The sequence below is a fragment of the Pseudomonas sp. Irchel s3f7 genome (assembly GCF_900187615.1).
Lineage (GTDB): Bacteria > Pseudomonadota > Gammaproteobacteria > Pseudomonadales > Pseudomonadaceae > Aquipseudomonas.
Genome location: NZ_FYDO01000019.1, coordinates 1 through 114,852 on the forward strand (window position 1 = coordinate 1; position 114,852 = coordinate 114,852).

Consider the following 114,852-nt stretch of genomic DNA (forward strand, 5'->3'; position numbering starts at 1 on the left):
CTGCGACCTGAAAGACCTGCTTGGCAAGATCGACCGCCACTGTCGTACAGGCCGACACATCGGTTGAAGACAGGGACTGTTTAAGCGTCGTATTCTTTTTCATGGACTCGCCCTCGCTGCCGTTGGCTTCTTAGACTGCCACCGTGGCGCATTGACGCCTCGGCGTGGGCGAGTCCATCCAATTACAGGGAAAGCGTGGTGCTCGCTGGATCAGTCGATCCCGACAAACCCACCCGTCTGGTGTTGCCACAACCGTGCATACAAACCGCCGTGGGCCAGCAGTTCGGCGTGGCTGCCGGTCTCTGCGATCTTGCCGTTTTCCAGTACCACCAACCGATCCATCCGGGCGATGGTCGAGAGACGGTGGGCGATGGCGATCACGGTTTTGCCCTGCATCAGGGTTTCGAGGCTTTCCTGGATCGCCGCTTCAACTTCCGAATCCAGCGCCGAGGTCGCCTCGTCCATGATCAGGATGGGCGCATCCTTGAGCAGCACCCGGGCGATGGCGATGCGCTGGCGCTGACCGCCGGAAAGTTTCACCCCGCGCTCACCGACGTGGGCATCGAAACCGGTACGGCCTTCGGCGTCCGACAGCGACGGGATGAACCCGTCGGCCCGGGCTTTATGCACGGCTTCCCAGAGTTCGGCGTCGGTGGCATCGGGTTTGCCGTACAGCAAGTTGTCGCGGATCGAGCGGTGCAGCAGCGACGTGTCCTGGGTGATCATGCCGATGCGTTCGCGCAGGCTTTCCTGGCTGACGTCGGCAATATTCTGGCCATCGATGAGGATGCGTCCGCCTTCAACGTCATACAGGCGCAGCAGCAGGTTCACCAAGGTCGATTTGCCCGCGCCGGACGGACCGATCAGGCCGATTTTTTCACCGGGTTTGATGTTCAGGTTGAGACCGCCAATGATCCCGCTCTGCTTGCCGTAGTGGAAATCCACGTGTTCGAAGCGCACTTCACCACGGGCCACGGCCAAGGGTTTGGCTTGATCGCGGTCGGTGACGGAAACCGGTTGCGAAATGCTCTGCAAGCCGTCCTGGACCATGCCGATGTTTTCGAAAATGCCGGTCACCACCCACATGATCCAGCCGGACATGTTGACGATCCGGATCACCAAGCCCGTGGCCAGGGCAATCGCGCCCACGGTGATCAGCGACTGCGTCCACAGCCATAGAGCCAGACCGGTGGTGCAGACGATCAGCAGGCCGTTGATGCTGGTGATGACCACGTCCATGCTGGTGACGACACGGCCGGCCATTTGGGCTTTCTCGGTTTGTTCCTTGATGGCTTCGCGGGCGTACTGCTGTTCGAAATTGGTATGGGCGAACAGCTTCAGGGTAGTGATGTTGGTGTAGCCGTCGACAATCCGACCCATGAGTTTGGAGCGTGCGTCGGACGCCAGCACCGAGCGGTCCTTGACCCGTGGCACGAAGTAATAGAGGGCACCGATGAAGGCGATGATCCACGTCAGCAACGGGATCATCAGGCGCCAGTCGGCTTCGGCGAACAGCACCAGCGAGCTGATGGCGTAGATGAGCACATGCCACAGTGCGTCCACGGCCTGCACGGCGGAATCGCGCAGTGAGTTGCCGGTCTGCATGATGCGTTGGGCGATGCGCCCGGCGAAGTCGTTCTGGAAAAAGTTCAGGCTCTGTTTGAGCACGTAGCTGTGGTTCTGCCAGCGGATCATGCTGGTCATGCTGGGGCTCAGGGTCTGATGCACCAGCAGGTCATGCAGGCCGACAAAAATCGGGCGCAGGACCAGTGCCACGACCACCATCCACGCCAGTTCCAGGCCATGCTCCTTGAACAGATTGACGTTCGGCTCGCCCTGGGCCAGGTCGATGATGCGGCTCAGGTAGCTGAACAGCGCCACTTCGATCAAGGCACCGAACAGTCCGACGATCAACAGGGCGGCAAAGCTTGGCCACACCTGCTTGAGGTAATAGGTATAAAAAGGGAAGACCCGGTCCGGCGGGGACGCCGTCGGTGCATCACGGAAAATATCGATCAGTTTTTCAAAGCGGCGATAAAGCATTGTTTTTTCGCCCACAAAGGGGCTCTCCTTTAAACGGTTTGAGCGTTGCCGGCAGCACCGGCAACGGCTCGGACGTCCTTGTCCAGCTTAGTCTCAGTCGATGCGCTTGGCCGACTTGATGAATACCGGGTCGGCCGGTACGTCTTTCATGCCGCCACGCGTGGTGGTTGGCGAGTTGACGATGATGTCCACCACGTCCATGCCTTTGACCACTTTGCCGAATACCGCGTAGCCATCACCCTGGTCGAGGAAGTCGTTGTCCTTGACGTTGATGAAGAACTGGCTGGTGGCCGAATCAGGCACCGAGGTACGGGCCATGGACAAGGTGCCGCGCACGTTGTGCAGGCCGTTTTTCGATTCGTTCTTGATCGGTGCGTTGGTGTCTTTTTGCTGCATCTGTTGCGTGAAACCGCCGCCCTGGACCATGAAGCCCGGGATCACACGGTGGAAAATCGTGTTGTTGTAGAAGCCTTTGTCGACGTACTCAAGGAAGTTCTTGGTACTGATCGGGGCCTTGACCGCGTCCAGTTCGATTTCGATCTGGCCGTTGGTGGTCTCCAGCAGAACGTGCGGCGCTGTTGCAGGCGTCGCGGCCATCAGGTTGGCGGCAAACAGAACGGAGCCAGCGGCGAGGGCGATTTTTTTCAGCATGGGTCAATGATCCTGAGTGGTGGTGTCGACTGCGGTGAGGAACTCGAGCAGCGTCTGGTTGAATGCTTCCGGCTGGTCCAATGGTGTGGCGTGGCGTGAATCGGCGATCACCGCCAGCCGCGCATCAGGCAGCAGTTTTACGTAGTTTTCCTTCAGCGAAACCGGTGTGTAATCACGGTCGGCGCTGACGATGAGCGTTGGACAGGATACCTTCGAAAGTCGTTCCTGAACCCCCCAGCCCACGATGGCATTGAAGCTGGCGAGATAAGCATGTTTGTCGTTTTTTGCCCAGCGTTCGGCCATCTTTTGTCGCAAATCGGCCTGCTCGGGTTTCGGGAACAGCTTGCTGCCCAGTGCTTTGCCGATGGTGCCCAGGCTCAGCACATGCATCAGGCTCCAGCGCTTGAACCACTGCCAGTAGTCGTCGCGGGTGCGCAGTTTGACCTCGGGCGCGCTGTTGACGATGCACAGGCTTTTGAGCAGTTGCGGCTGATCCGCGCCCAGTTGAAAGCCGATCATGCCACCCATCGACAAGCCTACATAATGTGTCGGACCAAGGTTCAGATGCTCCATCAGCGCGATCATATCTGCGCTGAACCCGGCAATGCTGTAGCGCTCCCGGGGTTTGTCCGAGCGACCGTGGCCGCGTACATCCGGGACGATGACCCGATAGCGGCTTGAAAGCGCCGGGATCTGTTTTTCCCAGTCCAGCGTGCTGGAACCCAGCCCATGGACCAGCAGCAGCGGCGCGCCGTGGCCGTATTCCTCATAGTGCAGGTTGCAACCTTCGTGTTCGAAATAGGCCATGCATACACTCCGTGTCAGGCTTGTTCAGGGGCGGCAAACGGTGCATCCAGCGGCGCGGTGTCGAAGGTGCGCAGCAGTTCGATGAGAATTTGCGTGGCCGGCCCCAGCGGTTTGTCCTTGTTCGAATACAGGTAGAAGCTCGGGTTGCGGCTTCCGCCCTGATCCAACGGTAGCAGCTTGAGCGTCCCTTCCTTGAGTTCCCGCTCGATCATGTGCCGAGGCAGCCAGGCAAACCCCAGACCGCTGCTGACGAACGTCGCGGCGGTGGCCAGGCTGCCGACGGTCCAGCGCTGTTCGGCACCGAGCCAGCCGACGTCCCGAGGTTGCTGGCGGCCCGAGTCGCGGATCACCACTTGCATCTGGCTTTCCAGGTCCTGGAAATTCAGCTCGCGGTTGAGGCGGTGCAGGGGATGCTCCGGGTGGGCCACCGCGACGAATTCGACGTCGCTCAATTCCGCACCCAGATAACCGGGAATGCTGAAACCCGTGATGGCCAGGTCGGCCACGCCTTCGAGCAGCACTTCCTCCACGCCCGACAGCACTTCTTCACGCAGACGCACGCGGCAGCCACGGCTTTGCGGCATGAAGGCCGTCAGCGCGCGCACGAGGCGGGCGCTCGGGTAGGCGGCATCGACCACCAGACGCACTTCGGCCTCCCAGCCTTGCTCCATGTGGTGGGCGAGGTCCTCCAGCTGACTGGCCTGTTTCACCAGTTGTCGGGAGCGGCGCAACAACACGCCGCCGGCTTCGGTCAGCACCGCTTTACGCCCATCGATGCGCAACAGTGGCACGCCGAGCTGATCCTGCATGCGTGCCACGGTGTAGCTGACCGACGATTGCGAACGGTGCAGCGCCTCGGCGGCCTGGGCGAAGCCGCCGTGATCGACCACGGCCTGAAGCGTTCGCCATTGATCAAGGGTCACGCGGGGCGCTTTCATGTTGAGCTCCTCTTGTCCTAAGCTGGCAGCCCTTACTGGAGGCTGCCGAATGAAGAAAATCTGTTGTGTGCTGCTGGCGATGTTGCCGCTGACCGCGTTTGCCTATCCGATCGATGTGAAGAAAAACCTCAACGACATGAAAATCGACTTCGAAACCTTCGATACCGATAGCGATATTGGCTCCATTCGAGTGGCCAACTACGGCGATGTCGATGCGAGCTGCAAGGCAGTTTTCAGTAATGGTCCGGAAGCTCCGCGCACACGTAAATTCGAGGTCCCGGCCGGCAAACATAAATCCGCCACCGCCAAATTCAGCCGCAACATCATCAAACTGCGTATCGAGCTGACCTGCACCCCGAAATAGAGCCCTGTGCGGGAGCTCGCTCGCGATGCGGTGGTTAATCGATATCACCGTGTCTGCTACACCCTCGCGAGCAAGCTCGCTCCTGCAAAGGGCAGAGGACAGGGTTTTCTTATAAACGAATTTATTGATGGTTTATAGCAGTTATTTGCGCTTTTTCATCGATACGACTCTGTTTAACCTTCACTCCATCGACCTACAGCATTCTCAGATGGAGGCTACATCCAATGTCCCGCGTTCTGATCATCGAAAGCAGTGCCCGTCAGCAAGACTCGGTTTCCCGTCAGCTGACCCAGACCTTCATCAAGCAGTGGCAAGCCTCCCACCCGAACGACCAGATCACAGTGCGTGACCTGGCCGTCAATCCGGTACCGCACCTGGACATCAACCTGCTGGGTGGCTGGATGAAGCCCGCCGAGCAGCGCAATGACATCGAACAGGTCTCTCTGGAACGCTCCAACCACTTGACCGATGAATTGCTCGCCGCCGATGTGCTGGTGATGGCTGCGCCGATGTACAACTTTGCGATTCCCAGCACCCTGAAAGCCTGGCTCGACCACGTGCTGCGTGCCGGTGTGACCTTCAAGTACACCGAAACCGGTCCCCAAGGCCTGCTCAGCGGCAAGCGCGCCTATGTGTTGACGGCTCGTGGCGGGATCTATGCCGGCAGCACGGCCGATCACCAGGAACCGTATCTGCGCCAGGTCATGGGCTTCATCGGGATTCACGACGTGACGTTCATTCACGCCGAAGGCATGAACCTGGGTGGCGACTTCCAGGAGAAAGGCCTGAACCAGGCGAACGCCAAGCTTGCCCAGGTGGCCTGACCCGTTAATCGCCAGATAATCGCTGGATGGTCTAGTGACCTGGCGCAACCCTTCAAGGCTGCACGCGCATCGAACCTCCCTTCGCACTTGTTGCTCCTGAGTGCTCCCGCCCGATTGAACGCTTTAGCGAGATCGGGCTTTTTTTTGCCTGGGATTCGGCAAAACACCACCGAACCTGTAGGAGCCGGCTTGCTGGCGATTGCGGGGTGTCATTGTCGACTGACACGCCCTCATCGCCAGCAAACCGGCTCCTACAGGGTTTGTATTGTTTGGGGGTTCGCGATCAGTAGCAAAACCCGCTATCGTCGCCGCCATTCGAAATGAGGCGAGCATGGGCTATCTACTTTTTGTCACGCTGATCCAGGCGTTTTCCTTCAGTTTGATCGGCGAATACCTGGCCGGTCATGTCGACAGCTACTTCGCCGTGCTGGTACGCGTGCTGCTGGCGGGGCTGGTGTTCATTCCATTGACGCGCTGGCGCTCGGTGGAGCCGGCGTTCATGCGCGGGATGTTGCTGATCGGCGCGTTGCAGTTCGGCGTGACCTACGTTTGCCTGTACCTGAGCTTCCGGGTACTGACGGTGCCGGAAGTCTTGCTGTTCACCATCCTCACGCCCCTGCATGTGACCCTGATCGAAGATGCGCTCAATCGTCGCTTCAATCCCTGGGCCCTGGTCGCGGCGCTGGTGGCTGTGGGTGGGGCGGCGGTGATTCGCTTCGACCGGATCAACCCGGATTTCTTCATGGGTTTCCTGTTGCTGCAGCTGGCCAACTTCACCTACGCGGCCGGGCAGGTGCTGTACAAACACCTGGTCGCGCGGCATCCGAGTGATCTGCCGCATTACCGGCGCTTCGGCTACTTCTACCTCGGTGCCCTGGCGGTGGCGTTGCCAGCGTTTCTGCTGTTCGGCAAACAGAACTTCCTGCCCGAAGCCCCACTGCAATGGGGCGTGTTGCTGTTCCTCGGCCTGGTCTCAACCGCGTTGGGGCTGTACTGGTGGAACAAAGGCGCGTGCCTGGTCAACGGTGGCACGTTGGCGGTGATGAATAATCTGCATGTGCCGGTGGGGTTGTTGATCAATCTGCTGATCTGGAATCAGCATGAAGAGCTGGGGCGGTTGTTGCTCGGTGGTTCGGTGATTCTGATGGCGGTGTGGATCAGTCGCTTGGGCATCAAGCGAGAGGCGAGCCTGGTGTAGGCGCTGGCGCAGGCTGCGATCTTTTGATCTTGAACAACACAAGATCGCAGCCTTCGGCAGCTCCTACAGGGTTTTGTGGTGTTACATCAGGTGTTTTTCCTGCTCGGGGATGTGGCTTGCGCCGAGCATCGCCGGCAGCAGCCCGGCCCGCAGATCCGTGCCGCTTGGTTGCTGATACAGGCTCAAGCCAAACTCCGGCAGCACCGCCAGCAAGTAATCAAAAATATCCCCCTGAATCCGCTCGTAGTCCGCCCACGCCGTGGTGCGGGTAAAGCAGTAGATTTCCAGTGGCACACCTTGGGCCGTGGTCTGCATCTGCCGGACCATGCAGGTCATGTTCGGCTGGATCTCCGCATGGCTCTTCAGGTACGACAGCGCATAGGCGCGGAAGGTGCCGATGTTGGTCATCCGACGGCGGTTGGCTGACAGGGCCGCGACGTTACCCTGGGCTTCGTTCCAGGCCTTGAGCTCGGCCTGTTTGCGGCTAATGTAGTCGGTGAGCAGATGAACCTGCGACAGCTTGAACTCTTCTTCATCGCGCAAAAAGCGCACACCGCTGGCGTCGATGAACAGGCTGCGCTTGATCCGGCGCCCCCCGGAGGCCTGCATGCCGCGCCAGTTCTTGAATGACTCGGACATCAGGCGCCAGGTCGGGATGGAGACGATGGTCTTGTCGAAATTCTGCACCTTGACCGTGTGCAGAGTGATGTCCACCACATCGCCATCGGCGCCGACCTGAGGCATTTCGATCCAGTCGCCGACCCGCAACATGTCGTTACTGGTCAACTGCACGCTGGCGACGAATGACAGCAGGGTGTCCTTGTAGACCAACAGGATCACCGCCGACATCGCACCCAGACCCGACAGCAGCAACAGTGGCGAGCGGTCGATCAGCGTGGCGACGATGATGATCGAACCGAAGATGTACAAGACCATCTTCGTCAGCTGCACATAGCCTTTGATCGAACGTGTACGGGCGTGTTCGGTGCGGGCGTAGATGTCCAGCAAGGCATTGAGCAGGGAACTGACGGCCAACAGCAGAAACAGGAAGGTGAAGGCCAGGGCGACATTGCCAAGGAAGTTCAGGGTGGTCTTGTGCAGTTCGGGGATCAGGTTCAAACCGAACTGGATCACCAGCGAGGGCACGACCTGCGCCAGACGATGGAACACCTTGTTGTCGAGAAAATCATTGAGCCAGTACATCGACGGTTGTCGACCGAGCAATTTGACGGTGTGCAGGATGAGGTAGCGCGCCACTCGTCCGAGCATCAGCGCGATGCTCAGCAGCAACAGCAGAGCCAGGGCTGAGTAAACGCGTGGATGGTTCTCCAGCGCACTCCAGAGTTCTTGGGCGTTGAGCCAGAGCTGTTTGATATCCATGGGCTAGAACGATTCTTTTGTAAGGCAAGAAAGGTGATTAGAGCATTTAAGACGCTTTGATTTGCCTCTTGTGACAAAACTGGCAGCAAAAAAACCACTGTTTACTGCCTTTTGTACAAAGAAACTCGGCCTACGCGCTCGAAACCGTTACCCTATGCAGCTGTTTTTTTGTATTTCTTCGAGGTAGCACCCGTGTTTTCCCAATTCGCCCTGCACGAACGCCTGCTCAAAGCCGTGGCCGAGCTGAAATTTGTCGAGCCAACGCCTGTGCAAGCCGCGGCTATCCCGCTGGCGCTCCAAGGGCGTGACCTGCGGGTGACAGCGCAAACCGGTAGCGGCAAAACCGCTGCATTCGTTTTGCCGATCCTCAACCGTCTGATCGGCCCGGCCAAGGTTCGCGTCAGCATCAAGACCCTGATCCTGCTGCCAACCCGCGAGCTGGCCCAGCAGACCTTGAAAGAAGTTGAACGCTTCTCGCAGTTCACCTTCATCAAGTCCGGCCTGATCACTGGCGGCGAAGACTTCAAGGTCCAGGCGGCCATGCTGCGCAAGGTGCCGGACATCCTGATCGGTACGCCGGGCCGGATGATCGAGCAACTCAACGCCGGCAACCTCGACCTGAAAGAAGTTGAAGTGCTGGTACTCGACGAAGCCGACCGCATGCTCGACATGGGCTTCGCCGACGACGTTCAGCGTCTGGTTGACGAATGCACCAACCGTCAGCAGACCATGCTGTTCTCCGCCACCACCGGCGGTTCGGGCCTGCGCGAGATGATCGCCAAGGTCCTGAACAACCCTGAGCACTTGCAGCTCAACGCGGTCAGCCAGCTGAACGAAACCACCCGTCAGCAAATCATCACCGCTGATCACAACCAGCATAAAGAACAGATCGTGAACTGGCTTCTGGCCAACGAGACCTACCAGAAGGCCATCGTGTTCACCAACACCCGTGCCATGGCAGACCGGATCTACGGTCGTCTGGTGGCGCAGGAATACAAAGCGTTCGTGCTGCACGGTGAGAAAGACCAGAAGGATCGCAAACTGGCGATCGATCGTCTAAAGCAGGGCGGCGTGAAAATCCTCGTCGCCACCGACGTTGCCGCTCGCGGCCTGGACGTCGATGGTCTGGACCTGGTGATCAACTTCGACATGCCACGCAGCGGCGACGAATACGTTCACCGCATCGGCCGTACCGGTCGCGCCGGTAACGATGGCCTGGCGATCTCGCTGATCTGCCATGGCGACTGGAACCTGATGTCGAGCATCGAGCGCTACCTCAAGCAGAGCTTCGAGCGTCGCACCATCAAGGAAGTCAAAGGCACCTACGGCGGACCGAAAAAGGTCAAGGCCTCGGGTAAAGCCGTCGGCGTGAAGAAGAAAAAGACCGACGCCAAGGGCGACAAGAAAAAAACCGCGGCCAAGACCCCGACCAAGCGCAAGAGCGCCAACCGGCCGAAAAGCGACTCCCTGGTGAGCAGCGATGGCATGGCCCCGCTCAAGCGCCGCAAGCCGGAAGCCCCGGCTGCTGAATGACGCGCGGTACCTGCTGATAAAAAACCGGACATAGTCCGGTTTTTTTTTATTTAAAAGATCGCAGCCTGCGCCAGCTCCTACATGGCGGCGATCTTTTGCTCTTGCCTTTAATCGTCAGCTTTCAGCTTTTTTCTCCGCCGCGCCCAACTCCTTCAAGCGCTGATCAATCAATTGGCACTTGTCCGGCAAGTCCTTGGCGGCGGTTCCCAGGTCCATCTTCTGCAATTCGTCGTTGATCTCCTTGGCCTTGGCCGGATTCTGTTCAGTGAGCCTGGTCACTTCCTGGGCCAGTTGCTCGCGCTTCTGCGTGGCTTCTTCCGGGGTGCAGGCCCAGACGGGAAGGGCGCAGGTCAGCGTTGCGACAAGGGTGAGCTTGAGTAGTGATTTCATGGGGGCAGGCCTCAGTTCCGGTTAAGGCGGGTTATCCGGTTGAGGGCTGCCACCCGTGGAAAGTTCACTCAAACACTTGCTCGCGATTTGCCATGACTCGGTATCAAACCTAACCACCATGGCAGCAACTCGCCGGGGCTTCGTCTTCATACCGGTCGTGATACTGCACCCACTCCATGATTTCCTCTTCATTGCGGCCCTTCGGTGTCAGGTCGAGGTAGTTGTAAGCCCCCACCAACATGTCCAAGCCACGGGCATAGGTGGAGTAGGTGTGGAAGATTTCGCCAGCCTCGTTGCGATAAAACACGCTCAGGCCTGGGAGTTCTTCTTCAGCACCGTCAGTTTTTTCGTAGTTGTAGGTAGCCTTTCCGGCGGCGACGTCTTCGGCTCGAGCTGTCACGCCGAAGTCGTAGTTGAAATCGCAACCTTCTGACGAGAACCAGTCGAATTTCCAGCCCATGCGCCGCTTGAATGGCTGGAACTCGGCGAACGGCGCGTGGGACACCGCCACCACGGCCACGTCGTGGTGGGCCAGGTGCTGGTTGGCGCCGTCGATGTGGTCTGAAAGGAACGAACAACCCGGGCAACCTTCGTCCCAACCTTCGGCGAACATGAAGTGGTAGATGACCAACTGGCTGCGACCGCCGAAAAGATCCGCCAGTTTCAGTTCACCATTCGGCCCCTGAAAGTGGTAGTCCTTGTCGATCCTCACCCAGGGCAGAGCACGGCGTTCGGCGCTGAGTTTGTCCCGTTCTTTGGTGAAGGCTTTTTCGTGGGCCAAGTGCTGTTTGCGGGCGACCAGCCATTCTTCCCGCGACACGACGGGATGATTCTGAATGTTCATGGTGTTTTTCTCCTGCGTGGGGCTGGGAGTGGGCTTACACAGCCTAGTCGTTTGACCTGCACTGCATTCGACAGACCGCTGGTCGGTCGGTGTCTGACGGCCGGCTGAACGGCAGCCGCCGGTACCGGTCACAACCGTAAGGCCCTGACTTTCACGCGGGCATCCATCACATTGGCTCCGGAGGTTGAATCAGGATGACGACTTACAACTGGGATTTGATTGAATACTTGCTGCATGAAGTACAGAACGGTGCTGGCCACAGCTTCACGCCGCGACCTTATGCCGAGCAGTACGCTGCGCAGAAAGCCTCCGAAGGCGAGCCGATTGAAAACCTCGATCACCTGAAAACGGTGGCTGGCGAGTACGAAAAGTTACTGCTGATGCGAGGCTACATCGAATCGCGACCGGAGGATGAAGGGGGGAACGGCGAGAACTACATTTTGACGGCGCGGGGTTCGCGCTTGTTGAGCCTGATCGACAGCAGTATTCCAGGCAATGATCATCCTCGACAGGTGCTGGATGAGCAGGAAGATGCGCTGGATGAGGTGACGTTTGATCGGGTGGCGTCGAAGCCGCAGATTGCCTGAAGACGGTGTGTTTCCCTTGTAAGAGCGAGCTTGCTCGCTCTTACAAGTGGTTAGCCGTTGGACCATTATCCTTTTGCGGCTTTCAGGCACTTCAAATCACTGAAATCCTTCCTCACGCCCTCAATCTTCGTCAGTAACCGCTGCCGTTGCGTCGGCGTGCTCTCAGCCATCAAATCGACGAACAGCGCTCTTGCCTGGGCTTCGGTGGTGGCAAAAGCCTCGCGGTAGGCCGGTGTCCACAAACGCTCGCGATCGACCAGAAGCGTCTCGATTCGTTGTGGGAATTCCGGACTTTGACGCTGCGCCACGGCGGCACTGAACTGTTTCTGCCAGTGGGCGCGGTTGGCGAGCCACTGAGTGTTCTGTTCGCCCAAGGCTTTAGACCATGCCGAGACACGCTGTTTCTGGCTTGGGGTGAGTGGTCCGAGCCAGTCGTTGAGGCGCTTTTCCATGCGCTCGGCACGGTCCTTGATTTGCTGGTCGAGGGATGGTTTGAGGTACTGCTCCTGGCGTTTGCGCTGATCTTTGGCGAAGGCGTCGTTCATCTCCGCGACTTGCTTGTCATCCAGCCCTTGCAGCAGTTCGATGGCCGAAGGGGTGATTTGCCGGGCGCTCTCGGCGATCGCTTGCCGAGCTTCAACGGCTCGGGCTTGCAGTCCGGCATCGGTGACCTGGTTGGTCGCGATCATGGTTTGCAAACGGTCCAGCCAGTCCAGGTAGCCCGGCAGTTGAGTGGTGCAGTGCCAGCTCAAGTGCTCCTTCAACCGTTCGTCCAGCCAGCCTTTTTGCTCGCCGTTCATGTCCAGGTAATCGCTGAGCGTCCAGGGGATGATCACGTCGAGGTTGCGGTAAGCCAGGCCCATGCGACTGCAAGCGCCGAGCGAGAGAGCGACGGTGAGCGCAATGGCTATGTGTGTGAGCCAGCGAGACATGGGCGAGTCCTTGCGAAAGCCTGCCTTCGGGGTCTGATTCTCATGTGAACGCAGCATGAGCCAGGCAGTTCAGCCGATCAATAGAACGTGTGCACGGCCTTGAGGGTGACCAGCCCGTCGCATTGACTGTTGTGACCGGAATAGGCCGAGCAATCGTTGCCCCGCAGGCTTGAGTCACTGTAGATCAGGTCCAGGTCGATGCCCATGAACGGACGGGACAATTTCAACGACCAATCGGTAAAACTGCCTACATAACCGCCGTCCACTGCGATCGGTGCGTTGAGCTGGTGAGTGGTGTATTTCATACTCACGCCGATGCCGAAGGGTTGATTGCCGCTCAAGTCCGCGAAAAGGGTGTTGTTCTGTTTGTCCGGGTCATTGCTGAAAGCGACGCCGAAACGGCTGCCCAGCAAGGTCAGGCCTCCGAAAAACTCTTGGCTGTTCAGGGTTTCCACTTCGGGGTAGCTGTAGCGGATCATGCCGACTTCGTAACCCAGGGTTTGGTCGAAGGGCTGTTTAAAGCCAGCGTAGGAATCGATCTCGAGGTTTTTGCCTGGGCTTATGCCCATACTCGGCGACCATTGGCCCACGTAGAAGCCGCTGTCGTGGCTCAGGTCGAGGCCGCCATGGAACGATCCGGCCGCGTTGGGTTTGACCAGTCCCTGGGCCATGCTGCGGGTGGGGCTGGTGCCAAGCTTGAGGTCGAAATTACCCAGTTCGCGCTGCAAGATTTGGCCGTGCGCCAGTGGGCATGCCAGCAGGCTGACGAACAATAGCGATAAACAGGATGATTTGAGCATGCGTCACTCCTTGAGCAGCGAGCGCCGACAATGAATCGGCTGAAACGCTTGATCCAGACGTGTGCAAGGATACCGGCGAATGATCGGTATCGAGGGCCGTTCGTCGATTTTTAAACGATTGATTGTAGGAAGGGACGATATTCGAGGGGTTCCAGTCCAAGCGCTTCGAGCTTCAAAGCGCTTGAGGACCAGGTGACGCGGGGGGTATTACTTTTTGCCCAAGGTGATCTGCTTGGACGGGCCGAATGTCTGGCCGCTGACGCCTTTGGCAATTTGCTGGATTTCACCGCCGGACTTGAGGAACGCAGCAATCTGGCTGTTGATCGATTCGCTGGTTTCGACGGCTGGAGCTGGCTTTGCTTTGCTGGTGGATGCTTTTACGCGCATGGCGGCCATTAACCTGTAGAAAATTAACTTGGCCATGCATCGTACAGGAAACAGCGGATAATTGCTTGGCGAATATCCCCTCGGAATACTCAGGGTGTGAGTGAAATCAATTGTCGGTGAATCTTCGAATTATTCTCCTAAGCCGCTGTTTTAACTAAAAAGATTGCAGGAAAAAATACGACGTCGCGCGAGCCAGGCGCTGGCATAAATGCCCCGAACGGTCTGACGAGCGGGCAGTCGCGCAGCGCGAGCCCCGAAAATTCAGGGCTTGCACAGGATTTTCTCGCGCCACCGGGCCGGGCACCGAACGCGACCGTTAAAACCGGGTAGAATGCCGCCCACGCAATGAGGGTATTGGACATGGCTTTAGTCGGGCGTTACAACAGTTTGCAAGTGGTTAAACACACTAACTTCGGGTTATATCTGGACGGCGGTGCGGATGGCGAAATCCTTCTGCCTAATCGTTATATTCCAAAAGATATTCCCAGCGAAGATGAAGACTGGCTCAACGTTTTTATTTATCTGGACAGCGATGACAAACTCATCGCAACGACGGAAAAACCGAAAGTTCAAGTCGGTGAATTCGCCAGTTTGAAAGTAGTTGAAGTCAACAGTATCGGTGTATTCCTGGATTGGGGACTGCCGAAGGATCTGTTGCTGCCGTATTCCGAAGAAAAGCGTCAAATGACGGCCGGCGAATATGTGGTGGTGCACGTCTACCTCGACAAGCACACTCGCCGCATCACCGCGACGGCACGTCTGGATCGCTATCTGGACAAGACCCCGGCCAATTACACCGCGGGCCAGGAAGTTGATTTGCTGGTTGCCGAAGCCACTGACATGGGCTTCAAGGCGATCATCAACAACAAGCACTGGGGCCTGATCCACAAGAACGAAATCTTCAAGTTCATGCGCGCAGGTAAAGAAGAGAAGGGTTTCATCAAGGAAGTGCGCACCGATGGCAAGATCAGCCTGAGCCTGCAACCGGTCGGCCAGGAGGCGGCGACCAGCCTGAACTCGAAGATCCTCGCCAAGTTGCGCGAAAACAATGGCAGCCTGGCGGTCAGCGACAAGAGTGATCCGGTATTGATCACCAGCCTGTTCGGTGTCAGCAAGGGCAACTTCAAAAAGGCCATTGGTGCGCTGTACAAGAATGGTCAGATCGTCATTCATGCCGATCGCATCGAACTAAGCTGATCCCCGTAGGAGCTGCCGCAACCTGCGTCAGCTCCTACGGTTGGTATCCTTGATTGTTTACCCCGGAATCAGAAGGCCGGGGTTTTTGTTTCTACTGCCGAGTCTCTGCCATGGTTCGTGAAATCGAGGTGTTTAGGTGACTGCCACCCGGCGTAGCGCCGATGGCTTTGCCCTGCAAGTGATGGTCGGGTTGTGCCTGGTCTGGGGCGTTCAGCAGGTGATGATCAAGTGGGCCGCGCCGGACATTGCACCGGTGATGCAGGCGGCAGCGCGGTCAGGCATGTCCGCTTTGCTCGTAGGATTATTGATCTGCTGGAAAGGCGGCTGGGATCAGGTTCCTTCTACCTGGCGCGGTGGGCTGTTGGCCGGCGCGTTGTTTGGTGTCGAATTCTTCTTCATTTCCGAAGGCCTGCAATTCACCACCGCGGCACACATGTCGGTGTTTCTCTACACCGCGCCGATCTTTACCGCATTGGGCGTGCATTGGTTGCTGCCCAGTGAGCGTTTGAGACCCCTGCAATGGTTGGGGATCATCCTCGCGTTCATCGGGATCGCCATCGCGTTTGCTGGTGGTGTCTCCTGGGACAATCTTGATCGCCGCATGTTGATGGGGGATGCGCTGGGCGTGCTCGCCGGTGCCGCCTGGGGTGCCACAACGGTGGTGGTGCGTGCTTCACGGCTGTCGGAAGCGCCCGTCACGTTGACGCTGTTCTATCAATTGATCGTCGGCTTCGTCGGGTTGTTGTTGATTGCTCTGCTCAGCGGGCAAATCACCCACGTCAACCTGACCACCGTGGCGGTGGCCAGTGTGCTGTTTCAGGGCGTCGTGGTGTCGTTCTTCAGTTACCTGGTCTGGTTCTGGCTGTTGCGCCGTTACCTGGCGGCGAACCTTGCAGTGTTTTCGTTCATGACGCCGCTGTTTGGCGTCACGTTCGGCGTGGTGCTGCTGGGCGAAGAACTGAGCGTCAACTTCGTCGTCGGCGCGGTATTGGTGCTGTCGGGCATTACCTTTGTCAGTGCCGAGCAGTGGGTGCGCCGTCGTTTGCGCAAAGTCCTTGGGCAGCACTGACCTGAATGCATGGATTGAACAACAGCAGGCAGTTTTTCCGCCGGCTTCGGCGCGGACGCAGGCCATTGCCTGAACGCGGGATGATTGTGATGGATTCAGTAACAGATCATTGCGACATTGGCCGAGCATTGCTGGGGACTTCGGACTATTATCAGTGCAAAGGGGCTACAGAATTTTGGCCGCTCGGCACTACCCTGAAGGGGGCACCATGAAAGAGAAAATCCAAAACTGGCTGCACGACCTGGGTGTTGCACTCGGTCTGATCGAACCGCCTCTGCAACCTGTGCCTATTCGTACTGACGATGAGCAACGTCGGCGCCAGCAGCGACGCCGGTAACGGTTGACGTTATCTGGCTGTTTGGGGGGCTTACTGTGGCGAGGGCGCTTGCTCCCGTTGGACCGCGAAGCGGTCCCAAGTACCACTGAGTTGCATCAGGCTTCATCACTCGATCGCTGATTTCGACGGCAGCGCCGTCGAGCGGGAATGTCACAAAGGGCAGTGCGTGCGACTCAGTCTCAATACTGCCCAATTTCCATCAAGAACCAGCTTAAATCACTCGCCGTCCTGGCAGTCTTGAGCATTCGGTCTTCTTCGGCGGTAAACGCCGTCAAATCCAGCTCATCCTCCAGACGGAAGATCAGCTCTTCCATATCTTCTTTATCCAGTCCCAACTTCGCCAGGCTGGCGTTGTCGTCAAAGTCTTGCTGATTTTCCAGCAGGCGGTTGATGTGGCGACGCACGACGACAAGGACGCTGGCTCTGTTCATGAGGACTCTTCGGTATTCTCCCTGCCGTGAGTACAGCAGGCTTTGGCTGCGAGTGGGTTTCTCCAGACGAAAAAAACGGGTGTGGCAACCGACGCCACACCCGTCGAAGAAAGCTTCAAGTTTTTAGGTTCGGCTTAGGCGACGCTTGCCACTGCGGCCGGGCGACGGGACATCAGGCTGACGACCACGAAGCTCACCAGGCCTACACCGAGGCTGTAGTAGATCGGGGTGTTGGCATCCAGGCCGTCCTTGAACATGAACAGCAGCGCAGTCGCGAAACCCATGCCCATGCTGGCGATGGCGCCGGCAGTGGTAGCGCGTTTCCAGAAGATGGCGCCCATCAGCGGGATCAGCATGCCGCCGACCAGCAGGTTGTAGGCCAGGGTCAGGGCGCTGATCACGTCGTTCACGATCAGGGCGATGCCCAGCACCACGATGCCGGTCAACAGGGTGAACAAGCGGTTCATCGCCAGGCTCGACTGTTTACCGCCACGCAGTTTCGGCAGCAGGTCTTCGGTCAGGGTGGTGGCAGCGGCGAGCAGGCCGGCGCTGGCGGTGGACATCATGGCGGCCAGTGCGGCAGCGATCACCAGGCCACGGATACCGTCCGGCAGGGACAGTTTGACGATGGCGGCGAAGGCGTTGTTGACGTTGTCCAGATCCGGGATCAATACATGTGCAGCCATGCCGATCAAGGCGCAGGCCAGGCCGTAGAGGATGCAGTAGATACCGGCAGCGGTACCGGCAACCTGAGCCACTTTGGCGGTCTTGACGGTGAACACCCGTTGCCAGATGTCCTGACCGATCAGGATGCCGAAGAAGTAGATCATGAAGTAGGTGATGATGGTGTCCCAGCCGATGGTGGTGAAGCTGAAGCTCGCCGCCGGCAGTTTCAACACCAACTCATCCCAACCGCCGACGCGGTACAGGCAGATTGGCAACAGGATGAACATCAGGCCGACAGTCTTGATCACGAACTGGACGATGTCGGTCAGGGTCAGGGACCACATGCCGCCGATGGCCGAGTAAATCACCACGACGCCGCCACCCAGCACGACCGAGATCCAGAACGGCAGGCCGAACAACACTTGCAGCACAGTGCCGATTGCCAGAATCGACGTCACGCCGATCATCAGCGCGTAGGCCAGCATGATCACCGCGCTCGCCGAGCGGGCCATCGGGTTGTAGCGTTTCTCCAGCACCTGGGTAACGGTGTAGATCTTCAGCTTCAGCAGCGGTTTGGCGAGGAACAGGTTCAGCGCCACGATCCCGCAACCGAGGGCCGCGCACAGCCAGAAACCGGAGATGCCATGGACGTAACCCAGACGCACGGTGCCGACAGTGGACGCGCCGCCCAGAACGGTGGCGGCCATGGTGCCCATGTACAGGCTCGGACCGAGGTTACGACCGGCGACCAAAAAGTCTTCGTTGGTCTTGGCCTTGCGCATGCCGTAGTAGCCGAGTATCAGCATCGCGGCGGCGTAGATGAGTACGACGAATAAATCCAAAGCCATGATGGCGTGTCTCCGATTGTCTTTTTTATGGTGAAACAAAGTTGCGATATGGCTATGGGGTAGTTTTTGTGGCGAGGGAGCTTGCTCCCTCGCCACAGAGGTCACCTCATGGCCCTGTCTTCAAAAAATCAGGCGGCTTGGTGCATCGCCGGTTTAGCGAGCGAATCCGTGCTCTTGCTGCGTGGGTCATTCGGGCCAAACACCGCGCTCGATTCCGGGAACAGACTCAGCAGCGCCAGGTACACCAGCGAGGCCAGGCCCAGGGTCACCGGCAGGCTGATGTCGATACCACCGGCCATTTCGCCCAGCGGACCGACGAACTGCCCCGGCAGATTCACGAAGCACAGGCCGACGGCCGCGCTCGGGATCCAGGCACCCAGGCCGCGCCAGTTCCAGCCGTGGGTGAACCAGTAGCGGCCACCTTTTTCGCCACGGGTGAACACTTGCAAGTCATCCGGGCAGTAGAAGCCGCGACGCACGAGCAGGCCGATGATCATGATCACCATCCATGGGGTGGTGCAGGTGATGATCAGCACGGCGAAGGTCGACACGCTCTGCACCAGGTTGGCCGCGAAGCGTCCGATGAAGATGAAGGCAATCGACATCACGCCGATCAGCAGCGTGGCTTTGACTCGCGACAGCACCCGTGGGAACACGCTGGACATGTCCAATCCGGTGCCGTACAGCGAAGTGGTGCCGGTGGACATGCCGCCGATCACTGCAATCAGGCACACCGGCAGGAAGAACCAGCTCGGCGAAACTGCCAGCAGACCGCCGACGTAGTTGTTCGCTGCGATGTAGTCCGGTGCCTTGACCGCTACGATGGTGGCGGTGACCAGGCCGAACAGGAACGGGATCAGCGTGGCCAATTGCGCAGCGATCACCGACACCATGATCCGGCCTTTCGGCGTTTCCCGCGGGATGTAACGCGACCAGTCGCCGAGGAATGCACCGAAGGAAATCGGGTTGCTCATGGCCACCAGCGCGGCGCCGATAAACGCAGCCCAGAAACCCGCCTGGCCCATGGCGACGGTGCCGGCGTACTGGCTGTCGAATGCAGGGGCGAAAGCGAAAACACCCAGCAGGAACAGCAGGCTCGCCGCCCACACCGCGATGCGGTTGACCCACAACATGAAGCGGAAGCCATAGATGCAGACGGTCAGCACCAGCAGCGCGAACAAACCGTAGGCCAGGCCCAGGGTCAGATCGGTTTCCGGCAGATCGATCAGGCGTTTGGCGCCGCCTACCAACGCATCTCCCGAACTCCAGACGGAGAGCGAGAAGAACGCGATGGCGGTCAACAGCGACAGGAAGGAACCGACGATACGCCCGTGCACACCGAAGTGTGCGCCGGAAGACACGGCGTTGTTGGTGCCGTTGATCGGCCCGAACAGGCCCATCGGCGCCAGGATCAGCGCACCGAGCACCACGCCCAGCACAATCGCCCAGACCCCAGCCTGGAATGAAAGGCCGAACAGCACCGGGAAACTGCCGAGCACGGCGGTGGCAAAGGTGTTGGCGCCGCCGAAGATCAGGCGAAACAAATCGCTGGGACGGGCGGTACGCTCATGGTCCGGGATCTGTTCGACCCCGTTTGTTTCAATGCGGCTAAGGCTTTTTTCTTTGTTGTTGTTATTCATGATCTGCTCCGATCATAAAGGCGCGCTCATCGTGTGTGAGCGTCACCTGTTTGGCTAAGGGGGTGGCAGCCCTTCCGGCATGGCGGACAAATGTTCGTGGCAGGCCAGCCATAGGCCTTGTTGTTCTTGGCCAGACGCTTGTTTCTTGAAAACAATCGTCTCGCGCTCCTGGCTAAAGTGCTGCTCCCCTTGCATGCGCAGCTCGGTGGCCACGTCATGGATGAAAATCGCCACGTCACCCTGGAGGCTGACGAAAGCGTTGCTTGAGGTGCACGAAAGCACCTCGAAGCCATCCTCGGAACGCCAGCCGTCCCACATCGCCTGATAGGCGTCGCGCGACAGCAGGGGCTGTTCGAGGGTGTAGAAGACGAAGCTGGCATCGGCGCTGAACGCGCCGAAGTAGGCTTCGCGATCGTTACGGGAAAACGCCGACACCAGATCGGCGGCGGCTTTCAAAACCTGATCACGTTCGGTCATGACCCTTCCTCAGCGGTGGACTACGCCTGGCAGTACGCAGAGCATTTCGTACAGCAGGTTGGCGGCCAGCAGCGAGGTGTTGCCGGTGGTGTCATAAGCGGGCGAGACTTCTACCAGATCGCAACCGACCAGGTCGAGGCCCTGGCAGCCACGAACGATCTCAATGGCCTGAATGGTCGTCAGCCCACCGATTTCCGGGGTGCCGGTGCCAGGCGCCCAGGCCGGGTCGATGCCGTCGATGTCGAAGCTCAGGTACACCGGGCCGCCGCCGACTTTCTCGCGGACTTCAGCCATCAGTGGCGCCAGGGATTTGTGCCAGCACTCTTCGGCCTGAACCACACGGAAACCCTGGTTGCGGCTCCAGTTGAAGTCGTCGGCGGTGTAACCCTGGGCGCGCAGGCCGATCTGCACGACACGGTCCGGATCCAGCAGGCCTTCTTCGACGGCGCGGCGGAAGGTGGTGCCGTGGGCGATTTTCTCGCCGAACATGTGATCGTTCACATCGGCGTGAGCGTCGATGTGCACCAGGCCGACCTTGCCGTGCTTTTTATGGATGGCACGCAGGATGGGCAGGGTGATGGTGTGGTCGCCGCCGAGGGTCAGCGGGATCACGTCGTGTTCGAGGATGTTGTCGTAGGATTCTTCGATGATCCGTACGGCATCCAGTAAGTTGAAGGTGTTGATAGCGATGTCGCCGATGTCGGCAACCGACAGCGAGTCAAACGGGGCAGCGCCGGTGGCCATGTTGTACGGGCGGATCATCACCGACTCGGCGCGGATTTCGCGAGGTCCGAAACGGGTGCCGGGGCGCAGCGAAGTACCGATGTCCAGTGGCACGCCTACGAAGGCTGCGTCCAGACCGGCAGCGGTGTTCAAGTGGGGGAGTCGCATCATGGTGGCGATGCCGCCGAAGCGCGGCATTTCGTTGCCGCCCAGTGGTTGGTGAAGAATCTTGTCCACGGGTAGGGCCTCATCGTCGTTGTTTTATTTATTGGTTTGCGCCGTTCACGGAAGGTACGGGCACCGATTTGTGCGGATTTTGCGAAATGTAGTGGCTGGGAAGAATCGCTACGGGCAAATACTTAGTTCAGATTTTTCTAAACTAATAGCTGGGACAGCGATAGACTTAAGGTGCTCCGCAGAATCCTGTGGCGAGGGAGCTTGCTCCCGCTGGGGTGCGAAGCAGCCCCAAACCATTCACCCCAGTGCGGCAGACAAACCTCATGAGCAGGTTTACGACTGCTGCGCAGCCGAGCGGGAGCAAGCTCCCTCGCCACAAGAGCAGGAGCCCCCCCCATGGCCAACGCTTTACCCGACCTCAAACTATTGCGCATCTTCGTCAGCGTGGTACGCCATCAGGGGTTCGCCAATGCCCAGCATGAGCTCAACCTCTCGACATCGGCGATCAGCACCTACATGAGCCAGCTCGAATCGGCCCTCGGCCTGGTGCTCTGCCATCGTGGGCGTGGCGGTTTCAGCCTGACCAGCAAGGGTGAGCTGTTCCATCAGGAGACCCTGCGTCTGCTGGGTGAACTCGAAGGCTTCGAGCAGTACGCCGCCGCCCTCAAGGGCGAGTTGCGCGGGACGTTGAACCTCGGCGTGATCGACTCGACCGTCAGCGATAAAGCCTTGCCGTTCGCCGAAGCCATCGGCGCCTACAGCCAGGAACACCCGGCCGTGCACCTGCACCTGTCGGTGATGAGCCCATACGAATTGCAGCTGGGCGTGCAGGACAACCGACTCGACCTGGCCATCGGTGCGTTCTCCACCCGCATGAGCGGACTGGTGTACATGCCGCTCTATCGCGAGCAGCATTGGCTGTATTGCAGCACGCGGCATCCGCTGTTTAACGAGCGGCGCATTCCCGAGCAGGTCATCACTCAGCAGCGCATGGTCGGTCGCGGCTACTGGAGTCAGGCCGAACTGGCGCGCCACGGCTTCAAGCACAGTGCTGCGACGGTGGAAAGCATGGAGGCCCAGTTGATTCTGGTGCTGTCCGGCGCCTATATCGGTTACTTGCCGGAGCACTACGCCCAGGCCTGGGCCGACAAGGGTGATTTGCGCGTGCTGTTGCCGGCGACGTTCGGCTATCAGGCGCCATTTTCGATGATCGTGCGCCGGGGGCGTAGCCGGGAGCCGCTGATCCAGACCTTCCGCGATTTGCTTAAAGCTCAACTGAATCAGGCCTGAAAACGATGTCCAGAATCCAATGCCCGCGCTGCCTGCGTCCGCAAACCCACTGCCTGTGCCCGTTGATTCCGAGCCTCGACAGCCGCACCCGGGTGCTGCTGTTGCAGCATCCGAGTGAAGTCAATCATGCCTTGAACACGGCACGTCTGGCCGCGCTGGGTTTGAATCGTGCCGAGTTGATCGTGGGGGAGGTGTTCGAGGATTTGTCGGCGCTGTTGAATCAGCCGGGGTATCGGGCACGGTTGCTGTTTCCGGGCGAGGACGCTCAACCGATGCAGGCTTACGCTGACAGTGAAGAGCCGTTGCTGCTGGTGGTCCCCGACGGCACTTGGCGCAAGGCGCGCAAGATGCTGCACCTCAATCCGCTGTTGGCGGCGTTGCCGAGGGTGACGCTGGCGGAAGGGGGGGTGTCCCGTTATCGGCTGCGCAAGGCACCGGGACCAGGGGCGTTGTCGACGGTGGAGGCGATTGTGCAGGCGTTGGAAGCCCTCGAAGCACCGACCACGTTTGCACCGTTGTTGAAACCGTTCGAGGCGTTGATCGAGGGGCAGATTGCGGCGATGGGGGAGGAGGTTTACCGCAAGAATCACAAGCAATGAAGTTCTTTGTGGAGCGGGAGCAAGCTCCCTCGCCACAACAGCCCTGCAACTCAGGCCTACCTTTCCCGCATCGCCTCAGTCCGCGCCTTCAGCACCGGTTTGAGCAAGTAGTCGAGCACCGTTTTCTCCCCGGTAATAATGTCTACCGTCGCCACCATCCCCGGAATGATCAGCAGCGGTTTCACGTCCCCGCCCAAGTGGTTTTTATCGGTGCGCACCTGGATCAGGTAGAAGCTGTTGCCCTTGTCATCGGTGATGGTATCGGCGCCGATCAGCTCCAGTTTGGCGCTCAAGCCGCCGTAGATCGTGTAATCGTAGGCACTGAACTTGACCATGGCTTTCTGGCCCGGGTGCAGGAATGCCACGTCCTGTGGCCGCACTTTGGCCTCGATCAGCAAGTTGTCTTCCAGTGGCACGATTTCCACCATGTCGCTGCCCGGCTGGACCACACCGCCGATGGTATTGACCTTCAGCAGTTTGATAATGCCCTTGACCGGTGAGGTCACCGTGGTGCGGGTCACGCGGTCGTCGATGGCGATGCTCGTGGCCGTGATTTTCGACAGATCGGTGCGTTTCTCGTTCAGCTCCTTGGCCGCTTCCGAGCGGAAGGTTTGTTCCGACTCGTCGATCTTGCTGCGGATCTCGGCAATCGCCGACTCCGCACGGGGGATGGCCAGGGTGGTCGCGTTCAGCGAACCGCGAATCTCCACGGCGCTGCGCTTGAGTCGCAGGATTTCCACGGGTGAAACGGCACCGGTCTTGACCAGTGGTTCGGACATGTTCATCTCTTGATTGACCAGCGCCAGGCTTGAACTGTATTGCCCTGCCTTGGAACGGAACTCCGCGAGTTCCTGGGTTTTCTGCCGCAGTTGTTCGCTCAAGGTGCGCTGCTCACTGGCCAGTCGGCGTTGCCGTTGTTCGTACAGCGAGCGCTCGTCTTCGGCCACTTGCGGGGCCTTGGCGATCACTTCTGCCGACAGCAGGAACGGCCGGCCTTCGGCTTCCGCTGACAAGCGTTCGACCTGTGCGGTCAGGGCATAACGATCGACTTCGCTTTCACCCTTGTTCGACAGGTAGCGCGTGTCATCCAGGCGCAGCAGGGTGTCGCCCTTGTTCACCATTTGCCCTTCGCGCACGAATATTTCGCTGACGATCCCGCCTTCAAGGTTCTGGATGACCTGGACTTTGCTCGACGGGATCGCCTTGCCTTCGCCCATGGTCACTTCCTGGAGCACGGCGAATTTAGCCCAGAGCACGGCGCTGACAACCAACCCGGCCGCGAGCCATACGGTGATCCGCGACCAGCGCGGCGAGTCTTGCAGTGCGGCGCCGGCGGTTTCCGGCATGAACTCTGTTTCGGCGCTTTTGTTGAAACTGTCGAAGTAGCCGCGATCGTTCGACGGTACAGGCTGATCAGCAGACATGGGCGACTCCTAGGCAGCCGCAGAGCCGACGCGGCCCTTGCGCAGTGCATCGATGACCGCTTCTTTCGGACCGTCAGCGACGATCCGCCCGTTGTCCAGGACGACCAGCCGATCCACCAGGCTGAGCATTGATGTGCGGTGAGTCACCAACAAAACGGTTTTACCCTGGACCAGGCTATGGAGTTTTTGCCGAAGAATGTCTTCACTGGTGTTGTCCATGGCGCTGGTGGGTTCGTCGAGCAGCATGATCGGCGGGTCGAGCAGCAATGCCCGAGCAAGCAACACGGCCTGGCGTTGACCGCCGGACAACAGTTGCCCACGTTCGCCCACAGGCCGGTCGAAACCTTGGGGATGCTGGCGGGCCAGTTCGGTGACACCGGTGAGTTCCGCCACTTCCAGCATGCGGGCGTCGCTGATATAGCGCGCGCCGAGGGTCAGGTTGTCACGCAGGCTGCCGGCCAGCAGTGGCAGGTCGTGGGCGACGTAACCGATTTGATGGCGCAGGTCGGCGACGTCCAGTTGCCGCAGGTCCAGGCCATCGAGCAGCAGTTGGCCTTCTGCCGGTTCGTAGAAACCCATCACCAGACGCGCCAGGGTGCTTTTGCCCGAACCGCTGCGGCCGATGATGCCGATGCGTTCACCGGGTTTGACGCTGAAACTGACATTGTTCAGCGCCGGGGCGCTTTGGCCGTTGTAGTGGAAGGTTACGCCCACGACATCCAGCCCCCCTTTCAGTTGGGTGCGCTCAAGTGGCCGTTGCCGGGCATCGCGCTCCTGAGGCAGGCCCATCAGCGCGTCAGTGCTTTTCATGGTCAGTTGCGCTTGTTGGTAGCGAGTGATCAGGCCGGCGATCTGCCCCAGTGGCGCGAGCACCCGACTGCCCAGCATGTAGGTCGCCACCAGTGCGCCCACGCTGAGGTTGCCGGCGATGATGCTGTAGACCCCGGCAATGATGGTTGCCATGCCGGAGACCTGCTGGATGAACAGCGTGCCGTTGGTGGCCATGGCAGAGAGATTGCGCGCATGGCTGTCGAGGCGGGTGAGGGCGCCGTGGGTGCTTTCCCATCGGTGCTGGCGCTCGCTTTCGGCGCTGCAGGCCTTGAGGGTTTCCAGGCCGCTGAGGGTTTCTATCAGCAAGGCCTGGCGCTCGGCGCCCAGGCTCAGGCTTTTTTGCACGGTGTCGCGCAGCCGTACCTGAATCACCATGGCGAAGATAATGGTGATGGGAAACGCCAGCACCGGAATCACCACCAGCCAACCGCCGAGCAGACCGATCACCACCAGCATCAGCAAGGCGAAGGGCAGGTCGATCAGGCTGGTCAGTGTCACGGCGGTGAGAAACTCACGCAGGCCCTGGAAGTCATGAATGCTTTGGGCAAATCCGCCGATGGTCGCCGGCCGTGCTTTCATCGACATGCCGGTGATGCGTTCGAACAGCGTCGCGGACAGGATGACGTCGGTTTTCTTGCCGGCGGTATCGAGCAAGTGCGCCCGCACTACCCGCAACACCAGTTCGAAACCGGTGCCGATCAGCAGGCCGATCGACAGCACCCACAGGGTCGAGGTGGCCTGGTTCGGCACCACGCGGTCGTAGGTCTGCATCACGAACAGCGGCACCATCAAGCCCAGCAGGTTGATCAGGAAACTCGCCAGAATTGCGTCGCTGTATAGCCATTTCGACAGTTTCAGGGTGTCGCGAAACCAGGCTTGCACCCGCGGTACCAGTGGCGAACGCAGGTCTTCAAGTTCATGCCGAGGACGGGCAAACAAGGCCTGTCCGGCGTAATGTTCCTCCAGCTCTTCAGGGCTGATCCATTGTTCTCCGCCGTCAGCTTCGCTGGGCAGAATAAGCACCCGACCGTCCTCAGCATAACGACGCAGGACGGCCGTGCGGCCATTGTTGAGCAACAGCATCACGGGCAGGTTGAGCGGGGAGATGTCTTTGAGGTCGCGGCGCAGCAAGCGTGCCTGTAAACCGGCGCGGGCCGCAGCGCGCGGCAGCAGGTCCAGGCTCAGGCGTTGGTGTGCCATTGGCAACCCGGCACTGAGGCTGGCACGACTGACCGTCGCACCGTGGAGTTTGCAGAGGATCAACAGACCGTCCAAAAGCGGGTCATCGAAACTCAGGCGCGGATCGACACCAGTATTGCCGGGTTCCATGCTGGTCAAATTGATCGCTCCGGTTGCACTACAACAATTGGCATCGACACGCAGAACTGCAGGAGCTATCGAAGGCTCGGGCCGCGGTCGATCGATCTTGTGAATAGACAAGATCAAAAGATCGCAGCCTTCGGCAGCGCCTACAAGTTACTTCAGTTCAGGCAAACGGGCTTCGCTCTTCACTTCGGTCTGGGCAACGGCGTCGGCAGGCAACACTACGTGCTGTTTGCTGAGCAACTGACCCATGTTCGCCAGCACGCGGTACATCGAGAACTCCTCGGTGTAGCGCACTTCTGTGTAGCGACGGTTGGCGTTGTAGAGCTCGTTTTCACTGTCGAGCAAGTCGAGCAAGGTGCGTTGGCCGAGGCCGAACTGATCCTGGTAAGCCATGCGTACGCGCTTACTGGTGTCGGCGTATTCGCGGGCGGTCGGGGTTTGTTTCTTGGCATTGACCATGGCGTTCCAGGCCAGGTGAATGTTTTCGTTGAGCTGGCGCAGGGCGTTGTTACGGATGTCCATCGCCTGATTGATCTTGTGCGCGTCGGAGGCCAGGCGAGCCTTGTCGCTGCCACCACGGAACAGGTTGTAGTTCATCACCACGCCGACACGCCATTCGTTGTCATGGCCTTCATCGCCCTGAATGTTGTTGTTCGCACCCACCGCAGCCTCGGCATCGAAGCGTGGGTAGAACGGCGACTTGGCGACTTCGTACTGACTCTCGGCCGATTGCACGTCGGCCTGGGCGGATTTCAGGTAAGGGTTGTTTTCCACCATGCTTTGCTGGGCATCCGACAGGCCAGCGGGTAATTCGCCACGGATCGATGGCGGGGTTTCCAGCTCATCGGGCAAGCGCCCTACAACGGCGTAGAAGTTCGACTCGGCATCGGCCAGATCGACTTCAGCGGTGTCGAGGTTGTTTTCCGCCAGTGCCCGGCGGGCAGTGGACTGGTCGGCGTCGGCGGTACTGCCGATGCCGCGCTGGGTGCGCAGGCCGATCTGGTCGTTGACCCGCAAGTGCGCTTGCAGGTTGTTCTTGGCCAGGGTCACCAGTTCACGGCGCTTGAGTACTTCGAGGTAAACCTCGGTGGTGCGCAGCGCCAGATCCTGGGCGGTGCCCTGAGCGTAATAGGCTCGGGAGTTGACCACGCCTTTGGTGCGCTCGACTTCATTAGAGGTGTTGAACCCGTCGAAGAGCATTTGCCGCAGGCGCAGCTCCGACTGGGTGTAGTTGAGGATTTCGGTGTGGTGATCGCCAAATGCCCGGGTACTGGTGTTGTCGCTGTATCCGCGCCCGTACGCAGCATTTAGATCAACAGATGGGTAAAAGCCCCCTTTGGCGACTTTCACGTCTTCATCGGCCGACAGTCGGCTGTCTACCCTCGATGCCAGTTCCGGGTGGGTCGCGATGGTGCTCTGGATCGCATCGGTCAGCGACATCGCATGAGCTTGGGATGAGCAGGCCATCGCCAGAAGAATCGCACTGCAGAGGGGGGTTAGTTGGCGCATGGGTGCATCTCCCTGAATCCTGATGGTACTTATTAGTCGCCAATTATTTGACGACATTTATAGGCAAAACCGTTTCATGCTTGTAACAACAGAGCTAAGAACATTTTCGAGTTTAGCTAAGAAATTTTTTTCATAGCGGTTATTCCAAAAAAAACTTATGCACCTCGCCAAATCCAGCACATTGTTCACACCGGAAGCCCTTGAATTACGAGCTGTAGGGCGCTCGTCGAGGACTTTTAAAAAGTTCCAATCCACTTATCGACATAGGGCAGGGAAGTGCAGGAAGGGAGGGGAGCGAACGATTTTATGGCGACGGTTTTTTGTCACTCTGTTGTTTCAAGATCGTTACGCATCACTCACAGGCAAGTTGTTGCGGAACAGGGATGCGATGCCATTGATTGCATAGGATTTTTCCCGAACCGAAAACATTGCGGTGAGTGAAATGGCAGGTCGAGATTGTCGCCGGGGCTATGACGTACGTCATGTAACTGGCACCCGGCAGACAATCCGGCAGGCTACCCGCTCGAGCCACAAGCACGTTCTTCGCTCAAACCAAGGTGCCGACAGCGGTTGGCAGCGGAGGAAGTACACATGGCTACGCAAATCGGCACCGTCAGTCAGGTTATCGGTCAAGTTTTCGTGCAGTCGAGCGACGGCACGCGCCGCGCTGTGGTCGAGGGCGATCGTTTGTTTGCCGGAGAACAATTGTCCACGGGCGCGGAAGGCGCGGTGTCGGTCCGTCTGCAAAATGGCCAGGAGCTGACGCTCGGGCGCGACAGCAGTCAGCAACTGACGAGTCAGATGCTCGAGAACCAGATCCCCCATGTCGAAACCGCTGAAGCAGCGACGCCGAGCCAGTCACAGCTGAGCGATGTCGAACAGCTGCAAAAAGCAATTGCGGCCGGCGACGACCCGACCCAAACCGCTGAAGCCACCGCTGCCGGTCCAACGACGACAACTGCAACGGGTGGTGCGCCGGGTGGCGGTCACAGTTTTGTCATGCTCGAAGAAGTGGGTGGACGGGTTGATCCCATCATCGGTTTCCCCACTGCCGGTTTCAACGGTATTCCGGAATTCCCCGAAGAGCGTCTGAACGCTGCTCCGGAAGAAGTTGTGCCTGCCGATGCGCCAGTGATCGTGCCACCTAATAATCCGGTCACCCTCGATGGTCTATCGGTGACGGGCGGCGAGTTGACTGTCAACGAAGCCAATCTGGCCGACGGTTCCGCCGGGAACGCCGGTGCGTTGACGCAAAACGGCACGTTCACTGTTTCGGCACCCGATGGCTTGAGCAGTCTGAGTGTCGGCGGGATCAACGTGGTCAGCGGTGGTGTGGCCTCCGGCTTCCCGCAGTCGATCACCACGCTGCTGGGCAGCACCCTGACAATCACCGGATACAACCCCGCCACGGGCGTGGTCAGTTACAGCTATACCCTCAACGGCAGCGAAACCCATGCGAGCGGTGAGGGCGCCAATAGCGTCGGTGAACAATTCACCGTGGTGGCTGGCGACAGCAACGGGGACAGCGTCACCGGTTCCCTGGACATCAACATCACCGATGACGTGCCCAATGCGGTTAACGATGGCAATGGCACTGCCTCGGAAACCCAGCTGACCCTCAACGGCAACGTGTTGACCAACGACGTGCAAGGCGCCGACCGAATTGCTGTTGGAGAGAATTCCGGCCCGATCACCCCCGGCACGTTTACCGGTACTTACGGCACGTTGGTACTGAACGCCAACGGCACGTACACCTACACCCTCACGACCACGGATGCGGATTTCAAAGCCCTGCATGGCGGTGGCAACGGCACGGAAACGTTCACCTATACGCTGACGGACGCCGATGGCGATACCAGCACCGCGAACCTGGTGCTGCAGATCCAGAACAACGATGACCCGATCACGATTGGTGGGTTAAGCGTCAACGGTGGCGAGCTCACCGTCTTCGAGAAAAACCTCAGCGACGGCAGTGATGCGAACAACTCGGCACTGACCCAGAGCGGCACCTTCACCATCACCGCGCCGGACGGCGTGCAAACCCTGACCTTTGGCGGTATCGCCGTGGTTACTGATGGCGTGGCTGCTGGTTTCCCACAATCGGTTGCTACACCGTTGGGCAGTATATTGACCGTCACCGGGTTCGATGCCACGACAGGCGTCGTCAGTTACAGCTACACCTTGGTCGATAACGAAACGCACCCTGATGCGGGTGGCGCCAACTCACTGGGTGAGCAGTTTGCTGTCACGGTGGTCGATGACAATGGCACCACGGCCAATGCCACGTTCGACGTCAGCATCATCGACGACCTGCCGCAAGGCGTGAATGACTCCAACGCCGGCACTGCCTCGGAAACTCTGCTGACCCTCAATGGCAATGTATTAACCAATGATGTGCAAGGCGCTGACCGCGTATCGATTGGCGAAAATACCGGCCCGATCACTGCCGGTGTTTTCATCGGTACTTACGGCACGTTGGTACTGAACGCCAACGGCACGTATAGCTACTCCCTGGACACCACGGATGCCGACTTCAAAGCCCTGACCGGCGGAGGCAACGGCACCGAAACCTTCACCTACACCATCACCGATGCAGACGGCGATACCAGCACTGCAAACCTGGTGCTGCAGATCCACAACAATGACGATGGGGTGACCATCGATGGCCTCAACGTCAACGGTGGTGAACTCAGCGTCTACGAGAAAAACCTCAGCGATGGCAGCGATGCGAACAACACAGCTCTGACCCAGAGCGGCACGTTCACCATTACCGCGTTGGACGGTGTGCAAACCCTCACCGTGGGCGGTATTGCCGTGGTTACCAACGGCGCAAGCGCAGGCTTTCCGCAATCGGTCACCACGCCGCTGGGCAGTACACTGACCATCACCGGGTTCGATGCCACAACCGGTGTCGTCAGCTACAGCTACGCCCTGGTCGATAACGAAACGCACCCTAATGCTGATGGCGCCAACTCACTGCCCGAGCAGTTTGCGGTCACGGTGGTCGATGACAACGGCACCACGGCCAATGCCACGCTCGACGTCAACATCATCGATGACTTGCCGCAAGGCGTGAATGACACCAACGCCGGCACGGCCTCGGAAACCAATCTGACGCTGAGCGGCAATGTTCTCGGTAACGATGTGCAGGGCGCCGACCGCGTACCGGTTGGTGAAAATGCCGGCCCGATCACTGCCGGTAACTTCACCGGCACTTACGGCACGTTGGCCCTGAACGCCAACGGTACGTACACCTACACCCTCACGACCACTGATGCGGATTTCAAAGCGCTGCATGGCGGTGGCAACGGCACCGAAACCTTCACCTACACCATCACTGATGCGGACGGCGATACCAGCACTGCGAACCTGGTGCTGCAGATCCACAACAATGACGATGGGGTGACCATCGATGGCCTCAACGTCAATGGTGGTGAGCTCACCGTCTACGAGAAAAATCTCGTCGACGGCAGCGATGCGAGCAACACAGCACTGACCCAGAGCGGCACCTTCACCATCACCGCGCTGGACGGCGTGCAAACCCTCACCGTGGGCGGTATCGCCGTCGTCAGCAACGGCGTGGCGGCTGGTTTCCCGCAATCTATCGGCACACCGCTGGGCAGCACGCTGACCATCACCGGGTTCAACGCCACAACCGGTGTTGTCAGTTACAGCTACACCCTGGTCGATAACGAAGCGCACCCTAATGCGAGTGGCGCCAACTCACTGCCTGAGCAGTTTGCGGTCACGGTGGTCGATGACAATGGCACCACGGCCAATGCCACACTCGACGTCAACATCATTGATGACTTGCCGCAAGGCGTGGACGACACCAACGCTGGCACGGCCTCGGAAACCAATCTGACGCTGAGCGGCAATGTTCTCGGTAACGATGTGCAGGGCGCCGACCGCATCCCAACCGGCCCCAACGCGGGCCCGATTACTGGCGGTAACTTCACCGGCACTTACGGCACGTTGGCCCTGAACGCCAACGGTACGTACACCTACACCCTCACGACCACGGATGCGGATTTCAAAGCGCTGCATGGTGGTGGCAACGGCACCGAAACCTTCACCTACACCATCACCGATGCGGACGGCGATACCAGCACTGCGAACCTGGTGCTGCAGATCCACAACAATGACGATGGGGTGACCATCAATGGCCTCAACGTCAACGGTGGTGAGCTCACCGTCTACGAGAAAAACCTCGTCGACGGCAGCGATGCGAACAACTCGGCGCTGACCAAGAGCGGCACGTTCACCATCACCGCGCTGGACGGCGTGCAAACCCTTACCGTGGGCGGTATCGCGGTCGTCACCAACGGCGTGGCGGCTGGTTTCCCGCAATCTACCGGCACACCGCTGGGCAGCACGCTGACCATCACCGGGTTCAACGCCACAACCGGTGTTGTCAGTTACAGCTACACCCTGGTCGATAACGAAGCGCACCCTAATGCGAGTGGCGCCAACTCACTGCCTGAGCAGTTTGCTGTCACGGTGGTCGATGACAATGGCACCACCGCCAATGCCACACTCGACGTCAACATCATCGATGACTTGCCGACCGCCAAATTGGACACCAGCTCGGTGGTGGAGGGCGGTACGGTCAACATCAGTGTGTTGGGCAACGATGTCTTCGGGGCGGATGGCGCGGCGGCAAGCGGTGCGGTGGTCGGCGTACGCGCTGGCAGCAACATCGCGACTTCAGCCATCGGCGGCCTCAACAGCAACATCATCGGCAACTACGGCTACCTGACGCTGGATGCGGCGGGCAACGCGATCTATCACAGCAACCCGAACACGGTGGGCCCGGCGGGTGCCACTGACACGTTCACCTACACCATCCGCGACAGCGATGGCGACGAAAGCACCACGACCATCACCATCAGCGTTGCCGACGGCAACCTCATCGCCAGTGTGGATCGGGATGTAACGGTCTACGAAAAAGCCCTCGACCTGAGCCAGGGCGGCCTGGATCTGGCCCCTGGTACGGTCACCGGCAGCGACCCGACGCACACCGGCGAAACCGCCACCGGCACGTTGGTCGGTTCGGTCTCCGGTGGCAACGGTGCGCTCACCTACAGCCTGGTCGGCAACGCCACCGGTTTGTACGGACAGATCGAAATCCACGCCGATGGCACTTACACCTACACCCTGACCTCGGCGCCAAAAACCACGCCGAATATCAACGACGGAGTGACCACCCTTACCCCGAACGAGACCTTCACCTACAAAGCCACCGATGCGCTGGGTAACAGCACCACCAGCACCATCGTCATCAGTGTTGTCGATGACATACCCAAAGCGGTGGCGTCGGAGCGTTCGGTGTCGGCGATGGAAATCGATTCGAACCTGCTGATCGTGCTCGACGTCTCGGGCAGTATGGGCGATGCCTCCGGCGTACCGGGTCTGACGCGACTGGCATTGGCCAAGAATGCGATCAGTGCCTTGCTGGACAAGTACGATGCCCTTGGCGACGTCAAGGTGCACCTGGTCACCTTCAGCAGCGGCGCCAACGACAGCTCGGGCGTATGGGTTGATATAGCGACGGCCAAGTCCTTGCTTGCCAGCCTCACATCGGGCGGCACCACCAACTACGACGCCGCCGTAGCCATGTTGAAAACCGCGTTCGTCACCACGGGCAAACTCACCGGGGCGCAGAATATCGGCTATTTCTTCTCGGACGGTAAACCTACCGATGGCCAGGAAATTGGCACCGCAGATGAGGCCTCGTTGAAAGCGTTCTTCGAGGCCAACGACATCAAGAACTACGCGATCGGCCTTGGCAGCGGTGTGAGCAATGCCAACCTCGATCCTTTGTCCTACGACGGCATCAGCAATACCAACACCAACGCGGTGGTGGTCACCGATCTCAACCAGCTCGACTCGGTGCTCACCGGCACCGTGCAGGGTGCGCCGGTTACCGGTTCCCTGCTGGGCGTGGGTGGCACATTCGGCGCCGATGGCGGTTTCATCAAGTCCATCGTCGTGGACGGCACCACTTACACCTATGATCCAAAAGCACTCGGCGGCCAGGGTTCGCTGACCCCAAGCGGCGGCACCAACGCTGCCACCTTCAACACCGCGAATAACACCCTGAGCATCGCCACCAGCAAAAACGGCATCTTGGTGGTCAACCTCGACACCGGCGACTACATCTATACGTCGCAGAAAATCACCACCGTGGTGGTCACCGAGAACATCGGTTTCACCGTCAGCGACAACGACGGCGACCTGGCCAGCTCGACGCTGACGGTCAAGGTCATTCCGAATACGGCGCCGGTGGCGGGAGCTGATCACATCATCACCAACGTGTTCTCGGAAAACATCGTGGTGCCGGGCGAACTGCTACTAGGCAATGACATCGACGCGAACGGCGATGCGCTCAGCGCTACGCCAACCACATTCAAGACGGGTTGGAAGCTCACCGGCTCCGGTGCGATCAATTTCGACGGCGAGAACGATATCGTCGCCAATCAGAGCCTGGCCAACGTACGCAGCTCGTTTCTCACTAAAACCGGGACCATGACGGCTTTACTGGTGATCAGCGGCTATCTTGGGGCGGTGACCAACGACAATGCCAACGATGTAGACCTGATTACCGTCAAACTGAATCAGGGTGAGACCCTTAACCTGAATCATGATTTGGCGGCTGGTCGAATTAAAATGGAGTACTCGCTCAACGACGGCGCGTTCACAGCTATCAACGATGGCGGTGACATCATTGCTGGCGTTGACGGCACGTATCAGATCCGCGTGACCAACATCACGAACTCCTCCGGTAGCCAAAACACTCGAGATCGGGCGGAGGACTATAACCTCACCATGACGCTCAGCTACAACGGATCGCATGAGGTCATCCCGGACTTCGATGGCACCTACACCGCCAACGATAACCACGGCGGCAGCGGCACGGGCAACGTGACCATCAGCTACCAGGCCGGTCACACCCTCACCGGTACAACAGGCGACGACGTGCTGGTTGCCGGCGACGGCAACAACCTCCTCAATGCTGGCGACGGCAACGACGTGCTCACCGCAGGCTCAGGCAACAACGAAATGCATGGCGGCGCAGGCGATGACTTGCTCTACAGCGGTCCAGGCGCTGATGTGCTCGACGGCGGCACCGGCATCGATACCGCGAGCTACGCCCACGCCACGGCCGGGGTCACCGTTAATCTGGGCACCCTTGTCGGGCAAAACACGTTTGGCGCCGGGACGGATACCCTGACCAGCATCGAAAACCTCATCGGTTCGAACTTCAACGACAACCTGACCGGCGATAACAACAGCAACGTCATCACCGGAGGCCTGGGTAACGACGTGCTCAAAGGCGAGGGCGGCGACGACCTCTTGATAGGCGGTATGGGCAACAACACCCTTTCCGGGGGCGCAGGCACCGACACCTTCCAATGGCTCAACGGCAATAGCGGTCACGACCTCATCACCGACTTTACCCCCGGCACCGACAAGCTCGACCTGTCGCAACTGCTGCAAGGTGAAAACAGCACCACGGCGTCGCTCGACGACTACTTGCACTTCACCGTCACCGGCAGCGGTGCTTCACTCCTCACCAGCATCAACGTCAGTGCCACGGCCGGTGCGATACCGAACCAGACCATCGACCTGGCGGGCGTGGACCTTGCCGACCACTACGGCGTAACACCGGGGGCCGGAGGACTGGTAGGGGGGGCAGACACGGCGACCATCATCAACGGCATGCTCAACGACCATACCTTGAAGGTGGATACCGTGTGACCTGAGGACCTGGAGGAGCGAGCCTGCTCGCGATGGCGTGGATCATTCAACGTGGATGTTGAATGTGAAACCGCTATCGCGCGCAGGCTCGTTTCTTTATGGATTCAGCTCATCTCAAGGCCCAGTTCCTCGGGCTTACATCGGCTCCGGTGGCCCGATCAATCGTCCCATGGCACCGAACACGCCCAACTCCTTGATCACCGCCAACTCCCCACGCGTCTCGACCATTTCCGCAATCAGCGGCAAATCAATGCTGTTGGTCGCGCGAAAAATGGCGTCGATGAACAGGCGTTTATCCGGTTGCTCATCGATGCTGCGGATATAGGCGCCGTCGATTTTCAGATAGGCCAACCCCAACTGGGTGAGGTTGCCGATCTGGCTGAAGCGCCCACCAAAGTGCTGTAGGCCGATGCGATAACCGGTGTTGAGCAGGCTGATGTTCAAACGATGCAGCTCCTCGGGAGACGGTAGCTGGCGCTCGTCGATTTCCAGGGTCAGCAGCGGTGCGAGTTCGGGAAGGGAGTCGAGCAGATCGAGGATTTCCCTCAACTGTGTCTGATCACTCAAGGTGCTCCCGGACAGGCTCAATGCCAAAGGCCAGCGATTAACCACCAGGTAATCCAGCGTGGCTTCCAGCATCGCCATGTCGAACCTTGCCGACCATCCGAACCGTTCGATCCACGGCAAAAAATGCCCGGCGGCAATCGCCTCGCCTTGTGGATCGAGCAACCGTGCCAGCACTTTGTGATGCAGTACCAGGCTGGTGTCAGCGCATTGCACGACCGGCTGGAAATACAACTTCAATTTGCCCTCGTTCAGCGCCTCGTCGATCCAGGTCCGCCAGTCGTGTTGAGTGTGATTGACGGTCGTGTCGTGGTGACTCAGATGTATCCATGGGCGTTCGGGGTGCTGCCGTGCTTCGGTCAATGCCTGATCAAGCCGCAGCCATACATCACTCGCCGGCTCGCCGGGTCGGTAGGTGACGATGCCCAAATGAGCAACAGGCGTGCAGTCGCTGGAACCGGTCAAGCGCAGGTTTTCCAGGGTCGCGCTGACTTCCGTGGCCAGGCGTGCAGCCTCTTCGTTGTTCAGGCCGGGAGTCAGCAGGCTGAATTCACCGCCGCGATTGCGTGCTGCCAGCCAGGTCCGTCGTTCCGGTAACTGGGTCAGGCGAGTGAGCAACTCAGCGACGGTGCCGATCAATGCATCGGTACGCTGACCGCCCAGGCGTTGATTGAGGCCGGCCAGGTTGTTGATCTGCAACATCAACAAGTGTCCGTCGCGGCTTTGTTCGCCGACCCGCAGATGATCGGCCAGTTGTTCGTCCAGCAAGCGGCGGTTGGCCAGCCCGGTCAGGTTATCCAGATACGCTTCAGCCTGAAGTTTTTCACTGCGCGCCGCCTCTTCGGCGAACAGGGCCTTGAGCTTTTCGACCATCTGGTTCATGGCCAGCACGACCCGTTTCAGTTCCGGTGTGCGCGGCAGTTTCGGCAGGCTGAGGAATTCGCGTTTGCTGATGGCTTCGGCCTGCCGGACCATATTGTCGAGTGGCCGAAGCTGTCGCCGCAGCAACCATGCGCCAAACACGGCGCTGAGCAGGCCGCACAGCAGCAACCAAATCAGGCTGCCAAGGGTGCTGTCCCAGAGCTTGGCCAGGGCAAACTGCGGATTACTCAGCACTTCGACCCGCGCCACTTGCTCCCAGCCGCGCATGATCAGCGCATCGCCACCTTCGGGGCGCAGATGGACCAAGCGGACGAACCAGCGCGGCACACCGTCGATTTTCGTGGAGGTGCTGCGTTCCAGCATCGTCTGGTCATCCTTGATGTCAACGATGCGGATGGTACTGAAGTAACCGCTGTCAAAAATGGAACTGACCATCAGCTCCACCATCGCCGGGTCATCGATTTGCGTCGTCAGGGACAATCCCAGGGCAGTGGCTGCATCCTGGGCATGGGCGCGCAATTGGCTGAGCGTCTGCTCGCGCGAGCTTTCCAGGCTAACGAAAAAACTGCCGCTGAACGCCACCAGCAAGAACAGGCAGATGGCCAGAAACAACTGTTTGCGCAATGTCATGAAATGGCTCCTTGCTGTCGCGCCTAACCGTCGCCGACATCGAACCCTTCGGCCTGCATCTTTTTCAGCACATCCTGCCAGCGCGACAGCTTTTTCGAATCGCTGCTGCGCTGGCCGCCGTTCTTGCCAGGCAGGTACAAGCCTTCAGCATTGAAGGCGTACACCGGCAACAGGTCTTTACGTTGGGAGGCAGGGCGGATGTCGCCGATCAGGTTGTCCAGCACCAGCGGTTCGGCCGTGGGGCTGCTGTAATAGGTCAGCACCATGTGTGCCTGGTTCTGGTTCAAAGCCTTGACGTAGGTGATGCGCAGTTTTTCGCTGGGCACGCCGAGTTGGCGCAGGCTGAAATACTTGGCCAGGGCATAGTCTTCGCAGTCGGCGGCGCCCTTGTTCAAGGCTTCGACCGGCGTGGCCCAGTAGTCGGTCTGTTTCCAGATGCGTGTGTCGTCCTGAAAATTCAGTTGCCCGTTGAAGAACCGATTGACCGCCGTGAGTTGCTCGCGCTCAGGTGCGCCACGTTCGCCTTGCAGCATTTGGCTCCAGGCTTCGATCCGCCCTCGCGCCGGGCCAAGGGGGCCGTAGCGTTTTTCGGCTGATTGCAGGATTTGGGTGAAGTTCCAGTCGGCCTGGACGGCGTTGAGGGCGGCCAGTAGTAATAAACTGGCCAGCAGCCATCCACCGAACCGGAGTCGGAGCGCTGGCCATCCTGGACTACGCGGACCGCGGGGCATGTCGGGCTGCTCGAATGCAGATTGGTGAAGTCTAGGTGGTGTTTGTTACTAGTGCTCGGTTGAGTGATGGCGGCCTGACAGTCAACATCGATGTTGGATGTACTGGCCTCATCGCGAGCAAGCTTGCTCCTACAGGTTTTGTGTCGTTCGAATAGTTTGCGGTCGACGCAAAAACTGTAGGAGCTGGCTTGCCAGCGATGGCGGCCTGTCGGTCAGCATCGATGTTGGATGTACTGGCCTCATCGCGAGCAAGCTTGCTCCTACAGGTTGGGTGCCAGTCGAGTAATTTGTGTGCCACGCCAAAAACTGTAGGAGCTGGCTTGCCAGCGATGGCGGCCTGTCGGTCGGCATCGATGTTGGATGCACTGGCCTCATCGCGAGCAAGCTTGCTCCTACAGGTTTGGTGCCAGTCGAGTAATTTGTGTGCCACGCAAAAAACTGTAGGAGCTGGCTTGCCAGCGATGGCGGCCTGACAGTCAACATCGATGTTGGATGCACTGGCCTCATCGCGAGCAAGCTTGCTCCTACAGGTTTGGTGCCAGTCGAGTAATTTGTGTGCCACGCAAAAAACTGTAGGAGCTGGCTTGCCAGCGATGGCGGCCTGCCAGTCGACCTGATTTCGCGGATGTATCACTCCGTAGGAACTGCCGAAGGCTGCGATCTTTTGATCTTGCCTGTAAAAAACAGAGTCAAAAGATCGCAGCCTCGTTGCACTCGACAGCTCCTACAGGGGAACACAGACGCATCAGAACCAGGCCGGTAGGCCGCCGCGGGCACGGAACGTCAACGCGCTTTGGTTGCTCCGGCTTTTCGAAAGTGACCCGCCGTAAGGGCGGAGCCAATAGCGGCCGTGACCGCAGCAACGGATATGTACTCCGACTCAGAATCTCAAGACTTGCGCAGAGTTTTCTGCCGCAGAATATAAATCGTCACCAACACCGCACTGGTCAGCATGAACCCCCGCGCCCAAGGCAACGGCACCAGATAGCAGGAAAACAGAATGCTGGCCCACATCAGGCCGATGGCATACACCTTGCCCTTGAGCGGTATGCCATTGCCATCGAGGTAGTCGCGAATCCACGGCCCAAGCCGCGGATGTTCCACCAGCCATTGATAGAAACGCGGCGAGCTGCGGGCGAAACAGGCGGCCGCCAGCAAGAGGAAAGGTGTGGTGGGCAGTACCGGCAGGAAAATTCCGATGACCCCCAACGCTACGCTCAACCAGCCGATGGCCAGCAGCACGTAGCGCAACATCAGGGGGCGGTTGCCTATGGGGTTGTCCATAGGCAGGACCTTAGTGGTGACGTGGTTTCAGAATTGCCGGTTTTTCGTCGGGTGCGTTGCACAGCAGGTACAGCGCAGTCAGGGCTTCCGGGATCTGCACGATCATGTCGTCCATCAGGTTGGCATCCTTGGCGATGTCTTCGAATTCTGGCTGTTCGTCGAACAGGCCCGAACCGACCATGATCGGCAGCAGCATTTCGCTGACTTCCTCTTCAGCGCTTTCGAACCAGGCCGCTTCGCGCAGGAACACACCTTCCATGAAGCCGATGCACCAGCCGCGCAGGTCGGAATCATCCGGGTCGTCGCCCAGGTCCAGATCGCATGGCAACTCGAACTCTTCATCGGAGGCCAGTTGACGAGCGATGTGCGCTTTGAGACCGATCAGGGTGGCTTCGATTTCTTCGCGCTGGGCTTCGCTGCTGTAATGCGGCTCTTCGGCGAAGAGGGCATCGATCCATTCGCGATCGGGAACGACCTCGGAACAGATCGACAGCGCGGTGAGGTAGCCGTGGGCGGCCACGTAGTCCAGCGCCTCGTCATGCAGTTCGTCGGCGTCGAGGAAGACTTGCAGGCGGGTTAGTTGCTCAGCGAAGGACATTAAAGGACTACCTTGGGGAATGTTCGATGCGGGAATTCTAGGCCTTCTTGAGCGCTTGGGCCAGCCGCACGGCATATTTGCCTCCCTATTAATGTAGGAGCTACCGAAGGCTGCGATCGTTTGATCTTGAAAAACAAAATCAAAAGATCGCAGCCTTCGGCAGCGCCTACCGGATCAGATTTGACTTATCAGCGGTGCCCTTCGCCGGACAGCGCTCGGGTATACTCGCGCGTTTTGTGATGCCCTGCGGGTCTCACGGCTGAAATGTGAAGCGTCATGCAATGCACCCTTACGATTTGTCGGTGCAGCATCGCGTGTTCTGAACCAGCCTTGCAGGGATGTTTCGGTGATTTTTGGAGTTTTTATGCTCGAACAGGCTCAACGCGTCCTCAAGGACATCTTCGGCTACGACAGTTTCCGTGGTCGCCAGGGTGCAATCATTGAGCGCGTGGCCAACGGCGGCGATGCCCTGGTCCTGATGCCTACCGGCGGCGGCAAATCCCTGTGCTTCCAGGTTCCGGCGCTGCTGCGCGACGGCCTGGCGGTGGTGGTGTCGCCACTGATCGCGTTGATGGACGACCAGGTTGCCACCCTCGAAGAACTGGGTGTGGCCGCCGCAGCGTTGAACTCCACGCTGAGTGCCGAGCAGCAGCGCGATCTCGCGGCCCGCATCAAGCGCGGAGAGGTGAAAATGCTCTACCTCGCCCCCGAACGCCTGGTCCAGCCGCGCATGTTGTCGTTCCTGCAAGGGCTGAACATTGCCTTGTTCGCCATCGACGAAGCCCACTGCGTATCGCAATGGGGCCACGACTTCCGCCCGGAATACCTGCAATTGGGCCAGTTGGCGGAAATTTTCCCCGATGTGCCGCGCATCGCCCTGACCGCCACTGCCGACAAGCGCACCCGCGAAGAAATCGTCACTCGCCTGCATTTGCAGAATGCCGAGCGCTTTCTGTCGAGCTTCGACCGACCTAACATCTTCTATCGCATCGTGCCCAAGGAACAGCCGCGCAAGCAGTTGCTGGCGTTCCTCGCCGAGCGGCGCAGCGATGCGGGCATCGTCTACTGCCTGTCGCGCAAGAAAGTCGAGGAAGTCGCGGCGTTTCTCAGCGAGCAAGGCTTTCCCGCATTGCCGTATCACGCCGGTCTGCCGAACGATCTGCGCGCCTTTAACCAGAAGCGCTTCCTCAACGAGGAAGGCCTGATCATGGTCGCCACCGTCGCATTCGGCATGGGCATCGATAAACCGAACGTGCGGTTTGTCGCTCACCTTGATTTGCCGAAATCCCTTGAAGCCTATTACCAGGAAACCGGTCGCGGCGGTCGTGATGGCCTGCCGGCGGATGCGTGGATGGCCTACGGCCTGCAAGACGTGGTGATGCTCAAACAGATGTTGCAGAACTCCGAAGGTGACGAGCGTCACAAGCGCCTGGAGCAACACAAGCTCGATGCGATGCTGTCGCTATGCGAGGAAACCCGTTGCCGTCGCCAGACCCTGTTGGCCTACTTCGACGAAGACATGCCCGAGCCGTGCGGCCATTGCGACAACTGTGTCGACGGCGTGCAGACCTGGGACGCCACCGAACCGGCGCGTCAGGCGCTCTCGGCGATTTACCGCACCGGCCAGCGCTATGGCGTCGGGCATCTGGTGGATGTGTTGTTGGGCAAGGACAACGAAAAGGTCCGCAGTTTCGGCCATCAGCACCTGTCGGTGTTCGGGGTCGGCAAGGCGCGGGCCGAGGGCGAATGGCGCTCGCTGTTCCGGCAGTTGGTGGCTCGCGGGCTGGCCGATGTCGACCATGAAGGGTATGGCGGTCTGCGCTTGAGCGATTCGTGCCGGCCGCTGCTCAAGGGGGAAGTGACCCTGGAGCTGCGCCGCGACCTCAAGGCACAAACCACAGCCAAGAGCAGCAAGAGCCAGGCGAGTCAGCTGGTCCGTGGTGAAGAGCGCGAACAATGGGAAGCCTTGCGCGCCTTGCGTCGCAAACTCGCCGAAGAACATGGCGTGCCACCGTACGTCATCTTCCCCGACTCGACCCTGCTGGAAATGCTGCGCAGCCAACCGACTTCGCTGGCACAAATGGCCACGGTCAGCGGCGTCGGTGCACGCAAGCTGGAACGCTATGGCGAGGCCTTCCTCGAAGTGCTCGGCGGTCAGGTCGAGGCACCGAAGGTGGTGGCCGATGTGCGTCACGAGCTGATCACACTGGCTCGCGCCGGCATGACGCCGGTGCAGATCGCCGGTCAGTTGCAGTGCTCGGAAAAGAACGTCTACACCATGCTGGCCGAAGCGATCGGCAAGCAGCAGCTGTCGCTCGAACAGGCGCTGGATCTGCCTGAGGATCTGATGGGCGAAGTCCAGGACGCGTTCCTCGACGGCGAAGGCGAGTTGCCGCCGGTTTCCGAGATCTCCGCGCTGTTTGCCGGCAGGGTGCCGGAAGGGGTGTTGTACTGCGTCCGGGCAGCGTTGCAGTCTGAATTCGAGATTTGATTGATCCATGCAGGTGATGTAACGATTCACCAAGGAACAAGCCTTGCTTCATTCCAAGGCTCATGATTAGCTGGCTAATAATTAGTTTTCCTCTATTTCAGTCTAATCATGAGTGTTTTATGCCGTTAACCGAACCGCACCGATTTGGCATGCAACTGGCGCAGATGTCTCGCGGCTGGCGTGCCGAACTGGATCGTCGCCTGGCTGGCCTGGGGTTGTCCCAGGCGCGTTGGCTGGTGTTGCTGCATCTGGCCCGTTTTGAAGACGCGCCGACCCAACGTGAGCTGGCGCAAAGTGTTGGTGTCGAAGGGCCGACCCTGGCCCGGTTGCTTGACAGCCTCGAAGGGCAGGGCTTGGTGCAACGCCAGGCAGTGTTGGAAGACCGTCGGGCGAAAAAAATTGTCCTCTGCGCTCCGGCGCTTCCCCTGATTGAACAAATTGAAACCATTGCCAATCAGCTTCGTCTCGAATTGTTCGAAGGCGTGGACGAGGCGGAACTCAAGGTCTGCATGCGGGTTCACGGGCACATTCTGGCCAACCTTGAAAAATCTTGAGGCATAACAAACCGTCAGGCTTTTGAGCGACAGCGTTGCGCGGACTATAAGAACTACTTGGCAATATCGTGTTCGTACCGGATGTGCGAATACGTGCGGGTCGGTTCTCGTAATCTAAAGGATGCTCATGTTCAAGCGTTGGCGGTTGGTTTTGCGCGGTGGTGGTCGCCTGTTTCTGGTCGGGGCCGCCGTCACTTACTCGGCATTGGCACCTGCGTTGGGCCTGGGTGAAATCACCCTGCATTCGGCGCTGAATCAGCCGTTGCGTGCCGAGATTGCGCTGGTGGATGCCTCAGGGCTTGAAGAGGGCGATTTGTCGGTCAGGCTCGCGACGGAAGATGAGTTCAGCCGCGCCGGGGTTGATCGCGCACCGTTCCTCCATCATCTGACGTTCACCCCGGTCCTGCGCGGCAATCGCAGCCTGATCCAGGTGACCTCCAGCAAACCGGTCAACGAGCCCTTCCTGGACTTCCTCGTGCAACTCGATCAGCCCAATGGTCGATTGGTGCGTGAATACACCGTGCTGATCGATCCGCCAGGCTCACCGGAGATTGTTCCCGCCACGGATGAGCCGGTTTTCAGCCCTTCGTCTTCTGCCTTCCCCCGCGTGGAACCGTCCGTCGTGGCGCCACTGGCGACGAAAAGTCCATCGCTGAAAACCGAGCCTGCATCATTCGTGTCAGAGCCGGAAACGGGCCCCGCTGCCGAGCAACTGGCGGCCAGTGTCCTGCAAAACCGACAGCTGCAAACCACTGTCGATGAACTCACAGCAAAGCTTCAAAGGCAGGACAAGGAGATTGCTGTCCAGCAAAAGCAGTTGGCCGAGCAACAATCGCAATTGTTGGCGCTCAAGAGTCTGCAAGCCGAGCCGGTTCCACTCAACCCCGACGCGCTTGAAGAACCCGGCACGGACTGGCTGCAGGCCGCCCGGTATCCAATGATGGCGGCGTTGCTGGTGTTGGGCTGGTTGATGCTTCGCCAGCGTCGCCGCGCTCAATCCGAGCCCGAGGGGGCGATGGATGAACTTCGGGGGCAGGAGCCTGTGATGCAATCGACTCCCGTGCATTACGAATCTCCTGCGGATCAGGAGCATCAGCAGCTTACGTATTTCTCCCCGGCCACTGAGACAACGATGGCCGCTGCGGCCCCACCCGAAGATGTGCCCGACGACACCTCTCGGCTAAACCTTGATCAGCTGACCATGGACTCAAGTTGGGAGCTGATCAATCCGTACGAAAATGCCAAACCCGTCACCTTGAGCGAGCACGAAGCAACAATGGAGTGGGTATTGGAGGCCGATCCGCAGCCACGGGATGACCTCAAGCGTTCAGCTCCGGAGCTGCAAGCCGGGCTATCATAGCGGCGTCCTCAGACTTGGAGTTTCGCCCGCCATGACCGCCAGCAAACCGGAAATCATCATCACCTATTGCACCCAATGCCAGTGGCTGTTGCGTGCAGCGTGGCTGGCGCAGGAACTGCTCAGCACGTTCGGTGATGACCTGGGCAAAGTGTCCCTGGTGCCCGGCACGGGCGGGGTCTTTCATGTTTTTTGTAACGATGTACAGATCTGGGAACGCAAGGCGGACGGTGGTTTTCCTGAAGCCAAGGTCCTCAAGCAGCGGGTGCGTGATCAGATCGATCCGGACCGCGACCTCGGGCACAACGACCGTACTCAGTGAGACGAGGCCTGTGCCACAGGTGCTTTCTTGGGAGAACCGCCTGAGAGTCTGCTGGACACCACGATCGCCACGATGATCAAGGCGCCGCCGAGCAGCATGCGCAGGGTCGGATTTTCATCGAACAACAGCCATGCCATGGTGATGCCGTATACCGGCTCCAGTGCAAACACCACGGCGGCGGTGCGCGCCTTGATCACCGCGAGGCTGGCGACAAACAGGCTATGGGCGACACCGGTGCAGAACACGCCGAGCAGACCGATCCACAGCCAGTCGAGGGCTCGCACTTCACTCAACTGCGGTGCGGCGACCGGCAGCAGGCACACGGCGACTACCACGTTCTGACACAGGGCTGCCTGCACGGCCGGGATTCGTCCGGAGCTGGCGCGGTTAGTCAGTGACAGCAGGGCGAACAACAAACCGGAAGCCACCGCCCACAGCAGGCCGGTGGTGGCGCCGCTGGCCAGGTCAAAATCAGGCGTCACCAGCACCAGGCCGACGCTGACCAGCACCACCAGCAAAATCTCGTTGGCACGGATGCGCTCGCGGAAGATCAGCCCTTCGAGGATCACGGTAAACGCCGGAAAACTGGCAAAACCCAGCGTCGCAATCGCCACGCCCGCGACTTTTACCGCAATGAAGAAACTCACCCAGTGCCCGGCCAGCAACAAACCACTGAGCAACAGGCGTCGCCAATCCACGGCTTCGAGCCTTTGCCAGCGCGTCTGGCTGGCGAACCGGGCAAAAAACGCCAGGGCCAACACGGCGAAGGCGGCACGACCAAAAACGATGACTGCCGGAGAGGCGGCAGCAAGTTTGCCAAACACGCCGGTCAGGCCAAACATCAGTGCGCCGATATGCAGGGCGCCAAGGGCAGTACGGGGAGTCATTGCGATCCTTAACAGTAAAATCATGTAGGCGCTGACGGAGGCTGCGATCTTTTGATCTTGATCTTGAAAAAAACAACGTCAAAAGATCGCCCGAGCGCGGACCGAGCCTTTGGCAGCGCCTACATTGAACCGTGCGGCCCCGTGGTGTCTGTCGGCAAACTAGCGTTTTTTGTCGCCAGCCTCGCGCCGCAGTTTGCCGGGCGATGCGCCGAACTCCCGGAGCACCGCCGCCGCAAACGCACTCTGCGAGCTGTAACCGACCCGACAGGCAATCTCGCCAATGGGCAGCGCTGAGGTGCGCAGTAGATCCACGGCGATGTGCAGGCGCCGGCTGCGGATGTAATCCATCGGCGTCTGCCCGCATTCGGTCACGAATCGTGCGTGCAAACGAGCGCTGGAGAGCCCGGCCACGCGGGCCAGGTCGGCCACTTGCAGCGGATAGGCTGCGTACTGATCGATGTGCGCATTCAGCGCGGCATAGGGCAGGCGCCGACCGCCGACGGTTTCGGCTCTGGCCTTGTTGAGACTGGCCAGCAGCAAGACCGCGCCCTGTTGCGCAATCAGCGGATCATCGACCGGACTGTTCGCGAGCCACTGGACCAGTTGGCTTTGCCCGGCATCCAGTGCCAATCGGCCGGCATTGTCGAGCAGGCGCCGACTGGAATCTGCGTGATCCCCCAGCGACTGGGCCACCCATTGTTCGCTGGGCACGTCCAGCACCAGGCAACGGCTGCCATTGGCGCTGCCGCACGCGTGATGCGCGCCGGACGGTATCACCACGAAGCTCTGCTGAACCACCTGACTGCCATGGCCGCCGACCTCGAAATCCAGGGCGCCCGACAGCCCGAACACCAGTTGCGCATGTTCGTGGCTGTGAACGATCAGGTCGTGGCTGTACTGGCGTAGCGTGAGGATCGGTCTCATCGCAGGTCTCCCGGATTAGGCGGCCAGTCTACACCGAGTCGGGTTGCAAACGCTGTCATGGGACTGACTTGGCGCTGTCATGGACCATTAACCGGTCCGGCGCAAACTTGCCAAAACTTGCCAGAGGGTTGCCCATGACCAGCGCCGAGCTCGCCAAACCTACCCGTAAGCAACGCGTGCGAACTTTGTGGATTTCCGACGTGCATTTGGGCACCCGCGATTGTCAGGCTGAACACCTGTCGCAGTTTCTCAAGGGCTGCCACGCGGACAAGGTTTACCTGGTCGGCGACATCATCGACGGCTGGAAACTGCGCGGTGGCATGTATTGGCCCCAGGCGCATACCAATGTGATCCGCCGCTTGTTGACCATGAGCAAGCGTGGCACCGAGGTGATTTATGTCACCGGCAACCACGACGAATTCCTGCGTCGTTATTCAAAGCTGATTCTGGGTAACATCCAGTTGGTGGATGAAGCCGTGCACGTCACCGCCGATGGCCGGCATCTGCTGGTGATCCATGGCGACCAGTTCGATGTGATCACCCGCTACCACCGCTGGCTGGCATTCCTCGGCGACTCGGCCTACGAATTCACCCTGACCCTCAATCGCTGGCTCAACCATTGGCGTGCGCGTTACGGCTACGGTTATTGGTCGCTGTCGGCGTATCTCAAGCACAAGGTCAAAACCGCGGTCAGCTTTATCAGCGACTTCGAAGAAGCCATCGCCCATGAGTGCGTCAAGCGCGAGCTGCACGGCGTGGTGTGCGGGCACATTCACCATGCCGAGATCCGCAAGGTGGGCGGGGTGGATTACCTCAATTGCGGGGATTGGGTGGAGTCGTGCACGGCGTTGATCGAGCACTGGGATGGCACGATCGAGTTGTATCGGTTGGCGGATGCCCAGGCGCGGGAGGCGCAGTTGAAAGCTTCGAAAGTCGCAGAACTGGCTTGAAAAGATCGCTGCCGCAGGCTGCGATCTTTTGACTTCAGGCTGGCGAATGTTCTTCCATCGCCGCCTTGTAGATCGAGTTCTTCGGCTGCGCAAACAACCGCTCCATCATCGGCTCGAAGAAGCTCAGCGGCAGCGTGTCATACGCCGGATCAAACGCCGCGGCATCGTATTTGGCGCAGAACTCGGCCGTCGCCTGAAACTGCGGATGGTCCTTGAATTGCTCGCGCAGGTGCCGGTCCATGCCCAGGTGATGGAAGAAATAGTAACCCTGGAAAATCCCGTGTTTCTCCACCATCCATAAACACTCGGCGCTGACGAATGGCTTGAGGATCGCCGCCGCAATGTCCGGGTGGTTAAAGGAACCCAGCGTGTCGCCGATATCGTGAAGAAGGGCGCAAACCACGTACTCTTCGTCGCGGCCATCGCGCCAGGCGCGGGTGGCGGTTTGCAGGGAGTGTGTGAGGCGATCCACCGGGAACCCGCCAAAGTCACCCTCCAGCAACTTCAGGTGCGCCACAATCCGGGTCGGCAATTGTCGGGCGTAGGCACTGAAATCTGCGGCGATGATCGCCCAGTCTTCTTCGGTACCATCCTTCATGTGGGTGAAGCGGGCATTGGCATTCATCGGCAGGTCTCTTTTGACGGCGTGTGACTAGAACGGAACGCGCCCCAGAATCATGTCCCGGTACATGACGAAGTCACCGAGCAGGCTATAAAAGGGATGTTGAAACGTCGCAGGACGATTCTTTTCGAAGAAGAAGTGCCCGACCCAGGCGAAGCTGTAACCCGCCAGGGGCAGGGCCCACAACAGCATCCAGGCACCACGACCGATGGTCAGCGCGAGAATGAAAATGACCAGGGTTGTGCCGATAAAATGCAATCGTCGGCAGGTACTGTCACTGTGTTCGCTGAGGTAGTACGGGTAGAACTCAGCGAAGCTGTTGAAGCGCTTGATGTTTTCCACGACTGCGATCTCTGTGGTTGTTGTTTCTGATGACAACTTGTTCTGTGGGTAGCTTATTTGAGTCTAGAGTGATCAGTGGCATCAGCCAGTGACAATAGGCGCCACTTTACTATCCTTCGACAATCAGCCGCCTCGAGACGGCTCACCAAGACAGAAAACGCCATGAGCGAACGAACGACCTCTGCAAGCTGGGCGATGGGGATTGTCAAAGCGCTGGAGATGGACGGCCTGGATTGCCGGGTGCTGTTCAAGCAGCTGGGGCTCGACTATGCGGCACTGGATGATCCGGATGCGCGCTTCCCGCAGGATTCCATGACACGGCTGTGGCAACGCGCGGTCGAGCTATCTGGCAACCCGGCCATTGGCCTGAACATGGGCAAAGTGGTGCGGCCTGCGCAGTTTCACGTGGCGGGCTACGCCTTGATGTCCAGCCAGACCCTGGCCGAAGGCTTCCAGCGCCTGGTGCGGTTTCAGCGCATCATCGCCGAAAGTGCCGACCTGAGTTTCAAGCTGCTGGACGAAGGTTACGCGCTGATTCTGACGGTGCACGGCGATCATCTTCCGCCGACCCGACAAAGCGCCGAAGCTTCGCTGGCCTGTGCGCTGGCCCTGTGCGGCTGGCTGACCGGGCGGACGTTGCAACCACGCAAAGTGCTGGTTCAGGGCGATCAGCCGGTCGACCTGGAACCGTACAAGCAAGCCTTCCATGCGCCGCTGGTGTTCAGTGCGCCTTACGATGCGCTGATCTTCGAACGCTCGGACATGGAAGCGCCGCTACCGACGGCCAACGAGGCCATGGCGTTGCTGCATGATCGTTTTGCCGGTGAATACCTGGCGCGCTTTTCGGAAAGCCGCGTGACCCACAAGGCGCGGCAGGTGTTGTGTCGTCTGTTGCCTCAAGGGGAACCCAAGCGCGACACTGTGGCGCAGACGCTGCATTTGTCCCAGCGAACCTTGCAGCGTCGCTTGCAGGAAGAGGGCACGAGTTTCCAGGTGTTGCTCGACGATACCCGACGCGAATTGGCCGAGCAGTATCTGGCGCAACCGAACATGACCTTGCTGGAAATTGCCTATCTGCTGGGGTTCGCCGATCCGAGCAACTTCTTCCGCGCCTTCCGCCGCTGGTTCGATGCCACACCCGGAGAGTACCGGATGCGGCTATTGCAAGCGCCTGCGGCGATCAATGACGCCAAAATGCCGGAATACACAGCACAAACACAGTAATGATTTCCAGTCGGCCCAGCAGCATGCCGGCCGACAGAATCCACTTGGCGGCGTCCGGCAGGGTGGCGAAATTGCCTGCCGGGCCGATGGTTTCGCCCAAGCCCGGGCCGACGCCGGACACGGTGCTGGCCGCGCCGGTCAACGCAGTCATCCAGTCCACGCCGAGCAGCGACAGCAGCAGTGCGATCACACAGATGGTGATGGCAAAGAAGAACGAAAACGTCAGGATCGAACGCACGATCTCTTCGTCCAGCCGGTGGCCGTTGTACTTCTGCTTGATCACCGCCCGGGGGTGAATCAGCTGGTTAAGGTTGGCCTTGAGCAGGATGTAGGCGACCTGGAAGCGGAAAATCTTGATCCCGCCAGCGGTCGAACCCGAGCAACCGCCGACAAAGCCCAGATAAAAGAACAGCATCAGCGAGAAATTGCCCCACAGGCTGTAGTCCCCCAGCGCAAAACCGGTCGTGGTCACGACCGACGTCACGTTCAGCGCCACGTGCCGCAGCGCGTCCAGCCAATGCATCTGGGTGGTCCACCAGTACCAGGTGCCGAGCACCAGCCAGGTCACCAGCAACATGCCGAGCAAGCCCTGCACTTGTTGATCCTTGATCAGCGCCTTACGGTTGCCACGCAACGTCGCGACATACAGGGTGAACGGCAGGGCGCCGAGAATCATGATGACGATCGCCACCCAATGCACCGCTGGCTGCGGCCACTTGGCCAAGGACTGGTCGGAGGTGGAGAAACCGCCGGTGGAAATCGCCGACATCGCGTGGTTGATCGCGTCGAACGGGCTCATCCCGGCCCACCAGAACGCCAGGCTGCCGAAAATGGTAATGCCGACATAGGCTGCCACGATCAGGCGCGCCACCATGTGCGAGCGGGGCATGACTTTTTCCGATCGGTCCGACGATTCGGTCTGGAACAGCCGCATGCCACCAATGCGCAAGAGCGGCAGAATCGCGACCGCCATGCCGATAAAGCCGATGCCGCCGATCCAGTGCAGCAACGAGCGCCACATCAGGATGCCGGGGGACATGGTGTCCAGGCCGTTGAGCACGGTCGCGCCGGTGGCGGTGATGCCGGACATGCTTTCAAAGAAGGAGTCGGTGTAGCTGATGTGCTGAGTCAGCAGGAATGGCAGCGCCGCGAAGATGCACACCACCAGCCAGCTGCTCACGGTCAGCAGGTACATGTCCCGCGGGCGCAGGTGAATGTGCTCGGGACGCCCCGGAATCACCAGCGCCAGACCGGCGACAAAGGTGATCATGCTGGCCCAGAGGAACGATGTCAGGTCGCTGGTGCGGTCAAAGATGACCAGCGTGGCCATGGGCACGACCATGGCAATCGCCAGCGTGATCAGGAAGATGCCGATGATGAAACCAATGATCCGTAAGGTCGGCAACGCCATGAGGTCCGCTCGGCTGAAGTAAGGAAGGGCGCCATTCTACCTGCGAGGCGGGGCATGTAAACCGCACTGCGGTGGTAGTTACAGCTAGAATAGCCGCACAAATTTTTCAGGAGGTGGCCGATGCAGGCTCTCGACGCTTTGCTCAACCGTGTTTCCGTCCCACGACTGCTTGATCCGGCACCAACCGCGGAGCAACGTGAAGTGCTGTTTGGCGCCGCCATGCGGGCACCGGACCACGGCCATTTGCAGCCTTGGCGCTTCCTGACGGTGGAAGGCGTGGCACGTGAGCAAATGGGCGAGTTGCTCGCCGAAGCGGCAAGACTGCAGGACAGCGAAGTCACCGAAGCGGCCATCGACAAGGCGCGCAACGGTCCGCTGCGGGCACCGTTGGTGGTCGTGGTGATTGCTCGCGTGCAGGATCACGTCAAATACCCTAAGTCCGAGCAACTGCTGGCGGCGGGTTGTGCAGCCCACGGGATTTTGCTGGCGGCGTATGCCCAAGGCATCGGCGCGGTATGGCGTACCGGTGACCTGGCGTATTCGTCGCATGTGGCCAAGGGTTTGGGATTGGCGGAAGGGGAGGAAGTGATTGCTTTCCTTTATCTGGGTACACCGCAGAAAGAACCGCGAGTGGCCGAGAAGGTCGACCTGGCCGAGTTCGTCAGCGCCTGGCGCGGTAAAGCCTAAAGATCAACAGATCGCAGCACCACAGCGCTTACAACGGCGCAACAGCCCCCGGAACCAACGGCAATTCCAGGCTGGCAATAAACCCGCCTTCAGGATGGTTGGCCAGCGCCAGGCTGCCGCCATGCCGTTCTGCCGCACGCCGTGCAATGGCCAGCCCCAGGCCATGTCCGGCGGCGGTTTGCCCGGGGGCGCGGTAGAACGGCTCGCCGAGCTGACTCAAGTGCTCGGCATCCACTCCAGGCCCATGATCGCGCACCGTCACCACAATGCGTTCGCCCTGACGCAAGGCCTGTATTTCGATGGGCATGCCACCTGCCGGGTTGAAACGCTGGGCATTTCGCAGCAGGTTGTCCACGGCCCGTTCGATCATGGTCGGCCAGCCTTTGAGGTTCAGTTGCGGCTCGGCTTCGAGATGGACAAGCTGATCCGGTGAGGCCAGTTGCGCATCCTTTTGCAGGGTGGTGAGCAACGCGTTGAGGTCCACCTCTTCCGCACTGGCGTTGTCGGAATCGACCCGCGCCAACACTAGGATTTCGCTGATCAGCGCTTCCAGGCGATCGCACTCGCGGGTCAGGCGCGGCCACAGCTGTTCGCGTTCTTGCGGAGTGGCCCGCTCGGCCAGTGCCAAGGCGATGCGCAAACGAGCGAGGGGAGAGCGCAGCTCGTGGGACACGTCGCGCAGCAATTGCCGCTGACTGCCGATCAGGCTTTGCAGGCGCGCGCCCATGCGGTTGAAATCGTTGGCCAGTACGCCGAACTCGTCGCGGCGGTTAGCCAGTTTCACCAGGCTGTTTTGTTGATAGGTGGTTTGGCCGAGGTCATGCACCGCGCCGCGCAGGCGACTGAGCGGGCGGGTGATGGAAAAGGTCACCAGCAGGCTGAATAAAGTCAGCACCACCAAGGCAATACCCAGCGCACTCAACGGCCATAACAGGCTTTCGCGGTGCCAGGCGTCCAGTTCCGGGTGGGGGATGCGGTAGATCAGCAGGTAGGTGTCGCCGGTTTTTTCGCTGGTGTATTCATCGGTCAGGCGTCGCCATGGCAGGCGTCGGTCTTCGTTATTCTGCCGCGCTTCGAACGCTGCGGCGCGACGAGGGAATGTGCCGCGCACCACCGGGTCGCCACTTTCGTTGAGCACCTGAACGTCAATGTGATACTGACGTTTGCGTTGCTGAAGAAGGTCCTGGGCGGCCTCTTCGCCTTCGGACTCGTAAGTCTGCGTCCACTGTTCGGGCAGCGTGTTGAGGCCCGGGTGACGGCTGAGAATCCATGCGTCCTGATTGAGCATGTGCCCGAGCAGAATGGACAACCCTGCAACCAGAGCGATGGCCAACCAGAAGCTGGCCAGAATACGCCAGAACAATGAACGCACAGAAAATCCTCGAAACGTGTGGGAGCGAGCCTGCTCGCTCCCACATTAGATCAAACGCATGCGACCCAACGCGGTTGAGTCGTTGGGTCCGGGGTTAACGCATTATTGCGCCTTTTGCGGTTGTTGCGCTTTCCAGGCCTTGAACTCGGTCCATTCAGCGCGACGCTCAGCCTGTTTTTTCTGGATTTCGTCGAATTCTTTCTGTTGATCCGGTTTCAGCAAGGCGCGTACATCCGCTTCCGCTTTTTTGTGGTTCGCGGTCATCTCGTCTTTCATGGCTTTCTGGTCGGCTGGCGAGAGTTTCTCCAGGTACTTGTCGACCACTTGCTTACGTTCGTGCATTTGCTCGCCCATGATCTTGCGGATCTGCTCGCGCTGTTCGCGGCTCAGGTCCAGCTGGCTGTACGGGCCTTTGCCGTGCATGCCGTGCATCTGACCGCCGTGGCGCGAACCGTCCATCGAGCCATCCATCGGGCCTGCGCCTTCGGGCATGGCCATGGCAACGGTCGGCAGGGCGGCAGCGAACATCAGAGCGATAAGAGTCTTGCGCATGGTGTATCTCCTTGTCTCGTTCCCGGTACGTTCCGGATGAGTGCAGATTACGGAGATCAAGGTCAGCGGCGGTCAGCGGAGTGTAAGGCTTGGGTAAAGATGGTTTTCTATGTCCCTGACAAAACATCCCTGTAGGAGCCGGCTTGCTGGCGAAGGGGCCTTGAGGCCATCAAAAGCTTCGCTGGCAAGCCAGCTCCTACAGGGGGCGTGTTTCGTCAGAGGCTGTAGTAGTAACCGCGGCTGCGAAGGGCAACGATGCGCGGTCGGCCATCGGCGTGCGGGCCGATTTTTTTGCGCAGGTTGCTGACGTGCATGTCCAGGCTGCGGTCGTACAGGGTCAGCTTGCGGCCGAGGGCGATTTGCGCCAGTTCCTGCTTGTCCAGAGGCTCGCCGGGTTGCTTGAGCAAGGCTTCGAGCAGGCGACTTTCAGAGACGGTGAGGATGTATTCCTGTTGATCGATGCTGACCACGCCGCGCACCGGGCTGAAACACAGGTCGCCCAGTTCCATCTGGCTGGACACCGCCGCCGGATGGCTGCGGCGCAACACCGCACGCAGGCGGGCGGTCAGTTCCCGCGGATCGCAGGGTTTGGCCAGGTAATCGTCGGCGCCGAGTTCCAGGCCGAGGATGCGGTCCAGCGGTTCGCCCCGGGCCGAGAGCATCAGCACCGGCAGATCCGGATGATCGCTGCGCAATTGCTTGAGCAGTTCCAGGCCGCTGCCGTCGGGCAGCATCACATCCAGCACCACGGCCGCCGGGGAGGCCTCCGCCAGTGCACGCCGCGCACTCTGGCCGTCGTGACAGGCGCGAACCTGAAATCCTTCCTGGCTCAGCCAACTGCTCAGGAGCTCACACAGCTCCTGGTCATCATCAATCAGTAACAGCTCGCTCATGACTCACTCAATTTAGCCATTGTCGACGTTTTCGACTTGCCCCACTGGCGAAGATACCGCAGAGCAGAGCCAATAGCGCTACCCCGGCGCCGATCACGAACCATTGTTGCTGATCGGTCAACCAGCGTGGCACCGAACTGCCGGCCTGGGCTTCCTTGAGTTGCAGCTTCAGTCGCTGGTTCTCTTGGCGCAACCGGGCCAGCTGGGCGCTTTCGCGCTCGCCATCGGCATTCTGCAGTTGTTTGCTCAGTTCTTCCCGTTGCCGCTCGCTGTCTTTCAAGCGTTGCTGCAATTCATTGATCTGGCTGCCGGCGCTCAAGGACAGCGGCGTGGAATGACCTTCCTCGGCGCTTTCTTCACCGTGGGCGGGTGCCATGATCGACAACGTGACTAACATCAGACACAACGGACCTTTGCGCATCGCGACTCCTGATTCCAATACGAGTATTGGGCAAGTTGTCGGCCGGCAAACGAGAATAATGAGCGATTGAGAACGCGATGAACCAATAAGGTTCACCGCGTGGAGAGGTGTTACGGCAGGACTTGCTTGAACGGCTTGACCAGAACGTTGGCGTAGACGCCTGCGGCGATGTACGGATCTGCGTCGGCCCAGGCTTGTGCGGCGCTCAGGGAGTCGAACTCGGCGACGATCAGGCTGCCGGTGAAACCCGCAGCGCCTGGATCATTGCTGTCGATCGCCGGGTGTGGACCGGCCAAAACGATGCGACCTTCACCTTTGAGCGCTTGCAGGCGCTCAAGGTGTGCAGGCCGTGCGGCCAGGCGGGCTTCCAGGGAGTTGGCGACGTCTGTGGCAATGATTGCGTAAAGCATGTCAGTCCTCGGTTTTAGGCGTTGTGGTATCGGCATCATGCAGATGGCGGGACAGGTAGATGCCCTGGCCGACCAGGAACAGCAAAGTCATGCCCAGGCTGCCGAAGACTTTGAAGTCGACCCAGTAGCTCTGGAAGGTGAACGCGACAAACAGGTTGGCGGCACCGCAAAACAGGAAAAAACCGATCCAGGCGATGTTCAGGCGCGTCCAGACCGGCTCCGGCAGGGTCAGTGCATGGCCCATGATGCGCTTGATCAGCAGGCTGTCACCGATGAAGTGGCTGCCGATGAATGCCAGCGCGAACAGCCAGTTGACCACCGGGGCTTTCCATTTCAGGAACGTCTCGCTGTGGAAGGCCAGCGTCAGGCTACCGAAGACCAGGCAGGCGATCAGCGTCAGCCACTGGCTCTTCTCCAGCTTGCGCTGTTTGATGAACAGCGTGCCGTAAACCGCCAGCGAACTGATGATCAGCATGGCCGTGGCGCTGTAAATACCGCCTACAGTTACCTCATGACCGGCAATGTCGACGACCCGTGGATCGATTTTGAAGACGATGAAAAACAGCAGGAGCGGGATGAAATCGATGAATTGTTTCACAGTGGCAGCCAGAAGCAGGATGTGGCGGCATAATAACAAACATATGGGCGCGCGATAGCGCCAGCTGATTTGAGGTTACAAAGCCCTGTGAATGTTGATTTGCACTGCCATAGCACGGCCTCCGATGGCGCCCTGGCGCCTGCGGTTCTGGTTGCGCGTGCGTTCGAGAACGGCGTGCGAGTCCTGGCCCTGACCGATCACGACACCCTCGAAGGTCTCGCCGAGGCGCGCAGCGCTGCGGATGCGCTGGGGATGCAACTGGTCAACGGGGTCGAATTGTCCTGCACCTGGGGCGGCGCCACCATTCACGTGCTTGGCTATGGTTTCGACGTCAACGCCGCGCCGTTGGTCGAAGCGATCGCCAAATTGCACGATGGGCGCTGGCTGCGTTCCGAAGAGATCAGCCGAAAACTGGCGCTCAAAGGCATGCCGGGGGCGCTCGAAGGTGCCCGGTCGATACAGCAGGAGCTGGGCGACAGCGGCAACGCACCGGCCCGCCCGCACTTTGCCGACTGGATGGTCCGTGAAGGATTCGTCAAGGATCGCGCCGAAGCGTTTCGCAAATGGCTGGGCGCCGGCAAGCTGGGCGACGTCAAGCAACACTGGCCGACGCTGGAAGACACCGTCGAAACCCTGCGCGCGGCCAAGGCCTGGGTCAGTCTTGCTCACCCATGGCACTACGAATTCACTCGCAGCAAGCGCCGCCGCCTGATTGCCGACTATATTCAAGCAGGTGGCCACGCCATCGAAGTGGTCAATGGTTACCAGCCCGCCGAGCAAGTGGGCAGCCTGGCCATTCTGGCCCGTGAATTCGGTCTGCTGGTCAGCGCCGGCAGTGATTTTCATGGTCCGGGAGGCTGGTCAGAGATCGGTGAGTACCGCCCGCTCCCGGAGGATCTGCCGCCACTTTGGTGCCGATTCAAACATGACCCAGTTATTGCCGCCGTCTGAACAGGTAGAAAATGTGAGTCAATTTTTCCAGATTCATCCGGAAAACCCGCAAGCGCGCCTGATCAAACAGGCAGTCGAGATCATCCGCAGCGGCGGGGTGGTGGTTTATCCCACAGACTCGTCCTACGCCATTGGTTGCCAGATCGGCGACAAGGTTGCCGTCGAGCGCGTGCGCCGTTTGCGCGGGCTGGATGAAAAGCACAACTTCGCGCTGATTTGCTGCGATTTGTCGCAACTGGGGTTGTTTGCCAAGATCGATACCGGGACTTTCCGTCTGCTCAAGGCGCACCTGCCGGGGCCATACACCTTCATTCTCAACGCCACCCGCGAAGTGCCACGGTTGTTGCTGCACCCGAAAAAACGCACCATCGGCCTGCGTGTTCCGAGTCATCCGATTGCCCTGGCACTGCTGGAACAGCTGGGTGAGCCGCTGATGAGCGTGAGCTTGATCATGCCCGGCGAAACTGACCCGATGTCTGATCCCTATGAAATGCGCCAACTGCTCGAGCATCAGGTTGATCTGATCATCGACGGCGGTTTCGGCGGCATCAAGGCGTCCACCGTGATCAACCTCGCCGACGGCGAGCCTGAAGTCATCCGCGTTGGCTGCGGCGACCCTGCGCCTTTCATGGCCGAGGCGTAGATGTCGGCAGTAGAACCCGTCGACAGTCAGGCCGGCGCCCAGCAAGAACTGCCTTTCGCCATGGTCTATGGCCAGGCGGTCATGGAAATGCCGCTGGACCTGTACATCCCGCCGGATGCGCTGGAAGTCTTTCTCGAAGCCTTCGAAGGCCCGCTCGACCTGCTGCTGTACCTGATCCGCAAGCAGAACATCAACATCCTCGACATTCCGGTGGCGGAAATCACCCGCCAGTACATGGGCTATGTCGAGTTGATGCAGTCGGTGCGCCTGGAACTGGCGGCCGAGTACCTGGTGATGGCCGCGATGCTCGCCGAGATCAAGTCGCGAATGCTGCTGCCACGGGCTGAAACCGTCGAGGAGGAAGAAGACGACCCGCGCGCCGAACTGATCCGCCGCTTGCAGGAGTACGAACGCTTCAAGGCTGCCGCCGAAGGGATCGATGGCCTGAGCCGCGTCGGACGTGACGTGGTGGTACCGAAGCTGGATGCACCTGAAGCCCGGGCGCGCAAGCTGTTGCCGGACGTGCGTCTGTCCGAGTTGCTTTTGTCCATGGCCGAGGTTTTGCGCCGTGGCGACATGTTCGAAAGCCACCAGGTCAGCCGCGAAGCGCTGTCTACGCGCGAACGCATGAGCGATGTGCTGGAACGGCTCAAGGGCGGCGGTTTCGTGCCGTTTGTCGAACTGTTCACCGCTGAAGAGGGACGCTTGGGGGTGGTCGTGACGTTTATGGCGATTCTCGAACTGGTCAAGGAATCTTTGGTCGAGCTGGTGCAGAATGAGCCGTTCGCAGCGATCCACGTGCGGGCCCGAGCCGAATAACGAGTTGAATCATGAACCTGAGTGAACCCCGCGAGCTGGCGCCATTGCTTGAAGCCTTTCTGTTGGCCTCGGGAAAGCCGCAATCCCTGGAAAGCCTGTTCGAACTTTTTGAGGAAGGCGAGCGCCCTGAGCCGCCGGTGTTCAAGAAGGCCCTGACGATTCTGGCCAAGTCCTGCGACGGCCGCGCTTTCGAACTCAAGGAAGTGGCCTCGGGGTACCGCCTGCAAATTCGCGAAAAATTCTCGCCGTGGGTCGGGCGTCTGTGGGAAGAACGCCCGCAGCGTTATTCCCGGGCCATGCTCGAAACCATGGCGCTGATTGCCTATCGCCAGCCGATCACCCGGGGCGAGATCGAAGACGTGCGGGGCGTGGCGGTCAACAGCAACATCGTCAAGACCCTCATGGAGCGCGAGTGGATTCGGATCGTCGGTTACCGCGACGTGCCCGGCAAACCGGCGATGTTTGCCACCACCAAGGCCTTTCTCGATCACTTCAACCTGAAAAATCTCGACGACCTGCCGCCGCTGGCCGAACTGCGTGAACTGGAACCGGACCCGGTGCTCGATTTCGACGATGCCCCGGTGCCGGCCGCCCTGCAAGCGCTGGCCGATGCCAGCGCCGAGCCGGAGGAACCGAAGGAAGAGACCAGTTTCCATACGCTGCTTCTGGAGCTGGACACCATGGAGGAGGGGATCAAGACCGATTTCGACGATTTGTTGCGTGATGGTGTGTCGCCTGAGTTCGATTCGGAGCAGTCGGATGTCGAACCAGACGTCGAAGCGGCGCAGCCCGAGCCCGAGCCCGAGCCTGAAACTGAAACTGAACCGGAGCAGGAAGACGATATCCTCGGCGTCGCACAAGCCCGGGAAAAACTCCTGGCCGCCGTCGCCGCCCTCGAGCCGCCGAAACCCGAGCCTGAACTGTCGGACGAAGAGGCCGAAGCCCAGGCATTGGCCGAAGCCATCGAAGCCGAACGCCGCGAATTCGAAGACTGACCACCATCCCGTAGGAGCCGGCTTGCTGGCGATGGCATCACCGCGGTCCTTCAGATACACCGCGTTGGCCGCATCGCCAGCAAGCCGGCTCCTACAAAAGCTCGCGATCACCGGTCGGCGGAAAAGCAAATAACCTTGCCTTGATCAGCTAGTCTCTGATGCGCAAACGCCCGCATGCGCGTATGATTCGCGACCCTTCGGCGATCCCATCGCCAAGAACTCAGATTTACATCGCTTCAGGCAACGCCTGAACAGACCACACCGGGAGGTGCCCAGATGAGTATCAAAGACCAGAAAGACGACCAGGAAATCGGCCCAGCAGGCGAAAAGCTGCAGAAAGTCCTCGCCCGTATCGGCATCGGCTCGCGCCGTGACGTGGAAGCCTGGATCAGCCACGGCCGCATCAAGGTCAACGGCAAAGACGCCACCCTTGGCCAGCGTGTCGACATGCACGACGCCATCACCATCGATGGCAAGGTGATCAAGCGCGAAGAGGCTTCCGAGTCGGTCCGCCGCGTGATCATGTACAACAAGCCCGATGGCGAGATCTGCACCCGTGTCGACCCGGAAGGTCGCCCGACCGTGTTCGACAAGATGCCAAAGCCGAAAGAAGGCCGCTGGATCAACATCGGTCGTCTGGACATCAACACCACCGGTTTGCTGATGTTCACCACCGACGGTGAGCTGGCCAACCGCCTGATGCACCCTTCCTACGAGATGGACCGTGAATACGCGGTACGTGTGCGTGGCGAAGTCGATGACGAGATGATCGAGCGCCTGAAGGCTGGCGTGGTCCTTGAAGATGGTCCGGCCAAGTTCACCGACATCAAGCAAGCGCCAGGCGGTGAAGGTTTCAACCACTGGTATCACTGCGTGGTGATGGAAGGTCGCAACCGCGAAGTTCGTCGTCTGTGGGAATCCCAGGGCCTGGTGGTCAGCCGTCTGAAGCGCGTGCGTTTCGGTCCGGTGTTCCTCAACTCCGACCTGCCGATGGGCCGCTGGCGCGAAATGAGCCAGTACGAAGTTGATGTTCTGAGTGCCGAAGTCGGCCTGACGCCGGTCGCGATGCCGCAGATGAACGCCAAGAGCAAAGACAAACTGGACCGGATGCAGCGTAAATCGTCACGTCCGATGGCCAAGACCGAGCGCGTTCGTACCCTGCGTCCGGCTGCTGCCGTACCCGGTGCACCCGCCGCTCCGCGTGCCAGCCGCGAACCGAAGATCGAAGGCGAGCGTCCAGGTCGCAAGCCAGCCGCCCGTCAGGACGGTGAGCGCGGTCCACGCACGCCGCGTCCGGCCAATGGCCGTACCGAGCGCGGCGAAGGTCGTGGCACGCCGGTGGCCGATCGTCCGGTCGACACCAAGCGCCCGGCCAAGCCTGCACCGAAAAAGCGTCCTGGCATCAGCCTGGTCGACAGCGACAAACCGTCGGGCAAGCGCCGTGGCGCTCCGGCGGGTTCGGGTCAGCGTCCTGGCTTTGGTCGTCGCAAGCCTGAGTAATCGGTCAGCGCTTCATAAAAAACGCCAACCTTCGGGTTGGCGTTTTTTTTGGTCTGGTTTTAGCCATGAAGTGTTTTCAATGGCCTCTTCGCGGGCAAAGCGGCAACACCATACTCTCCCGAATGGAAACCCGATGTTACGGTCTGTAAAGAAATCCTGACAAATCCCACGGATTCACCCTGTGGATTCGACACTTCCTGGATGCCGTAAGAAAACGCTTACACATCAGCCCCTCCCGGTTAGCTTCCAGCCCTCTGGCCCGCTTGTTTCACCACTCCAGTCAGGGTGTCATGCGCGCCATGCCTGTCGTGCAGGTGCATAACAAAAAGGAGGCGCAATGATCGCCGCAATCCATTTTCAGTTCTCCGCGAGGGGCGATTTTACTGCCGTCCCCGTCTTTGATCCGCAAGGGTCCGACCCCGTATTTGCAGCCGCCCGAGCCTCTCGTCGCGGACACAGGCAATCCCGGCCATAGACACGCTTGTCCAGCGAGTCTGGCAGCAGGGGGTTACAGGTGTACAATGCGCCGCGTTTTACCTGTGACCTCCTGCGCATCTGCGCAAACCTCAAGGCTATCCGCCTTGTTCACTCCGCTGCGCCACAAGCGTGTCGGGTTCGATTTCGTCACAGATAAAAACAAACAGGTGACGCATGACCGTAGTAAATACGCTGAACTCCTGGTGCCTGCGCTGGGGTTTGATCGGTGCCGCTTAATGTCTTTGCTGAGCAGCAACGTTTACTGAACATCATCAAACCTTGCGTGAGACCCTTTTCATGAGTGGACAAAACTCGCATTCAGGCGAGCTGAAACGCGGCCTGAAGAATCGCCACATTCAACTGATCGCCCTCGGTGGCGCGATCGGTACCGGTTTGTTCCTCGGCTCGGCCGGGGTACTGAAATCTGCCGGTCCGTCGATGATCCTCGGCTATGCCATCTGCGGCTTCATTGCCTTCATGATCATGCGCCAACTGGGCGAAATGATCGTCGAAGAGCCAGTGGCCGGTTCCTTCAGCCATTTCGCGCACAAGTACTGGGGCGGCTTTGCCGGTTTCCTGTCGGGCTGGAACTGCTGGATCCTGTACATTCTGGTGGGCATGTCCGAGCTGACGGCTGTCGGCAAATACATCCACTACTGGGCGCCGGACATCCCGACCTGGGCCTCCGCTGCCGCCTTCTTCGTGCTGATCAATGCGATCAACCTGGCCAACGTCAAAGTCTTTGGCGAAGCCGAGTTCTGGTTCGCGATCATCAAGGTCGTTGCCATCGTCGGCATGATTGCCCTGGGCAGCTACTTGCTGGTCAGCGGCAACGGCGGCCCGCAAGCGGCGGTGAGCAACCTGTGGACCCACGGCGGTTTCTTCCCGAACGGCGTGAGTGGTCTGGTGATGGCCATGGCGATCATCATGTTCTCCTTCGGTGGTCTGGAAATGCTCGGTTTCACCGCGGCTGAAGCCGACAAGCCGAAAACCGTGATCCCGAAAGCCATCAACCAGGTGATCTACCGGATCCTGATTTTCTACATCGGCGCACTGGTCATTCTGCTGTCGTTGACGCCGTGGGACAGCCTGCTGGCTACCCTGAACGCGTCCGGTGATTCCTACAGCGGCAGCCCGTTCGTACAAGTGTTCTCGATGCTCGGCAGCAGCACCGCCGCGCACATCCTCAACTTCGTGGTCCTGACTGCGGCGTTGTCGGTGTACAACAGCGGCACCTACTGCAACAGCCGTATGCTGTTGGGCATGGCCGAACAGGGCGACGCGCCGAAAGGCCTGGCGAAGATCGACAAGCGCGGCGTGCCGGTGCGTTCGATCCTGGCTTCGGCGGCCGTGACGCTGATCGCAGTGTTGTTGAACTACTTGATCCCGCACAGCGCGCTGGAACTGCTGATGTCGCTGGTGGTGGCTACCCTGGTGATCAACTGGGCGATGATCAGCTACTCACATTTCAAGTTCCGCCAGCACATGAACAAAACCAAACAGACGCCGCTGTTCAAGGCCTTGTGGTACCCGTACGGGAACTACGTTTGCCTGGCGTTCGTGGTGTTCATTCTGGGCGTGATGCTGCTGATTCCGGGGATTCAGGTCTCGGTGTACGCGATTCCGCTGTGGGTCGTGTTCATGTGGGTCTGCTACGGCATCAAGAACAAGCGCAGTGCTCAGCACGCGTTGCAGGCAGCAGTGAAGTAACACTGACGCAGAATCAACCAACCCGGCCAAGTGCCGGGTTTGTTTTGGGCGCTGCAAAACCTGTAGGAGCTGGCTTGCCAGCGATGACGGCGTCACGTTCACCATCGTCATCGCTGGCAAGCCAGCTCCTACAAAAGGTGGGCCGAAAATAGGGGGGATTCGCGGTATCCTGCACGCTCTGAATACGGACGCTTTTCCATGCTGGTAATTTCCAACAACGTGCATCTGCCGGATGCCGAGATCGAGTTGACCGCCATTCGTGCCCAGGGCGCCGGTGGTCAGAACGTCAACAAGGTCTCCAGTGCCGTGCACCTGCGCTTCGATATTCCGGCCTCGTCCTTGCCCGACTTCTACAAAGAGCGGCTGCTGGCACTGCGCGACAGTCGCATCACCAGCGACGGCGTGTTGATCATCAAGGCCCAGCAATACCGGACGCAGGAACAGAACCGGGCCGATGCGCTGGAGCGTTTGGTCGAGCTGATCCTCAGCGCCACCAAGGTGGAAAAGAAACGCCGTCCGACCAAACCAACCCTGGGCTCCAAGACGCGTCGGCTTGAATCCAAGAGCAAGCGCGGCAACATCAAGGCCGGTCGCGGCAAGGTGGATTTCTAAGGCGCGTCCCGCGATTCACGCAGCTTCGGTGCCTGCCGGTACAAATAGAGACTCAGCATCAATCCGCTCAAAGCGGCAAGGGCGGCAAACAGGAAGATCGAAGCAAATCCGAAACCTGCGGCAATCGCACCGGCCAACGGCCCGGTGATCCCCAGCGACAAATCGATGAACAGCGAGTAAGCCCCCACTGCCGCACCACGACTGGACGCCGGTACCAGATTGACCGCTTCCACCCCCAGCGCCGGGAACACCAGCGAAAAGCCGAACCCGCTCAACGCTGCACCCGCCAAGGCCCAATGCGCATCCGGTGCCAGCCATAGCAGCAGCAATCCCAGGGTCTCCACCGACAGGCAGGCAATCGCCACGCGAAAGCCGCCGAGGCGGTTGATCAGGTTGCCGAACAGCAAGCGCGCGCCAATGAAGCTGACGCCGAACAGGCTCAGGCACAGCACTGCGTTGTCCCAGTGCTGGGTGGCGTAATACAGCGTGATGAAGGTGGCGATGGTGCCGAAACCGATTGAGCCCAGCGCCAGCCCGCAGCCATGGGGCAGCACGCGACCGAGCACATGCATGAACGGCAAACGTTCACCGGCAACGATCGGCGCGGCGGTTTTCGGCCAGGCCAGCAACAGGCCAATGACGGCCAGCAGCACAATGCTCACGCCCATGCTCCACAAGCCCAACCGACTGACCAGCCACACGCCGAGCGGCGCGCCGACCGCCAATGCGCCGTAACTGGCGATGCCATTCCAGGAAATAACCTTGGCGGTATTCGCCGCGCCAACCCGGCCGATACCCCAGCCAATCGAACCGGAACCGACCAGACTTTCCGAGCTGCCGAGTATCAAACGGCCGATCAACAGGCTGATCAAGCTGAGCATCGGCAGGCTTTGCGTCCACGCCGACATCAACATGAACACACCGCTCAAGCCGCATCCGGCCAGGCCATACATCACCGCGAGTTTGCTGCCTTTGTTGTCGATGATTTTCCCGGCATACGGGCGGCTGAGCAGGGTGGCCAGGTATTGCACGCTGATCACCAACCCGGCGATCACGGTGCCGAAGCCCAGGTCGTTGTGGACGTAACCCGGCAATACGGCCAAGGGGATGCCGATATTCAGGTAGCCGATAAAGGTAAACAGGACGATGGATACAACTTGCAGCGTGACCGTCAGGGGGCGCTGTTTTTCAGACATGGGTAAAGGTCCACGGTAAAGCAGGATAGATAGGCTGCTTATGATAGCGGCGAGGCCGCTCGTGGGCCGGGGAAAAATGAAACTATTTGCCGGGTGGTTTTACTTGGGCTTGGCGGGCGCAACCAGGTGCGTGGTGACCAGGGCGGCCAACGCGTTTTCTTCGGTGCCAAATCGGGCGAGTAAAGCGGCTTGTTTCTCGGGGGAGAGGCGATTCCAGATCTCGATCATTTTCTCGGCGGTGCCGATCAGGGCACTGGCCTGGGCTTCGCTAAATTCATCGGTCATGGACAGGGTCTCGTTTCAGGCAGTGTGGAAAGCGCATGTTAGCGCTTTCCACACGGTCTGTACGGCGGGTATTTCAGTCTTCGCTGTCAGCTTGGCAGCTGTCAGTGCCATCTTTCGGCTCGGGCTGTTGGGCACCGGCTTGTCGCGTGGTCGTCTGCTCAGGTTCGTGCAGGCTTGGGAAGGGGAGATTAGGAATCTCGTGCATAGTCGCGCTCCTCGCTAAGTCTGTTGATAGATCTGGTAGATCCGCGCTTTTACAAAGCCTGGGCAGGATACAGCAACAGAAATGACAAACAGACTGTTATATCCATTTGTTTCGATAAGCGGGGTTGTCTAGACAGGTCTGGAAGGGCAACGAGAATCCATTGTGGCGAGGGAGCTTGCTCCCGCTGGGCCGCGGAGCGGCCCCATGAGAATACAAGGAGTTCTTTCAGTGAGAACTCGTTTGCAGTTCAAGCGACCGCTGCGCGCTCGAGCGGGAGCAAGCTCCCTCGCCACAGGGTGTTCGGCATATCACTTTGTTACTGGCAAACCTTGGCAATCGCCTCGGCCAGCAGATCCAGGCGCGTGGCATCAATCCCTGCGACGTTGGCCCGGCCCGAACTGACCATGTACACGCTGTGGTTGTCCCGCAGATTCTTCACTTGCACAGGCGACAGGCCGGTGTAGGAAAACATCCCGCGCTGCGCGCCAATGTGCGCAAAGCGTTCGCGCAAACCATGTGGCTCCAGCGCTTCCACCAGGCCGCTGCGCAGCTGGGCAATGCGCAAGCGCATGCTTTCCACTTCGTCGGCCCAGAGGCTTTTCAGCTCCGGATCGCCGAGGATCGTCGCCACGACGGCAGCACCATGATCCGGCGGCGTCGACCACAAATTGCGGGCGATGTTGGCCAGTTGGCTGCGAATGTCGGTGAGCTTGTCGGCGCTTTTCGCACAGACAATCAGCGCACCCGTTCGGTCGCGGTACAGGCCGAAGTTCTTCGAGCAGGAACTGGTGATCAGCACTTCCGGCAACTCGGCGGCGAACAGTCGAGTCGACCAGGCATCCTGCTCCAGGCCATCGCCAAAACCTTGGTAGGCGAAGTCGATCAGTGGCAGCAGTTCGCGTTTGCGAACAACCTCCAGCACCCGGCGCCAATCGTCATGGGACAAGTCGAAACCGGTCGGGTTGTGGCAGCAGGCGTGCAGCAACACCACGTCGCCCTTGGGCGCTTCATTGAGCGCCGCGAGCATCCCTTCAACGTCGAGTCGGTTGTCGCTGCCCACGTATGGGTAATGACTGACCTTGACGTTGGCGGCCGCGAAAATGGTTTCGTGGATCGGCCAGGTCGGATTGCTCAGCCAGACGCCACGGCCCGGCAGGCACTGGGCGATGAAGTCCGCGCTCAGGCGCAGCGCCCCGGTGCCGCCCGGTGTCTGGGTGGCGCCAGCACGTTGCTCAGTGAGCAACGTCGAGTCGACACCCAGCACCAGCTCATTGATCGCCTTGCCGAACGCCGGCTCGCCATGACCACCGATGTAGGTCTTGGTGGTCTGACGCTCGACCAGACGCGCCTCGGCCAGTTTCACTGACTGAGGAATCGGCGTCAGGCCCTGGGCGTCTTTGTAGACACCCACGCCAAGGTCGAACTTGCGCGGGTTCGGGTCCTGCGCGTAGGCCTCCATCAGGCCCAGGATTGGGTCGCCGGGCACACGGTCGATGGCGTCGAAGTGCATTACTTGCGGCCCTCGGCGTCCTTGGCAACGATGTCAGTGCGCGCGGCCATGATGAAGTCGTTGCGGTGCAGGCCCTTGATCGAGTGGCTCCACCAGGTCACGGTGACTTTGCCCCACTCGGTCAGCAAGCCTGGGTGGTGACCTTCAGCCTCGGAGATTTCACCGACAGCGTTGGTGAATGCCAGGGCGTGCTTGAAGTTTTTGAACAGGAAGACTTTTTCCAGCTGCATGATGCCGTCGCGGACTTCGATGTTCCAATCCGGGATTTGCTTGATCAGGATCGGCAATTCTTCGTCGCTGACTTGTGGAGCATCGGCGCGGCAGGCTTCGCAATGGGCTTGGGTGAGTGCGGTCATGATGTGTTCCTGAAATCGAATGTTGGGAAATCGGAGCCCTCAGTGCCACCACGCTAATCCAAAGCGATGGTTTCTGACAGGCTCACTTGATTCTAAAAGCGGCGGATCACGCGGCTTTTGGTTTTGGCGGAAACTTCGGTGCGTGCAGACCCATCTGCATCGCTTGCTTGACCATGCCCATGATGTCTTCGTGAGCGAGGTCGAACAGGCGCTTGAGATTGGGCAGCGCGAAGTACAGCGGTTGCAGGATGTCGATGCGGTAAGGCGTGCGCATGCATTCCAGCGGATCGAACGCCTGATGCTCAGGCTCGTCCGACAGGCAATACACGGTCTCTTTCGGCGAGGACAGAATGCCGCCACCGTAGATGCGTTGGCCTTGCGGGGTGTCGACCAGGCCGAACTCGATGGTCATCCAGTACAGGCGCGCCAGGTACACGCGTTCTTCCTTGGTCGCTTGCAGGCCGAGTTTGCCGTAGGTGTGGGTGAATTCGGCGAACCACGGGTTGGTCAGCAGCGGGCAGTGGCCGAAAATCTCGTGGAAAATGTCCGGCTCTTGCAGGTAATCCAGCTCTTCGCGGGTACGAATAAAGGTAGCCACTGGAAACTGCTTGCTGGCGAGCAATTCGAAAAAGGTCTGGAAAGGGATGAGCGCCGGTACGCGGGCGACCTGCCAGCCGGTGGTTTCACCGAGGACTTTATTGATCTCGCCCAGTTGGGGAATGCGGTCGTGGGGCAGACCGAGTTTCTCGATACCGTCCAGGTATTCCTGGCACGCACGCCCTTCGATCACTTTCAGTTGGCGAGTGATCAGCGTGTTCCACACCGCGTGTTCTTCGGCGGGGTAGTCGATAAAACCTTGCGCATCGGGCTCACGAGCCACGTATTGCGTCTGCTTCATGCTGCTCTCCTGCTAGGGGATTCGTTCTTGTTATGTGCTGCTATGGACTTAGAAATACCCCAAGGATTGCGTCGTTGCAGCAGGCAGTCCGCGAACTGTGTGGGAAAACTCCTCAAATATAGTAAAGTTTTCGTTACGTATCGGCCGTCATCGCGCAGATGTTGAGATTGGCGGCTGGGAAAAGCCCTACATCTGTAACATAATCTTGACGACTATCTGAGCGCCCCGACAGAAAAATGCTTGCCTGGGACCTTTGTAGGAGCCGGCTTGCTGGCGATAGCGTCCTTGAGGGTGTCATCGCCAGCAAGCCGGCGCCTACAGGTTCAATGCCACCCCTTTCATCCAGATCCAGGTCTTTTATATGCGTATCAAAGTCCACTGCCAGAACCGCATCGGCATCCTGCGCGACATTCTCAACCTGCTGGTGGAATACGGGGTCAACGTGGCCCGCGGTGAAGTGGGCGGCGAGCATGGCAACGCCATCTACCTGCATTGCCCGAACCTGATCAACATTCAGTTCCAGGCGCTGCGCCCGAAGTTCGAGTCAATTGCCGGGGTATTTGGCGTCAAGCGTGTAGGGCTGATGCCCAGCGAGCGTCGGCACATGGAACTCAATGCGCTGCTCGGTGCGCTGGAGTTTCCAGTGCTGTCGATCGACATGGGCGGTTCGATCGTCGCGGCCAACCGTGCAGCGGCGCAGCTGTTGGGCGTGCGCGTCGATGAGGTGCCGGGCATTCCACTGTCGCGCTACGCCGAAGACTTCGACTTGCCGGAACTGGTGCGTGCCAACAAATCGCGGATCAACGGGCTGCGGGTCAAGGTCAAGGGCGACGTGTTTCTGGCCGACATCGCGCCACTGCAATCAGAGCACGACGACAGCGAAGCCATGGCCGGCGCAGTGCTGACGCTGCACCGTGCCGACCGGGTGGGCGAGCGTATCTACAACGTGCGTAAGCAGGAATTGCGAGGCTTCGACAGCATCTTTCAAAGTTCGAAAGTAATGGCCGCCGTGGTCCGAGAAGCTAGGCGCATGGCGCCGCTGGATGCGCCGCTGTTGATCGAGGGCGAAACCGGCACCGGCAAAGAATTGCTGGCGCGGGCCTGCCATCTGGCCAGCCCCCGTGGGCAATCGCCGTTGATGGCGCTCAACTGCGCCGGCCTGCCCGAGTCGATGGCCGAGACCGAACTGTTTGGCTACGGCCCCGGCGCTTTCGAAGGTGCGCGGGCCGAGGGCAAGCTCGGGCTGCTGGAGCTGACGGCGGGCGGTACGTTGTTTCTCGACGGCGTCGGGGAAATGAGCCCGCGCTTGCAGGTGAAGTTGCTGCGCTTCCTGCAGGACGGTTGCTTCCGGCGTGTAGGCAGCGACGAAGAAGTTTATCTGGATGTGCGGGTGATCTGCGCGACCCAGGTCGATTTGTCCGAACTGTGTGCCCGTGGCGAATTCCGTCAGGACCTGTACCACCGCTTGAACGTGCTGTCGCTGCACATCCCGCCGCTACGCGAATGCCTCGACGGGTTGACGCCTCTGGTGGAGCACTTCCTCGATCAGGCCAGCCGGCAGATCGGTTGTCCATTGCCAAAACTCGCGCCAGCCGCCATGGAGCGGCTCAGTCACTACCATTGGCCGGGCAACGTCCGGCAACTGGAAAACGTGTTGTTCCAGGCGGTTTCCCTGTGCGAGGGCGGGACGGTCAAGGCTGAACATATTCGTCTGCCGGATTACGGCGTGCGTCAGCCATTGGGCGATTTCTCGCTCGAGGGCGGGTTAGACGAAATTGTTGGGCGTTTTGAAAAAGCGGTGCTGGAACGGCTTTATTCGGAACATGCCAGCAGTCGATTACTGGGCAAGCGCCTGGGTGTTTCTCATACAACGATTGCCAACAAGTTGCGTGAATATGAAATAGGGAAGCTTGCTTAAATAAGAATACTTATTGAATGCCAATATTTAACCAGCGCCTTGGTTTCGTATTTAAGGCGCTGGAACCACCGTTGTTGATCCAAATCATGGAACTTATTGCGTAAGCCAGCTAGGCTCCTTTGACAGTTTGACAGTTTGACAGTTTGACAGTTTGACAGTTTGACAGTTTGACAGTTTGGCAGGAGCGCTAACCATGCCATCAACGGATGACTCTACCCAGCGGGTTCGTAAAGAAACGCGCCTGTTCTATTTCCTGATCATTGTTCTGTTTCCACTGTTATCGGTGGCGATAGTCGGTGGTTACGGTTTTTTTATCTGGTTTCTGCAAATGCTCCTCGGTCCGCCAGGCCCCCCCAACTGATCGACATCCATCTCTAACTCAGCAGGGAGTACGGGTCGTGGAAAAGACGCTGCACATTGCCAGTCTGGTAGTACATGCCCGTCCCGCCTTGTTCGAGGCGGTCAAAGCCAACCTGCGGTTGCTCACGGGCGTTGAACTTCATCAGGAAAGCCCCGCCGGCAAGTTAGTGGTTGTGCTGGAAACCGATCACGAAAGCCAGATTCTTCAGCGAATCGATCAGATCAATCGCTTGCCAGGCGTGCTCAATGCCGCCCTGGTTTATCACGAGATTCTCGATGTGACGGGAGAAAGCACATGCCTATGACTCGGCGAGAGTTTGTCAAAGCCCAAGCGGCCGGAATCGCGGCAGCGGCTGCGGGTCTCCCGGTGTTTACCTCGGCCAGTAACCTGATTACCGAACAAGACATGGTTTCCCTGAACTGGAACAAGGCGCCCTGTCGTTTTTGCGGTACCGGTTGCAGCGTCATGGTGGCGACCAAGGACAACAAGGTGGTGGCAACTCACGGCGATGTAAAAGCCGAGGTCAACCGCGGGTTGAACTGTGTCAAAGGCTACTTTTTATCCAAGATCATGTACGGCGTTGATCGTCTGACGCAGCCGCTGTTGCGCATGACCAATGGGCAATATGACAAACAAGGCGAGTTTCATCCGGTGTCCTGGGAACAGGCATTCGATGTCATGGAGTTGAAGTACAAAGAGGCGCTGAAGAACAAGGGCGGGGAATCCGTCGCCATGTTCGGCTCCGGGCAGTGGACGATCTGGGAAGGGTACGCGGCCAACAAATTGATGAAAGCGGGATTCCGCTCGAACAACATCGACCCCAATGCACGCCATTGCATGGCATCGGCGGTCATGGGGTTCATGCGCACGTTCGGTATCGACGAGCCGATGGGCTGTTACGACGATATCGAAGTCACCGATGCGTTCGTCCTGTGGGGTTCAAACATGGCGGAAATGCACCCGATTCTTTGGAGTCGGGTGACTGATCGCCGTTTAAGCCAGCCGGATGTGAAAGTGGCCGTGCTCTCCACGTTTGAACATCGCAGTTTTGAACTGGCTGACATTCCGATGGTGTTCAAGCCACAGACTGACTTGCTGATTCTCAACTACATCGCCAACCACATCATTGAAAGCGGTTCGGTCAACAAAGACTTCGTCAGCAAACACACCAAGTTCGCCAAAGGCACCGATGACATCGGCTACGGTTTGCGTTCCGACAATCCGCTGGAGATGAAGGCCAAGAATGCCGACAAGGCGAATACCTGGACCGACATCGACTTCGAGCAGTTCGCCGCGTTCGTCAAACCCTACACCCTGGAGCGCACCGCGAAGGAAACCGGGGTGCCGGCCGAGCGCCTCAAGGCATTGGCCGAGCTGTACGCCGACCCCAAGCGCAAGGTGGTTTCGTTCTGGACCATGGGCTTCAACCAGCACACCCGAGGTGTGTGGGCCAACAACCTGATCTACAACATCCACCTGCTGACCGGGAAAATCAGCGAGCCGGGCAACAGTCCGTTCTCCCTGACGGGCCAGCCTTCGGCCTGCGGTACGGCGCGAGAAGTGGGCACGTTCTCCCATCGCTTGCCGGCCGACCTGGTGGTGACCAATCCGAAGCACCGCGCCACCGCAGAAAAAATCTGGAAACTGCCGGCGGGAACCATCAAGGAAAAGGTCGGGTTCCACGCCGTGCAGCAGAGCCGCATGCTCAAGGACGGCGTGCTCAATGTGTATTGGACGATGGCCAGCAACAACATGCAGGCCGGGCCCAACATCATGCAGGAAGTGTTGCCGGGGTGGCGCAATCCCGAGAACTTCGTGGTGGTGTCGGATGTGTATCCCACCGTCTCGGCGCAGGCCGCGGATCTGATTTTGCCCACGGCGATGTGGGTCGAGAAAGAGGGCGCTTACGGCAACGCGGAGCGGCGTACGCAGTTCTGGCATCAACTGGTTTCGGCGCCGGGAGATGCCAAGTCGGACCTCTGGCAATTGGTCGAATTTTCCAAGCGTTTTACAACCGACGAAGTCTGGCCGGCGGAACTGTTGGAGAGTTCACCGCAGTACAAGGGCAAGACCCTGTATGAGGTGCTGTTCAAGAATGGTCAGGTCGATCAATTCCCCGCTGATCAACTGGCTGAGGGCTATCAGAACGACGAGGCCAAGGCTTTCGGTTTCTACCTGCAAAAAGGCCTGTTCGAAGAATATGCCCAGTTCGGCCGTGGACATGGTCATGACCTGGCGCCCTTTGATCGTTATCACTCCGAGCGCGGTTTGCGCTGGCCCGTCGTCGAAGGCAAGGAAACGCTGTGGCGCTTTCGCGAGGGTTATGACCCCTATGTCGAGAAGGGCAGTGGCGTGCAGTTCTACGGCTATCCCGACAAGAAAGCGATCATCTTCGCGCTGCCTTACGAGCCGCCTGCGGAAGCCCCGGACGCGGACTTCCCGTTCTGGTTGAGTACCGGGCGGGTGCTTGAGCATTGGCACACGGGGACCATGACCCAGCGTGTCGAAGAACTCTATAAAGCAGTGCCCGATGCGCTGGTCTACATGCACCCGGCCGATGCCAAGGCGTTGAATGCGCGGCGTGGCAGCGAAGTGAAACTCATCAGCCGACGCGGCGAGATGCGTGCCCGGATTGAAACCCGAGGGCGCAACAAACCGCCTCAAGGTTTGGTGTTCGTGCCGTTTTTCGATGCCAACAGGCTGATCAACAAAGTCACGCTGGATGCGACGGACCCCATCTCCAAGCAGACCGATTACAAAAAATGCGCGATCAGGATTGAGTTGATCAAGACGGCATAAGGAGCGCTTTCATGAATTATCGTTCGCTGTCCCTGCTTGCCGCTCTGCTGGTGTGGGTGCCCTTGGCATTTGCGGCAGAGCCCGGTTACCCACTGGATGCGCCTGCACCGGATGGTCGTCGGGTCGGCGGGACCTTGACTCAGGAGCTGCCCGCTCCACCCATCGCGGAAGACGAGAACAAGGACCTCAAGCGTGAACGTAATTATCCCGAGCAACCGCCGACCATTCCCCACAGCATTCGCGGGTATGGCATCGACATGAACAGCAACAAGTGCCTGACCTGCCACAGTCGCGGCAACAGTGCGCGCACCCAGGCGCCGATGATCAGCATCACGCACTACATGGACCGTGACGGCCAGGCGTTGGCGGCGGTGTCGCCGCGCCGGTACTTCTGCAACCAGTGTCATGTGCCGCAGAAAGATGTGAAGCCACTGGTGAACAACAGCTTCAAGAACATCGATCAGGTGTTGCAAGACGAAATCAACCGTCAGCCGAAACCTTGAGGAGAGGCCATGAAATCTTTGCTTGCCTTGCTCAAGGATTATTGGAGCGTACTGCGTCGGCCCAGCGTGCATTACAGCCTGGGCTTTCTGACGCTCGGCGGGTTTATCGCCGGGGTGATTTTCTGGGGTGGGTTCAACACCGCGCTGGAAGCGACCAACACCGAGAAGTTCTGCACGTCCTGCCATGAAATGCGCGACAACGTGTTTGTCGAATTGCAGGAAACCATTCACTACTCCAACCGCTCGGGCGTACGCGCCACGTGCCCGGACTGCCACGTCCCCCACGAGTGGACGCACAAGATCGCACGCAAGATGCAGGCTTCCAAGGAAGTCTGGGGCAAGCTGTTCGGAACGATCAGCACCCGGGACAAGTTCCTGGGCATGCGCCGGGAGCTGGCCGAACACGAGTGGGCGCGGCTCAAGGCCAACGATTCCCGAGAGTGTCGCAACTGTCACAACTTCGAGTTCATGGACTTCACCCGCCAGGGCAAGCGCGCCGCCAATATGCACTCCACTTCATTGGCCAGCGGCCAGGCGACCTGCATCGACTGCCATAAAGGCATTGCCCACAAACTGCCCGACATGAGCGGTGTGAAAGGCTGGTAGCCGGGTTTTCCCGGCGTTGCCGCCAAGCGGCATAAGCGCGCCGGTTTTTCGTCTTCGATACATTGTTCAATTCCCCTCTGATGAGCCTCAAGCCCCGTGTTTAAAGGGGGTTTGAGCCGCTGCGCGCAAGTTGGTCTGCAAATTGCTACAACCAGCGCAACACAGCGGTGGGCGGCAACCGTCCGGCATGCAGAGGAAAGATTGTGGACAAGTACCTTTATGTGGCAATGACCGGCGCCAGCCAGAATGCACTGGCGCAAAAGGCGCATGCCAACAACCTCGCGAACATCTCCACCAACGGCTTCCAGAAAGACCTGGAACAGGCGCGTTCGATGCCGGTGTTCGGTGACAGCTTTCCGGCGCGTGCGTTTGCCTTGTCCGAACGCCCGGCCACCGATTTCTCCCCTGGTTCGCTGGTAGAAACCGGCCGCGACCTCGACGTTGCCGTGCAAGGCGATGGCTGGATTGCCGTACAGAATCCTGACGGCGGCGAAAGCTACGTGCGCACCGGCAGCCTGAACATTGACGCGCTGGGCGTGCTGCGTGCCGGCAACGGCATGCCGGTGATGGGCAATGGCGGGCCGATTGCCGTGCCGCCCGAGCAGCAGATCGAAGTGGGCGAGGACGGCACCATCAGTATTCGCGCGATGGGCGAAGGTCCTCGCGTGATGGCCGAAGTCGACCGCATCAAGCTGGTCAATCCGGACTTCAAGAACATGACCAAAGGCCTGGACGGTTCGATCCACACCAGGGACGGGCAGCCGGCGCAAGCCGATGCCAACGTCAAACTGGTGTCCGGGTTCCTCGAATCGAGCAACGTCAATGCCGTGGAAGAGATGACCTCGGTGCTGGCGCTGGCCAAGCAGTTCGAACTGCACATCAAGATGATGAACACCGCCAAAGACGATGACCAGGCCATGGCTCGGGTCTTGCAGATCAGCTAATTACCAGAACGTCGCGCCGTAAAACAGGCGCACGAGGAGAATCGAATGCTTCCGGCTCTATGGGTTGCCAAAACAGGTCTGTCCGCCCAGGACACCAACCTGACTACCATTTCCAACAACCTGGCCAACGTGTCGACCACGGGTTTCAAACGTGACCGCGCCGAGTTCCAGGACTTGCTCTACCAGATCAAGCGTCAGCCTGGCGCCCAGTCGACCCAGGACAGCGAACTGCCGTCGGGTCTGCAACTGGGTACTGGTGTGCGTATCGTCGGCACCCAGAAAAACTTCACCGCCGGCAGCCTGCAAACCACCGAGCAGCCGCTGGACATGGCCATCGACGGCCGTGGTTTCTTCCAGATCCTGCAACCGGACGGCACCACGTCCTACACCCGTGACGGCACGTTCCACCTGGACTCCAACGGCCAGATCGTCAACGCCAGTGGTTTTGCCCTGGAGCCGGCGATTGTCATTCCGAACGATGCCCAGACCTTCACGGTCGGCCGTGACGGCACCGTGTCCGTCACCGTGCCTGGCAACGCTGCGTCCCAGGTGATCGGCAACCTGCAAACCGCCGACTTCATCAACCCGGCCGGCCTGCAGGCGGTGGGTAACAACCTGTTCCTGGAAACCGCCGCCAGTGGTGCGCCGCAAGTCGGCACCCCGGGCCTGGCCGGTTTCGGTACCACGCTGCAGAACACCCTGGAAACGTCCAACGTCAGCACCGTTGAAGAGATGGTCAACATGATCACCACTCAACGTGCCTACGAGATGAACTCCAAGGTGATCTCCACCGCCGACCAGATGCTCTCGTTCGTAACGCAGAATCTGTAATCAAGTCTATGAGGCGGCCATGAGGTCGCCTGCAACACCGTGAGGTAGGGTCATGAATCGCTATGCATTTGTTCTGGCACTGAGTGGGATCACCGCGCTCGCAGGCTGCGTGCCTGTGCCGCCCAAGCCCAATGACCCTTATTACGCTCCGGTGTTGCCGCGCACGCCGTTGCCGTCTGCGGCGAACAATGGCTCGATCTATCAGGCCGGTTTTGAACAGAACCTGTACAGCGACCGCAAGGCGTACCGGGTGGGCGACATCATCACCATTACGCTGAACGAAAAAACCCAGGCCAGCAAAAACGCCAACTCGCAGATCGGCAAGAACAGCAAGGCCGATATCGGCCTGACCTCGTTCTTTGGCGGTGGCTTGAGCACCAACGATCCAATCGGCAGCGGCGACCTGAGCCTCGACGTCGGCTACAGCGGCGAACGCGCAACCAAGGGCGACAGCAAGGCCGCGCAGGGCAACACCCTGACCGGTTCGATCACCGTGACCGTGGCCGATGTGTTGCCCAACGGCATCATCGCCGTACGCGGCGAGAAGTGGATGACGCTCAACACTGGCGACGAACTGGTGCGGATTGCCGGTCTCGTTCGTGCCGATGACATCGCCACCGACAACACCGTGTCGTCGACCCGTGTCGCCGATGCGCGCATCACCTATTCGGGTACCGGTTCGTTTGCCGATGCGAGTCAGCCAGGCTGGTTCGACCGTTTCTTCCTCAGCCCGCTGTTCCCTTTCTAGGTGGCTACGTTGAATCTAAAACACCTCATGGTGGCCGCCCTGATGCTGTCCGCAGCCTTCAATGCTCAAGCCGAGCGCCTGAAGGACATCGCCAGTATTTCCGGCGTGCGTTCCAACCAATTGATCGGTTACGGCCTGGTGGTCGGGCTTAACGGCACCGGTGACCAGACGACACAAACCCCGTTCACCCTGCAGACCTTCAACAACATGCTCTCGCAGTTCGGCATCAAGGTGCCGCCGGGTTCGGGCAACGTGCAGTTGAAGAACGTCGCGGCGGTGTCGATCAGTGCCGATCTGCCGCCGTTCGCCAAGCCGGGTCAGCAAGTCGATATCACCGTTTCGTCCATCGGTAACTCCAAGAGCCTGCGCGGTGGCACCTTGCTGCTGACGCCGCTCAAGGGTATCGACGGCAACGTGTATGCCGTGGCTCAAGGCAACCTCGTGGTTGGAGGTTTCGACGCTGAAGGTCGCGACGGTTCGAAGATCACCGTCAACGTTCCGTCGGCCGGTCGCATCCCGGGCGGTGCATCGGTGGAACGTGCGGTTCCGAGCGGTTTCAATCAGGGAAACAGCCTGACCTTGAACCTCAATCGTTCCGACTTCACCACGGCCAAGCGCATCGTCGACAAGGTCAATGACATGCTCGGCCCTGGCGTGGCCCAGGCCATCGACGGTGGTTCGGTGCGTGTCTCGGCGCCGCTCGATCCGAGCCAGCGCGTCGACTATTTGTCGATCCTGGAAAACCTCGAAATCGATCCGGGCCAGGCGGTGGCGAAAGTCATCATCAACTCCCGTACCGGCACCATCGTGATCGGCCAGAACGTCAAGGTGTCTCCGGCCGCCGTGACCCACGGCAGCCTGACCGTGACCATCACCGAAGACCCGATCGTCAGCCAGCCCGGCCCACTGTCCAATGGCACCACGGCGGTGGTGCCGCGTTCGAAGGTCAACGCTCAGCAGGAAGCCAAGCCGATGTTCAAGTTCGGCCCGGGCACCACCCTCGACGAAATCGTGCGTGCGGTGAACCAGGTCGGCGCGGCGCCGGGTGACTTGATGGCCATCCTCGAAGCCCTGAAACAGGCCGGCGCGTTGCAAGCCGACCTGATCGTGATCTGAGGACGGCGTTCATGGATATGCGCAAGAGCGGTCTGGTCAGCAGCAGCGATTCGGGTTCCTACTCGGACCTTAATCGACTGAACCAGCTCAAGGTCGGCGACAAGAACAGCGACGGCAACTTGCGCAAAGTGGCGCAGGAGTTTGAATCGCTGTTCCTCGGAGAAATGCTCAAGTCCATGCGCTCGGCGACCGAAGCGCTGGGGCAGGACAATCCGCTCAACACCCCAGCCGCCAAGCAGTATCAGGAAATGTACGACCAGCAGCTGGCCGTTTCGATGTCCCGTGAAGGCGGCGGTATCGGTCTGGCGGACGTGCTGATGCGTCAGATGTCGAAGGACAAACCCATGGCCCCGGGCGAGGCCGCCGCCGCATCGGCTGCCAAGCAAGAGGCGGCGAAAGCAGCGGTGCATACGCCGGTGGCCGCCGGTACGGTCGCGCTCAACGGGCCACTGTCGCGGGTCAATGGTCAGCGTCCGTTGTGGGCTTCGCGCTCGGTGCATGCGCCGCAGGAAGCAGGCGAGGGCGCCCATCGCAATGACATGGCGCTGATCAATCAGCGACGTCTGGCGCTGCCGCCAAAACTGGCCGACCGCTTGCTCGCGGGGCTGGTGCCTTCGGCAACGACCACCGCTGCATCGGTCAGCGCAACCCCATTGCCGCAGCGCGCGACCACCACCGGTACCGGTCCGTTGTACAACGGCGACTGGCTGGCCAACGCGCAGCAAGCCTCCAGCGGCGGCATGCAGATTTACGGTCGCGCCATGGCGCAGATTCCGCTGGCGCCAGCGAAGAAAGCCTTCAGTTCCTCCGATCAATTCGTCAACACCATGTTGCCGATGGCCAAGGAAGCCGCCGCCCGCATCGGCGTCGATCCACGTTACCTGGTGGCCCAGGCCGCCCTCGAAACCGGCTGGGGCAAGTCGGTCATGCGTGCTCAGGACGGCAGCAGCAGCCACAACCTGTTCGGCATCAAGGCCGGCAGCAGTTGGCAGGGCAACTCGGCACGGGCCATCACCAGCGAATTCAGAAATGGCGAGATGGTCAAGGAGACGGCGCAGTTCCGTTCCTATGATTCCTACAAGGACAGTTTCCATGACCTGGTGACGTTGTTGCAGAGCAACAATCGTTATCAAGAAGTCGTGAAGTCGGCCGATAACCCGGAACAGTTTGTACGCGAGTTGCAAAAGGCCGGTTACGCAACCGACCCGGACTACGCAAGCAAGATTTCGCAGATAGCCAGGCAGATGACGAGTTATCAAAACTACGCTGCGGCGGGCGTTTCAACGAATTTATAAGGTTTGAACCATGAGTTTGCTCAACATCGGAATGTCGGGTTTGTCCGCTAGCCACGCATCGTTGGTGACTACCGGTAATAACATTTCCAACGTCGATACCATCGGGTACTCGCGCCAGCAAACTGTTCAGGGCACCAAAAGCTCTATTCAGCATGGCAATGTGTTCATCGGCACCGGTACGACCCTGGCGGATGTGCGCCGGGTGTACAACAGCTACCTTGACGCGCAACTGCAAACCACCACTTCGCTCAATGGCGATGCGCAGGCCTATCTTGGCCAGGCCACGCAAATTGACAAGCTGTTGTCAGACAGCGGCACCGGCATTACCAAGACGTTGCAGTCGTTCTTCTCGTCGCTGCAAACCTTGTCCGGCAACTCGAACGACAATGCTTCGCGCCAGGCTCTGCTGACCAATGCCCAAGGCTTGAGCAGCCGCTTCAATGCCATGTCCCAGCAATTGAAGCAGCAGGGCACCTATATCAACGATCAGTTGGGCTCGATGGCCGATCAGGTCAACAAGCTGGCGTCGACCGTCGCCGCCTACAACAAGAAAATCGGTGAAGTCAGTAGTTCGGGTGGTACCCCCAACGAACTGCTGGACCAGCGTAATGAAGCCATCCGTCAACTCAACGAACTGGTCGGCACCCAGGTCACTGAAACCGATGGTCGGAAGGATATTTACCTGGGCAGCGGCCAGCCGCTGGTGGTCGGCGACACCGTCAACAAATTGCGCGTGGCGACCGATCCGACCGACCCGACTCGCTCATCGATCATCATGGACCGTGGCAGTTCGTCGATCGACATCACCAGCGTGATGAGCGGTGGCCAGATGGGTGGGTTGTTGCGCTATCGCAGCGAAGTGCTGACGCCTGCCGTCAACGACCTGGGGCGTATTGCCATGGTCGTGGCCGATCAAGTCAATAAACAACTGGGTCAAGGCCTGGATCAGAACGGCAATTTCGGTGCGGCGCTGTTCAACAACATCAACAGCGCGACGGCCATCAGTCAGCGCAGCATTGCCAACGCCAACAACAATTCGGCGTCCGGCAACCTGAATGTCACCATCAAAGACACCAGCAAGCTGCAAGCCAGTGACTATCAAGTGACGGTCACTGCTGCGGGCTACAACGTGCGTCGACTGTCGGATAACACCGACATGGGTAACTTCGCCTTCGCCACACCTCCTGCGGCCGATCCGGTCATCGATGGTTTCAGCCTGAGCCTGAACAGCGGTTCGGTCGCCGTCGGGGACTCTTTCAAGATTACCCCGACCCGCAGTGGCGCTGCGGACATGACGACGGTCATGACCGACGCCAAAACCCTGGCTACCGCCGCTCCTCTGACCTCCACGAAGGCGTCGGGCAATGACGGCACCGGTGCTGTCAGCCAGCCGGACCTGACCACCACCCTGGATATCTACGATCCGGTCCAGCGCCTGGAAGTGCAGACGGCGGTCAAGGCATCAATGCCCGTGCGCATGCTGATGACCAGCGCCACCGCCTACGAAGTGTTCGATTCCAAGGGCAACAGCATCGGCACCGGCAACATCGTGCCAGGCCAGAATAACGACCTGAGTATCGCAGTGCCTTACACCGATGCCGGTGGCAATGCCAAAACCTTCAATGTGGGGATGACCGTCAGTGGTAGCCCCGCTTCAGGCGACAGTTTCAACATTGCCATGACAGCGGCGGGCAGCACCGACAACCGTAATGCCCAGTCGCTGCTGGGATTGCAGACCAAGGCGACGGTGGGTGCTACTGCCACCAGTCCTGGCGTGAGTTTTACCGAGGCTTATGGTGGACTGGTATCGAGCGTCGGCTCCCAGACCAAGCAGGCTCAACTGGATGGCACGGCCACCGACACCATCCTGACCGGGGCACGCAACGCCCGTGACTCGCTTTCCGGTGTCGACCTCGATGAAGAGGCAGGCAACCTGACCAAATACCAGCAGTACTACACGGCCTCTTCGCAGATCATCAAGACTGCGCAGGAAATTTTCAGCACTCTGATCAATGCCCTTTAAGGAGCCGTAGAACATGCGCATTTCTACAGCACAGTATTACGCGACCACGGCTGCGAACTATCAGCGCAACCTCAGCAACGTGATGAAGACTGCCGAGCAGGCCAGCAGTGGCATCAAGCTTGAGACTGCGGCGGATGATCCAGTCGGTGCGGCCCGCTTGCTGCAACTCGAACAGCAAAAATCGATGCTTGGCCAGTACACCAACAACATCAACGTGTTGAACACGGCACAGGCGCAAGAAGAAAGCGTACTGGACAGCATCAATACCGTGCTGCAAAAGGTCAGCGAGCTGGCGGTGCGTGCGGGCGGAGCATCGTTGAACGATGACGACCGCAAATCCATCGGAGCGGAAGTTGCTCAGGCTGAAGAGCAATTGCTGAATTTGATGAACAGCAAAGATGCCAACGGCAACTACATTTTCTCCGGTGCCAGCAACACGACTCAACCCTTTGTGCGCAACAGTGATGGCACCTACAGCTATCAAGGTGATCAGACACAGCTGGAGTTGAAAATCGGCGATTCGATGTCGCTAGGCCTCAACGATACCGGTTGGGATGTCTTCCAGCAGGCGATCAATGCAGCCCGCAGCTCGACTACCATGACAGCGCCAGCCGTGGATGACGGGCGAGTGTCCGTGTCTTCCGGCCTGGTTAACTCCGGTCCGGCGTTTGATTCGGGTTTCCGCGATGGACAGCCTTACACGCTCTCGTTCACCAGCAGTACAGCGTTTGTGATCAAGGATACCTTGGGGAATGACGTGACTGCCGAAGCGAGCGGCGGGGGGGCGTTCGATCCGAACAACAAGGACGGTTCCGACATCAGTTTTCGTGGTGTGACCTTTGCGCTGGACATCACCTTTCAGGCGAGTGACACGCCCGCCAATGCGGATGCTGTGATCGCGGGTCACAGTTTCCAGTTAGCGGCCAAACCGGATAGTTTTGTCAGTAACCGTGCTCCGGGTAACACGTCGACGGCAGTGATCAGTCAAACATCGGTGACCAACGCCGTCGATTACAAGAGCTTTTTTCCAGAGGGCGGGGCGATCCTGAAGTTCACTGCACCCGGGACCTTCGAGCTGTACGCCCGTCCACTGACCAGCAGCAGTACCCCGGTCACCAGCGGAACCGTGGTGGCTGGCGTAGCAACGGCGGCTGGCGTCAGCTTTACCCTGGGTGGAGCACCGTCGGTGCCGGCCGCAGGCGACCAGTTCGATATTTCGGTCAATACCCACCAGACGCAGAACGTACTCGACACGATCAGTCAATTACGCCAAGCGCTGGAGATTCCTACAGCAGGCAATCCGGCGGCACAGCGCAATCTGGGTAGCGTCATCGCTTCGTCGATTGCCAATCTGGGCAATGCCAAGAACCAGGTTGACCTGGCGCGTGGTGCCATCGGCGCCCGGGGCAATGTAATGGACATGCAGCGTGATTCGATCCAAAGCACCGACTTGATCAATACCTCATCGCAGTCATCGATCAGGGAGGCCGATCCAGCTGAAGTGCTGACCCGTCTGACCTTGCAGCAGACCATGCTGCAGGCCGCGCAACTGGCATTTGCGAAAGTCTCCCAGCTGAGCCTGTTCAACAAACTTTAAGTCAGTCTTGACCGATCAAAGCCAGTCCCTGTAATCGGGGGCTGGCTTTTTTTTGCATTTTTTTCAGGGGCGTGCAAAGCAGTGCGGGGCGCAATCCGGACCACAAAATCAAATAAAGCAGCGATCTCTGAGTGACCCGTCAGTCAAAACGCGCATCTTCACTGTATCCTGTCTGCGGGCGGTGAAGGTGGCGGGGCTGTCCAAGGTGTTTGTTTGAGCCCCGACGTTGCCTCTTCTGGGGGCCAGACCCTGACTGTAGACGCCCTCGATTCAGCGAGCGGCGATGTTCAGCTGTTTATTATTGGGAAGCCATAATGATTGGCATAAAAAATATAGCGAGTTACGTGCCGGCAGCCGGGATTGATAATTACGCCCAGGGTGCAAAGTTCGACAAGGATGAAACCTTCATCCTTGGCAAGATCGGTTCGGCATTTCTGCCGCGCATGGGTGCCGATCAGGAAACATCCGATCTGTGTGTCGAGGCTGCCAAAGCGCTGTTCGCCGCCAGTCCCGAGCTCAAGCGTGAAGCCATCGACTGCCTGATCGTCGTCACCCAGAACGGTGATGAAGAAGGGTTGCCGCACACCGCTGCAATCGTTCAAGACAAACTGGGTTTGCCGACCCATGTTGCCGCGTTCGATATTTCCCTGGGCTGTTCGGGTTACGTCTACGGCATCTATGCGATCAAAGGCTTCATGGAAGCGGCAGGGCTGAAAAACGGCCTGCTGATCACTGCCGACCCGTATTCGAAGATCGTTGACCCGGAAGACCGCAACACCACCATGCTGTTCGGCGATGCCGCCACTGCGACCTGGATGGGCGAAAACGCGGTCTGGCAGCTGGGTAAATCGAAGTTCGGCACCGACGGGTCCGGCGCGCCACACTTGAAAGTCAGCGACGGCGTGTTCTTCATGAATGGCCGCCAGGTGTTCAACTTTGCCTTGTTGAAAGTTCCTGCGCATTTGCATGAACTGCTGGATGAGTCGAATTTGCAGGCCAGCGACATCGATGCCTTCTGCATCCACCAGGGCAGCGCGGCCATCGTCGATGCCGTGGCGCGCCGCTTCGAAGAGGGTGAGCCTGAGAAGTTCATCAAGGACATGCTCGAAACCGGCAACACGGTTTCGTCGAGTATTCCGCTGCTGTTGCAGAACCACGTGTTCGATTCCAAGTGGACGCGCGTGGCCATCAGCGGCTTCGGCGTAGGCCTGTCATGGGGCTCGGCAATTCTCTATCGCGGTTGATCGACTGAATCGACGCAAAAAAAACGCCCGGACATTTAAATGCCCGGGCGTTTTGCGTTTTACTGGCGCCGACTTTCTGGCTCTAAGGCCTTGAATATAAAGGGCTGGCACGCTGCCACTAAAAAATTCGAAAAAACCGCTCAAGCAAACGGGTCCCACGACGATAACTATTACGTAGGTTCTCTAGGCCACACCAGGCGGTTGCCAGGGCCGGAAGCCGCAGTATCCATCCAACGAGGATTTCGTCATGGCTTTAACCGTAAACACCAACATCGCTTCCATCAGCACCCAGGGTAACCTGAACAAAGCCGGCGGCGCCCTGGCTACCTCCATGCAGCGCCTGTCTTCCGGCCTGCGTATCAATAGCGCCAAAGACGACGCTGCTGGCCTGCAAATCGCTAACCGCCTGACCAGCCAGATCAACGGCCTGGGTCAAGCGGTCAAGAACGTGAACGATGGTATCTCCATCGCGCAAACAGCTGAAGGCGCGATGCAGGCCTCGACTGACATCCTGCAAAAAATGCGTACCCTGGCTCTGTCTTCGGCTACCGGCTCCCTGAGCGCTGACGACCGTAAGTCGAACAACGACGAATACCAGGCTCTGACTGCTGAACTGACCCGTATCTCCCAAACCACCACTTTCGGTGGCCAGAAGCTGCTGGACGGTTCGTACGGTACCAAGGCTATCCAGGTCGGCGCCAACGCCAACGAAACCATCAACCTGAGTCTGGAAAACGTAGCAGCCAGCAACATCGGTTCGCAGCAGATCAAAAGTAAGGCAATCGCACCGAGCGCTACTGGCTTGGCTGGCGGCAACATCACTGTTACTGGTAACGGCCAAACCAAGACTGTTGCATATGCTCCTGCTGCTTCGGCGAAGGACATTGCCACTGGTCTGAACGGTGCAATTGGTGGTCTGACTGCTACTGCCAGCACTGAAGTCAAGCTGGAAGTGGGCGCCGCTACACCGGCGAACTTCAAGCTGGCAGTGGGCAACAGCGGTACTGTTGACTTCGTCGGTGTCACCGATCTGGCAGGCCTGGCAGACCAGCTGAAGTCCAACGCAGCCAAGCTCGGTATCAGCGTTAACTATGACGAAGTGAACAAAAGCCTTTCGGTAAAATCCGATTCGGGCGAAAACCTGACTTTCTCGGGCGCTGACGCTAACGCGATTGCAAACATCAAAGTTGGTGCAAAAGATGGCAGCGGCGCATTCGCTACCCCGACAGCACTGGTTGGTGCAGTGACTGTTGTTACCGGTCAAGTTTCCCTCGACTCCGCCAAAGGCTACTCGCTGAGCGACGCCACTACCGGCGTCTCGGATGTGTTCACTGGTGCGACTGTTTCGTCGACCAAGAAAACCATCGCTCAGACAGACGTGACCGATGCTACCAAAGCCCAAAACGCGCTGGCTGTGATCGACAAGGCCATCGGTACCATCGACGGCGTGCGTTCGGGTCTGGGTGCTACCCAAAACCGTCTGACCACCACTGCTGACAACCTGCAGAACATCCAGAAGAACTCCACCGCTGCTCGTTCTACCGTGCAGGACGTGGACTTCGCTGCTGAAACTGCAGAGCTGACCAAGCAACAAACCCTGCAATCGGCTTCGACCGCCATCCTGTCGCAAGCTAACCAACTGCCATCCGCTGTACTGAAGCTGCTTCAGTAATACCAGCGCTTGGTGAGTGACAGAGGGGCGCGTTTACGTGCCCTTTTGTCTTTTTCGTGATGAGGAGATTGGACATGGATATGAGTGTCAAGTTGAACCAGTCTTATTCGGTTGCAGCCCCGCAAAATCCTCCTGTGCAGGCGGATCCGGTCAGCCGAGCCAAGGTTGAGGCAGTCGCGAAAACGGCGACAGAGCCCAAGCGTGATGAGCTGGAAAAGGCTGTTACCGATATTCGCGAGTTCGTGCAGGCGAGCCAGCGCAAACTGGATTTTTCCATAGATGATTCCACCGGCCGGGTCGTGGTCAAGGTTATCGCCACCGAGAGCGGTGACGTGATTCGGCAGATCCCTTCGGAAACCGCATTGAAACTGGCACAAAGCCTGAGTCAAGCCAGCAGCCTGCTGTTTGACGACAAGGTCTGAGCTGGCATGAATTTTGTTGCTGTTCGCGTTTGAGGCGCACTTCGCCAAGAAAGCGGCAGCCACTGTATAAGGAGAAAGACGATGGCGGGTTCAACGGTTAGCGGTGTCGGTTCGAACATCGATACCCAGGCGATTGTTAAGTCTCTGGTTGACGCTGAAAAAGTGCCCAAGCAGACGCAGATCAACACTCAGACGTTGAAAGCAACCACCACGCTGTCGTCGATCGGCAAGATCCAGGCGGCGCTTGATGCCTTCCGTGGCGCTTTGGCCAGCATGGGCACCGATAACAGTTTTCGCGGCATGATCACTTCATCCTCGGATGAAAAGGTCGCCACCATGACGGCGGGCAATGGAGCCTCTACCGGCAGTTTTGCCCTGGTGGTGACTCAGTTGGCCAGCGCTTCGAAACTGTCGACCAGCACTTTCGCTGGCGGCGCCTCTTCAGTCGTCAACAGCGGTTCGACGCCGAAAACCCTGACGATTACCCAATCTGGTAAAGATTATGATTTGAGTATTCCTGGGGGCGCGACGCTGCAGCAGGTGCGCGACTCGATCAATACGCAATTCTCTACATCCGGGTTGAGCGCCAACATCCTGACTGACTCGACGGGCTCGCGGTTGGTGTTGACCTCCACAACCATGGGCATTGGCTCTGATCTGACCTTGTCGGGTGACTCTGGTCTCGATCTTGGTGCAAGGGTTATCGATGAGCCAAAAAATGCCAAGTACAGCATCGACGGCATTGAGATGCAGTCCAAGAGCAACACGATTGCTGAAGCTGTCAGCGGTGTGAGTATCAAGTTGTTGTCGGTTTCGCCAACGGCCGCCAGCGCCACAAAGCCGACTCCAACAACCATTTCTGTGGCTACCAGCAATTCGGCCTTGAAGTCTGGTGTCAAAGGTTTTGTCGATACCTACAATGCTTTGGTGAAGGCAATCAGTGCAGAGACCAAAGTCACGATAGGGGCAGATGGTAATCCAATTGCTGGCGCGTTGACCGGCGATTCCTCGATGCGCACCCTGATGAGTTCGTTGCGCAATGAATTGAACTCGATGTCTGGTGCAGGCACGTTCAAATCCATTGCTCAATTTGGTATCAGTACGGATTCGAGCACTGGCCTGTTGGTCATCGATGACAAGAAGTGGGACAAGGCGGTCACCACCAATGCGGCGGACATCACCAGTATTTTCAACGGTAGCAACGGTTTGCTCGCGCGCATGACCACTGCCACGGACGGTTATGCAAAAGCCACCACTGGTACTCTGGCTGAGCGCTCGAAAACACTGACCGAAAGCCTGACCGATCTGAAGAAGCAGCAGGACACTCTGGATGAGCGCATGACGCTCCTGCAGGCCAGTCTCTCGGCCAAATACAACGCCATGGACTCCCTTGTAGCAAAGCTGCGCGCCCAGAGCGACAGCATCATGACAACGCTCAATGCCCTGAATAATCAGAAAGACGACTGATCGTTGCGGGCATGAAAAACCCAGGCAGACTGTCGTGACGGTGCCTGGGTTTTTTCTTTGATGGCGAGCCTGCGTTAAAGTTATGCGTCGCTCAGTCGACATAAAGATTAGAGCAGTCCCTTTTTCAGTTGTTGTCTGTCACGAGGTAGAAACATGAACCCCATGAGAGCCCTTCGCCAATATCAGAAGGTCAATTCCCATGCCCAGATCTCTGAAGCGAGCCCTCATCGCCTGGTGCAGATGCTGATGGAAGGTGGACTGGATCGCATGGCCCAGGCCAAGGGTGCACTTGAGCGCGGTGATATCGCCCTCAAAGGATTGATGCTGGGTAAGGCGACAGACATCCTCATCGGGCTTCGTGACGGCCTGAACCCGCAGAAGACCGAAGACCCTGCCGCCATCGAACAGCTCGACAGTCTGTACGCCTACATGACCAACCGGTTGATGGACGCTAACACCAGTAATGACGCAGCAATCATCGACGAAGTATCGGGGTTGCTCGAAACCCTTAAAAGCGGCTGGGATGCAATCGGCACCCCACAGGCCTGACGGCCGAGGATGACGTCATGAGTCAAGCACTCCAACGGATCGAACAAACCCGTGAAGCCTTGGTCGACGCCCTGGCAGCGCGCAATTGGGACGCCATCGGTGAACTGGATGCGGCCTGTCGGGAATGCGTTGATGAGGTGCTCAGCGAAGCGCCGGTTGATGAAGACGCTGTGCGCAGCAATCTGGAGGGGTTGTTGGCGGTGTACAAGGATTTATTGACGGCGACGATGGGTGAGCGTCAGGCGATAGTCGATGAGATGTCGCAGATCAACCAAGCGAGGAGCGCGGCAAAGGTTTACCATCTGTTTGGTTAAATAATCCCCGGTTAATCCAAACAAGCGCGCCATAAATTTGACTGTGCACGGTTTTTTGACTTAACTAGTGGCTGGTTCCAGATTTCAGTCGTCTTCAGGCATATCAGGCCTGCAAGCGTTTAGCTTGCCCCAGCATTTTGGGCATTGAGTTGACTAGGGAAGTTGCTATTGCATGTGGCGTGAAACCAAAATTCTGCTGATTGATGACGATAGCGTCCGCCGCCGCGACCTGGCGGTGATTTTAAATTTTCTTGGTGAAGAAAATTTACCCTGCGGCAGCCATGACTGGCAGCAGGCTGTTGGCTCTTTGTCATCAAGTCGTGAAGTCATCTGTGTCCTTATCGGGACGGTTAACGCTCCTGGTGCACTTCCGGGCCTGTTAAAGACACTCGCAACCTGGGATGAGTTCCTTCCGGTTTTGTTAATGGGCGATAATTCTTCCATTGACTTGCCTGAGGACCAGCGTCGCCGTGTGCTTTCGACCCTCGAAATGCCACCCAGCTACAGCAAACTGCTCGATTCGCTGCACCGTGCCCAGGTCTATCGCGAGATGTACGACCAGGCCCGTGAGCGCGGTCGTCACCGTGAACCCAATCTGTTCCGTAGTCTTGTCGGCACCAGCCGGGCGATTCAGCACGTCCGTCAGATGATGCAGCAAGTCGCGGATACCGACGCCAGCGTGCTGATCCTCGGTGAGTCCGGGACTGGCAAGGAAGTGGTTGCGCGTAACCTGCACTACCACTCCAAGCGCCGCGAAGCGCCGTTTGTGCCGGTCAACTGCGGGGCGATTCCGGCAGAGCTGCTGGAAAGCGAATTGTTCGGTCACGAGAAGGGCGCGTTCACCGGAGCGATCACCAGCCGTGCCGGGCGTTTTGAGCTGGCCAATGGCGGCACCCTGTTCCTCGATGAAATCGGCGACATGCCGCTGCCGATGCAGGTCAAGCTGCTGCGCGTGTTGCAGGAGCGCACCTTCGAGCGCGTGGGCAGCAACAAGACCCAGAGCGTCGATGTGCGCATCATCGCGGCCACCCACAAGAATCTCGAAAGCATGATCGAGATCGGCTCCTTCCGCGAAGACTTGTACTACCGCCTGAACGTGTTCCCGATCGAGATGGCGCCGCTGCGTGAGCGCGTCGAAGACATTCCGCTGCTGATGAACGAATTGATCTCGCGCATGGAGCACGAGAAGCGCGGTTCGATCCGTTTCAACTCCGCCGCCATCATGTCGCTGTGCCGACATGGCTGGCCGGGCAACGTCCGCGAACTGGCCAACCTGGTGGAGCGCATGGCGATCATGCATCCGTATGGCGTCATCGGCGTGGTCGAGTTGCCGAAGAAATTCCGCTACGTCGACGATGAAGACGAGCAGATGGTCGACAGCCTGCGCAGCGATCTGGAAGAGCGCGTGGCCATCAACGGTCATACTCAGGACTTCGCCGCCAGCGCCCTGTTGCCGCCGGAAGGTCTGGACCTCAAGGATTATCTTGGCGGGCTGGAACAAGGGCTGATTCAGCAGGCGCTCGATGATGCCAATGGCATCGTGGCGCGTGCGGCTGAGCGGCTGCGTATCCGGCGCACCACGCTGGTGGAGAAGATGCGCAAGTACGGCATGAGCCGTCGTGATGGAGATGAACAGGCGGATGATTGACGCCTGTTTTTCAACTCATTCATTTTCAAGCGGTTTTTTTTAGGCACGGGTATTGCTACGTCCCTCGCAACGTTCCGTTTAACTGACGGTCAGCCAAGCGAGAAAACACGATGCCCCAAGCCGCCCAGATGTCTCCTGTTCCTGCTGCCTTGGGGCGATCGTCGTCCGTAGAGCAGGCGAGCCGGCTGGGTCTTGAGCAGACCTTGACGCTGTTCAATCAGATGTCGAGCCAATTGACCGACTCCTACAGCATGCTTGAGGCCCGGGTCACCGAGCTCAAGGGCGAGTTGGCGGTGGTCAGTGCTCAGCGCATGCAGGAGCTGGCCGAAAAAGAGCGCCTGGCCAATCGTCTGCAAAACCTTCTTGATCTGTTGCCGGGCGGCGTCATTGTCATTGATGCCCAGGGCATCGTGCGCGAAGCGAATCCGGCGGCGTGCGACTTGCTTGGTCTGCCGCTCGAAGGCGAGTTGTGGCGCCATGTCATCGCCCGCTGCTTTGCGCCGCGCAAAGACGACGGCCATGAAGTCTCTCTCAAGGATGGTCGGCGCCTGTCGATCGCCACGCGTTCGCTGGATGCTGAGCCCGGTCAGTTGGTGCTGCTCAACGACCTGACCGAAACCCGTCACCTGCAAGATCAACTCGCCCGCCACGAACGACTGTCTTCCCTCGGCCGCATGGTCGCTTCCCTGGCTCACCAGATTCGCACCCCGTTGTCGGCTGCGTTGCTGTACGCCAGCCATCTGACCGAGCAAGCGTTGCCGGTCGCGACCCAGCAGCGTTTTGCCGGGCGCCTCAAGGAGCGCTTGCACGAGTTGGAGCATCAGGTGCGTGACATGTTGGTGTTCGCTCGCGGTGAACTGCCGCTGACTGACCGCGTGACGCCGGGCCAGTTGATGCAATCGCTGCAGGCCGCAGCGTTGACGCATGTGCAGGATTTGCCGATTCGCTGGCAGTGCGACAGCCATGCGGGGGAGTTGCTGTGCAATCGCGACACCCTGGTCGGAGCGATCCTCAACCTGATCGAAAACGCCATTCAGGCCAGCGCCGGCGATCTGCGCCTGAAAGTCCATCTCTATACCCGCGGCAATCACCTGCGCCTGTGTGTCAGCGACAGCGGTAGTGGTATCGACGATGCCGTGCTGGCGCGATTGGGTGAGCCATTTTTCACCACTAAAACCACTGGCACGGGGCTTGGCCTGACCGTGGTCAAAGCCGTGGCGCGTGCTCATCAAGGGGAATTGCAGCTGCGTTCGCGACTCGGTCGCGGTACGTGTGCGCAAGTGATTCTGCCGTTGTTCATCGGCACTCAGGGAGCGGAGTGACAAGCATGTCCATCAAGGTTTTATTGGTCGAGGACGACCGCGCCTTGCGCGAAGCGCTGGCGGATACGCTGCTGCTCGCGGGGCACGATTACAAGGCCGTGGGCTCGGCGGAAGAGGCGCTGACTGCGGTGGGGAGCGAGGCTTTCAGCCTGGTGCTCAGCGACGTCAACATGCCGGGCATGGACGGGCATCAATTGCTTGGCTTGCTGCGGGCGCGTCAGCCGCAACTGCCGGTGTTGTTGATGACGGCGCACGGAGCGGTGGAGCGTGCAGTCGATGCGATGCGTCAGGGGGCGGCGGATTATCTGGTCAAGCCGTTCGAGCCCAAGGCGTTGCTCGATCTGGTGACGCGTCACGCCTTGGGCAGTCTTGGTCCGGCCGACAGTGAGGGGCCGATCGCATTCGAACCGGCCAGCGCCCAGCTGCTGGAGCTGGCAGGACGAGTGGCGCGCAGCGATTCCACGGTGCTGATTTCCGGTGAGTCGGGAACCGGCAAGGAAGTGCTGGCGCGTTACATTCATCGGCATTCCCATCGAGCTGATCAGCCGTTTGTGGCGATCAACTGCGCCGCGATTCCGGACAACATGCTCGAGGCCACATTGTTCGGCCATGAGAAGGGTTCCTTCACGGGCGCCATCGCCGCCCAGGCGGGCAAGTTCGAGCAGGCGGAAGGCGGCACGCTGCTGCTCGATGAAATTTCCGAGATGCCCCTGGGGCTTCAGGCCAAGCTGTTGCGGGTGCTTCAGGAGCGTGAAGTTGAAAGGGTGGGGGCGCGCAAGCCGATCAGCCTGGATATCCGTGTGGTTGCGACGACCAATCGCGATTTGGCGGCAGAGGTCGCGGCCGGTCGCTTCCGCGAAGACCTGTTCTATCGTCTCTCGGTATTTCCGTTGGCCTGGCGCCCGTTGCGTGAGCGCACCGCCGACATCCTGCCGCTGGCCGAGCGCCTGCTGGCCAAACACGTCAATAAAATGAAGCATGCACCCGCGCGCCTGTCGCCCGAGGCCCAGGCGTGCCTGATCGGCTATCCGTGGCCGGGGAACGTGCGGGAGCTGGACAACGCGATCCAGCGTGCACTGATTCTTCAACAGGGCGGATTGATTCAGCCGCAGGATTTCTGTCTGGTCGGAGCGGTGGCCTGCGCCCCGTTACCGGTCGCGTCATCGGCACCCGTTCACATCGCAGAGAGTGAGTCCGAGTCGGCCGGCGCCCTGGGTGATGATCTGCGTCGTCGTGAATTCCAGATGATCATCGATACCCTGCGCGCCGAGCGTGGCCGGCGCAAAGAAGCGGCCGAACGCCTGGGGATCAGCCCGCGAACCCTGCGCTACAAGCTGGCGCAAATGCGCGATGCCGGCATGGATGTGGAAGCCTACTTGTTCGCAACTTGAAGGACTGGCGAAGAACCATATAGGCCACAGCACGATCCTGTGGGCGCTGGTTTGCCGGCGAATCGATGGTGGTCGTGACGCCGTCTTCGCTGGCAAGCCAGCTCCTGCAAGGGAGCGAGATGTCTGGAAAGGGCTTTTGTTAAATGAGGCGATAGAGCTGGCACCCTTGTTGCTAACACCTCAATGCCCGACGAGTGAGTGTCAAAAAAATGCGGGTCGCCCAAGAGAGTAGATCATGAGCCAAGGTATTGAATTTAATCGGTTGATGCTGGATATGCGCGCCATGCAAATGGATGCCATGTCTGCGCCGAAATCGACTGCCGCTGTCCCCGAACTGAATGGCAGCAGCTTTTCCGACATGCTCGGTCAGGCCGTCAATAAAGTGAACGACACCCAGCAGGCGTCTACTCAATTGGCCAGTGCGTTCGAAATCGGCAAAAGTGGCGTCGACCTGACGGACGTGATGATTTCCTCGCAGAAGGCCAGCGTGTCTTTCCAGGCGTTGACCCAAGTGCGTAACAAGCTGGTTCAGGCCTATCAAGACATCATGCAGATGCCTGTTTAAAGGACGAGATTGAGTCATGGCAGAAGCAGTCGCCGATAACGTTCCGGCCAAGTCCACCCCGATTGACGGCAAGCCGCCGCTGTTCGGGTTGTCTTTCCTGGAAAACCTCTCCGAGATGACCATGTTGCGTCAGGTAGGCCTGTTGGTCGGCCTGGCAGCGAGCGTGGCGATTGGCTTTGCCGTGGTGTTGTGGTCACAGCAACCGGACTACCGGCCTCTGTACGGCAGCCTTGCCGGTATGGACGCCAAGCAGGTCATGGATACCCTGGCCGCCGCCGACATTCCCTACACCGTAGAACCAAACTCCGGCGCGTTACTGGTCAAGGCTGAAGACCTGTCCCGGGCGCGGCTCAAGCTCGCGGGCGCTGGTGTCACTCCCAGCGATGGCAACATCGGTTTTGAAATCCTCGACAAAGAGCAGGGCCTGGGGACCAGCCAGTTCATGGAAGCGACCCGCTATCGTCGCGGCCTCGAAGGTGAACTGGCGCGCACTATTTCCAGCCTGAACAACGTCAAGGGTGCCCGTGTGCACCTGGCGATCCCGAAGAGTTCGGTGTTCGTGCGCGACGAGCGCAAGCCAAGTGCTTCGGTGCTGGTTGAGCTGTACTCCGGTCGTTCGCTGGAGCCTGGGCAGGTCGTTGCGATCATTAATCTGGTGGCGACCAGCGTCCCGGAACTCAGCAAGTCGCAGATCACCGTTGTCGACCAGAAGGGCAACCTGCTCTCCGATCAGGCGGAAAACTCCGAACTGACCATGGCCGGCAAGCAATTCGATTACAGCCGCCGCATGGAAAGCATGCTCACCCAGCGTGTGCACAACATTCTGCAACCGGTGCTGGGCAATGACCGCTACAAAGCCGAAGTCTCGGCCGACGTGGATTTCAGTGCCGTCGAGTCGACCTCCGAGCAGTTCAACCCGGATCAGCCGGCGTTGCGCAGCGAGCAGTCGGTCAACGAGCAGCGCACCGCCAGCAACGGCCCGCAGGGCATTCCCGGTGCCTTGAGCAACCAGCCACCGTCGCCAGCCTCTGCGCCGCAAACCACCGGTGGCGCCACGGCGTCGGCGGGCATGGTGCAGCCAGGTCAGCCGCTGATCGATGCCAACGGTCAGCAAATCATGGACCCGGCCACCGGCCAGCCGATGCTCGCGCCGTACCCGGCAGACAAGCGTCAACAATCGACCAAGAACTTCGAGCTCGACCGTTCCATCAGCCACACCAGGCAACAGCAGGGTCGTTTGAATCGCCTGTCGGTGTCGGTCGTGGTCGACGATCAGGTCATGATCAACCCGGCCAACGGTGAAACCACCCGCGCGCCATGGACCGCCGATCAATTGGCGCGCTTCACGCGTCTGGTTCAGGATGCGGTCGGTTTCGATGCCAGCCGTGGCGACAGTGTCAGCGTGATCAACATGCCGTTCTCCGCCGAGCGCGGTGAAGCGATTGCCGAAATTCCGTTCTATTCCCAGCCGTGGTTCTGGGACATCGTCAAGCAAGTGCTGGGTGTCCTGTTCATCCTGGTATTGGTGTTCGGCGTGTTGCGTCCGGTGCTCAACAACATCACCGGTGGCGGCAAAGACAAACACCTGACCGGTATCGGCAGTGATGTCGAGCTGGGTGGCATGGGCGGTCTGGATGGCGAACTGGCCAACGACCGCGTCAGCCTCGGCGGACCGCAGAGCATTCTGCTGCCGAGCCCGAGCGAAGGCTATGACGCTCAGTTGAACGCAATCAAGAGCCTGGTGGCCGAAGATCCGGGTCGCGTGGCCCAGGTCGTGAAAGAGTGGATTAACGCAGATGAGTGATAACCGAGCCGCGACCGTCAAACTCAGCAAGGTCGACAAAGCCGCGATCCTGTTGCTGTCCCTGGGCTCTACCGACGCGGCCCAGGTGTTGCGCCACATGGGACCCAAAGAGGTTCAGCGTGTGGGCGTGGCCATGGCGCAGATGGGCAATGTGCATCGCGAACAGGTCGAACAGGTGATGAGCGAGTTCGTCGACATCGTCGGCGACCAGACCAGCCTGGGCGTCGGCTCCGACGACTACGTGCGCAAGATGCTCACCCAGGCGCTGGGCGAAGACAAGGCCAACGGCCTGATCGACCGCATCCTGCTCGGCGGCAACACCAGCGGCCTCGACAGCCTGAAATGGATGGAGCCGCGCGCGGTTGCCGACGTGATCCGTTTCGAACACCCGCAGATCCAGGCGATCGTGGTGGCATACCTCGATCCGGACCAGGCCGGTGAAGTGCTGGGCAACTTCGACCACAAAGTGCGGCTGGACATCATTCTGCGGGTTTCCTCGCTGAACACCGTGCAGCCAGCGGCGCTGAAAGAACTCAACCAGATTCTCGAGAAGCAGTTCTCCGGCAACTCGAACGCCTCGCGCACCACCTTGGGCGGTATCAAGCGTGCGGCGGACATCATGAACTTCCTCGACAGCTCAATCGAAGGCCAGCTCATGGACTCGATCCGCGAAGTCGACGAAGACCTGTCCGGTCAGATCGAAGACCTCATGTTCGTGTTCAACAACCTGGCCGATGTCGACGACCGCGGCATTCAGGCGTTGCTGCGCGAGGTGTCTTCGGACGTGCTGGTGCTGGCCCTCAAAGGGTCGGACGAAGGCGTCAAGGAAAAGATCTTCAAGAACATGTCCAAACGTGCCGCCGAACTGTTGCGCGACGACCTGGAAGCCAAGGGCCCGGTGCGCGTCAGCGACGTCGAAACCGCGCAGAAGGAAATCCTCACTATTGCCCGCCGTATGGCCGAAGCCGGAGAAATCGTGCTCGGTGGCAAGGGCGGCGAGGAAATGATCTAACCCCATGGCCAAGCATGATGACGCGCCTACTGACTTGATCCGGGCCGGGGATGTCAGCGGTTTTGATACCTGGGCATTGCCCAGTTTCGATCCGCCACCCCCCGAGCCGGAACCGGAGCCCGAACCCGAGCCGCCGGAAATGGAGGAAGTGCCGCTGGAGGAAGTCCAGCCACTGACCCTCGAAGAACTCGAAAGCATTCGCCAGGAAGCCTACAACGAAGGCTTCGCCGTGGGCGAGAAGGAAGGCTTTCACAGCACCACGCTCAAGGTCCGCCAGGAAGCCGAAGTGGCCCTGACCGCGAAGGTCGCGGCGCTGGAGCAGTTGATGACGCATCTGTTCGAGCCCATCGCCGAGCAGGACACGCAGATTGAGAAGTCCCTGGTTGATCTCGTGCAGCACATCACCAAACAAGTGATTCAGCGCGAACTGGCCATCGACTCGACGCAGATCGAACACGTCATGCGCGAGGCGCTCAAGCTGTTGCCGCTGGGCGTCGGCAATGTGCGGTTGTACATCAATCCCCAGGATTTCGAACAGGTCAAAGCCTTGCGCGAGCGCCATGAAGAAACCTGGCGCATCGTCGAGGACGAGTCGCTGTTGGCGGGCGGTTGCCGGGTCGAGACGGAGCACAGTCGCATCGACGCGACGGTCGAAACCCGCGTCGCACGGGTGATGGACAAGCTGTTCGACCAATTGCACGAGCAAGCGCTGCACCCGGCGGCACCTGACGTGAGCCTGGAATTGCCCGTCGAGAGCAAACCCGCGGTCGCGCCAGAGCCGGACATTGCCGATGCGCCTTGATCGCACCAGTTTCGCCAAACGCCTGGGCAGTTACGCCGAGGCGACGGAACTGGCCGGTGCTCCCATTCTTGAAGGCCGCCTGCTGCGCATGGTCGGCCTGACCCTCGAAGCCGAAGGCCTGCGCGCCGCCATGGGCAGCCGCTGCATGGTCATCAACGACGACAGCTATCACCCGGTGCAGGTTGAAGCTGAAGTCATGGGCTTCTCCGGCAGCAAAGTCTTTTTGATGCCCGTCGGCAGCGTTGCCGGCATCGCCCCCGGCGCCCGCGTGGTGCCTCTGTCTGACACCGGTCGACTGCCCATGGGCATGAGCATGCTCGGGCGTGTGCTTGACGGTGCCGGTCGTGCGCTGGACGGCAAGGGCGGGATGAAGGCCGAAGACTGGGTGCCGATGGACGGCCCGACCATCAACCCGCTCAAGCGCGAACCGATCAGCGAGCCGCTGGATGTGGGCATTCGTTGCATCAACGGCATGCTGACGGTCGGTCGTGGTCAGCGACTCGGGCTGTTCGCCGGTACCGGTGTCGGTAAATCCGTACTGTTGGGCATGATGACCCGGTTCACCGAGGCCGACATCATCGTCGTCGGACTCATCGGCGAGCGGGGTCGTGAAGTTAAAGAGTTCATCGAGCACATCCTCGGTGAAGAAGGGCTCAAGCGTTCAGTGGTGGTGGCGTCCCCGGCGGACGATGCGCCATTGATGCGTCTGCGCGCCGCGATGTATTGCACGCGAATCGCCGAATACTTTCGCGACAAGGGCAAGAATGTCCTGTTGCTCATGGATTCCCTGACCCGTTTCGCCCAGGCCCAGCGGGAAATCGCGTTGGCCATTGGCGAGCCGCCCGCGACCAAGGGCTATCCGCCGTCGGTTTTCGCCAAGTTGCCGAAACTGGTGGAGCGAGCGGGCAACGCGGAGAAGGGCGGTGGTTCGATCACTGCGTTCTATACCGTGCTGTCCGAAGGCGATGACCAGCAGGACCCGATTGCCGACTCGGCGCGAGGCGTGCTCGACGGGCACATCGTGCTGTCCCGTCGACTCGCAGAAGAGGGGCATTACCCTGCCATCGATATCGAAGCGTCCATCAGTCGGGTGATGCCGGCGGTGGTGTCTCCGGAGCACATGGTGCGTGCGCAGTATTTCAAGCAATTGTGGTCGCGTTATCAACAGAGTCGCGACCTGATCAGCGTCGGTGCCTATGTCGCCGGCGGCGATCGCGAGACCGATCTGGCAATTTCCCTGCAGCCGCAATTGGTCAAATACCTGCGCCAGGGGCTCAACGACAGCATCAGCCTGGGCGAAAGCGAAGCGTACCTCGCCTCGATCTTCGCGCCTGCGGCTGGCGGTTAACCGGGCATGGCGCAGACTCGGGCAGGGCGTCTGGCTCCCGTCGTGGAAATGGCGGAAAAAGTCGAGAAAACCGCGGTCCAGCGTTTGGGGCATTTTCAGGGTCAGGTGCGGCTGGCGGAAAGCAAACTCGCCGACCTCGAAGCCTTTCGTCTGGACTACCAGGAACAATGGATCGTACGCGGTAGCAGCGGCGTTTCCGGTCAATGGTTGCTGGGCTATCAAGGGTTTCTCGCGCAACTGGGCACGGCCATTGACCAGCAGCGGCAAAGCCTTGCCTGGCATCAAAACAATCTGAACAAGGCGCGGGAAACCTGGCAGCAGGCGTTCGCAAGAGTCGAAGGTTTGCGCAAACTGGTTCAGCGTTATACCGATGAGGCGCGAGCGCTGGAAGACCGGCGTGAACAGAAGTTGCTGGACGAATTGTCCCAACGCTTGCCGCGCGAGAATCCGTATTGAGTCAGTGGGGCCGCGTTATCGTTCATCGCGGGCAAGCCACGCTCCACAGGTTTTGCGTCGTTCGCGTGGGCGCGTGGCTTGCCCGCGATGGCGATTTCAGGGCCGCTGCAATGTTCATTCTTGCTCCAACCTCTACCCAATGCTAAACCTTGTACAAGCAGGTTCCTCAATGACAAGGAAGCCATGACATGCCAGTCGTTACTGAAATCTCCCCGGACGGGAAAAAGCTGACGATATCGATCAAGGGGCGATTTGATTTCGCCAAGCATCAGGAATTTCGCGAGTCTTACGAAAAAAACCACCTTTCAGCCATTGTGGTCGACCTCAAAGAGGCCACCTACCTCGACAGCTCCGCATTGGGCATGCTGCTCTTGCTGCGTGATCACGCCGGCGGCGAAAGCGCTGATATCCGAGTGGTCAACAGCAGCTCGGATGTGCGAAAAATCCTCGCCATCTCTAACTTCGACAAACTGTTCGACATCAGTTGAACACCGTGCAGCCGCTTGAGTTGCTGACGATCCTGATCGCCGAGGACAGCGCTGCTGATCGCATGCTGTTGGCGAGCATTTTGCGTCGTCAGGGGCATGCGGTACTGACAGCGGCCAACGGTGCGGAGGCGGTCGATGTTTTCCGCGAACTTCGGCCGCATTTGGTGCTGATGGACGCGATGATGCCGGTGATGGACGGCTTCGAGGCGGCCCGGCAGATCAAGGCGTTGTCCGGGGAAAACCTGGTGCCGATCATCTTCCTCACGTCGTTGTCCGAGAACGAAGCCCTGGCCCGCTGCCTGGAGGTGGGGGGCGACGACTTTCTGGCGAAACCCTATAACCAGGTCATCCTCGCTGCCAAGATCAAGGCGATGGATCGTCTGCGACGGTTGCAGGCCACCGTGCTGCAGCAGCGTGACCAGATCGCCAGACACCATGAATACCTGCTCAACGAGCAACGCGTAGCCAAAGCCGTTTTCGACAAGGTCGCGCACTCCGGTTGCCTGAATGCCGCTCCCAATATCCGCTATTTGCAGTCGCCTTATGCGCTGTTCAACGGTGACCTGTTGCTGGCCGCGTACACCCCGGCGGGCGACATGCATGTGCTGCTCGGCGATTTCACCGGCCACGGTTTGCCCGCCGCCGTGGGTGCCATGCCCCTGGCCGAAGTCTTTTACGGCATGACCGCCAAGGGGTATGGGGTGTCGGAAACCCTGCGCGAGATGAATGCCAAGCTCAAACGCATCCTGCCCGTGGACATGTTCTGTTGCGCGATCTTGCTGTGCCTGAGTTTTCAGCGGCGCTCGGTGGAGGTCTGGAACGGTGGCATGCCGGACGGATACCTGCATCACATTGCCGACGGTGAACGCGAGCCCCTGGCGGCGCGGCATCTGCCACTTGGCGTGCTGAGTCCGGAGTCGTTCGATGACCGCACCGAGGTGCACCCCATGGCCATCGGGGACCAGGTTTTCCTGCTATCCGACGGTGTAGTCGACACCTGTAATGCCGATGACCAACTGTTTGGCGTGGAGCGATTGCAGCAGGTGTTCGCGGCCAATCGGCAACCTGATGCCGTGTTCGAAGAGATCAAGCAGGCACTGCGGGATTTTGGCGGTGAGTCCCGCGATGATGTCAGCATGGTCGAGATCAGTCTGTTGGAGCCGGCGCAGATCAGCCCGCCAGCGTTAATGTATTCCGACAGTGGTCAGTCCTGTCCGCTGGATTGGTCGGTCAGCTTCGAGTTTCGCGCCGCAACGCTCAAACGCTTCAATCCGTTGCCCTATCTGTTGCAATTGCTGCTGGAAGTGCATGGCCTGCGCGCTCAGAGCGGGGCGCTGTACAGTGTGCTGGCGGAGTTGTACTCCAATGCACTGGAGCATGGCGTTCTGGGTCTGGATTCAAGTCTCAAGCGCAATGCCTCCGGTTTTGCACGCTATTATCAACAGCGCAGTGTCCGCCTCGAGGCGCTCGAGGACGGCTATATCCGGGTGAATTTGCAGGTAGCACCGAGAGACGAGGGTGGTTGCCTGACCATTCACGTCGAGGACAGCGGCAAAGGTTTTGATGTGGTGCGAGTGATGGAGAGACCCTTGGATGACGTCCGTCTGTCGGGACGTGGGATCAGTCTGATCCGTCAGTTGGGCCGAAACGCTCAATGGACCGACAATGGTCGAAGTGCCCGCGTGGAGTTTTTCTGGAAGGCTCTGGCATAATCCTCGAATTCTTGATCAGGGAGTGAGCAAGTGGCTGATAAACATCTGGACCCGGACGTATTGAGTGCGTTGCGGGAGGTCATGGAGGATGAGTATCCGAAGTTGCTCGATACTTTTCTTGCCGACTCTGAAGCGCGTTTGAATCTTCTGCACGCAACAGAAGACACTGCGCAGCTCATTGAAGCTGCTCACAGCCTCAAAGGCAGCAGCGGCAACCTGGGGGCTAACAGGCTCGCCGAGCTGTGTAGCCAACTCGAACACAACGCCAACAGCATGCCTTCCCAAAGCATCAAAAAGCTGATCGCTGAGATTGATGACGAGTTCGCGATCGTGAGGCCACTTTACGAAGCCGAACGGCAACGTTCTCTGACCGAAAGCTGACCTGTCCGATACGATTCTTCTCTTTCGGCTGAAACTGGCTCGCCCCTTGCAGATAACTTTTCAACTGTATCTACGAGCCCCGTGCGGCGGAGACCGTTTCATGTCTGTCACTCCCAATATCCTGCTTCAGGCCACCGCACAGGCCAAGGCGCAAGCGGCGTCCGCCAATAGCCCGGCGCTGGCGGCCGAGCCTGAAGGCAAGGCGTCCAGCTTTGCTCATGTGTACGCCAATCAGGCCCAGAACAAGCCTTCGGCGATGGGCGATGGCTCGTCCAAATCAATGCGCGATAAAGCGGTTGATGGGCCCGGCAAAAAAGACAGCGGCGACGACAAGTCTGCCGCTGTGCAGCCAGCCATTGCCGATAACGGCAAATCCTTGCCCGCCGACAAACCGTCGCCCGCTGATGACACGTCGGTCAGTGATGAGGTCTCAGAGGCCGAACAGGCTCCGTTCGTCGATACACTGCCAACTGACCCTGCGCTCGACCCGGCATTGCAACAGGTCGCTCAAGCGTTAGTGCCAGCACCGCTGCCAGTGACGGATGCCGCACAGCCCGCAGAGGAAACACCGTTGGCGTCAGCTATTCCAGCTGCCGCGACGACGGCGCTGGTAGCCACCGACGGGGATTTCGATCCAGAGGCCGACCCGCTCGATGCGCTGCCGGCGTTGCGCCTGGCCATGGAGCAGAGTGGGCATGTGTCCGCGTCCAGCCAGGCTCAGGCGAAGAGTGCACAGACACCCGCCCAGGCACAGGCTGACGGAGAGTCAACCGCGGCACAGAATTTTGCTGCGGGAATGGCGAACATGCTGGACGTGCAGGTCGACAAGGACAGCACCAGCCAGGGAGGCGACAACGCGTTCAGTGGTCTGATCGACGACGGTCTCAAGGATCTGAAGAGCGCCAGCAGCGATACCCGTGTCGATGATTTCGCCAACCGTCTGGCCGCGTTGACCCAGGCTGCCACGCCGAAAACCGCCAACGCCTTGCCAGTGAACCAGCCGATTGCCATGCATCAAAGTGGTTGGACCGAAGAAGTGGTGAACCGGGTCATGTACCTGTCCAGCGCCAATCTCAAGGCGGCTGACATACAGTTGCAGCCCGCGGAACTGGGGCGCCTGGATATTCGGGTGAACATGGTCCCGGATCAGCAGACCCAGGTAACGTTCATGAGCGCCCATCCGGGTGTCCGTGAAGCGCTCGACAGTCAGGTGCACCGCTTGCGGGACATGCTTGTGCAGCAGGGTATGGGACAGGTTGACGTCAACGTCTCCGACCAGTCCCGTGGTTCACAGGATCAAGGGCAGCATCAGCAGGCCCGCAACGGTCGAACCAACGCCAATGGCGGTCGACTTGACGGCGTGGACGAGAGTCTCACCCCAAGCGTCGCCGAAGTCGCCGCTACCACCACCAGCGTGATCGGCTCCAGCGCGGTCGATTACTACGCCTGACGAACACAACGCCCAACCTTGTAGGAGCGAGCTTGCTCGCGATGGACGTTAACGATGACGAGTGCCGTCTGGATAAACGCGGCGCTCTCACGTCTTTCGCGAGCAAGCTCGCTCCTACATGGCATAACACTTGCTCTTGCCTATCCGTGCGACTGTGAAAACCCGAATAGTGACGGATTATTGGCATGGCGAAGAGCGACGCAGCAGTAAAAGACCCCGCAACCAAAGGCAAACTCAAGCTGATTATCGCGATCGTGGTGGCCCTGCTGCTGGCGATCGGTTTGTCCGTGGGGGCGACCTGGTACTTCATGCACAGCGCTCAGAGCAAGCCTGCCGCCGTGGCTGAGACCGCCCCGATCGGCAAGCAGCCAGCGATTTTCGAACCGATGGCGCCGGCATTCGTGGCCAACTTCAACCAGAACGGTCGCCAGCGTTACATGCAAGTGAGCATCACCATGCTCGGGCGTAACCAGGCTGATCTGGAAGCGCTCAAGGTCCACATGCCAGTGATCCGCAATAACCTGGTCATGCTGTTCTCCGGTCAGGACTTCGCGACCCTCGCGTCGCCGGTCGGCCAGGAAATGCTGCGCCAGAAAGCAACGGCCAGTGTCCAGGAAGTGGCGCAGAAAGAGCTGGGCAAAGTGGTGATCGAACAGTTGCTTTTCACTAATTTCGTACTGCAGTAGGAACACGACATGGCCGTGCAGGACCTGCTGTCCCAGGATGAGATCGATGCGCTGTTGCATGGCGTCGACGATGGTCTGGTACAGACCGAGAACGCTGCCGAACCCGGCAGCGTCAAAAGCTATGACCTGACCAGTCAGGACCGCATCGTCCGTGGACGCATGCCGACGCTGGAAATGATCAACGAACGTTTCGCCCGCTACACGCGCATCAGCATGTTCAACATGCTGCGTCGTTCCGCGGACGTGGCGGTCGGTGGTGTGCAGGTGATGAAGTTCGGCGAATACGTGCACTCGCTGTACGTGCCGACCAGCCTCAACCTGGTCAAGATCAAACCCCTGCGCGGTACCGCGCTGTTCATCCTCGACGCCAAACTGGTGTTCAAACTGGTGGACAACTTCTTTGGCGGCGATGGCCGTCACGCGAAGATCGAAGGCCGTGAATTCACGCCGACCGAACTGCGTGTGGTGCGCATGGTGCTGGAGCAAGCGTTCGTCGATTTGAAGGAAGCCTGGCAGGCGATCATGGAAGTGAACTTCGAGTACATCAACTCGGAAGTGAACCCGGCCATGGCCAACATCGTCGGCCCCAGCGAAGCCATTGTGGTGTCGACGTTCCACATCGAACTCGATGGCGGTGGCGGCGACCTGCACGTGACCATGCCGTACTCGATGATCGAGCCGGTGCGCGAAATGCTCGATGCCGGCTTCCAGTCCGACCTCGACGATCAGGACGAGCGCTGGGTCAATGCCCTGCGCCAGGACGTACTGGATGTCGACGTGCCGATCGGTGCCACCGTTGCGCGACGTCAGTTGAAACTGCGCGACATCCTGCACATGCAGCCGGGGGACATCATCCCGGTCGAAATGCCGGAAGACATGATCATGCGCGCCAACGGCGTACCGGCCTTCAAGGTCAAGATGGGCTCGCACAAAGGCAACCTGGCGTTGCAAGTGATCGAGCCGATCGAGCGTCGTTGATCGGCGCTCCAAACACATTCGCAGTTAACCGAATTCTGAATTTTTGCTCGCCGAGGACACTGACACTATGAACACGCAAGACGATCAGGCTCTGGCCGATGAATGGGCTGCCGCCCTGGAAGAAACCGGTGACGCCGGGCAGGCCGATATCGATGCCTTGCTGGCAGCCGACACGGGCAATTCGTCATCCAACCGTCTGCCGATGGAGGAGTTCGGCAGCGTGCCGAAAAACAACGAGCCGGTCACTCTCGACGGCCCGAACCTGGATGTGATTCTCGATATCCCGGTATCGATTTCCATGGAAGTGGGCAGCACCGACATCAACATCCGCAACCTGCTGCAACTCAACCAGGGTTCGGTGATCGAGCTGGATCGTCTGGCCGGTGAGCCGCTGGATGTGCTGGTCAACGGCACACTCATCGCCCATGGCGAAGTGGTGGTGGTCAACGAGAAGTTCGGCATCCGCCTGACCGACGTGATCAGCCCAAGCGAACGCATCAAGAAGCTGCGCTGAGTGAAAAAGGTTCTGGGCGTTCTTCTGGCATTGCCGTTGACTGCACTGGCGGCCGAGCCGGTCGCAACGGCCGCCGTCGCTGCTGCGCCGACGGTCAACAGCGGTGTGGCCGGGCAACTGACGCAACTGGTGTTTGGTTTGCTGTTGGTGCTCGGGCTGATCTTCTTCCTGGCCTGGTTGCTGCGCCGGGTGCAGCAGGCCGGACCCGCAGGCAAAGGGCAAGTCATCGAGTTGATCGGGTCCCGCGCACTGGGTCCGCGTGACCGGTTGATGCTGGTGCAGGTTGGCAATGAGCAGATTCTGCTGGGACTGAGTCCTGGGACCATCACCGCGCTGCACGTCCTCAAAGAGCCGGTGCAGGTGCCGAGCACGATTGAAAAAACGACGCCGGAATTTGCCCAGCGCCTGCTGGAGATCCTGGGCAAAGATCACAAGGATAAGAAGTAATGGGTGCGTTACGCATCGTCTTGACGTTGGCCCTGATGCTGGCTGCGCCGTTGGCGTTCGCCGCCGATCCGTTGTCGATCCCGGCCATCACGTTGGGCACCAACGCCGAAGGCGCTCAGGAATACTCGGTCAGCCTGCAAATCCTGCTGATCATGACCGCGCTGAGTTTCATCCCGGCGTTCGTCATGCTGATGACCAGTTTCACCCGGATCATCATCGTTTTCTCGATCCTGCGTCAGGCCCTTGGCTTGCAACAGACGCCTTCGAACCAGATCCTCACGGGCCTGGCGCTGTTTCTGACGATGTTCATCATGGCGCCGGTGTTTGACCGGGTGAACCAGGACGCCTTGCAGCCGTACCTGGCGGAAAAGCTCACGGCCCAGGACGCCGTTGCCAAGGCGCAGGTGCCGATCAAGGACTTCATGCTCGCCCAAACGCGCAGCAGCGATCTTGAGCTGTTCATGCGCTTGTCCAAGCGCACCGACATTGCCACGCCGGATCAGGCGCCGCTGACCATCCTGGTGCCGGCCTTCGTGACGTCCGAACTGAAAACCGCTTTCCAGATCGGCTTCATGATCTTCATTCCGTTCCTGATCATCGATCTGGTCGTGGCCAGTGTGCTGATGGCGATGGGCATGATGATGCTCTCGCCACTGATCATTTCCCTGCCGTTCAAAATCATGCTGTTCGTGCTGGTGGATGGCTGGGCCTTGATTATCGGTACGTTGGCCAGCAGCTTCGGCGGTGTCTCGCCATGACGCCGGAAGTCGCCGTCGACATCTTTCGCGAAGCGCTGTGGCTGACCACGTTGATGGTGGCGGTGCTGGTGATTCCGAGTTTGCTGGTGGGCCTGATCGTGGCGATGTTCCAGGCTGCTACCCAGATCAACGAACAGACCCTGAGCTTCCTCCCGCGTCTGCTGGTGATGCTGGTGACGCTGATCGTCGCCGGCCCGTGGCTGGTGCAGACCTTCATGGAATACATCATCCAGCTGTACCACAACATTCCGATGGTCATCGGCTAAGCCATGTCATCGCTGCTGCAGTTGACCGACACCCAGATCAGCACGTGGGTCGCGACCTTCATGTTGCCGCTGTTTCGTGTCGGCGCCTTGCTGATGGTCATGCCGGTGTTCGGCACTTCGCTGGTGCCCAAGCGTATTCGGCTCTATTTCGCCCTCGCCATCACCGTGGTCATTGCGCCCAACCTGCCGCCCATGCCGCCGGTACATGCGCTGGATCTGAGCGGGCTGCTGCTGATTGCCGAGCAGATTCTCGTCGGCGCGATCCTCGGGTTCTCTCTGCAATTGTTCTTCCAGGCTTTCGTGGTGGCCGGGCAAATTGTCTCGATCCAGATGGGCATGGGCTTCGCGTCCATGGTCGACCCCACCAACGGCGTGTCGGTGGCGGTGATCGGACAGTTCTTCACCATGCTGGTAACGCTGATGTTCCTGGCTATGAATGGCCATCTGGTAGTGTTCGAGGTGCTGACCGAGAGCTTCACAACGTTGCCGGTCGGTAGCGGCCTGATGGTCAATCATTACTGGGAAATTGCAGGCAAACTGGGTTGGGTCCTGGGTGCGGCATTGCTGCTGGTACTGCCGGCGATCACCGCGCTGCTGGTGGTTAACATCGCGTTCGGTGTGATGACGCGGGCGGCGCCGCAACTGAACATTTTCTCCATCGGTTTTCCGCTGACGCTGGTGCTCGGGCTGTTCATCGTCTGGGTCGGTCTGGCGGACATTCTCAATCAGTATCAGCCGCTGGCCACCGAGGCCTTACAGCTTTTACGCGAACTGGCAAAGGCGCGCTGAGCCATGGCTGAGAGCGAAAGCGGTCAGGACAAGACAGAAGACCCCACGGAGAAAAAGAAAAAGGACGCCCGTGAAAAGGGTGAGATTGCCCGTTCCAAGGAGCTTAATACGCTGGCGATCATGCTTGCAGGTGCTGGCGCGTTGCTGGTGTTCGGCGGAGCGCTGGCTCAGGAAATGATGGACCTGATGCGCCTGAATTTTACGCTGTCGCGGGAAGTGGTGCTGGATCAGCGCTCGATGGGCGCCTATCTGCTGCACTCGGGGCAGATCGCCTTGCTGGCGATTCAGCCAGTGATGATCACCTTGCTGCTGGCCGCATTGATCGGCCCGATTTCCCTCGGTGGCTGGTTGTTCTCCGCGGGCACCATGGCGCCCAAATTCAGCCGTATGAACCCCGGTGCAGGTCTCAAGCGCATGTTTTCGGCCAAGGCCGTGGCCGAACTGCTCAAAGCCTTGGCGAAGTTCTTCATCGTGCTGTTTGTGGCGCTGTTGGTGTTGTCCGCAGACATCGACGATTTGTTGCGTATCGCCCACGAACCGCTGGATCGGGCCATCACTCATAGCCTGCAATTGGTCGGCTGGAGCACTCTGTGGATGGCCTGCGGATTGATCATCATTGCCGCCGTCGATGTACCGATCCAGATCTGGGAAAGCATCAAGAAACTGAAGATGACCAAGCAAGAAGTGCGCGACGAGCACAAGGACCAGGAAGGTCGGCCTGAAGTCAAACAGCGCATTCGCCAGTTGCAACGCGAAATGTCCCAGCGCCGGATGATGGCGGCAATCCCCGATGCCGACGTGGTCATCACCAACCCGACCCACTACGCCGTGGCGCTCAAGTACGACCCGGACAAGGGCGGGGCGCCGATGCTGATCGCCAAGGGCAGCGACTTCCTGGCGCTGAAGATTCGTGAAATCGCGGCGGCCAATGAGATTTTGCTGCTGGAATCGCCGGCGCTGGCGCGGTCGATTTATTACTCGACGGAGTTAGAGCAGGAAATTCCGGGTGGGCTGTATCTCGCGGTTGCGCAGGTGTTGGCTTACGTCTACCAGATTCGGCAGTACCGGGCGGGCAAAGGAAAGCGGCCGGATCCGCTCAAGGATGATTTGCCGATTCCGCCGGATTTGCGGCGGGATTCTTAAAGTAGAGTTACTGTGTTTTTAGCTCAATCGCTCCTTGCTCCTTGACAGGGGATAGATCTGGCGATTTTAGCCGTTGCGAATATGTAAGATTTTTTTTGGGTGGAAATTGATGCTTTTTCCTTTTTTCACATGATGGGTCTGTGTTCTAAAAAAGGTGTCTAGGTCGCTGTATGGGTCATCTGGGTAGTGCTGGCGAGAATAATTAAATTGTTCAAGAATATCCTGCGGGTCGTTGTTCGCCACCACAATACCTTTATAGCCTTTTACGGGTTTTCTAGTCAGGTGTGAAAATTCTGCTGCGAATGAGTTGCGGCCGCCCTCCGCAGAATGGCAAGCCAAAATTCTAACGTTTTCGTATTTTTCAAAGTTGTAGTTTTTCTGCAGTAGCTCGGTGTGAAGCTCTTTAGGGGTTAACTGTCGATCTTTGAAGACAACTTTCGAGGGCTTACTTGATATGCCTGGCTCGCCATGAGCTTTAATGTTGAGACGTGTATTGCCCTTGTAGTTATCTATAAAAGTGAACGCTGCGTCGTCGATCATTCGAATCTCTTGCATGTATCCATTCCTTGGGGCTTTTGCTGCTGTAAGTGCTCGCCGCGATGAAAGAAAGGATGTAAAGATTTTTGCGAGTGGAATATGGCCGTTTTGATCATAAAAGTTGACCGGATCCGCGAGGCAATAGGCATACGGATTCAACCCGCCATTTCCAAACGGACTCAAACTATCCGGACTATTAAATCGCATCAAAACAGGATTAAACGCCCGATACCCATTCCCCAACAAATAACACCCGGTCACCGCATCCGCCCGCTCACCATTGAACCCCAGCAAGCTGCTCAATCCGCTTTCAGCCCGATGATGGCCGTAGGGCGAGTAGGCGATGGGGTATTGCAGATCGGCTTTAAGAGTCTGCAGTACCGAACGCTGCGGATCGGTAGCCAGCAGTGTGCTTTCGACGGCATCGTTCTGACGCTTCTGTTGCGCTAGCAGCAGGTCGTCCTTCTGAAAAATGGAGTACCCGATTGCCCCCTGTATTTCCGTACTCAGGCGACTTTTGCAATAAAACCGTTGGTGCGCTGCTGCCCCCGGCAGGAATTGGCTGATCAAACGATCCAGTGGATCGTAGGCATTGCGGCAGAGCAGGATTGGTTGTGAGGAAGCCATAGAGCTTGCTCCAGATTCTCGGGGGAGCTTGAGTATCGGCGGATTATTGCCAGCTCGGTACTATCAGAACTGATAGGTTCGGTGCGCTGTATGGCTCGATCAGTTGCAAGCCTGGACACCACTAACCCTGTGGGAGCTTGCTCGCGATAGCGGCGGGTCAGTCAACATACGTGCTCGCTGTGTCGACGTCATCGCGAGCAAACTCGCTCCCACAAGGACCTCCGCAGGCCGCACAGGCCACCGCTGCATCCTCAAATCCAAAAGTTGGAAGGCTTCTTGCAATAGCCACCCTGCGCCTGCTTCTGGCGTCAAAAGTTTGCTTCAAAGGAACGGGGAATACCGGTGGATCGCTCTCAGTTAATCAGCGCAGCTCGCACAAACGTCGCCGACCTCAGTCGGGGCAATTTGGGTGTGCCATTGTTGCTGCTGGTCATGCTGGCGATGATGATGTTGCCGATTCCGCCGTTTCTGCTGGACGTGTTCTTCACGTTCAACATTGCGTTGTCGATTGTGGTGCTGCTGGTCTGCGTGTACGCCTTGCGGCCGCTGGATTTCGCGGTGTTCCCGACCATTCTGCTGGTGGCGACTTTGTTGCGCCTGGCGCTGAACGTGGCCTCTACCCGGGTGGTGATGCTTCACGGCCAGGACGGTCATGCCGCCGCCGGCAAGGTGATCCAGGCCTTCGGTGAAGTGGTGATTGGCGGTAACTACGTGGTCGGTATCGTGGTTTTTGCGATCTTGATGATCATCAACTTCGTCGTGGTGACCAAGGGTGCCGGGCGGATTTCCGAGGTGAGTGCGCGTTTCACCCTCGATGCAATGCCCGGCAAACAAATGGCGATCGACGCCGACCTCAACGCCGGCCTGATCGACCAGGCGCAAGCCAAGGCGCGTCGTTCGGAAGTTGCGCAGGAAGCCGAGTTCTACGGTTCCATGGACGGTGCCAGCAAGTTCGTCCGGGGTGACGCCATTGCCGGCCTGCTGATTCTGTTCATCAACCTGATCGGCGGCATGGCGGTCGGTATCTTCCAGCACGGCATGACCTTCGGCGACGCCGGTAAGGTTTACGCGTTGCTGACCATCGGTGACGGTTTGGTGGCGCAATTGCCATCACTGTTGTTATCGACAGCGGCGGCAATCATGGTGACCCGTGCTTCCGGTTCGGAAGACATGGGCAAGCAGATCAATCGCCAGATGTTCGCCTCGCCCAAAGCGCTGGCGGTGGCGGCGGGCTTGATGGCGGTCATGGGGCTTGTCCCGGGCATGCCGCACTTTTCCTTCCTGAGCATGGCGGCCCTCGCGGCAGGTGGTGCCTACCTGTTCTGGAAGAAGCAGAACGGCGCCAAGGTGCAGGCGCTGCAAGAGGTCAAGCGTCAGCAGGAATTGCTGCCTTCGCCAGCCCGGGCCCAGGAAACCAAGGAGCTTGGCTGGGATGACGTGACACCGATCGACATGATCGGCCTGGAAGTGGGCTATCGCCTGATTCCATTGGTCGACCGCAACCAGGGCGGCCAGCTGCTGGCGCGGATCAAGGGCGTGCGCAAGAAGCTGTCCCAGGATCTGGGCTTCCTGATGCCGACCGTGCATATCCGCGACAACCTCGACCTGGCCCCCAGCGCCTATCGCCTGACCCTCATGGGGGTGATCCTGGCGGAAGCGGAGATTTACCCGGATCGCGAACTGGCGATCAACCCGGGGCAGGTCTACGGCACGCTCAACGGCATCACCGCCAAAGACCCGGCTTTTGGTCTGGAGGCGGTGTGGATCGAGATCAGTCAGCGTGCCCAGGCACAATCCCTTGGCTATACAGTGGTCGATGCCAGTACAGTAGTGGCCACCCACTTGAACCAGATTCTCTACAAGCATTCCAGTGAGCTGATCGGCCACGAGGAAGTGCAGCAACTCATGCAATTGCTGGCCAAGAGTTCGCCGAAACTGGCAGAAGAACTGGTGCCGGGTGTGGTGTCGCTGTCGCAATTGCTCAAGGTGCTGCAAGCGTTGTTGGCGGAACAAGTGCCGGTGCGTGACATTCGCAGCATTGCCGAAGCCATCGCGAACAATGCCGCCAAGAGTCAAGATACCGCCGCATTGGTGGCGGCGGTGCGTGTTGGCGTATCCCGCGCAATCGTCCAAAGCATTGTAGGCACTGACTCCGAGCTGCCAGTTATCACGCTGGAGCCAAGGTTGGAACAGATATTGCTCAATAGTCTGCAGAAGGCGGGACAAGGCTCGGAAGAGGGTGTTCTGCTGGAGCCAAGCATGGCTGAAAAGCTGCAGCGCTCGTTGATCGATGCCGCGCAGCGTCAAGAGATGCAAGGTCAACCGGTGATTCTGCTGGTGGCCGGTCCGGTTCGCGCGATGCTCTCGCGATTTGGCCGGCTCGCAGTACCGGGTTTGCACGTGTTGGCTTACCAGGAAATCCCTGACAACAAGCAAGTGACCATCGTTGCGACAGTAGGGCCCAACGGCTGAGGTAGTGGTTTATGCAAGTTAAGCGTTTTTTCGCCGCCGATATGCGTCAGGCCATGAAGCTGGTTCGCGATGAGCTGGGCGCTGATGCGGCGATCATTGGCAACCGCCGGATCGCCGGGGGTGTCGAGCTGACTGCCGCGCTGGATTACAAGCTGTCGGCGCTGGCGCCACGTGTTCCGAACATGGAGCTCGAGGATGAGCTGCGCAAGACCCAATCGCGGATCGTCACCGCCCAGGCCGAACTGAGCCTGCGCAGCGAAGGCGAGAGCGACGAGAGCACCAATCGCCAGTTGTTCGCTGGCCTGCCGCTGACCGCTGCCGAGCCGTTGATCGAACCGACTTACGCCGAGCCGCGTCGCCCGGCACCAGCGCCTGCTCCAGCAGCGGCTGTTGACGCTCGCGTGTTCGACTCGATGCGTTTCGAGCTCAACAGCCTGCGCGAACTCATGGAAGTACAGCTGGGATCGCTGGCCTGGAATCAGCTGCAAGGCAGCAGTCCGGGTCAGGCCAACCTCTGGCGTCGTCTGCAACGCATTGGTCTGTCCGGCCCGTTGTCGCGCGATCTGCTGGCACTGATTACTGAAATCCAGGAGCCTCGTCAGGCCTGGCGCATGTTGCTGGCGCACCTGGCACGAATGATCGCCACGCCGGAAATCGAGCCCCTGGAAGAAGGCGGCGTGATTGCCATGGTCGGCCCTGCCGGCATGGGCAAGACCACCACGCTGGCCAAGCTGGCGGCCCGGTACGTGCTCAAGTACGGCGCACAGAACATTGCGCTGGTGAGCATGGACAGCTTCCGCATCGGCGCACAGGAGCAGCTCAAGACCCTCGGCCGCATCCTCAATGTGCCGGTGACCCACGTCGACCCGGGCCAGTCCCTGGTGCAGGCGCTGGAACCTTTGCTGCGCAAGCGTGTAGTGCTGATCGACACCGCCGGCCTGCAAGCCAGCGACCCGGCGCTGCGTATGCAGCTCGAAAGTCTGGCCGGCCGTGGCATCCGCTCAAAAAATTATCTGGTGTTGGCAACCACCAGCCAGAAACAGGTTCTAACCGCCGCCTATCACAGTTACAAGCGCTGCGGGCTAGCTGGCTGCATCCTGACTAAACTGGATGAAACAGCCAGTCTGGGCGAGGTACTAAGTCTGGCCATCAGCCATGAATTACCGGTGGCGTACCTGACCGATGGCCCGCGGATTCCGGATGATCTGCATCTGCCGCGTCGTCATCAATTGGTCAGTCGCGCCGTCAGCGTGCAAATGCAGGAAGAACCCAGCGAAGAAGCCATGGCTGACATGTTCGCTGACATTTACCACAGCCCCACCAAGCAGGTAGGCTGAGGTAAAAATGAATAGTTTTTGTACCTACATCGATGGTCTGCCATGCATTGTTCCGTTTGTGAACGCGCAGCCAGTAATGTGGCCTCCGTCTATGCAAGACAAGGTAAAGAAATAACATGGGCAGCATGCATCCCGTACAGGTGATCGCGGTGACCGGCGGCAAAGGTGGCGTCGGGAAAACTAACGTGTCAGTGAACTTGTCCCTGGCTTTGGCCGAGCTCGGCCGGCGCGTCATGTTGCTGGACGCCGACCTGGGACTGGCGAACGTCGACGTCTTGCTGGGACTGACACCCAAACGTACCCTGGCCGACGTGATCGAAGGCCGCTGCGAGCTGCGCGACGTCTTGTTGCAGGGCCCCGGTGGCATTCGCATCGTTCCGGCCGCATCCGGCACTCAGAGCATGGTGCATCTGCGTCCGGCGCAACACGCCGGGCTGATCCAGGCGTTCAGTGATATCGGCGACAATCTCGATGTGCTGGTGATCGATACCGCCGCCGGTATTGGCGAGTCGGTCGTCAGTTTTGTGCGCGCCGCTCAGGAAGTGTTGCTGGTGGTCTGCGACGAGCCGACGTCCATCACCGACGCCTACGCCCTGATCAAATTGCTCAACCGCGACTACGGCATGAACCGCTTCCGCGTGCTGGCCAACATGGCCCAGAGCCC

At 59.3% G+C, this 114,852-nt stretch carries 107 protein-coding genes (1 of these 107 only partly in view); 68 read left to right on the forward strand and 39 right to left on the reverse strand.

The genetic code is table 11. The features are described 5' to 3' along the window. Positions 1-210 precede the first annotated feature (210 nt). The 4 genes from CKW19_RS17325 to CKW19_RS17340 form a co-directional block, all read right to left on the reverse strand. Positions 211-2,043 (reverse strand): ABC transporter ATP-binding protein, encoded by a 1,833-nt coding sequence (locus tag CKW19_RS17325; protein ID WP_095059053.1) that lies wholly within the window; start codon positions 2,041-2,043, stop codon positions 211-213. 93 nt (positions 2,044-2,136) lie between these two features. After that, positions 2,137-2,694 (reverse strand): peptidylprolyl isomerase, encoded by a 558-nt coding sequence (locus CKW19_RS17330; protein WP_095058941.1) that lies wholly within the window; start codon positions 2,692-2,694, stop codon positions 2,137-2,139. A 3-nt stretch (positions 2,695-2,697) separates the two neighbouring features. After that, a complete protein-coding gene (locus CKW19_RS17335; RefSeq protein WP_095058942.1) occupies positions 2,698-3,501 on the reverse strand; it encodes an alpha/beta fold hydrolase in 804 nt (267 codons plus the stop codon). 14 nt (positions 3,502-3,515) lie between these two features. After that, positions 3,516-4,439 carry a LysR family transcriptional regulator gene (locus CKW19_RS17340; protein WP_095058943.1) on the reverse strand — a complete coding sequence of 308 codons (924 nt, stop codon included), beginning with the start codon at positions 4,437-4,439 and terminating at the stop codon, positions 3,516-3,518. A 49-nt stretch (positions 4,440-4,488) separates the two neighbouring features. On the opposite strand from CKW19_RS17340, the gene CKW19_RS17345 reads away from it, so the two are divergent. The 3 genes from CKW19_RS17345 (at position 4,489) to CKW19_RS17355 (ending at position 6,825) form a co-directional block, all read left to right on the forward strand. After that, positions 4,489-4,803: a 3-phosphoglycerate kinase gene (locus CKW19_RS17345; protein ID WP_095058944.1), complete on the forward strand. Its 315-nt coding sequence runs from the start codon at positions 4,489-4,491 to the stop codon at positions 4,801-4,803. 224 nt (positions 4,804-5,027) lie between these two features. Further along, positions 5,028-5,627 (forward strand): FMN-dependent NADH-azoreductase, encoded by a 600-nt coding sequence (locus tag CKW19_RS17350; protein WP_095058945.1) that lies wholly within the window; start codon positions 5,028-5,030, stop codon positions 5,625-5,627. 331 nt (positions 5,628-5,958) lie between these two features. Further along, positions 5,959-6,825 carry a carboxylate/amino acid/amine transporter gene (locus CKW19_RS17355; RefSeq protein ID WP_095058946.1) on the forward strand — a complete coding sequence of 289 codons (867 nt, stop codon included), beginning with the start codon at positions 5,959-5,961 and terminating at the stop codon, positions 6,823-6,825. An 81-nt stretch (positions 6,826-6,906) separates the two neighbouring features. Here the strand turns inward: CKW19_RS17355 and CKW19_RS17360 are convergent, their stop codons facing one another. Beyond that, positions 6,907-8,205 (reverse strand): mechanosensitive ion channel family protein, encoded by a 1,299-nt coding sequence (locus CKW19_RS17360; protein ID WP_095058947.1) that lies wholly within the window; start codon positions 8,203-8,205, stop codon positions 6,907-6,909. Between the two features lie 192 nt (positions 8,206-8,397). Here CKW19_RS17360 and CKW19_RS17365 point away from each other — a divergent pair, with 192 nt between their 5' ends. Then, on the forward strand, positions 8,398-9,738 hold the full coding sequence (locus tag CKW19_RS17365) for a DEAD/DEAH box helicase (protein ID WP_053156346.1): 1,341 nt from the start codon (positions 8,398-8,400) through the stop codon (positions 9,736-9,738). 114 nt (positions 9,739-9,852) lie between these two features. Here CKW19_RS17365 and CKW19_RS17370 read toward each other — a convergent pair whose 3' ends face one another. Then, the gene (locus CKW19_RS17370; protein WP_095058948.1) at positions 9,853-10,128 is read right to left on the reverse strand and encodes a hypothetical protein; all 276 of its coding nucleotides are present in this window, start codon (positions 10,126-10,128) and stop codon (positions 9,853-9,855) included. A gap of 109 nt (positions 10,129-10,237) precedes the next feature. Beyond that, entirely contained in the window at positions 10,238-10,972 is a 735-nt protein-coding gene (locus CKW19_RS17375; RefSeq protein ID WP_095058949.1) for a thioredoxin family protein, read from the reverse strand. Between the two features lie 194 nt (positions 10,973-11,166). Between CKW19_RS17375 and CKW19_RS17380 the strand changes: the two genes are divergently transcribed. Next, positions 11,167-11,559: a transcriptional regulator gene (locus CKW19_RS17380; RefSeq protein WP_095058950.1), complete on the forward strand. Its 393-nt coding sequence runs from the start codon at positions 11,167-11,169 to the stop codon at positions 11,557-11,559. A gap of 65 nt (positions 11,560-11,624) precedes the next feature. Here the strand turns inward: CKW19_RS17380 and CKW19_RS17385 are convergent, their stop codons facing one another. From CKW19_RS17385 to CKW19_RS17395, 3 genes are all read right to left on the reverse strand, one after another. Further along, on the reverse strand, positions 11,625-12,491 hold the full coding sequence (locus CKW19_RS17385) for a DUF6279 family lipoprotein (protein ID WP_095058951.1): 867 nt from the start codon (positions 12,489-12,491) through the stop codon (positions 11,625-11,627). A gap of 77 nt (positions 12,492-12,568) precedes the next feature. Then, a complete protein-coding gene (locus CKW19_RS17390; RefSeq protein WP_095058952.1) occupies positions 12,569-13,291 on the reverse strand; it encodes a TorF family putative porin in 723 nt (240 codons plus the stop codon). A 207-nt stretch (positions 13,292-13,498) separates the two neighbouring features. Continuing rightward, on the reverse strand, positions 13,499-13,687 hold the full coding sequence (locus tag CKW19_RS17395; protein WP_015096330.1) for a hypothetical protein: 189 nt from the start codon (positions 13,685-13,687) through the stop codon (positions 13,499-13,501). Positions 13,688-14,038: 351 nt separating this feature from the next. On the opposite strand from CKW19_RS17395, the gene CKW19_RS17400 reads away from it, so the two are divergent. The 3 genes from CKW19_RS17400 to CKW19_RS29130 all read left to right on the forward strand — a co-directional run bounded on the left by CKW19_RS17400 (position 14,039) and on the right by CKW19_RS29130 (position 16,281). Then, positions 14,039-14,875 carry a S1 RNA-binding domain-containing protein gene (locus tag CKW19_RS17400; RefSeq protein ID WP_095058953.1) on the forward strand — a complete coding sequence of 279 codons (837 nt, stop codon included), beginning with the start codon at positions 14,039-14,041 and terminating at the stop codon, positions 14,873-14,875. 136 nt (positions 14,876-15,011) lie between these two features. After that, positions 15,012-15,944, forward strand: coding sequence for a DMT family transporter (locus CKW19_RS17405; protein ID WP_095058954.1), 933 nt, complete (start codon positions 15,012-15,014; stop codon positions 15,942-15,944). A gap of 208 nt (positions 15,945-16,152) precedes the next feature. Then, the gene (locus tag CKW19_RS29130) at positions 16,153-16,281 is read left to right on the forward strand and encodes a PA1414 family protein (RefSeq protein ID WP_007914492.1); all 129 of its coding nucleotides are present in this window, start codon (positions 16,153-16,155) and stop codon (positions 16,279-16,281) included. Between the two features lie 179 nt (positions 16,282-16,460). Here the strand turns inward: CKW19_RS29130 and CKW19_RS17410 are convergent, their stop codons facing one another. The 5 genes from CKW19_RS17410 to speB all read right to left on the reverse strand — a co-directional run bounded on the left by CKW19_RS17410 (position 16,461) and on the right by speB (position 21,303). Continuing rightward, positions 16,461-16,712: a phosphopantetheine-containing protein gene (locus CKW19_RS17410; RefSeq protein WP_095058955.1), complete on the reverse strand. Its 252-nt coding sequence runs from the start codon at positions 16,710-16,712 to the stop codon at positions 16,461-16,463. Positions 16,713-16,846: 134 nt separating this feature from the next. After that, positions 16,847-18,226 carry a sodium:solute symporter gene (locus tag CKW19_RS17415; RefSeq protein WP_095058956.1) on the reverse strand — a complete coding sequence of 460 codons (1,380 nt, stop codon included), beginning with the start codon at positions 18,224-18,226 and terminating at the stop codon, positions 16,847-16,849. A gap of 128 nt (positions 18,227-18,354) precedes the next feature. Next, on the reverse strand, positions 18,355-19,866 hold the full coding sequence (locus CKW19_RS17420) for a cytosine permease (RefSeq protein ID WP_095058957.1): 1,512 nt from the start codon (positions 19,864-19,866) through the stop codon (positions 18,355-18,357). A gap of 54 nt (positions 19,867-19,920) precedes the next feature. Continuing rightward, complete coding sequence (locus CKW19_RS17425; RefSeq protein WP_095058958.1) at positions 19,921-20,343, reverse strand: nuclear transport factor 2 family protein; 423 nt, start codon at positions 20,341-20,343, stop codon at positions 19,921-19,923. Positions 20,344-20,352: 9 nt separating this feature from the next. Beyond that, positions 20,353-21,303, reverse strand: coding sequence for an agmatinase (speB, locus tag CKW19_RS17430; RefSeq protein ID WP_047532133.1), 951 nt, complete (start codon positions 21,301-21,303; stop codon positions 20,353-20,355). Between the two features lie 336 nt (positions 21,304-21,639). Here speB and CKW19_RS17435 point away from each other — a divergent pair, with 336 nt between their 5' ends. After that, on the forward strand, positions 21,640-22,533 hold the full coding sequence (locus CKW19_RS17435) for a LysR family transcriptional regulator (protein WP_053156392.1): 894 nt from the start codon (positions 21,640-21,642) through the stop codon (positions 22,531-22,533). A 5-nt stretch (positions 22,534-22,538) separates the two neighbouring features. Next, a complete protein-coding gene (locus CKW19_RS17440) occupies positions 22,539-23,132 on the forward strand; it encodes a tRNA-uridine aminocarboxypropyltransferase (protein WP_095058959.1) in 594 nt (197 codons plus the stop codon). A gap of 56 nt (positions 23,133-23,188) precedes the next feature. On the opposite strand, the gene CKW19_RS17445 is transcribed toward CKW19_RS17440, so the two are convergent. From CKW19_RS17445 to CKW19_RS17455, 3 genes are all read right to left on the reverse strand, one after another. After that, the gene (locus CKW19_RS17445; RefSeq protein ID WP_095058960.1) at positions 23,189-24,556 is read right to left on the reverse strand and encodes an HlyD family type I secretion periplasmic adaptor subunit; all 1,368 of its coding nucleotides are present in this window, start codon (positions 24,554-24,556) and stop codon (positions 23,189-23,191) included. A 9-nt stretch (positions 24,557-24,565) separates the two neighbouring features. Next, positions 24,566-26,725: a type I secretion system permease/ATPase gene (locus CKW19_RS17450; RefSeq protein WP_095058961.1), complete on the reverse strand. Its 2,160-nt coding sequence runs from the start codon at positions 26,723-26,725 to the stop codon at positions 24,566-24,568. A 138-nt stretch (positions 26,726-26,863) separates the two neighbouring features. Next, complete coding sequence (locus tag CKW19_RS17455) at positions 26,864-28,222, reverse strand: TolC family outer membrane protein (RefSeq protein WP_095058962.1); 1,359 nt, start codon at positions 28,220-28,222, stop codon at positions 26,864-26,866. Between the two features lie 591 nt (positions 28,223-28,813). Between CKW19_RS17455 and CKW19_RS17460 the strand changes: the two genes are divergently transcribed. Then, on the forward strand, positions 28,814-35,983 hold the full coding sequence (locus tag CKW19_RS17460) for a retention module-containing protein (RefSeq protein WP_095058963.1): 7,170 nt from the start codon (positions 28,814-28,816) through the stop codon (positions 35,981-35,983). Between the two features lie 135 nt (positions 35,984-36,118). On the opposite strand, the gene lapD is transcribed toward CKW19_RS17460, so the two are convergent. The 4 genes from lapD to CKW19_RS17480 all read right to left on the reverse strand — a co-directional run bounded on the left by lapD (position 36,119) and on the right by CKW19_RS17480 (position 40,672). Beyond that, positions 36,119-38,059: a cyclic di-GMP receptor LapD gene (gene lapD, locus CKW19_RS17465; RefSeq protein ID WP_095058964.1), complete on the reverse strand. Its 1,941-nt coding sequence runs from the start codon at positions 38,057-38,059 to the stop codon at positions 36,119-36,121. A 23-nt stretch (positions 38,060-38,082) separates the two neighbouring features. Further along, positions 38,083-38,790, reverse strand: a complete 708-nt coding sequence (gene lapG / locus CKW19_RS17470) for a cysteine protease LapG (protein WP_095058965.1) — start codon at positions 38,788-38,790, stop codon at positions 38,083-38,085. Between the two features lie 888 nt (positions 38,791-39,678). Then, entirely contained in the window at positions 39,679-40,074 is a 396-nt protein-coding gene (locus CKW19_RS17475; RefSeq protein WP_007975274.1) for a YbaN family protein, read from the reverse strand. Positions 40,075-40,084: 10 nt separating this feature from the next. Further along, on the reverse strand, positions 40,085-40,672 hold the full coding sequence (locus CKW19_RS17480) for a YecA family protein (protein ID WP_095058966.1): 588 nt from the start codon (positions 40,670-40,672) through the stop codon (positions 40,085-40,087). 364 nt (positions 40,673-41,036) lie between these two features. Here CKW19_RS17480 and recQ point away from each other — a divergent pair, with 364 nt between their 5' ends. From recQ to CKW19_RS17500, 4 genes are all read left to right on the forward strand, one after another. Beyond that, positions 41,037-43,163, forward strand: coding sequence for a DNA helicase RecQ (gene recQ, locus CKW19_RS17485; RefSeq protein WP_095058967.1), 2,127 nt, complete (start codon positions 41,037-41,039; stop codon positions 43,161-43,163). Between the two features lie 119 nt (positions 43,164-43,282). Beyond that, positions 43,283-43,717 (forward strand): MarR family transcriptional regulator, encoded by a 435-nt coding sequence (locus tag CKW19_RS17490; RefSeq protein WP_095058968.1) that lies wholly within the window; start codon positions 43,283-43,285, stop codon positions 43,715-43,717. Between the two features lie 127 nt (positions 43,718-43,844). Then, positions 43,845-45,077, forward strand: a complete 1,233-nt coding sequence (locus tag CKW19_RS17495) for a FimV family protein (RefSeq protein WP_095058969.1) — start codon at positions 43,845-43,847, stop codon at positions 45,075-45,077. 31 nt (positions 45,078-45,108) lie between these two features. Continuing rightward, positions 45,109-45,396 carry a SelT/SelW/SelH family protein gene (locus CKW19_RS17500; protein WP_095058970.1) on the forward strand — a complete coding sequence of 96 codons (288 nt, stop codon included), beginning with the start codon at positions 45,109-45,111 and terminating at the stop codon, positions 45,394-45,396. On the opposite strand, the gene CKW19_RS17505 is transcribed toward CKW19_RS17500, so the two are convergent. Continuing rightward, entirely contained in the window at positions 45,390-46,283 is an 894-nt protein-coding gene (locus CKW19_RS17505; RefSeq protein ID WP_095058971.1) for a DMT family transporter, read from the reverse strand. The two genes, CKW19_RS17500 and CKW19_RS17505, sit on opposite strands and share 7 nt — an antisense overlap. 159 nt (positions 46,284-46,442) lie before the next feature. Then, positions 46,443-47,207, reverse strand: a complete 765-nt coding sequence (locus tag CKW19_RS17510) for an AraC family transcriptional regulator (protein ID WP_095058972.1) — start codon at positions 47,205-47,207, stop codon at positions 46,443-46,445. Positions 47,208-47,341: 134 nt separating this feature from the next. On the opposite strand from CKW19_RS17510, the gene CKW19_RS17515 reads away from it, so the two are divergent. Next, complete coding sequence (locus tag CKW19_RS17515) at positions 47,342-48,157, forward strand: UDP-2,3-diacylglucosamine diphosphatase (protein ID WP_095058973.1); 816 nt, start codon at positions 47,342-47,344, stop codon at positions 48,155-48,157. 34 nt (positions 48,158-48,191) lie between these two features. On the opposite strand, the gene CKW19_RS17520 is transcribed toward CKW19_RS17515, so the two are convergent. Beyond that, on the reverse strand, positions 48,192-48,782 hold the full coding sequence (locus CKW19_RS17520; RefSeq protein ID WP_095058974.1) for an HD domain-containing protein: 591 nt from the start codon (positions 48,780-48,782) through the stop codon (positions 48,192-48,194). A 27-nt stretch (positions 48,783-48,809) separates the two neighbouring features. Continuing rightward, a complete protein-coding gene (locus CKW19_RS17525) occupies positions 48,810-49,121 on the reverse strand; it encodes a DUF962 domain-containing protein (RefSeq protein ID WP_095058975.1) in 312 nt (103 codons plus the stop codon). A gap of 162 nt (positions 49,122-49,283) precedes the next feature. Between CKW19_RS17525 and CKW19_RS17530 the strand changes: the two genes are divergently transcribed. Further along, positions 49,284-50,345 carry an AraC family transcriptional regulator gene (locus CKW19_RS17530; protein ID WP_095058976.1) on the forward strand — a complete coding sequence of 354 codons (1,062 nt, stop codon included), beginning with the start codon at positions 49,284-49,286 and terminating at the stop codon, positions 50,343-50,345. Here the strand turns inward: CKW19_RS17530 and CKW19_RS17535 are convergent. After that, complete coding sequence (locus tag CKW19_RS17535; protein ID WP_095058977.1) at positions 50,302-51,756, reverse strand: TrkH family potassium uptake protein; 1,455 nt, start codon at positions 51,754-51,756, stop codon at positions 50,302-50,304. The two genes, CKW19_RS17530 and CKW19_RS17535, sit on opposite strands and share 44 nt — an antisense overlap. Positions 51,757-51,876: 120 nt before the next feature. Between CKW19_RS17535 and CKW19_RS17540 the strand changes: the two genes are divergently transcribed. Beyond that, on the forward strand, positions 51,877-52,443 hold the full coding sequence (locus CKW19_RS17540) for an NAD(P)H nitroreductase (protein ID WP_095058978.1): 567 nt from the start codon (positions 51,877-51,879) through the stop codon (positions 52,441-52,443). 28 nt (positions 52,444-52,471) lie between these two features. On the opposite strand, the gene CKW19_RS17545 is transcribed toward CKW19_RS17540, so the two are convergent. From CKW19_RS17545 to CKW19_RS17570, 6 genes are all read right to left on the reverse strand, one after another. Then, positions 52,472-53,815, reverse strand: a complete 1,344-nt coding sequence (locus tag CKW19_RS17545; protein WP_095058979.1) for a cell wall metabolism sensor histidine kinase WalK — start codon at positions 53,813-53,815, stop codon at positions 52,472-52,474. 102 nt (positions 53,816-53,917) lie between these two features. Next, positions 53,918-54,367 (reverse strand): LTXXQ domain protein, encoded by a 450-nt coding sequence (locus CKW19_RS17550; protein WP_095058980.1) that lies wholly within the window; start codon positions 54,365-54,367, stop codon positions 53,918-53,920. A gap of 215 nt (positions 54,368-54,582) precedes the next feature. Next, positions 54,583-55,260, reverse strand: a complete 678-nt coding sequence (locus CKW19_RS17555; protein ID WP_095058981.1) for a response regulator transcription factor — start codon at positions 55,258-55,260, stop codon at positions 54,583-54,585. 7 nt (positions 55,261-55,267) lie between these two features. Then, positions 55,268-55,681 carry a translation initiation factor 2 gene (locus CKW19_RS17560; RefSeq protein WP_095058982.1) on the reverse strand — a complete coding sequence of 138 codons (414 nt, stop codon included), beginning with the start codon at positions 55,679-55,681 and terminating at the stop codon, positions 55,268-55,270. A 110-nt stretch (positions 55,682-55,791) separates the two neighbouring features. After that, on the reverse strand, positions 55,792-56,091 hold the full coding sequence (locus tag CKW19_RS17565) for a YciI family protein (RefSeq protein WP_053156484.1): 300 nt from the start codon (positions 56,089-56,091) through the stop codon (positions 55,792-55,794). 1 nt (position 56,092) lies between these two features. After that, complete coding sequence (locus tag CKW19_RS17570; RefSeq protein ID WP_095058983.1) at positions 56,093-56,689, reverse strand: septation protein A; 597 nt, start codon at positions 56,687-56,689, stop codon at positions 56,093-56,095. Positions 56,690-56,776: 87 nt separating this feature from the next. On the opposite strand from CKW19_RS17570, the gene CKW19_RS17575 reads away from it, so the two are divergent. From CKW19_RS17575 to arfB, 7 genes are all read left to right on the forward strand, one after another. Further along, positions 56,777-57,640 (forward strand): PHP domain-containing protein, encoded by an 864-nt coding sequence (locus CKW19_RS17575; protein ID WP_095058984.1) that lies wholly within the window; start codon positions 56,777-56,779, stop codon positions 57,638-57,640. 13 nt (positions 57,641-57,653) lie between these two features. Next, on the forward strand, positions 57,654-58,283 hold the full coding sequence (locus CKW19_RS17580) for an L-threonylcarbamoyladenylate synthase (RefSeq protein ID WP_095059054.1): 630 nt from the start codon (positions 57,654-57,656) through the stop codon (positions 58,281-58,283). A 120-nt stretch (positions 58,284-58,403) separates the two neighbouring features. Beyond that, positions 58,404-59,102, forward strand: coding sequence for a ScpA family protein (locus CKW19_RS17585; RefSeq protein WP_177408826.1), 699 nt, complete (start codon positions 58,404-58,406; stop codon positions 59,100-59,102). Between the two features lie 11 nt (positions 59,103-59,113). Beyond that, positions 59,114-60,097 carry an SMC-Scp complex subunit ScpB gene (gene scpB, locus CKW19_RS17590; protein WP_095058986.1) on the forward strand — a complete coding sequence of 328 codons (984 nt, stop codon included), beginning with the start codon at positions 59,114-59,116 and terminating at the stop codon, positions 60,095-60,097. Between the two features lie 276 nt (positions 60,098-60,373). Further along, positions 60,374-61,597, forward strand: a complete 1,224-nt coding sequence (gene rluB / locus CKW19_RS17595) for a 23S rRNA pseudouridine(2605) synthase RluB (RefSeq protein ID WP_095058987.1) — start codon at positions 60,374-60,376, stop codon at positions 61,595-61,597. A gap of 774 nt (positions 61,598-62,371) precedes the next feature. After that, a complete protein-coding gene (locus CKW19_RS17600; RefSeq protein ID WP_095058988.1) occupies positions 62,372-63,784 on the forward strand; it encodes an amino acid permease in 1,413 nt (470 codons plus the stop codon). Positions 63,785-63,982: 198 nt separating this feature from the next. Beyond that, positions 63,983-64,396, forward strand: coding sequence for an alternative ribosome rescue aminoacyl-tRNA hydrolase ArfB (arfB, locus tag CKW19_RS17605; protein ID WP_095058989.1), 414 nt, complete (start codon positions 63,983-63,985; stop codon positions 64,394-64,396). On the opposite strand, the gene CKW19_RS17610 is transcribed toward arfB, so the two are convergent. The 5 genes from CKW19_RS17610 to phhA form a co-directional block, all read right to left on the reverse strand. Then, complete coding sequence (locus CKW19_RS17610) at positions 64,393-65,592, reverse strand: MFS transporter (RefSeq protein WP_095058990.1); 1,200 nt, start codon at positions 65,590-65,592, stop codon at positions 64,393-64,395. The two genes, arfB and CKW19_RS17610, sit on opposite strands and share 4 nt — an antisense overlap. 99 nt (positions 65,593-65,691) lie before the next feature. Next, positions 65,692-65,877 (reverse strand): hypothetical protein, encoded by a 186-nt coding sequence (locus CKW19_RS17615; protein WP_095058991.1) that lies wholly within the window; start codon positions 65,875-65,877, stop codon positions 65,692-65,694. A 521-nt stretch (positions 65,878-66,398) separates the two neighbouring features. After that, on the reverse strand, positions 66,399-67,592 hold the full coding sequence (locus tag CKW19_RS17620) for an amino acid aminotransferase (RefSeq protein WP_095058992.1): 1,194 nt from the start codon (positions 67,590-67,592) through the stop codon (positions 66,399-66,401). After that, positions 67,592-67,948 (reverse strand): 4a-hydroxytetrahydrobiopterin dehydratase, encoded by a 357-nt coding sequence (locus CKW19_RS17625; protein WP_095058993.1) that lies wholly within the window; start codon positions 67,946-67,948, stop codon positions 67,592-67,594. The genes CKW19_RS17620 and CKW19_RS17625 overlap by 1 nt, the downstream gene beginning before the upstream one ends. A gap of 106 nt (positions 67,949-68,054) precedes the next feature. Continuing rightward, positions 68,055-68,846: a phenylalanine 4-monooxygenase gene (gene phhA / locus CKW19_RS17630; RefSeq protein WP_056853041.1), complete on the reverse strand. Its 792-nt coding sequence runs from the start codon at positions 68,844-68,846 to the stop codon at positions 68,055-68,057. 361 nt (positions 68,847-69,207) lie between these two features. On the opposite strand from phhA, the gene CKW19_RS17635 reads away from it, so the two are divergent. The 40 genes from CKW19_RS17635 (at position 69,208) to flhB (ending at position 109,215) form a co-directional block, all read left to right on the forward strand. Continuing rightward, positions 69,208-70,764: a sigma-54-dependent transcriptional regulator gene (locus tag CKW19_RS17635; RefSeq protein WP_095058994.1), complete on the forward strand. Its 1,557-nt coding sequence runs from the start codon at positions 69,208-69,210 to the stop codon at positions 70,762-70,764. A gap of 193 nt (positions 70,765-70,957) precedes the next feature. Then, a complete protein-coding gene (locus CKW19_RS17640) occupies positions 70,958-71,125 on the forward strand; it encodes a periplasmic nitrate reductase, NapE protein (RefSeq protein ID WP_095058995.1) in 168 nt (55 codons plus the stop codon). A 37-nt stretch (positions 71,126-71,162) separates the two neighbouring features. Next, complete coding sequence (locus CKW19_RS17645; protein ID WP_095058996.1) at positions 71,163-71,429, forward strand: chaperone NapD; 267 nt, start codon at positions 71,163-71,165, stop codon at positions 71,427-71,429. Further along, complete coding sequence (gene napA / locus CKW19_RS17650; RefSeq protein WP_095058997.1) at positions 71,420-73,924, forward strand: nitrate reductase catalytic subunit NapA; 2,505 nt, start codon at positions 71,420-71,422, stop codon at positions 73,922-73,924. Before CKW19_RS17645 ends, napA begins: the two co-directional genes overlap by 10 nt. 11 nt (positions 73,925-73,935) lie before the next feature. Then, the gene (locus tag CKW19_RS17655) at positions 73,936-74,427 is read left to right on the forward strand and encodes a nitrate reductase cytochrome c-type subunit (RefSeq protein ID WP_095058998.1); all 492 of its coding nucleotides are present in this window, start codon (positions 73,936-73,938) and stop codon (positions 74,425-74,427) included. Between the two features lie 9 nt (positions 74,428-74,436). Beyond that, positions 74,437-75,033 carry a cytochrome c3 family protein gene (locus tag CKW19_RS17660; RefSeq protein WP_095058999.1) on the forward strand — a complete coding sequence of 199 codons (597 nt, stop codon included), beginning with the start codon at positions 74,437-74,439 and terminating at the stop codon, positions 75,031-75,033. A 203-nt stretch (positions 75,034-75,236) separates the two neighbouring features. Next, a complete protein-coding gene (locus tag CKW19_RS17665) occupies positions 75,237-75,977 on the forward strand; it encodes a flagellar basal body rod protein FlgF (RefSeq protein WP_095059000.1) in 741 nt (246 codons plus the stop codon). Between the two features lie 45 nt (positions 75,978-76,022). Then, on the forward strand, positions 76,023-76,808 hold the full coding sequence (flgG, locus tag CKW19_RS17670) for a flagellar basal-body rod protein FlgG (RefSeq protein WP_053156553.1): 786 nt from the start codon (positions 76,023-76,025) through the stop codon (positions 76,806-76,808). A 52-nt stretch (positions 76,809-76,860) separates the two neighbouring features. Continuing rightward, positions 76,861-77,556, forward strand: coding sequence for a flagellar basal body L-ring protein FlgH (flgH, locus tag CKW19_RS17675; protein WP_095059001.1), 696 nt, complete (start codon positions 76,861-76,863; stop codon positions 77,554-77,556). Between the two features lie 27 nt (positions 77,557-77,583). Beyond that, the gene (locus CKW19_RS17680) at positions 77,584-78,672 is read left to right on the forward strand and encodes a flagellar basal body P-ring protein FlgI (RefSeq protein WP_095059002.1); all 1,089 of its coding nucleotides are present in this window, start codon (positions 77,584-77,586) and stop codon (positions 78,670-78,672) included. Positions 78,673-78,683: 11 nt separating this feature from the next. Continuing rightward, a complete protein-coding gene (flgJ, locus tag CKW19_RS17685) occupies positions 78,684-79,967 on the forward strand; it encodes a flagellar assembly peptidoglycan hydrolase FlgJ (RefSeq protein ID WP_095059003.1) in 1,284 nt (427 codons plus the stop codon). 10 nt (positions 79,968-79,977) lie between these two features. After that, positions 79,978-81,990, forward strand: coding sequence for a flagellar hook-associated protein FlgK (gene flgK / locus CKW19_RS17690; RefSeq protein WP_095059004.1), 2,013 nt, complete (start codon positions 79,978-79,980; stop codon positions 81,988-81,990). A 13-nt stretch (positions 81,991-82,003) separates the two neighbouring features. Next, positions 82,004-83,587 (forward strand): flagellar hook-associated protein 3, encoded by a 1,584-nt coding sequence (locus CKW19_RS17695; protein WP_095059005.1) that lies wholly within the window; start codon positions 82,004-82,006, stop codon positions 83,585-83,587. 314 nt (positions 83,588-83,901) lie between these two features. Then, entirely contained in the window at positions 83,902-84,831 is a 930-nt protein-coding gene (locus tag CKW19_RS17700) for a ketoacyl-ACP synthase III (RefSeq protein WP_095059006.1), read from the forward strand. A 247-nt stretch (positions 84,832-85,078) separates the two neighbouring features. Then, complete coding sequence (locus tag CKW19_RS17705; protein ID WP_095059007.1) at positions 85,079-86,503, forward strand: flagellin; 1,425 nt, start codon at positions 85,079-85,081, stop codon at positions 86,501-86,503. A gap of 74 nt (positions 86,504-86,577) precedes the next feature. Beyond that, positions 86,578-86,925, forward strand: a complete 348-nt coding sequence (locus CKW19_RS17710) for a flagellar protein FlaG (protein WP_095059008.1) — start codon at positions 86,578-86,580, stop codon at positions 86,923-86,925. A gap of 81 nt (positions 86,926-87,006) precedes the next feature. Continuing rightward, positions 87,007-88,392 (forward strand): flagellar filament capping protein FliD, encoded by a 1,386-nt coding sequence (gene fliD / locus CKW19_RS17715; protein WP_095059009.1) that lies wholly within the window; start codon positions 87,007-87,009, stop codon positions 88,390-88,392. A gap of 153 nt (positions 88,393-88,545) precedes the next feature. Beyond that, entirely contained in the window at positions 88,546-88,941 is a 396-nt protein-coding gene (fliS, locus tag CKW19_RS17720) for a flagellar export chaperone FliS (protein WP_095059010.1), read from the forward strand. A 17-nt stretch (positions 88,942-88,958) separates the two neighbouring features. Further along, on the forward strand, positions 88,959-89,255 hold the full coding sequence (fliT, locus tag CKW19_RS17725) for a flagellar protein FliT (RefSeq protein WP_095059011.1): 297 nt from the start codon (positions 88,959-88,961) through the stop codon (positions 89,253-89,255). 172 nt (positions 89,256-89,427) lie between these two features. After that, complete coding sequence (locus tag CKW19_RS17730) at positions 89,428-90,903, forward strand: sigma-54 dependent transcriptional regulator (RefSeq protein ID WP_095059012.1); 1,476 nt, start codon at positions 89,428-89,430, stop codon at positions 90,901-90,903. Between the two features lie 128 nt (positions 90,904-91,031). Then, positions 91,032-92,225 (forward strand): PAS domain-containing sensor histidine kinase, encoded by a 1,194-nt coding sequence (locus CKW19_RS17735; RefSeq protein WP_177408827.1) that lies wholly within the window; start codon positions 91,032-91,034, stop codon positions 92,223-92,225. 5 nt (positions 92,226-92,230) lie between these two features. Beyond that, positions 92,231-93,616, forward strand: a complete 1,386-nt coding sequence (locus CKW19_RS17740) for a sigma-54 dependent transcriptional regulator (RefSeq protein ID WP_095059014.1) — start codon at positions 92,231-92,233, stop codon at positions 93,614-93,616. A 235-nt stretch (positions 93,617-93,851) separates the two neighbouring features. Further along, positions 93,852-94,181 (forward strand): flagellar hook-basal body complex protein FliE, encoded by a 330-nt coding sequence (gene fliE, locus CKW19_RS17745; protein WP_034146274.1) that lies wholly within the window; start codon positions 93,852-93,854, stop codon positions 94,179-94,181. Positions 94,182-94,197: 16 nt separating this feature from the next. Continuing rightward, positions 94,198-95,985 (forward strand): flagellar basal-body MS-ring/collar protein FliF, encoded by a 1,788-nt coding sequence (fliF, locus tag CKW19_RS17750; RefSeq protein ID WP_095059015.1) that lies wholly within the window; start codon positions 94,198-94,200, stop codon positions 95,983-95,985. Further along, positions 95,978-96,997: a flagellar motor switch protein FliG gene (gene fliG, locus CKW19_RS17755; RefSeq protein ID WP_095059016.1), complete on the forward strand. Its 1,020-nt coding sequence runs from the start codon at positions 95,978-95,980 to the stop codon at positions 96,995-96,997. The genes fliF and fliG overlap by 8 nt, the downstream gene beginning before the upstream one ends. A 4-nt stretch (positions 96,998-97,001) precedes the next feature. Then, positions 97,002-97,799, forward strand: coding sequence for a flagellar assembly protein FliH (gene fliH, locus CKW19_RS17760; protein WP_095059017.1), 798 nt, complete (start codon positions 97,002-97,004; stop codon positions 97,797-97,799). Then, positions 97,789-99,147, forward strand: a complete 1,359-nt coding sequence (gene fliI / locus CKW19_RS17765) for a flagellar protein export ATPase FliI (protein WP_095059018.1) — start codon at positions 97,789-97,791, stop codon at positions 99,145-99,147. The genes fliH and fliI overlap by 11 nt, the downstream gene beginning before the upstream one ends. 6 nt (positions 99,148-99,153) lie before the next feature. Continuing rightward, a complete protein-coding gene (gene fliJ / locus CKW19_RS17770) occupies positions 99,154-99,603 on the forward strand; it encodes a flagellar export protein FliJ (RefSeq protein ID WP_095059019.1) in 450 nt (149 codons plus the stop codon). Between the two features lie 188 nt (positions 99,604-99,791). Further along, a complete protein-coding gene (locus CKW19_RS17775) occupies positions 99,792-100,091 on the forward strand; it encodes an STAS domain-containing protein (protein WP_095059020.1) in 300 nt (99 codons plus the stop codon). Between the two features lie 5 nt (positions 100,092-100,096). After that, positions 100,097-101,803 carry a fused response regulator/phosphatase gene (locus CKW19_RS17780; protein ID WP_095059055.1) on the forward strand — a complete coding sequence of 569 codons (1,707 nt, stop codon included), beginning with the start codon at positions 100,097-100,099 and terminating at the stop codon, positions 101,801-101,803. 30 nt (positions 101,804-101,833) lie between these two features. Further along, entirely contained in the window at positions 101,834-102,184 is a 351-nt protein-coding gene (locus tag CKW19_RS17785) for an Hpt domain-containing protein (RefSeq protein ID WP_095059021.1), read from the forward strand. A gap of 100 nt (positions 102,185-102,284) precedes the next feature. After that, positions 102,285-103,634, forward strand: coding sequence for a flagellar hook-length control protein FliK (locus tag CKW19_RS17790; RefSeq protein ID WP_095059022.1), 1,350 nt, complete (start codon positions 102,285-102,287; stop codon positions 103,632-103,634). 185 nt (positions 103,635-103,819) lie between these two features. Further along, entirely contained in the window at positions 103,820-104,320 is a 501-nt protein-coding gene (gene fliL, locus CKW19_RS17795; protein WP_095059023.1) for a flagellar basal body-associated protein FliL, read from the forward strand. A gap of 9 nt (positions 104,321-104,329) precedes the next feature. Next, complete coding sequence (fliM, locus tag CKW19_RS17800) at positions 104,330-105,298, forward strand: flagellar motor switch protein FliM (protein WP_095059024.1); 969 nt, start codon at positions 104,330-104,332, stop codon at positions 105,296-105,298. A 67-nt stretch (positions 105,299-105,365) separates the two neighbouring features. Next, positions 105,366-105,812 (forward strand): flagellar motor switch protein FliN, encoded by a 447-nt coding sequence (gene fliN / locus CKW19_RS17805; RefSeq protein WP_095059025.1) that lies wholly within the window; start codon positions 105,366-105,368, stop codon positions 105,810-105,812. Further along, on the forward strand, positions 105,813-106,259 hold the full coding sequence (gene fliO / locus CKW19_RS17810; protein ID WP_095059026.1) for a flagellar biosynthetic protein FliO: 447 nt from the start codon (positions 105,813-105,815) through the stop codon (positions 106,257-106,259). Continuing rightward, complete coding sequence (gene fliP, locus CKW19_RS17815) at positions 106,259-107,017, forward strand: flagellar type III secretion system pore protein FliP (RefSeq protein ID WP_095059027.1); 759 nt, start codon at positions 106,259-106,261, stop codon at positions 107,015-107,017. Before fliO ends, fliP begins: the two co-directional genes overlap by 1 nt. Continuing rightward, on the forward strand, positions 107,014-107,283 hold the full coding sequence (gene fliQ, locus CKW19_RS17820; RefSeq protein ID WP_095059028.1) for a flagellar biosynthesis protein FliQ: 270 nt from the start codon (positions 107,014-107,016) through the stop codon (positions 107,281-107,283). The genes fliP and fliQ overlap by 4 nt, the downstream gene beginning before the upstream one ends. A 12-nt stretch (positions 107,284-107,295) precedes the next feature. Continuing rightward, on the forward strand, positions 107,296-108,072 hold the full coding sequence (fliR, locus tag CKW19_RS17825; protein ID WP_371856295.1) for a flagellar biosynthetic protein FliR: 777 nt from the start codon (positions 107,296-107,298) through the stop codon (positions 108,070-108,072). A gap of 3 nt (positions 108,073-108,075) precedes the next feature. Next, positions 108,076-109,215, forward strand: a complete 1,140-nt coding sequence (gene flhB, locus CKW19_RS17830; protein ID WP_095059030.1) for a flagellar biosynthesis protein FlhB — start codon at positions 108,076-108,078, stop codon at positions 109,213-109,215. Between the two features lie 66 nt (positions 109,216-109,281). Here flhB and CKW19_RS17835 read toward each other — a convergent pair whose 3' ends face one another. Continuing rightward, positions 109,282-110,379, reverse strand: coding sequence for an RHS repeat-associated core domain-containing protein (locus CKW19_RS17835; protein WP_095059031.1), 1,098 nt, complete (start codon positions 110,377-110,379; stop codon positions 109,282-109,284). Between the two features lie 342 nt (positions 110,380-110,721). On the opposite strand from CKW19_RS17835, the gene flhA reads away from it, so the two are divergent. From flhA to fleN, 3 genes are all read left to right on the forward strand, one after another. Beyond that, the gene (gene flhA, locus CKW19_RS17840; RefSeq protein ID WP_095059032.1) at positions 110,722-112,851 is read left to right on the forward strand and encodes a flagellar biosynthesis protein FlhA; all 2,130 of its coding nucleotides are present in this window, start codon (positions 110,722-110,724) and stop codon (positions 112,849-112,851) included. Positions 112,852-112,862: 11 nt separating this feature from the next. Then, positions 112,863-114,188 (forward strand): flagellar biosynthesis protein FlhF, encoded by a 1,326-nt coding sequence (gene flhF, locus CKW19_RS17845; RefSeq protein WP_095059033.1) that lies wholly within the window; start codon positions 112,863-112,865, stop codon positions 114,186-114,188. Between the two features lie 116 nt (positions 114,189-114,304). Next, positions 114,305-114,852: the 5' portion of a flagellar synthesis regulator FleN gene (fleN, locus tag CKW19_RS17850; protein ID WP_095059034.1), read on the forward strand. It continues 283 nt past the right edge of the window; only the first 548 of its 831 coding nucleotides appear in the window; it begins with the start codon at positions 114,305-114,307; its stop codon lies beyond the right edge, outside the window.

Coding starts and splice junctions, on each gene's coding strand:
- CKW19_RS17325 (WP_095059053.1), bottom strand. CDS start 2,043: ATGCTTTATCGCCGCTTTGAAAAACTGATCGATATTTTCCGTGATGCA.
- CKW19_RS17330 (WP_095058941.1), bottom strand. CDS start 2,694: ATGCTGAAAAAAATCGCCCTCGCCGCTGGCTCCGTTCTGTTTGCCGCC.
- CKW19_RS17335 (WP_095058942.1), bottom strand. CDS start 3,501: ATGGCCTATTTCGAACACGAAGGTTGCAACCTGCACTATGAGGAATAC.
- CKW19_RS17340 (WP_095058943.1), bottom strand. CDS start 4,439: ATGAAAGCGCCCCGCGTGACCCTTGATCAATGGCGAACGCTTCAGGCC.
- CKW19_RS17345 (WP_095058944.1), top strand. CDS start 4,489: ATGAAGAAAATCTGTTGTGTGCTGCTGGCGATGTTGCCGCTGACCGCG.
- CKW19_RS17350 (WP_095058945.1), top strand. CDS start 5,028: ATGTCCCGCGTTCTGATCATCGAAAGCAGTGCCCGTCAGCAAGACTCG.
- CKW19_RS17355 (WP_095058946.1), top strand. CDS start 5,959: ATGGGCTATCTACTTTTTGTCACGCTGATCCAGGCGTTTTCCTTCAGT.
- CKW19_RS17360 (WP_095058947.1), bottom strand. CDS start 8,205: ATGGATATCAAACAGCTCTGGCTCAACGCCCAAGAACTCTGGAGTGCG.
- CKW19_RS17370 (WP_095058948.1), bottom strand. CDS start 10,128: ATGAAATCACTACTCAAGCTCACCCTTGTCGCAACGCTGACCTGCGCC.
- CKW19_RS17375 (WP_095058949.1), bottom strand. CDS start 10,972: ATGAACATTCAGAATCATCCCGTCGTGTCGCGGGAAGAATGGCTGGTC.
- CKW19_RS17380 (WP_095058950.1), top strand. CDS start 11,167: ATGACGACTTACAACTGGGATTTGATTGAATACTTGCTGCATGAAGTA.
- CKW19_RS17385 (WP_095058951.1), bottom strand. CDS start 12,491: ATGTCTCGCTGGCTCACACACATAGCCATTGCGCTCACCGTCGCTCTC.
- CKW19_RS17390 (WP_095058952.1), bottom strand. CDS start 13,291: ATGCTCAAATCATCCTGTTTATCGCTATTGTTCGTCAGCCTGCTGGCA.
- CKW19_RS17395 (WP_015096330.1), bottom strand. CDS start 13,687: ATGGCCGCCATGCGCGTAAAAGCATCCACCAGCAAAGCAAAGCCAGCT.
- CKW19_RS17400 (WP_095058953.1), top strand. CDS start 14,039: ATGGCTTTAGTCGGGCGTTACAACAGTTTGCAAGTGGTTAAACACACT.
- CKW19_RS29130 (WP_007914492.1), top strand. CDS start 16,153: ATGAAAGAGAAAATCCAAAACTGGCTGCACGACCTGGGTGTTGCACTC.
- CKW19_RS17410 (WP_095058955.1), bottom strand. CDS start 16,712: ATGAACAGAGCCAGCGTCCTTGTCGTCGTGCGTCGCCACATCAACCGC.
- CKW19_RS17415 (WP_095058956.1), bottom strand. CDS start 18,226: ATGGCTTTGGATTTATTCGTCGTACTCATCTACGCCGCCGCGATGCTG.
- CKW19_RS17420 (WP_095058957.1), bottom strand. CDS start 19,866: ATGAATAACAACAACAAAGAAAAAAGCCTTAGCCGCATTGAAACAAAC.
- CKW19_RS17425 (WP_095058958.1), bottom strand. CDS start 20,343: ATGACCGAACGTGATCAGGTTTTGAAAGCCGCCGCCGATCTGGTGTCG.
- CKW19_RS17435 (WP_053156392.1), top strand. CDS start 21,640: ATGGCCAACGCTTTACCCGACCTCAAACTATTGCGCATCTTCGTCAGC.
- CKW19_RS17440 (WP_095058959.1), top strand. CDS start 22,539: ATGTCCAGAATCCAATGCCCGCGCTGCCTGCGTCCGCAAACCCACTGC.
- CKW19_RS17445 (WP_095058960.1), bottom strand. CDS start 24,556: ATGTCTGCTGATCAGCCTGTACCGTCGAACGATCGCGGCTACTTCGAC.
- CKW19_RS17455 (WP_095058962.1), bottom strand. CDS start 28,222: ATGCGCCAACTAACCCCCCTCTGCAGTGCGATTCTTCTGGCGATGGCC.
- CKW19_RS17460 (WP_095058963.1), top strand. CDS start 28,814: ATGGCTACGCAAATCGGCACCGTCAGTCAGGTTATCGGTCAAGTTTTC.
- lapD (WP_095058964.1), bottom strand. CDS start 38,059: ATGACATTGCGCAAACAGTTGTTTCTGGCCATCTGCCTGTTCTTGCTG.
- lapG (WP_095058965.1), bottom strand. CDS start 38,790: ATGCCCCGCGGTCCGCGTAGTCCAGGATGGCCAGCGCTCCGACTCCGG.
- CKW19_RS17475 (WP_007975274.1), bottom strand. CDS start 40,074: ATGGACAACCCCATAGGCAACCGCCCCCTGATGTTGCGCTACGTGCTG.
- CKW19_RS17480 (WP_095058966.1), bottom strand. CDS start 40,672: ATGTCCTTCGCTGAGCAACTAACCCGCCTGCAAGTCTTCCTCGACGCC.
- recQ (WP_095058967.1), top strand. CDS start 41,037: ATGCTCGAACAGGCTCAACGCGTCCTCAAGGACATCTTCGGCTACGAC.
- CKW19_RS17490 (WP_095058968.1), top strand. CDS start 43,283: ATGCCGTTAACCGAACCGCACCGATTTGGCATGCAACTGGCGCAGATG.
- CKW19_RS17495 (WP_095058969.1), top strand. CDS start 43,845: ATGTTCAAGCGTTGGCGGTTGGTTTTGCGCGGTGGTGGTCGCCTGTTT.
- CKW19_RS17500 (WP_095058970.1), top strand. CDS start 45,109: ATGACCGCCAGCAAACCGGAAATCATCATCACCTATTGCACCCAATGC.
- CKW19_RS17505 (WP_095058971.1), bottom strand. CDS start 46,283: ATGACTCCCCGTACTGCCCTTGGCGCCCTGCATATCGGCGCACTGATG.
- CKW19_RS17510 (WP_095058972.1), bottom strand. CDS start 47,207: ATGAGACCGATCCTCACGCTACGCCAGTACAGCCACGACCTGATCGTT.
- CKW19_RS17515 (WP_095058973.1), top strand. CDS start 47,342: ATGACCAGCGCCGAGCTCGCCAAACCTACCCGTAAGCAACGCGTGCGA.
- CKW19_RS17520 (WP_095058974.1), bottom strand. CDS start 48,782: ATGAATGCCAATGCCCGCTTCACCCACATGAAGGATGGTACCGAAGAA.
- CKW19_RS17530 (WP_095058976.1), top strand. CDS start 49,284: ATGAGCGAACGAACGACCTCTGCAAGCTGGGCGATGGGGATTGTCAAA.
- CKW19_RS17535 (WP_095058977.1), bottom strand. CDS start 51,756: ATGGCGTTGCCGACCTTACGGATCATTGGTTTCATCATCGGCATCTTC.
- CKW19_RS17540 (WP_095058978.1), top strand. CDS start 51,877: ATGCAGGCTCTCGACGCTTTGCTCAACCGTGTTTCCGTCCCACGACTG.
- CKW19_RS17550 (WP_095058980.1), bottom strand. CDS start 54,367: ATGCGCAAGACTCTTATCGCTCTGATGTTCGCTGCCGCCCTGCCGACC.
- CKW19_RS17555 (WP_095058981.1), bottom strand. CDS start 55,260: ATGAGCGAGCTGTTACTGATTGATGATGACCAGGAGCTGTGTGAGCTC.
- CKW19_RS17560 (WP_095058982.1), bottom strand. CDS start 55,681: ATGCGCAAAGGTCCGTTGTGTCTGATGTTAGTCACGTTGTCGATCATG.
- CKW19_RS17565 (WP_053156484.1), bottom strand. CDS start 56,091: ATGCTTTACGCAATCATTGCCACAGACGTCGCCAACTCCCTGGAAGCC.
- scpB (WP_095058986.1), top strand. CDS start 59,114: ATGAACCTGAGTGAACCCCGCGAGCTGGCGCCATTGCTTGAAGCCTTT.
- rluB (WP_095058987.1), top strand. CDS start 60,374: ATGAGTATCAAAGACCAGAAAGACGACCAGGAAATCGGCCCAGCAGGC.
- CKW19_RS17600 (WP_095058988.1), top strand. CDS start 62,372: ATGAGTGGACAAAACTCGCATTCAGGCGAGCTGAAACGCGGCCTGAAG.
- arfB (WP_095058989.1), top strand. CDS start 63,983: ATGCTGGTAATTTCCAACAACGTGCATCTGCCGGATGCCGAGATCGAG.
- CKW19_RS17610 (WP_095058990.1), bottom strand. CDS start 65,592: ATGTCTGAAAAACAGCGCCCCCTGACGGTCACGCTGCAAGTTGTATCC.
- CKW19_RS17615 (WP_095058991.1), bottom strand. CDS start 65,877: ATGACCGATGAATTTAGCGAAGCCCAGGCCAGTGCCCTGATCGGCACC.
- CKW19_RS17620 (WP_095058992.1), bottom strand. CDS start 67,592: ATGCACTTCGACGCCATCGACCGTGTGCCCGGCGACCCAATCCTGGGC.
- CKW19_RS17625 (WP_095058993.1), bottom strand. CDS start 67,948: ATGACCGCACTCACCCAAGCCCATTGCGAAGCCTGCCGCGCCGATGCT.
- phhA (WP_056853041.1), bottom strand. CDS start 68,846: ATGAAGCAGACGCAATACGTGGCTCGTGAGCCCGATGCGCAAGGTTTT.
- CKW19_RS17635 (WP_095058994.1), top strand. CDS start 69,208: ATGCGTATCAAAGTCCACTGCCAGAACCGCATCGGCATCCTGCGCGAC.
- CKW19_RS17640 (WP_095058995.1), top strand. CDS start 70,958: ATGCCATCAACGGATGACTCTACCCAGCGGGTTCGTAAAGAAACGCGC.
- napA (WP_095058997.1), top strand. CDS start 71,420: ATGCCTATGACTCGGCGAGAGTTTGTCAAAGCCCAAGCGGCCGGAATC.
- CKW19_RS17655 (WP_095058998.1), top strand. CDS start 73,936: ATGAATTATCGTTCGCTGTCCCTGCTTGCCGCTCTGCTGGTGTGGGTG.
- CKW19_RS17660 (WP_095058999.1), top strand. CDS start 74,437: ATGAAATCTTTGCTTGCCTTGCTCAAGGATTATTGGAGCGTACTGCGT.
- flgG (WP_053156553.1), top strand. CDS start 76,023: ATGCTTCCGGCTCTATGGGTTGCCAAAACAGGTCTGTCCGCCCAGGAC.
- flgH (WP_095059001.1), top strand. CDS start 76,861: ATGAATCGCTATGCATTTGTTCTGGCACTGAGTGGGATCACCGCGCTC.
- CKW19_RS17680 (WP_095059002.1), top strand. CDS start 77,584: ATGGTGGCCGCCCTGATGCTGTCCGCAGCCTTCAATGCTCAAGCCGAG.
- flgJ (WP_095059003.1), top strand. CDS start 78,684: ATGGATATGCGCAAGAGCGGTCTGGTCAGCAGCAGCGATTCGGGTTCC.
- flgK (WP_095059004.1), top strand. CDS start 79,978: ATGAGTTTGCTCAACATCGGAATGTCGGGTTTGTCCGCTAGCCACGCA.
- CKW19_RS17695 (WP_095059005.1), top strand. CDS start 82,004: ATGCGCATTTCTACAGCACAGTATTACGCGACCACGGCTGCGAACTAT.
- CKW19_RS17700 (WP_095059006.1), top strand. CDS start 83,902: ATGATTGGCATAAAAAATATAGCGAGTTACGTGCCGGCAGCCGGGATT.
- CKW19_RS17705 (WP_095059007.1), top strand. CDS start 85,079: ATGGCTTTAACCGTAAACACCAACATCGCTTCCATCAGCACCCAGGGT.
- CKW19_RS17710 (WP_095059008.1), top strand. CDS start 86,578: ATGGATATGAGTGTCAAGTTGAACCAGTCTTATTCGGTTGCAGCCCCG.
- fliD (WP_095059009.1), top strand. CDS start 87,007: ATGGCGGGTTCAACGGTTAGCGGTGTCGGTTCGAACATCGATACCCAG.
- fliS (WP_095059010.1), top strand. CDS start 88,546: ATGAACCCCATGAGAGCCCTTCGCCAATATCAGAAGGTCAATTCCCAT.
- fliT (WP_095059011.1), top strand. CDS start 88,959: ATGAGTCAAGCACTCCAACGGATCGAACAAACCCGTGAAGCCTTGGTC.
- CKW19_RS17730 (WP_095059012.1), top strand. CDS start 89,428: ATGTGGCGTGAAACCAAAATTCTGCTGATTGATGACGATAGCGTCCGC.
- CKW19_RS17735 (WP_177408827.1), top strand. CDS start 91,032: ATGTCTCCTGTTCCTGCTGCCTTGGGGCGATCGTCGTCCGTAGAGCAG.
- CKW19_RS17740 (WP_095059014.1), top strand. CDS start 92,231: ATGTCCATCAAGGTTTTATTGGTCGAGGACGACCGCGCCTTGCGCGAA.
- fliE (WP_034146274.1), top strand. CDS start 93,852: ATGAGCCAAGGTATTGAATTTAATCGGTTGATGCTGGATATGCGCGCC.
- fliF (WP_095059015.1), top strand. CDS start 94,198: ATGGCAGAAGCAGTCGCCGATAACGTTCCGGCCAAGTCCACCCCGATT.
- fliG (WP_095059016.1), top strand. CDS start 95,978: ATGAGTGATAACCGAGCCGCGACCGTCAAACTCAGCAAGGTCGACAAA.
- fliH (WP_095059017.1), top strand. CDS start 97,002: ATGGCCAAGCATGATGACGCGCCTACTGACTTGATCCGGGCCGGGGAT.
- fliI (WP_095059018.1), top strand. CDS start 97,789: ATGCGCCTTGATCGCACCAGTTTCGCCAAACGCCTGGGCAGTTACGCC.
- fliJ (WP_095059019.1), top strand. CDS start 99,154: ATGGCGCAGACTCGGGCAGGGCGTCTGGCTCCCGTCGTGGAAATGGCG.
- CKW19_RS17775 (WP_095059020.1), top strand. CDS start 99,792: ATGCCAGTCGTTACTGAAATCTCCCCGGACGGGAAAAAGCTGACGATA.
- CKW19_RS17790 (WP_095059022.1), top strand. CDS start 102,285: ATGTCTGTCACTCCCAATATCCTGCTTCAGGCCACCGCACAGGCCAAG.
- fliL (WP_095059023.1), top strand. CDS start 103,820: ATGGCGAAGAGCGACGCAGCAGTAAAAGACCCCGCAACCAAAGGCAAA.
- fliM (WP_095059024.1), top strand. CDS start 104,330: ATGGCCGTGCAGGACCTGCTGTCCCAGGATGAGATCGATGCGCTGTTG.
- fliN (WP_095059025.1), top strand. CDS start 105,366: ATGAACACGCAAGACGATCAGGCTCTGGCCGATGAATGGGCTGCCGCC.
- fliP (WP_095059027.1), top strand. CDS start 106,259: ATGGGTGCGTTACGCATCGTCTTGACGTTGGCCCTGATGCTGGCTGCG.
- fliQ (WP_095059028.1), top strand. CDS start 107,014: ATGACGCCGGAAGTCGCCGTCGACATCTTTCGCGAAGCGCTGTGGCTG.
- flhB (WP_095059030.1), top strand. CDS start 108,076: ATGGCTGAGAGCGAAAGCGGTCAGGACAAGACAGAAGACCCCACGGAG.
- CKW19_RS17835 (WP_095059031.1), bottom strand. CDS start 110,379: ATGGCTTCCTCACAACCAATCCTGCTCTGCCGCAATGCCTACGATCCA.
- flhF (WP_095059033.1), top strand. CDS start 112,863: ATGCAAGTTAAGCGTTTTTTCGCCGCCGATATGCGTCAGGCCATGAAG.